This is a genomic window from Virgibacillus aidingensis (assembly GCF_010994035.1).
In the GTDB taxonomy this organism is placed as follows: domain Bacteria; phylum Bacillota; class Bacilli; order Bacillales; family Amphibacillaceae; genus Virgibacillus_N.
The window spans coordinates 57672-151095 of the sequence record NZ_WIXN01000010.1 but is presented as its reverse complement, the minus strand read 5'-3'; the positions used below and the strand labels follow the sequence as shown (position 1 = coordinate 151095).

The 93424-nt window shown below is 40.5% G+C and carries 82 protein-coding genes and 2 pseudogenes (1 of these 84 running past the window's edge); 66 read left to right on the top strand and 18 right to left on the bottom strand.

Translation table 11 applies throughout. From position 1 onward, the window contains the following. The first annotated feature begins 261 nt into the window (after positions 1 to 261). From secA to GHD25_RS10630, 18 genes are all read left to right on the top strand, one after another. The gene (secA, locus tag GHD25_RS10715) at positions 262 to 2778 is read left to right on the top strand and encodes a preprotein translocase subunit SecA (protein ID WP_164216653.1); all 2517 of its coding nucleotides are present in this window, start codon (positions 262 to 264) and stop codon (positions 2776 to 2778) included. A gap of 55 nt (positions 2779 to 2833) precedes the next feature. Beyond that, positions 2834 to 3935 (top strand): peptide chain release factor 2 gene (gene prfB, locus GHD25_RS10710; protein WP_164216651.1). Its coding sequence is split into 2 segments (ribosomal slippage): positions 2834 to 2905 and positions 2907 to 3935, totalling 1101 coding nucleotides; the frame shifts between segments, so codons are not numbered across the junction. A 325-nt stretch (positions 3936 to 4260) separates the two neighbouring features. Continuing rightward, complete coding sequence (gene cccB, locus GHD25_RS10705) at positions 4261 to 4641, top strand: cytochrome c551 (protein WP_164216649.1); 381 nt, start codon at positions 4261 to 4263, stop codon at positions 4639 to 4641. Positions 4642 to 5074: 433 nt separating this feature from the next. Continuing rightward, on the top strand, positions 5075 to 5761 hold the full coding sequence (gene ftsE, locus GHD25_RS10700) for a cell division ATP-binding protein FtsE (RefSeq protein WP_164216647.1): 687 nt from the start codon (positions 5075 to 5077) through the stop codon (positions 5759 to 5761). Continuing rightward, positions 5751 to 6647 (top strand): permease-like cell division protein FtsX, encoded by an 897-nt coding sequence (ftsX, locus tag GHD25_RS10695; protein ID WP_164216645.1) that lies wholly within the window; start codon positions 5751 to 5753, stop codon positions 6645 to 6647. Before ftsE ends, ftsX begins: the two co-directional genes overlap by 11 nt. A gap of 179 nt (positions 6648 to 6826) precedes the next feature. Further along, entirely contained in the window at positions 6827 to 8227 is a 1401-nt protein-coding gene (locus GHD25_RS20170; RefSeq protein ID WP_164216643.1) for a murein hydrolase activator EnvC family protein, read from the top strand. 156 nt (positions 8228 to 8383) lie between these two features. Further along, complete coding sequence (locus tag GHD25_RS10685; RefSeq protein WP_164216641.1) at positions 8384 to 9850, top strand: S41 family peptidase; 1467 nt, start codon at positions 8384 to 8386, stop codon at positions 9848 to 9850. A 250-nt stretch (positions 9851 to 10100) separates the two neighbouring features. After that, positions 10101 to 11294, top strand: a complete 1194-nt coding sequence (locus GHD25_RS10680; RefSeq protein WP_164216639.1) for a PDZ domain-containing protein — start codon at positions 10101 to 10103, stop codon at positions 11292 to 11294. Positions 11295 to 11705: 411 nt separating this feature from the next. After that, complete coding sequence (locus GHD25_RS10675) at positions 11706 to 12227, top strand: cupredoxin domain-containing protein (RefSeq protein WP_164216637.1); 522 nt, start codon at positions 11706 to 11708, stop codon at positions 12225 to 12227. 21 nt (positions 12228 to 12248) lie between these two features. Next, a complete protein-coding gene (locus tag GHD25_RS10670) occupies positions 12249 to 13712 on the top strand; it encodes a cbb3-type cytochrome c oxidase subunit I (protein ID WP_164216635.1) in 1464 nt (487 codons plus the stop codon). Positions 13713 to 13791: 79 nt separating this feature from the next. After that, positions 13792 to 14352 (top strand): hypothetical protein, encoded by a 561-nt coding sequence (locus GHD25_RS10665; protein WP_164216633.1) that lies wholly within the window; start codon positions 13792 to 13794, stop codon positions 14350 to 14352. A 393-nt stretch (positions 14353 to 14745) separates the two neighbouring features. Further along, the gene (locus GHD25_RS10660) at positions 14746 to 15897 is read left to right on the top strand and encodes a multicopper oxidase domain-containing protein (RefSeq protein WP_164216631.1); all 1152 of its coding nucleotides are present in this window, start codon (positions 14746 to 14748) and stop codon (positions 15895 to 15897) included. 69 nt (positions 15898 to 15966) lie between these two features. After that, entirely contained in the window at positions 15967 to 17337 is a 1371-nt protein-coding gene (locus GHD25_RS10655) for a right-handed parallel beta-helix repeat-containing protein (protein WP_164216629.1), read from the top strand. Beyond that, entirely contained in the window at positions 17334 to 17873 is a 540-nt protein-coding gene (locus tag GHD25_RS10650; protein WP_164216627.1) for a nitrous oxide reductase accessory protein NosL, read from the top strand. The genes GHD25_RS10655 and GHD25_RS10650 overlap by 4 nt, the downstream gene beginning before the upstream one ends. 40 nt (positions 17874 to 17913) lie before the next feature. Beyond that, positions 17914 to 18891, top strand: a complete 978-nt coding sequence (locus GHD25_RS10645; RefSeq protein ID WP_164216625.1) for an ABC transporter permease — start codon at positions 17914 to 17916, stop codon at positions 18889 to 18891. After that, positions 18892 to 19596 (top strand): ABC transporter ATP-binding protein, encoded by a 705-nt coding sequence (locus GHD25_RS10640; protein ID WP_240452305.1) that lies wholly within the window; start codon positions 18892 to 18894, stop codon positions 19594 to 19596. It begins immediately after the preceding gene. A 127-nt stretch (positions 19597 to 19723) separates the two neighbouring features. Then, entirely contained in the window at positions 19724 to 19879 is a 156-nt protein-coding gene (locus GHD25_RS10635) for a hypothetical protein (protein ID WP_164216623.1), read from the top strand. 650 nt (positions 19880 to 20529) lie between these two features. Continuing rightward, positions 20530 to 21120, top strand: coding sequence for a YkoP family protein (locus GHD25_RS10630; RefSeq protein WP_240452304.1), 591 nt, complete (start codon positions 20530 to 20532; stop codon positions 21118 to 21120). Here the strand turns inward: GHD25_RS10630 and GHD25_RS10625 are convergent. After that, entirely contained in the window at positions 21117 to 21968 is an 852-nt protein-coding gene (locus GHD25_RS10625) for a metallophosphoesterase (protein ID WP_164216621.1), read from the bottom strand. The two genes, GHD25_RS10630 and GHD25_RS10625, sit on opposite strands and share 4 nt — an antisense overlap. Positions 21969 to 22050: 82 nt before the next feature. Here GHD25_RS10625 and GHD25_RS10620 point away from each other — a divergent pair, with 82 nt between their 5' ends. Next, complete coding sequence (locus GHD25_RS10620; RefSeq protein WP_164216620.1) at positions 22051 to 23157, top strand: MGDG synthase family glycosyltransferase; 1107 nt, start codon at positions 22051 to 22053, stop codon at positions 23155 to 23157. Between the two features lie 128 nt (positions 23158 to 23285). On the opposite strand, the gene GHD25_RS10615 is transcribed toward GHD25_RS10620, so the two are convergent. Further along, positions 23286 to 24155 (bottom strand): helix-turn-helix domain-containing protein, encoded by an 870-nt coding sequence (locus GHD25_RS10615; RefSeq protein WP_164216618.1) that lies wholly within the window; start codon positions 24153 to 24155, stop codon positions 23286 to 23288. A gap of 118 nt (positions 24156 to 24273) precedes the next feature. Here GHD25_RS10615 and GHD25_RS10610 point away from each other — a divergent pair, with 118 nt between their 5' ends. From GHD25_RS10610 to GHD25_RS10515, 20 genes and pseudogenes are all read left to right on the top strand, one after another. Further along, positions 24274 to 24429: a hypothetical protein gene (locus GHD25_RS10610; protein WP_164216616.1), complete on the top strand. Its 156-nt coding sequence runs from the start codon at positions 24274 to 24276 to the stop codon at positions 24427 to 24429. 888 nt (positions 24430 to 25317) lie between these two features. After that, positions 25318 to 25599, top strand: a complete 282-nt coding sequence (locus tag GHD25_RS10605) for a hypothetical protein (protein WP_164216614.1) — start codon at positions 25318 to 25320, stop codon at positions 25597 to 25599. A gap of 110 nt (positions 25600 to 25709) precedes the next feature. Then, positions 25710 to 26336 (top strand): putative bacteriocin export ABC transporter, encoded by a 627-nt coding sequence (locus tag GHD25_RS10600; RefSeq protein ID WP_164216612.1) that lies wholly within the window; start codon positions 25710 to 25712, stop codon positions 26334 to 26336. 12 nt (positions 26337 to 26348) lie between these two features. Continuing rightward, complete coding sequence (locus tag GHD25_RS10595) at positions 26349 to 28493, top strand: hypothetical protein (protein ID WP_164216610.1); 2145 nt, start codon at positions 26349 to 26351, stop codon at positions 28491 to 28493. Between the two features lie 22 nt (positions 28494 to 28515). Next, positions 28516 to 28998, top strand: coding sequence for a hypothetical protein (locus tag GHD25_RS10590; RefSeq protein WP_164216608.1), 483 nt, complete (start codon positions 28516 to 28518; stop codon positions 28996 to 28998). Between the two features lie 470 nt (positions 28999 to 29468). After that, positions 29469 to 30972: pseudogene (istA, locus tag GHD25_RS10585) on the top strand (IS21 family transposase). Beyond that, positions 30969 to 31684 (top strand): annotated as a pseudogene (gene istB / locus GHD25_RS10580) (IS21-like element helper ATPase IstB). Before istA ends, istB begins: the two co-directional pseudogenes overlap by 4 nt. 420 nt (positions 31685 to 32104) lie before the next feature. Further along, on the top strand, positions 32105 to 34084 hold the full coding sequence (gene uvrB, locus GHD25_RS10575; protein WP_164216604.1) for an excinuclease ABC subunit UvrB: 1980 nt from the start codon (positions 32105 to 32107) through the stop codon (positions 34082 to 34084). Positions 34085 to 34090: 6 nt separating this feature from the next. Further along, positions 34091 to 36970: an excinuclease ABC subunit UvrA gene (gene uvrA / locus GHD25_RS10570; RefSeq protein ID WP_164216602.1), complete on the top strand. Its 2880-nt coding sequence runs from the start codon at positions 34091 to 34093 to the stop codon at positions 36968 to 36970. 217 nt (positions 36971 to 37187) lie between these two features. Beyond that, positions 37188 to 37973, top strand: coding sequence for a Fe-S cluster assembly ATPase SufC (sufC, locus tag GHD25_RS10565; protein ID WP_164216600.1), 786 nt, complete (start codon positions 37188 to 37190; stop codon positions 37971 to 37973). A gap of 17 nt (positions 37974 to 37990) precedes the next feature. Beyond that, positions 37991 to 39298, top strand: a complete 1308-nt coding sequence (gene sufD, locus GHD25_RS10560; protein WP_164216598.1) for a Fe-S cluster assembly protein SufD — start codon at positions 37991 to 37993, stop codon at positions 39296 to 39298. Further along, positions 39298 to 40518 (top strand): cysteine desulfurase, encoded by a 1221-nt coding sequence (locus GHD25_RS10555; RefSeq protein WP_164216596.1) that lies wholly within the window; start codon positions 39298 to 39300, stop codon positions 40516 to 40518. The genes sufD and GHD25_RS10555 overlap by 1 nt, the downstream gene beginning before the upstream one ends. Beyond that, positions 40508 to 40939, top strand: a complete 432-nt coding sequence (sufU, locus tag GHD25_RS10550; protein ID WP_164216594.1) for a Fe-S cluster assembly sulfur transfer protein SufU — start codon at positions 40508 to 40510, stop codon at positions 40937 to 40939. The genes GHD25_RS10555 and sufU overlap by 11 nt, the downstream gene beginning before the upstream one ends. A 41-nt stretch (positions 40940 to 40980) precedes the next feature. Next, positions 40981 to 42378 carry a Fe-S cluster assembly protein SufB gene (gene sufB / locus GHD25_RS10545; RefSeq protein ID WP_164216591.1) on the top strand — a complete coding sequence of 466 codons (1398 nt, stop codon included), beginning with the start codon at positions 40981 to 40983 and terminating at the stop codon, positions 42376 to 42378. 422 nt (positions 42379 to 42800) lie between these two features. Then, positions 42801 to 43613, top strand: coding sequence for a sulfite exporter TauE/SafE family protein (locus GHD25_RS10540; RefSeq protein WP_164216589.1), 813 nt, complete (start codon positions 42801 to 42803; stop codon positions 43611 to 43613). 12 nt (positions 43614 to 43625) lie between these two features. Then, a complete protein-coding gene (locus GHD25_RS10535) occupies positions 43626 to 45023 on the top strand; it encodes a bifunctional metallophosphatase/5'-nucleotidase (RefSeq protein ID WP_164216587.1) in 1398 nt (465 codons plus the stop codon). A gap of 100 nt (positions 45024 to 45123) precedes the next feature. Next, positions 45124 to 45426 carry a YunC family protein gene (locus tag GHD25_RS10530; protein ID WP_164216585.1) on the top strand — a complete coding sequence of 101 codons (303 nt, stop codon included), beginning with the start codon at positions 45124 to 45126 and terminating at the stop codon, positions 45424 to 45426. Between the two features lie 269 nt (positions 45427 to 45695). Then, on the top strand, positions 45696 to 46487 hold the full coding sequence (gene yunB, locus GHD25_RS10525; RefSeq protein ID WP_164216583.1) for a sporulation protein YunB: 792 nt from the start codon (positions 45696 to 45698) through the stop codon (positions 46485 to 46487). Between the two features lie 399 nt (positions 46488 to 46886). Next, the gene (locus tag GHD25_RS10520) at positions 46887 to 48422 is read left to right on the top strand and encodes a sodium-dependent transporter (protein WP_164216581.1); all 1536 of its coding nucleotides are present in this window, start codon (positions 46887 to 46889) and stop codon (positions 48420 to 48422) included. A 1-nt stretch (position 48423) separates the two neighbouring features. Further along, positions 48424 to 48519: a MetS family NSS transporter small subunit gene (locus GHD25_RS10515; protein ID WP_164216579.1), complete on the top strand. Its 96-nt coding sequence runs from the start codon at positions 48424 to 48426 to the stop codon at positions 48517 to 48519. A 72-nt stretch (positions 48520 to 48591) separates the two neighbouring features. Here GHD25_RS10515 and GHD25_RS10510 read toward each other — a convergent pair whose 3' ends face one another. Continuing rightward, entirely contained in the window at positions 48592 to 49566 is a 975-nt protein-coding gene (locus tag GHD25_RS10510; protein ID WP_164216577.1) for a M23 family metallopeptidase, read from the bottom strand. Between the two features lie 196 nt (positions 49567 to 49762). Further along, positions 49763 to 50317: a YhcN/YlaJ family sporulation lipoprotein gene (locus GHD25_RS10505; RefSeq protein WP_164216575.1), complete on the bottom strand. Its 555-nt coding sequence runs from the start codon at positions 50315 to 50317 to the stop codon at positions 49763 to 49765. 391 nt (positions 50318 to 50708) lie between these two features. Here GHD25_RS10505 and GHD25_RS10500 point away from each other — a divergent pair, with 391 nt between their 5' ends. Next, on the top strand, positions 50709 to 50981 hold the full coding sequence (locus GHD25_RS10500) for a YutD family protein (protein ID WP_164216573.1): 273 nt from the start codon (positions 50709 to 50711) through the stop codon (positions 50979 to 50981). Between the two features lie 27 nt (positions 50982 to 51008). Here GHD25_RS10500 and GHD25_RS10495 read toward each other — a convergent pair whose 3' ends face one another. Together GHD25_RS10495 and GHD25_RS10490 are read right to left on the bottom strand one after the other, a co-directional pair. Then, entirely contained in the window at positions 51009 to 51302 is a 294-nt protein-coding gene (locus GHD25_RS10495) for a hypothetical protein (RefSeq protein WP_164216571.1), read from the bottom strand. 74 nt (positions 51303 to 51376) lie between these two features. Then, entirely contained in the window at positions 51377 to 52813 is a 1437-nt protein-coding gene (locus GHD25_RS10490; protein WP_240452303.1) for an amidase, read from the bottom strand. A gap of 111 nt (positions 52814 to 52924) precedes the next feature. Between GHD25_RS10490 and GHD25_RS10485 the strand changes: the two genes are divergently transcribed. From GHD25_RS10485 to GHD25_RS10475, 3 genes are all read left to right on the top strand, one after another. Next, a complete protein-coding gene (locus tag GHD25_RS10485) occupies positions 52925 to 53365 on the top strand; it encodes a DUF86 domain-containing protein (RefSeq protein WP_164216569.1) in 441 nt (146 codons plus the stop codon). Positions 53366 to 53376: 11 nt separating this feature from the next. Next, positions 53377 to 54015: a helix-turn-helix transcriptional regulator gene (locus GHD25_RS10480; protein WP_164216567.1), complete on the top strand. Its 639-nt coding sequence runs from the start codon at positions 53377 to 53379 to the stop codon at positions 54013 to 54015. Between the two features lie 198 nt (positions 54016 to 54213). Beyond that, a complete protein-coding gene (locus GHD25_RS10475; RefSeq protein WP_346426785.1) occupies positions 54214 to 54984 on the top strand; it encodes a TIGR01457 family HAD-type hydrolase in 771 nt (256 codons plus the stop codon). Between the two features lie 165 nt (positions 54985 to 55149). On the opposite strand, the gene GHD25_RS10470 is transcribed toward GHD25_RS10475, so the two are convergent. Further along, on the bottom strand, positions 55150 to 55662 hold the full coding sequence (locus tag GHD25_RS10470) for a phosphatidylglycerophosphatase A family protein (protein ID WP_164216564.1): 513 nt from the start codon (positions 55660 to 55662) through the stop codon (positions 55150 to 55152). A gap of 87 nt (positions 55663 to 55749) precedes the next feature. Between GHD25_RS10470 and GHD25_RS10465 the strand changes: the two genes are divergently transcribed. Both GHD25_RS10465 and GHD25_RS10460 read left to right on the top strand, forming a co-directional pair. Beyond that, positions 55750 to 56721: a protein kinase family protein gene (locus tag GHD25_RS10465; RefSeq protein WP_240452302.1), complete on the top strand. Its 972-nt coding sequence runs from the start codon at positions 55750 to 55752 to the stop codon at positions 56719 to 56721. A gap of 96 nt (positions 56722 to 56817) precedes the next feature. Further along, positions 56818 to 57786: a 2-hydroxyacid dehydrogenase gene (locus tag GHD25_RS10460; protein ID WP_164216562.1), complete on the top strand. Its 969-nt coding sequence runs from the start codon at positions 56818 to 56820 to the stop codon at positions 57784 to 57786. Positions 57787 to 57858: 72 nt separating this feature from the next. Here the strand turns inward: GHD25_RS10460 and GHD25_RS10455 are convergent, their stop codons facing one another. Next, on the bottom strand, positions 57859 to 58083 hold the full coding sequence (locus GHD25_RS10455) for a NifU family protein (RefSeq protein ID WP_164216677.1): 225 nt from the start codon (positions 58081 to 58083) through the stop codon (positions 57859 to 57861). 483 nt (positions 58084 to 58566) lie between these two features. Between GHD25_RS10455 and dapF the strand changes: the two genes are divergently transcribed. The 3 genes from dapF to GHD25_RS10440 all read left to right on the top strand — a co-directional run bounded on the left by dapF (position 58567) and on the right by GHD25_RS10440 (position 60682). Further along, complete coding sequence (gene dapF, locus GHD25_RS10450) at positions 58567 to 59427, top strand: diaminopimelate epimerase (RefSeq protein WP_462943614.1); 861 nt, start codon at positions 58567 to 58569, stop codon at positions 59425 to 59427. Between the two features lie 111 nt (positions 59428 to 59538). Continuing rightward, complete coding sequence (locus GHD25_RS10445) at positions 59539 to 59895, top strand: HesB/IscA family protein (RefSeq protein ID WP_164216559.1); 357 nt, start codon at positions 59539 to 59541, stop codon at positions 59893 to 59895. Positions 59896 to 59974: 79 nt separating this feature from the next. Further along, positions 59975 to 60682 (top strand): Crp/Fnr family transcriptional regulator, encoded by a 708-nt coding sequence (locus GHD25_RS10440; RefSeq protein WP_164216557.1) that lies wholly within the window; start codon positions 59975 to 59977, stop codon positions 60680 to 60682. A 131-nt stretch (positions 60683 to 60813) separates the two neighbouring features. On the opposite strand, the gene GHD25_RS10435 is transcribed toward GHD25_RS10440, so the two are convergent. Continuing rightward, complete coding sequence (locus tag GHD25_RS10435; RefSeq protein ID WP_164216555.1) at positions 60814 to 61800, bottom strand: NAD(P)/FAD-dependent oxidoreductase; 987 nt, start codon at positions 61798 to 61800, stop codon at positions 60814 to 60816. A gap of 309 nt (positions 61801 to 62109) precedes the next feature. Between GHD25_RS10435 and GHD25_RS10430 the strand changes: the two genes are divergently transcribed. The 3 genes from GHD25_RS10430 (at position 62110) to GHD25_RS10420 (ending at position 64499) form a co-directional block, all read left to right on the top strand. Further along, positions 62110 to 63327, top strand: a complete 1218-nt coding sequence (locus GHD25_RS10430) for an NAD(P)/FAD-dependent oxidoreductase (protein WP_164216553.1) — start codon at positions 62110 to 62112, stop codon at positions 63325 to 63327. 107 nt (positions 63328 to 63434) lie between these two features. Then, positions 63435 to 63746, top strand: a complete 312-nt coding sequence (locus tag GHD25_RS10425) for a YuiB family protein (RefSeq protein ID WP_164216551.1) — start codon at positions 63435 to 63437, stop codon at positions 63744 to 63746. 60 nt (positions 63747 to 63806) lie between these two features. Then, positions 63807 to 64499 carry a 3D domain-containing protein gene (locus GHD25_RS10420; RefSeq protein ID WP_164216549.1) on the top strand — a complete coding sequence of 231 codons (693 nt, stop codon included), beginning with the start codon at positions 63807 to 63809 and terminating at the stop codon, positions 64497 to 64499. Positions 64500 to 64795: 296 nt separating this feature from the next. On the opposite strand, the gene GHD25_RS10415 is transcribed toward GHD25_RS10420, so the two are convergent. From GHD25_RS10415 to deoD, 3 genes are all read right to left on the bottom strand, one after another. After that, on the bottom strand, positions 64796 to 65269 hold the full coding sequence (locus tag GHD25_RS10415; protein WP_164216547.1) for a divergent PAP2 family protein: 474 nt from the start codon (positions 65267 to 65269) through the stop codon (positions 64796 to 64798). Between the two features lie 154 nt (positions 65270 to 65423). Further along, positions 65424 to 66011, bottom strand: coding sequence for a biotin transporter BioY (locus tag GHD25_RS10410; protein WP_205601352.1), 588 nt, complete (start codon positions 66009 to 66011; stop codon positions 65424 to 65426). Between the two features lie 741 nt (positions 66012 to 66752). After that, positions 66753 to 67460: a purine-nucleoside phosphorylase gene (gene deoD / locus GHD25_RS10405; protein WP_164216545.1), complete on the bottom strand. Its 708-nt coding sequence runs from the start codon at positions 67458 to 67460 to the stop codon at positions 66753 to 66755. A gap of 212 nt (positions 67461 to 67672) precedes the next feature. Here deoD and GHD25_RS10400 point away from each other — a divergent pair, with 212 nt between their 5' ends. Together GHD25_RS10400 and GHD25_RS10395 are read left to right on the top strand one after the other, a co-directional pair. Next, positions 67673 to 67936, top strand: coding sequence for a phosphocarrier protein HPr (locus GHD25_RS10400; RefSeq protein ID WP_164216543.1), 264 nt, complete (start codon positions 67673 to 67675; stop codon positions 67934 to 67936). 163 nt (positions 67937 to 68099) lie between these two features. Further along, positions 68100 to 68651, top strand: a complete 552-nt coding sequence (locus tag GHD25_RS10395) for a hypothetical protein (protein WP_164216541.1) — start codon at positions 68100 to 68102, stop codon at positions 68649 to 68651. Positions 68652 to 68890: 239 nt separating this feature from the next. On the opposite strand, the gene kapB is transcribed toward GHD25_RS10395, so the two are convergent. Next, complete coding sequence (gene kapB / locus GHD25_RS10390; protein ID WP_164216539.1) at positions 68891 to 69283, bottom strand: kinase-associated lipoprotein KapB; 393 nt, start codon at positions 69281 to 69283, stop codon at positions 68891 to 68893. Between the two features lie 225 nt (positions 69284 to 69508). Here kapB and GHD25_RS10385 point away from each other — a divergent pair, with 225 nt between their 5' ends. From GHD25_RS10385 to GHD25_RS10370, 4 genes are all read left to right on the top strand, one after another. Continuing rightward, entirely contained in the window at positions 69509 to 69694 is a 186-nt protein-coding gene (locus tag GHD25_RS10385; RefSeq protein ID WP_164216537.1) for a hypothetical protein, read from the top strand. A gap of 91 nt (positions 69695 to 69785) precedes the next feature. Further along, positions 69786 to 70364: a superoxide dismutase family protein gene (locus GHD25_RS10380; protein WP_164216535.1), complete on the top strand. Its 579-nt coding sequence runs from the start codon at positions 69786 to 69788 to the stop codon at positions 70362 to 70364. Between the two features lie 731 nt (positions 70365 to 71095). Beyond that, positions 71096 to 71455 carry a hypothetical protein gene (locus tag GHD25_RS10375; protein ID WP_462943597.1) on the top strand — a complete coding sequence of 120 codons (360 nt, stop codon included), beginning with the start codon at positions 71096 to 71098 and terminating at the stop codon, positions 71453 to 71455. A gap of 32 nt (positions 71456 to 71487) precedes the next feature. Then, positions 71488 to 71790: a TIGR04104 family putative zinc finger protein gene (locus GHD25_RS10370; protein WP_164216533.1), complete on the top strand. Its 303-nt coding sequence runs from the start codon at positions 71488 to 71490 to the stop codon at positions 71788 to 71790. 112 nt (positions 71791 to 71902) lie between these two features. Here GHD25_RS10370 and GHD25_RS10365 read toward each other — a convergent pair whose 3' ends face one another. Continuing rightward, positions 71903 to 73081: a MalY/PatB family protein gene (locus tag GHD25_RS10365; protein ID WP_164216531.1), complete on the bottom strand. Its 1179-nt coding sequence runs from the start codon at positions 73079 to 73081 to the stop codon at positions 71903 to 71905. A gap of 271 nt (positions 73082 to 73352) precedes the next feature. On the opposite strand from GHD25_RS10365, the gene GHD25_RS10360 reads away from it, so the two are divergent. Both GHD25_RS10360 and GHD25_RS10355 read left to right on the top strand, forming a co-directional pair. Continuing rightward, positions 73353 to 73916, top strand: coding sequence for an RNA polymerase sigma factor (locus tag GHD25_RS10360; RefSeq protein WP_164216529.1), 564 nt, complete (start codon positions 73353 to 73355; stop codon positions 73914 to 73916). Then, positions 73894 to 75477, top strand: coding sequence for a hypothetical protein (locus GHD25_RS10355; protein WP_164216527.1), 1584 nt, complete (start codon positions 73894 to 73896; stop codon positions 75475 to 75477). The genes GHD25_RS10360 and GHD25_RS10355 overlap by 23 nt, the downstream gene beginning before the upstream one ends. A gap of 187 nt (positions 75478 to 75664) precedes the next feature. Here GHD25_RS10355 and GHD25_RS10350 read toward each other — a convergent pair whose 3' ends face one another. From GHD25_RS10350 to GHD25_RS10335, 4 genes are all read right to left on the bottom strand, one after another. Next, the gene (locus tag GHD25_RS10350) at positions 75665 to 77014 is read right to left on the bottom strand and encodes a glucose-6-phosphate isomerase (RefSeq protein WP_164216525.1); all 1350 of its coding nucleotides are present in this window, start codon (positions 77012 to 77014) and stop codon (positions 75665 to 75667) included. 138 nt (positions 77015 to 77152) lie between these two features. Next, positions 77153 to 77518, bottom strand: a complete 366-nt coding sequence (yugI, locus tag GHD25_RS10345; RefSeq protein ID WP_164216523.1) for a S1 domain-containing post-transcriptional regulator GSP13 — start codon at positions 77516 to 77518, stop codon at positions 77153 to 77155. A 122-nt stretch (positions 77519 to 77640) separates the two neighbouring features. Continuing rightward, complete coding sequence (locus tag GHD25_RS10340; protein ID WP_164216521.1) at positions 77641 to 78639, bottom strand: potassium channel family protein; 999 nt, start codon at positions 78637 to 78639, stop codon at positions 77641 to 77643. 309 nt (positions 78640 to 78948) lie between these two features. Beyond that, complete coding sequence (locus tag GHD25_RS10335; protein WP_164216519.1) at positions 78949 to 79503, bottom strand: thioredoxin family protein; 555 nt, start codon at positions 79501 to 79503, stop codon at positions 78949 to 78951. 123 nt (positions 79504 to 79626) lie between these two features. Between GHD25_RS10335 and GHD25_RS10330 the strand changes: the two genes are divergently transcribed. The 7 genes from GHD25_RS10330 to GHD25_RS10300 all read left to right on the top strand — a co-directional run. After that, complete coding sequence (locus tag GHD25_RS10330; RefSeq protein WP_164216517.1) at positions 79627 to 80682, top strand: M20/M25/M40 family metallo-hydrolase; 1056 nt, start codon at positions 79627 to 79629, stop codon at positions 80680 to 80682. 934 nt (positions 80683 to 81616) lie between these two features. Beyond that, positions 81617 to 84280, top strand: a complete 2664-nt coding sequence (gene ggt, locus GHD25_RS10325) for a gamma-glutamyltransferase (RefSeq protein WP_164216515.1) — start codon at positions 81617 to 81619, stop codon at positions 84278 to 84280. Positions 84281 to 84349: 69 nt separating this feature from the next. Further along, the gene (locus GHD25_RS10320) at positions 84350 to 84934 is read left to right on the top strand and encodes a CalY family protein (RefSeq protein ID WP_164216513.1); all 585 of its coding nucleotides are present in this window, start codon (positions 84350 to 84352) and stop codon (positions 84932 to 84934) included. A gap of 275 nt (positions 84935 to 85209) precedes the next feature. Beyond that, entirely contained in the window at positions 85210 to 88086 is a 2877-nt protein-coding gene (locus tag GHD25_RS10315) for an N-acyl-D-amino-acid deacylase family protein (RefSeq protein ID WP_164216511.1), read from the top strand. Between the two features lie 197 nt (positions 88087 to 88283). Continuing rightward, the gene (locus GHD25_RS10310; protein ID WP_164216509.1) at positions 88284 to 89156 is read left to right on the top strand and encodes a serine hydrolase; all 873 of its coding nucleotides are present in this window, start codon (positions 88284 to 88286) and stop codon (positions 89154 to 89156) included. Between the two features lie 73 nt (positions 89157 to 89229). Continuing rightward, the gene (locus GHD25_RS19960; RefSeq protein WP_240452301.1) at positions 89230 to 92739 is read left to right on the top strand and encodes an amidohydrolase family protein; all 3510 of its coding nucleotides are present in this window, start codon (positions 89230 to 89232) and stop codon (positions 92737 to 92739) included. Between the two features lie 108 nt (positions 92740 to 92847). Further along, positions 92848 to 93424: the 5' portion of a gamma-glutamyltransferase gene (locus tag GHD25_RS10300; RefSeq protein ID WP_164216507.1), read on the top strand. It continues 2264 nt past the right edge of the window; 577 of the gene's 2841 nt are visible here — the first part of the coding sequence; its start codon is at positions 92848 to 92850; its stop codon lies beyond the right edge, outside the window.

Here is a 93424-nt window from a genome sequence, read left to right as displayed (position 1 = left end):
AAGCGTACAAATACAGAGTGCCAGAAATATTGGTATTATAAGGGGACCGAGAAAAGCTTGACACAAACTTGGTTTTCAAACCAGTTGTCAATTTTCCAGGTGTAATGTTATGATTAGTGTTGGACTAAAGTCTTTTTCGGCAGGCTAAAACATATAGGTTTGCTACCTTCCGAAATATTTCTATTATACACTATACAAGTACTATTGTTCATTAAAAACACCGAATCGTGTTAATGATAAATCGAGGAGCGGTTTAAAAAAATGGCAACTTTATTAAAGAAGATTTTTGGGGACGGGAATCAAAAACAATTAAAAAAAATACAAAAAACGGTAGATCAGATTGAAGCAATGGAACCCGATATGGAGAAACTGTCCGATGAGCAGCTTCAACAAAAAACGGAATCGTTCAAAAGCAGGCTGGAGGAAGGGGAAACCTTGGATGATATTTTGGTTGAAGCATATGCTGTTGTCCGTGAAGGATCAAAGCGTGTGCTGGGAATGCGGCCGTTTACAACCCAGCTGATGGGTGCAGTGGCATTGCACAACGGAAATATTGCTGAAATGAAAACAGGGGAAGGGAAAACCCTTGCTTCCACCATGCCTGCTTATTTAAATGCGTTGGAAGGCAGAGGCGTCCACATCATTACTGTCAACGACTATCTGGCAGACCGTGACGCAAGGGAAATGGGCGAACTGTATACGTTTCTTGGGCTGACCGTGGGCTTAAACGGGAATGGCTTAACAAAAGAAGAAAAAAGAAATGCGTACAACAGTGATATCACCTACGGTACGAACAATGAATTTGGCTTTGATTATTTAAGGGATAATATGGTGTTATACAAAGAGCAAATGGTGCAGCGGCCATTAAATTTTGCGATTATTGATGAGGTCGATTCCATTTTAATTGATGAAGCAAGAACACCATTAATTATTTCCGGCTCTGCGAAAAAATCCGCATCCCAATATCAGCAGGCGAACAGCTTTGTTGCTACCCTGAACAGGGAAGGGGATTATACGTATGATGAAAAGACGAAAGGCGTACAGCTCACCGAAGAAGGAATCAATAAAGCAGAACGTTACTTTAACATTGAAAATTTATTTGATTTAAACCATGTTTCTTTAACCCATCATATAAACCAGGCATTGAAAGCGCATGTTTCCATGCATCGTGATACAGACTATGTGGTGGAGGAAGGCGAAGTTGTCATTGTCGACCAGTTTACAGGCCGGCTTATGAAAGGACGCCGATACAGTGACGGACTTCACCAGGCAATTGAAGCAAAAGAAGGCCTGCAAATCCAAAATGAAAGTATGACACTGGCATCGATCACCTTTCAGAACTTCTTCCGGATGTACAATAAACTTTCCGGGATGACCGGTACTGCAAAAACAGAGGAAGAAGAGTTCCGTAATATATATAATATGGATGTTATTGCCATCCCCACAAATGAACCGATCATTCGTGAGGATCGAGCCGATCTAATATACAAAACGATGGAAGGAAAGTTTAAGGCAGTTGTAGCAGGAATTAAAGAACGGCATGAAGCGGGACAGCCTGTTCTTGTCGGCACCGTTGCCGTTGAAACATCTGAATTAATATCCCAGCTGCTAAAAAAAGCGGGGGTAAAACATGACGTGTTAAACGCCAAAAATCATTTCAGGGAAGCGGAAATTATAGAAAACGCCGGGCAAAAAGGCGCAGTTACGATTGCTACAAACATGGCCGGCCGCGGTACAGATATTAAATTAGGTGAAGGTGTAAAAGAACTTGGCGGTCTGGCTGTAGTTGGTACGGAACGCCATGAATCCCGCAGGATAGACAACCAGCTGCGCGGACGTTCAGGACGGCAGGGTGACCCTGGAACGACGCAGTTTTATCTGTCCATGGAAGATGAGCTGATGCGCAGGTTTGGCTCAGATAATCTGAAAGGCATGATGGAGCGTCTTGGCATGGATGATGACCAGCCAATTGAAAGCAAGATGGTCTCCCGTGCAGTGGAATCAGCACAGAAACGCGTGGAAGGGAATAACTTTGATGCCCGTAAAACAGTTCTTTCCTATGATGATGTATTAAGGGAACAGCGTGAAATTATTTATAAACAGCGCTTTGATGTTATTGAAGCTGATACGAACCTGAGAGAGATTATCGAAAATATGATTATTTCCACATTGGAACGTGTGGTAGCAACACATACCCAGGATGACGATGAAAATGAATGGGAATTAAATGCCGTTATTGATTACGTCCACGGGAACTTGTTGAATCAGGATGACATTTCCCTGAAAGATATTAAAGGGAAAGAACCGGAAGAAATAAATGAATTGATCATGGAAAAGGTACGCAAACGCCTGGATGAAAGGGAAGAAGAATTGTCCGAAGAGCAAATGCGCGAATTTGGAAAGGTTATTTTACTCCGTACTGTGGATACAAAATGGATGGATCATATTGACCAGATGGATCAGCTGCGTCAAGGTATTCATTTACGTGCGTACGGGCAAAATGACCCATTGCGCGAGTATCAAATGGAAGGCTTCTCCATGTTTGAATCTATGGTCGAAAGTATTGAAGAAGAAGTGGCCAGATATATCATGAAGGCAGAAATACGCGACAACCTGCAGCGCCAGGAAGTAGTTAAAAATACCCAGGCTGTTTCCGGCGGACAACAGGGAGAGAAGAAAAAGACACGTAAACCTTATGTAAAAACACAGAACGTTGGCCGCAATGATCCATGTCCATGTGGAAGCGGGAAAAAATATAAAAATTGTCATGGAAAATAACACTCCATTTTTATGGAGTGTTTTCCTTCCAAATAAACAATAGAGGTGAACAAAGATGGAAATGGCTGAAATAAAAAGTGAACTTGAGAAAATGACCAATCGAATAAATGAATTCAGGGGGTCTCTTTGACCTCGATAAGAAGAAAGAGAGAATCAAAGAGCTTGAGCTTGAAATGGCAGACCCTTCATTTTGGAATGATCAGGATACCGCACAAGCAGTAATAAGTGAAGCCAACGGATTAAAAGGCTATGTCAATAGCTTTCAGGATCTGGAAGAAAGAATCGAAAATGTTGAAGTTTCCTATGAACTGGTAAAAGAAGAAAATGATCAGGAATTATTTGATGACTTACAGTCGGAGATAACCGAACTAAAGAAAGGTATTAATGATTTTGAACTGCAAATGCTGCTGAGTGAACCATATGACGCAAATAATGCCATATTGGAATTGCATCCTGGAGCGGGAGGGACAGAGTCGCAGGATTGGGCAAGTATGCTGCTTCGCATGTATCAGCGCTGGGCGGAAGACAAGGATTTCAAAGTGGAAACGCTGGATTATCTCCCTGGTGATGAGGCAGGAGTGAAAAGTGTCACCCTGCTTATTAAAGGCCATAATGCCTACGGTAATTTAAAGGCGGAAAAAGGAATCCATCGGCTAGTGCGAATTTCCCCTTTCGATTCATCGGGACGCCGTCACACTTCATTTGTATCATGTGATGTAACACCGGAAATGACGGATGATGTGGACATTGAAATAAAATCCGAGGATATCAAGATCGATACGTATCGTGCAAGCGGTGCAGGCGGGCAGCATGTCAATACAACAGATTCGGCTGTGAGGATTACGCATTTGCCGACAAATGTAATTGTCACCTGTCAAAATGAACGTTCCCAGATAAAAAATCGTGATGCTGCTATGAAAATGCTCAAATCCAAATTATATCAGCTTGAGATTGAAAAACAGCAGGAGGAATTGGCGGAAATACGCGGGGAGCAGAAAGAAATCGGCTGGGGCAGTCAAATCCGTTCTTACGTATTCCACCCTTACTCTATGGTTAAAGATCACAGGACCAACAAGGAAATTGGGAATACCCAGGCAGTAATGGATGGGGAAATCGACCCGTTTATTGATGCCTATCTGCGTTCGCAAATGAATTAACAGTAACCGCAGTAACACTGCGGTTACTTTTATATTGAAAATACAAGAAATCAGATAGAGAATTACAATATTTGCCATTAACTTCTTTCCCGTCATGCAATAAAATCATAGGAGAAAATAATATGACTTATGTCACAAAACCTTGATATAACAGCAGTTCTAAACAACTTTCATGAATTTGACACAAATGGCCCAACACGTTGTTATGTCAATATTATTTCCCATTTCTACCATGTTTATTATATTAACGATGGGTTTTAAAAAATATCAAAACGGTTATAATAAGGTATGACGATATTAAATCATTGGTTAGGGGGATTTGTGCATGAAAAAGTGGTTATTAACAATTGTTTTTGGTTCCGCACTTGTACTGGGCGCTTGCGGCGGCGGTGACGACGGCGGTACGGAAGAGCCGGCTGATGATGGCGGCGATACGGATACTGAGGAATCTGCAGGCGATAACGGTGATGGCGGCGGTGCTGTTGATACCGCAGCAGCTGAAGAAGCTTACGAGCAAAGTTGTGCATCATGCCATGGTGCTGACTTGTCAGGCGGAGCAGGTCCTGATCTGCAAAATGTAGGTTCTAACTATTCTGCAGAAGAAATTGCTGACATCATTGAAAATGGTAAAGGTTCTATGCCAGCTGGATTGGCAACAGGTGAAGATAAGGATAATATTGCTGCTTGGTTGGCAGAAATGCAATAATGAACTGAATAGTGCAGAATGCAAAAACCTGATCTTTTATCTTACATAAGGATCAGGTTTTTTTTAATGTTATTTTTTCCTCATTTCCTTCTGTTATTTAACTCTCCTTGCAAAATTACCAAACCTTTATTTTTACAATAACTTTTCAGTTGTCATATGCTGCTGAATTGCCATGTATCAATGGAACGGCAGGCAGCCAATATAACAATTTATTTATAAAACAGCGCAAACATGACAGGAGATTTCAAAAAGCGTCTTTTTGAAACACAAATGTAATATAAATTTAGCCAAAATCCGACGGAAAAGATGTTATAATAAATGAGAATTATTCAGTAAGCAAATACAGACAGTCATTAAATAATTTTTGCAGATACATAGTAAAGAAGAACAGACAACCGAGAATTACAACATTAACTGTAAAGGTGATAGCTATATGATTTTGATGAAAGATATATATAAGACTTATGCCAATGGCGTTACCGCTTTAAATGGCATAAATATCAATATAGACCAAGGCGAGTTTGTCTATATAGTCGGTCCCAGCGGCGCAGGCAAATCCACATTCATAAAAATGATTTACAGAGAAGTCAAACCCTCTTCAGGCTCGATCATTATTAATAACAATGATTTAAGTGAGATGAAAGAAAGAAAGGTACCTTTTTTACGAAGAGATATAGGCGTGATATTTCAGGATTTTAAATTGCTGCCAAAACTGACAGTCTATGAAAATATTGCTTTTGCACTGGAGGTTATTGAAGAATCACCCCGAAACATTCGGACACGTGTAATGGAAGTGCTTGAACTTGTCGGATTAAAGAACAAGGCAAGATTTATGCCGGATGAGCTGTCGGGCGGGGAACAGCAAAGGGTAACCATTGCCAGAGCCATTGTTAATAATCCAAAAATAGTCATTGCAGACGAACCAACCGGTAACCTTGACCCTGAAACGTCCTGGGGAATTATGGAGGTTTTTGAAGAAATTAATTCAAGAGGCACCACAGTGATTATGGCAACACATAGCAAGGAAATTGTAAACACAATCAAGAGAAGAGTTATTGCAATTGAGGACGGTTTAATTGTAAGGGACGAGTACCGGGGTGATTACGGCTATGAAGTTTAGGACATTTACAAGACATTTACGTTCAGGTTTAAAAAATATCTTCCGGAATGGCTGGATGACTGTTGCCTCTATTGGTGCAGTAACGATGACGCTTATTTTAGTGGCTGTGTTCCTTGCAGTAATGCTGAATCTTAATGAAATGGCGGCCAACATTGAAGATGATGTAGAAATTAATGCGATGATCGACCCGACGTTTAATGAAGAGGATGACATTGTGGATTTAGGCGAGCAAATTGCCGAACTTAATGGGGTAGACAGTGTGACATTCTCATCCAGAGACGATGAATTGGAAAAACTGATCTTCAGTATGGGGGAAGAAGGAGAAGCCTGGCAGTTATATGAACAGGATAACCCGCTTAACCATGTCTATATTGTAAGAACCTTCGACCCGGAAGATACAGTGACAGTTGCAGCCGAAATTGAAACATTTGCAGGTGTTGAAGAAGTCAATTATGGCCAGGGGGTTGTCGAAAGATTATTCCAATTTAACACCTATGCCAGAACTGTTGGGCTGATTTTGATTTTAGGCCTGGTGTTTACGGCCATATTTTTGATATCCAATACGATCAAGATAACCATTATGGCGAGAAGCAAGGAAATAGGGATAATGAAATTGGTAGGTGCTACAAATGGTTTTATCAGATGGCCATTCTTTATTGAAGGCATGCTGCTTGGGGTATTGGGATCTATCATACCCATTACTCTCGTGCTGGCCGGTTACTACTATATAGATACCAACATCAGTGAACGGATTAATTACAGTTTTGTTGAGCTGTTGCCGTTTAATCCTTTTGCATGGCAGCTTTCCCTCATTATTCTTGTAATCGGTGCGTTTATTGGCGTATGGGGAAGTGTTATGAGCGTACGCAAGTTTTTAAAAGTTTAGTAGATATAGAATTCCAGTTGCTCGCAAAATATGGCGTGAGAATACCTCAGTTTTGAGTTACCTGTAAAAAGCTACAAGGACGGAGGCTGAAATATATCCTCCGTCCTTTACAACCACATCAAAACTCGAACCAAAACATCAGAGAGAAAATACGTTATTCAGGGAAAGGGGAACGCGAGTTGAAGAAAAGATGTATTCCAGTCATCCTTGCGGTAATTCTTGCAATTACGCTAGGTGCGTTTCAGACAAATTCGGTAAAAGCAGATTCGATTGACAGTTTAAAAGAAAAGATTAACGAGCTGGAAAATGAGAGACAGGAACTGGAGAACCAAAGAGGGAACATTGACAGCAACCGGAATGATACACAGGGAAAAATCGATGAAAATTTAAGTGAACAGAGTGACGTGGAAAAAGAGATTAACGAAATTGATCATGATCTTCAGGAAACAGCGAAAGACATAGAAGATAAAGAAAGTGAAATTACCGAAACAAATAATAGGTTGGATGAGCTTGCAGACAGAATAGAAGAACTTGCAGACAGAATAGAAGAATTAAACCATCAAATCACCGTTCTTGAGGAAAGAATTGAAAAGCGGGATAAGTTGCTGAAAGACCGGCTCCGTTCCATACAAAAAAGCGGCGGCAGCATGAATTACATAGAAGTTATCATGGGTGCGCAAAGCTTTGGCGACTTTATCAGCAGAGCTGCTGCAGTAAATACGATTATGGACCAGGATAAGTCAATTATGGAAGCACAGGCAAGAGACAAAGAAGAATTGCAGGCAAGCAAAGCAGAAGTGGAAGCGAGCAAAGAGGAAGTAGAAGCAAGCAAAGCAGAAGTGGAAGAGAGAAAACTGGCGCTGGAAGAACAAAAAGATGAGCTGGTTGCTTTAGTAGCTCAGCTTGATGAACAGATGGACGAAAAAGAATCACTCATGGCAGAGCTCCAGGAGGAGCATGAAGGCCTGGAAGAAGAGATGCTTACTTTGGAAGAAGAGCAGGAACTGATAGCTGCACAAGCTGCAGCAGTGGAAAAATCAAAGCAGCTTGCTGAATCTGAAAAAAGTAAGTTAGAACAGAAGGCAAAAGAAGAAGCTGAAAGAAAAGCGGCGGAAAAACGGGCGCAGGAAAATTCAAGCTCTGGAGGAGGCTCTTCACCTGGGAATTCCGGCAGCGGCAGTGACTTTATATGGCCAGCAGAAGGAAGAAAATCATCAGAATACGGCTGGAGGATACATCCGATTCACAATGAGCGTAGAATGCATAGCGGAATAGATATTGCAAATAGTTCAGGAACTGCTATAAAAGCATCTGCTTCCGGAGTAGTAAGTTTTGCTGGAACAATGGGTGGATATGGTAATACGGTTATGATTACCCATACAATCAACGGAAAAACGTTTTCTACACTGTATGCACATTTAAGCAGTATTTCTGTATCTAAAGGACAATCCGTAAGTCAAGGTCAAAGAATAGGTGGAATGGGGACAACCGGATCATCAACAGGTGTACATTTGCACTTTGAAATACACCCTGGAGGATATGGAAATGGTACTGCGAATCCACGGAATTACTTGCCATAAAAAATGATTCTAGTTAGAAAGAAGAAGGTATTTCCCTTAACAGGGTTAATGCCTTCTTCTTTTATAAGTTCATAAAATTTAAGCCAAAACCATAGTCATAAGTGGAAGATCGTGATATGCTTTTTATATTGTTAAAGTATTATTTGAGGTGAAAAAATGAAATTAACAAAAATGCATATAGTCATCATTATGGCTGCCGCCCTTGTATTGGGTTTTGTCGGTGCGTACGGCGGGGTGCTGATGGCACAGCCGGATAATGACAGCGGACAGCAAGAGGGGCAAATAGAGCTGCCTGCAGAACCGGCGGAGGAAGGGAATGATAAAGCGCCTCCTGAAGATGTCGGGAAAGTCACCCAGGCCTTTCAATTGATTAAGGAGAATTATCTGGAAGAGGTAGACGATCAGCAATTAATTGAGGGTGCAATTCAAGGTATGCTTACTACCCTTGAAGACCCATACAGCTCTTATATGGATGTAGAAATGATGGACGAATTTAATGAACAGATCGAATCCTCATTTGAGGGTATTGGTGCGGAGGTCAGCATGATCAATGGTGCCGTAACAATCGTGTCGCCGATAAAGGATTCTCCTGCCGAAAGGGCTGGACTGCGTCCTAATGATCAAGTGCTGACAGTCGATGATGAAAGCGTGGAAGGACTTGACTTAAATGAAGCTGTAGCAAAGATCCGCGGTGAAAAAGGCTCAGAAGTTACATTGGGTATTCTTCGGCCTGGATCTTCTGAACCCTTTGATGTAACGATTGTCCGAGATACGATTCCTGTGGAGACGGTGTATAGTGAAACGGAAAATATTGACGGTAAGCTGACTGGCATACTGGAAATCACTAACTTTTCCGAACAAACAGCAGAGGAATTTACAGAACAGCTGGAACAAATGGAAAATGAAGGAATGGAAGGCTTAATTATTGATGTGCGCGGAAATCCCGGCGGACTGCTGAATGTAGTGGAGGACATATTGAAACTATTTATACCAGCAGATGTCCCTTACCTGCAAATTGAAGACCAGAATGGAGATACCATGCCGTACTATTCTCAGCTGGACGAGGAAAAGGATTATCCGATCAGCGTCATCATAGATGAAGGCAGTGCTTCTGCATCAGAGATACTTGCAGTAGCGATGAAGGAAATGGGTCATGATGTGGTTGGGCAGCCGAGTTTTGGAAAAGGAACGGTCCAGCAGGCAGTGCCAATGGGGGATGGCAGTTCCATTAAACTAACCTTTTATAAATGGCTGTCGCCAAATGGAGAGTGGATCCATGAGACAGGGGTCGAGCCGACAATTGACGTAAAACAGCCGGATTATTACTACACCAATCCGGTGCAGATAGAGGAGCCCTTAACATATGACCAGGCGGACGAACGGATTGCAAGTGTACAATTAATGCTTGATGGTCTTGGATATGAACCGGGACGGACAGATGGTTATTTTGATGCTGCCACCATTGATGCAGTAACAGCCTTTCAGGAGGAACATGATCTCGAGTCAACCGGTGAGATTGATCAGGACACAGCCGGTCTGATAGAGGCAGAATTGGTCGAACATATCCGTAATGGCGAAGATGATCAGCAACTGGAAAAAGCATTACAGGAAATATATAAGTAAGGTATGTCCGCATGGTTTCCATGCGGATTTTCTTGCACGATACGTAATTTTTCCACCTGCCTGCCAGAAAAAATGGTATGATAAAGAAGGAAATGTTTCGACAAATATCGAATACATATACTAAGGTGCAGCTGAACGCAAGTCCATATGGCAGGACTTTTCGGCCTTTACACTATACGGACAGTACGGTTATGCAATTTTATATGCCTTCTTAAATAAACTTAACAGCGTTTCAGAAACGGGTGATGATGTGTTAGAAGCATGGTTATTGGAACTTGCAAAAGGAATAGGGAAATTTTTCCTGAATCCATTATTATATTGGGCTGTAATATTAGTCATTTGGACAGGCTGGCAGCGTATTAGAAAAGAAAGATATAATTTTGGCATAAAGGTATATGATGTTTTTTCAGAATGGCGATATACATGGAAGGCTTCCGTTTTATTTGGCCTTGGGCTGAGTCTGGTAACAGTCCGGGCAGGGATGGTATTTTCCTATGAGGTGCTTCTTTTGTTAAGTGCTGTAATCATTATTTTAAGTATTACCGGGAAGCTCACTTTTCTCTCTGCAAGCTATACGATAGGTATCACCTATCTCTTTCTTTTGATATTGCCGGCTTTATTGGAAGAGCAGACAACCTTGGGTACAGTTTTACTTACCAATATCAATTTAACCGCTTTAGTAATTCTTTTAGGGATATTTTTAATCATCGAAGGCATTATGTTAACGCGTACAAGGCGGGATGATACATACCCGGGGCTGGGACAGGGAAACAGGGGAGGCTGGATTGGCGTCCATCATGTGAAAAAGCTCGCTGTCATTCCTTTTTTTGTGCTCATCCCTGCTGGACTAATTGAACCTGCGGAATCTTTCTGGCCATATTTTTCCATTGGCGGTGAATCTTACGGGCTTCTGCTTTTTCCCTTTTTAATTGGCTACGATCACAAGGTGAGGGGAAATCTGCCATCATTGGCTGCAAAGAAGCTTGCAAAGCCGATGATTTATTTGGGAATCTTCGTGCTGGCTATTGCTATTGGGAGTATTTACATCCCCGTTTTGACACTTGCTGCAGTAATTGCGTCCATTTTTGGAAGAGAATTTATTAATTACCGGTTCCGGGTGAAAGAGAACGAAACACCCCCATTTTTCCGTGAATTGAATAATGGATGTAAGGTCCTTGCGGTGATTCCGGGAACACCTGCAGACCGGCTCGATATTCTTCCGGGAGAAACCGTGACCAAAGTAAACGGGTCAGACATATCAAGTATGGATGATTTTTATTATGCATTACAAAAAGGCGGTGCTTACTTTAAACTGGAGCTTCTTGATGATGCTTCGGAAAAAAGATTTGTACAAGGAGCTTTGTATGAAGGGGAGCATCATGAATTAGGGATTATTTTTACGGAGGAGCCGCATCAGAGCAATAAAAAGAAAAAAGCGGAGTAAAACACTCCAGATAGGCCCGGAACAGGAATATACTTCTCAATCTCAAGTCTGAAACACGCAAAGAAAATAAGCATGCTGTTGCCATGGACAATCGGCAATAGCATGTTTTTTTATATTTAAAATGTGAACAATTTATGGCATCACAGGATTTTTTTCAGATTTAATTTCCATGAAATGTTTATTTTATTTGCCTATTTTTCTAATAAACACGGTAATCACTAATATTACAAGGGAAATAGGCAGATTGGAAAACGCGATTATGACGGGTTTCGGCAAGTTAACCCTATATTCAGCTTATAAACCATGGAAACCAAAATAAAGTATAAGTGAATATTTTGTGACTCAGCTCACTTTTCCTTCCTTTTATATTACGTATTATAAGGTAGAAACAACTACTGGGGAGGTTTTAATGTGATACAGACAGTTGCATGGATTACGAGTCTCATATTTATGTCTTTTGTTGTGATTGTATTCGGTATTGTAGCACTTAAATCAAAGGAAAAGCGGGATTATGAGCCAATTAAAAAGAAATGGTATAAAGCACGGACGTTTTACGGCAGTGTACTCGTCATTTTCATGCTGGCTGTTACGATTTATACGCTGCGCGATCTGCCTTACAATCAGCCAGTCTACGGTGAAGGCAGTGAGCCCACGGTTGTAGATGTCGAGGCATTCCAGTTTGGCTGGAATATTAGTGAAACGGAATTTTCGGCAGGAGAGCCAATTGAATTTAAAGTAACAGCTGCCGATGTTACCCATGGTTTCGGCATATACGATGAAGATATGAATCTTATTGCTCAAACCCAGGCCATGCCGGAGTATACGAACACGGTTTATATTACATTTGATGAACCGGGTACATACGAAATTCTATGTATGGAATATTGCGGCCTGGCTCATCATCTCATGATTGAAGAAATTGTAGTGAAATAATAAGTAAAGGGAGGGTGTAAAATGGAATTAACTGCAAAGTCGAGAAATAGTTTAGTTGCTATGTATTTATCTGTCGGAGGATTGATCATTTTAGCCATGATGATATTTGGTATTCTCATGCTCATGGCTCAAGGCGGGATGCTGGATCTCAGTCCAGCTGCATTTTATCAATTTCTGACCATTCACGGGACGGGAATGGTTGGCGCAGCAGCTTTTGCTGCAGCTGGAGTAATGTGGTATTTCCTTAGTAAAGAAGTAAAGTTATCGAAAAAGATTTTCAAACTTAATGCAGTCTTATTTCTTGTTGGGGTAGTTATGGTAATTATTGGCGTGTTTTCCTTTGAATACGCAAGTGCGTGGACATTCCTATATCCGCTTCCGGCAATATCGGCAAACGCATGGGGGATAACGGGAGCTTTATTATATCTATTTGGAATGCTCATATTGGGGATTGGGTTTCTTCTATTATATATCGATACTGGCAGGGCCATTATTAAAAAACAGGGCAGTCTGGCAAAAGGATTGGGCTGGGACGTGATTTCAGGGAAAAAGGAGGAAAAAGATGCTCCCACCCCAACCATTGTAGCAAGCACCATGGTAACTATTGTCAACATTACTGCATTAACTGCAGGAGCTATTGTGCTGATCATGAATATTATTAATGTAATCAACCCGGCATTTACATTCGATCCATTATTGGCAAAAAACCTGACATTCGCATTCGGGCATATCTTTGCAAACTCGATTATTTATATGGCCGTTATTGCAGTCTATGAAATATTATCAAAGTATACGAAGAGACCATGGAAGGCAAATAAACCATTTTTAATTGCCTGGAACATGTCTACCGTATTCACGTTGCTGATATATACGCATCACATGCTGATGGACTCTGTGATGCCTACATGGATGCTGATTATGGGTCAGGTGTTATCCTATGCGAACGGATTGCCGGTACTTATCATCACTGCATACGGTGCATTGATGATTGTATACAAATCAGGAATAAAATGGGACATGGCTTCAGGATTAATATATATTTCCATGTTTGGCTGGGTTGTCGGGGTTGTGCCTGCGATCATTGATGCAACCATTGTAGTAAACCAAGTCATGCATAATACAAAATGGGTGCCGGGACACTTCCACCTGTATATGGCACTCGGGGCTTGTGCCATGCTGTTTGGATTTATGTATTATCTGGCAAAAGAGGACAGTGCCATCCGTACAAATGCTTTTGATAAATTTGGGTTGTTTGGTTATACAATAGCTATTTTAGCACTGGGGGGTTCTTTCCTGGTATCAGGTGCTTTAAGTACACCGAGAAGATGGGCAACACATTTTCCCGACTGGATGGCGCCGGCTAATTTTGGTGCAGTAGCAGGTGCGCTTGCAGCGATAGCATTAACGATCTATATTATACACTTTGTCCGTTATATGATGATGCGTAATAAACAGGATAAAGATGTTGAGAAAATTTCTGCCTGAATTTTAGTTGAAAATCTGGAAGCATTTATTTAATGAAAGAATGATATTCTTAGCGCAAATTATTGGGGAGGAATGAGTGATGAAACAATTTATTGCAGGGATAATTTTATATGTCATTTTGCTTATTCCTCCCGTACTTACTTTCATGGAATCTATAATGGTTACCCACATGCTTCTGCAAATACCGCTGCTCATTCTTGCAGGCTGGCTGATGGGAAAAGCGGTTATTGCAAAATATAATTCTTTTTTTGAAAAATGGAATGCAAATGGTGTTCCTGGCATAACCCTTGTTTTTATTGTAACCATGTACTGGATGCTGCCGAGAGCTATGGATGAAGCATTGCTGTTTTGGCCGATGGAGATATTTAAGCTGGTCGGACTGCCTCTATTAGTAGGCATACCTTTGCGGGACAGCTGGCATAAGTTAAAAGGGGTGGGGCAAAGCTTTATCTATTTAAACTATCTCCCCATGTTTGGCCTGATGGCCTGGCTTTATATTGATACACCTATTCAAATTTGCAACAGCTATCTGGAATCAGAGCAGCGGACACTTGGCTGGGCTTTATTTATCATTACGGCTGCCATGGTTTTATATATTATCCAACATGTTTTTACGGATCATTCGGAAAAGGATGCATAGCAGCTACTCTCTTATAGTGGCCGGAAGTATAGAATTTACTTGCTGTCAGCAGACTTCCGGTATCAGCCTCAAAATTTTTCCTCTTTTTTTTCTATTTCCAACATTTCTTTGGTTTCTATGTGAGTAAATCACATACATACAAACTGCATAACCATTAGTTTTGCACTATTATCATAGTATTTAACGTACTTATGTCAGACATACATTGTTCAAAAACGCACATGTTTAGTGTGATCTGGCTCACATGGGAGAGAGCGATTTAAAAATATACTGGAATCAAAGATAAGATAAATCATTCAATCACGCACATCACCAAACATTAGAGAATCCAAAGCTGATTGATTGATAAATTCATTCCTTATCAATATAAAAACCAATTAGGAGGGGTTATTAATGAAAAAGGCAGTTGGTTTAAGCTTAAGTGCAATAATAGCTTTAGGATTGTTTGCTGGATGTGGAACTGAAATAACGGAAAGTGAAAGTGCAGATCAGAATGATGATCAGCAAGTGACGGCCTCGGCAGCGGATGGGGAAAATCGCAGCTACAGCTATGATGTGGATCCTGCTGATTATGAACCAATTGAACCACATAAGGATTTAAACCAGGAACCGACACCGGTAAAAATGGAACGGGTCGGGGAAAATGAAGTAAATATTGAAATGACAGCACAGGTTACAGATATTGAAATCGCACCCGGTCTTACGTATAACACATGGAACTTTAACGGGGAAGCACCGGGACCGTTATTGGTTGTTCAGGAAGGTGACTGGATAAACTTTACGCTTCATAACTTGGATCCTGCCATCCCGCACAGTATGGATTTTCATGCCGTCCATACAGATCCGGTTACAGGATATGCTGATGTAGAACCGGATGAAACTGGCACATTCCGCTTCCAGGCAAGTAACCCTGGAGTGTTCATGTACCACTGCGCAACAGACCCTGTATTATCCCATATTGCTAACGGGATGCACGGAACAATTATCGTAATGCCGGAAGATGGATACCCGACGGATGATGAAGTAGATCGCGAGTTTGTTATCGTTCAAAACGAATGGTATAAGTACAATGACCTGGAAAATATGATGAACATGCCTCCGCGTCAAGTAGTATTCTCAACAAAGACAGTGGATTATATGGAAGACGGTGAGGTGGATGGATACACATTTGATGGGACAAACACAAATGGTACAGTACAAGCTTTAACAGAAAATGATGAAGAAACAGTACTTTATGCAAAGCCTGGTGAAAAAGTCAGATTCTATATTAATAATGTTGGTCCGAATGAAGTAAGCTCATTCCACGTAATCGGTTCTATACTGGATGATGTATATATCGACGGAAACCCTGAAAACCATATGAAAGGGCTGCAAACCGTGGGATTGCCGGCTTCAGGCGGAGCAGTAGTTGAATTTGAACTGAAAGAAGAAGGATCATATTCCTTTGTTACGCATCAATTCGACCATGTGTCCAAAGGGGCAGTCGGCACCATTGTAGTTAACGAATCAGGCGGACCTGAAGGTGGATCCATGATGAGCCACTAAGTTAAATAACTGACTCAACGAACCCCTTCTTGTAGAGATATAAGAAGGGGTTAAATATGGGGTGAGAAGATGTACAAGAGAATCGGGTTCATAACCTGTGTTATCTTTTTCATTTTGCTGAATCCGGGTTTTGCAAACGCAGAGGAAATTAGTGTTACGGATGAAGAAACATTAACTGCCGCTCTGAAAGAAGCACAGGACGGAGATGTTATTATCCTCGAAGCAGGGGAATATCAAGGGAATTTCACGATTGAAGCTTCCATCGAACTTATCGGTGAAGAAGGAGCTCATATCAAGGGGCTTGACACAGGGTACCCTGTTTTGATTGAAGCGGATGATGTGGTCATTGATAATCTGCATGTGGAAGGCGGGGGAACAGATGCTGCAGGAATTTTCTCCCGCGGCGATCGCAATGAAATTAAAAATAATAAAATTAGCAATGTTTTTCATGGTGTGCTGGTAAGAGAAGGCTACGCAAATGTTATTACAGGAAACAACATTTCAAGCTGGGATGAATTAAAAGGAAGCAAACGTTATGGATATGGTATTTATGTCATTGAGGGAGACAGCGCAGTAATTGCAGGCAATCAAACCTATGATACACAGGACGGAGCTTGGGTTTCGCATTCCACCTTAGCACAAATCACCAATAACCGTTTTATTAATGCAAGGTATGGCGTGCATACGATGTATGCTTCGGATGTAGCCATCACCCATAACGAAGTAAGAGGAAGCTACAATGGCGGAATGATTATGCAAAGCGAAAATATTACGATCAAAAATAATTATTTTCATTTAAATACGATTTCTGACGGGTCAGGCATTTTTGGGTATGACCTGTTTGATTCCTCCATCTCGGACAATATTATTAAAGGGAATTCCAAAGGGATCATGCTGAGCTATGCGCAGGGGAATAGAATCCATAATAATGAAATTACCGAAAACGTCAGAGGGCTGGAGTTAGGTGAAGGGGCAACAAATAATTGGATCTATTTAAATAATTTTAAGAAAAACACGCAGCAGGTAATTACCGTTCCGGAAAATGAAAATGATTTTAATGTGGATGAAATTGGAAATTATTGGGATGATCAGCAAATTGTCGATTTGCAGGATGACGGAACAAATGACTTTGCTTATAAAAGCGGGGATGTTTTCTACCAAATGATCGAAAGAGACCCATTTTTGCAGGTGTTTTTTGAAAGCCCGACCATTCGTTTATGGAACACGATCGAGCAATACACGCATCTTCCTTCTGATACACATGTAATTGATGAATATTCACTTACTGAACCAGTGGAAGTTGTACAGCAAATTGAGGTCTATACCCCGCAGGAAGAGCAAATGGCCTTCATGAATCCTGTGGGGTTGGCACTATTATTTGTTTTGGTAATTGGCATCAGTTTTATAACCATATATTTATCGAGGAGGAAAACAACATGAAAAAGGCTGCAGCTGCAATAATTGCAATGGTTATGATTGGTTTATTGACTGCATGTGGAGGAACTTCATATGAGCCGGTGGACATCAGCCAGGATACAGATCAATGCTACACATGCCATATGGGAATTGAGGATTTGGATTCGGCGAGTCAAACTATTTTAACAGATGGCACACCGCGTATATTCGATGATATCGGATGTATGCTGGTGTATTTACAGGATAATGATGACGAGGTGGAAGTTTCCTATGTAAGAGATCATCATTCAGGGGATTGGATAGATATGGCGGATGCATATTTTATCCATGATGAAAGCATTCAAACACCAATGAGCTATGGGTTTATTGCCTTCAGCTCGGAACAGGAAGCAGAGGATTACTTGTCGGAAAGTGACCAGGGTGAAATGTTATCCAGTCAGGAAATTACAAGTATTGATGAGGAATCACTGGAAACTTGGTATAAAGGGCATCAGGAAGGACATGATCATGGGGAACATGATGATCATGCAGATGAAGACGAACATGACGATATGGATTAAGGCATAGTTCAGTCAATCCTATGACTGAGGAGGTTGTTCGATGAAAAAATCAATGTTCCATTCCATGCTTAAGTTGGAGATACGGGTTTTATTACGGAGCAAATGGTTATTAAGCTTATTAGTCCTTTTTATCGGACTGGCATTTTTACTATATTTTTATGGTATTGAATCAGCAAAAAGTACAGCTGTACCTGTGGAAAATGAGAAAGGTACAGCAGCCGGAGTTGAATTTTCGGTTGGAGAGCTGGATCCGGCATATTTTGGACTGGAAGAGGTGGAGGACACTTCAGCTGTATATGATGCAGATGGAAATCTGACCCAGGAAACGCTCACTAATGCGTATAGCCGATCCATCGCTATGCTGATTAATCTTTCCTTGTGGATTGTGCCAATCATTTGTTTAATTCTTGGCACAAATTCTCTGGTGGCTGACAAGGAGGAAGGAAGATTCTCTTTATACCGTACCTATCAAATGTCCAATGGGCATTATTTAATCAGTAAATATGTATCACTTTGTCTGACTTTAATGATTTCATTGAGTGTCTCTTATGGAATCTTCGGCTTGGTCCTCTACTTTATCGGAGCCCTGCAGGATGCAGCCATGTTCGGTGTGTTCCTGACACTTAATCTTCTCATTATTATCGTGTTTTCCGGGTTGGCGATGTTGATTGGATCATATGCTGTGACACGGATGCAAGGTTTGTCGCTGGCGTTATTCGCCTGGAGTTTTCTGGTATTTGTATATGAGTTCATCATCTTTTCAATCATTGATTTCATTCCCCATGGACAGAAATTAACAACCTTGTTTGCGCTTATTCTGGCCAATCCTGTTGAGTCTATCCGGGTATGGACAATCAATCAATTAGGAGCCAATTATATTTTTGGACCTCAATATTTAATCTTAAATGAGTGGGGAGCAAATGGTACGTTAAATATTTATTTCTTCATCTCGATCATACTCATCATTCTTATTTCATTGGGTTTATCTGTGATGATTATCAGAAAGAGGGTGGCATAATTGGAGAGGGATATAACGCTGGAAATAAAAGGGGTCACAAAAACATATGGAAAAAAAACTGTCCTCCATCCGACCAATCTAGAAATTAAAACCGGAAAATGTGTCGCGGTGTGCGGCGGAAATGGTGCCGGGAAGAGTACACTCATAAAAATAATCACGGGAATTGAGAAAGCAACCACCGGCTCAATTCAATTTCATACAAAGGATAAAAAGCAATTTTCCTATATGCCGGACCATATGAATTTTCACTCCGAATTAACCCCTGTTGAGGTGCTGGACTACTATGCCTCTTTCATTGGCGCGAAAAAGGAAAAGATTCAGGAGGTTCTGGAGAAGGTTGGGCTATGGGATAAACGAAATAATAAGGTTGGCTCTTTCTCGAAAGGAATGACCCAGCGGGTGAACCTGGCTCAGGCGTTACTCGCTGATGTTGATTTATATATCCTTGATGAACCAACAAATGGCCTCGATCCATTTTGGGTGATCCAGTTCAAGCAAATACTGCAGGAATTAATCAATAAAGGAAAAACGGTCGTGCTGTCCAGTCATATTATGCGGGATGTGGTGGAAATCTGTGATGAGATTGTCATTCTGTTTGAAGGCAAGGTAAAGAGTGCCGGGACGCTGGAAGAAATTTATTCGGAGACAGGGTGCACTTCTCTGGAAGAAGTATTTCTGTCAATGGTGGAAAGTAAAGCAAGTTAAATATGATTAATGAGGTGCTGGTAAAAAGTCTAATTCCTGATTGGAATTAGACTTTTCATATTCTGGAGTAGAGAATATGGGATTTGAGAAAAAGGAGAAGACGATCGTTAGTTGATAAATCGGGGTTATGAGGCAGCCGAAAGCGGAAGAAAATGCTTTGTTTGTGGACTCAAGAGGAGATAGTTTAACGAAAGGTGAAGAAAACTGTTCGTTAACTCATGGAGGCAATGATTCAGCGAAAGCGGAAGAAAACCGTTCTTTCGCTAACTCATCGAGGCAATGATTCAACGAAAAATGAAGAAAACCGTTCGTTCGTTAACTCATGGAGGTAATGATTCAACGAAAGGTGAAGAAAACCGTTCATTCGTTAACTCATGGAGGCAATGATTCAACGAAAATGGAAGAAAACTGTTCGTTTGTTAACTCATGGAGGTTATGATTCAACGAAAGATGAAGAAAACCGTTCATTCGCTAACTCATGGAGGCAATGATTCAGCGAAAGTGGAAGAAAACCGTTCATTCGCTAACTCATGGAGGCAATGATTCAGCGAAAGTGGAAGGAAACTGTTCGTTCGTTAACTCATGGAGGCAATGATTCAACGAAAGCGGAAGAAAACCGTTCGTTCGTTAACTCATGGAGGCAATGATTCAACGAAAGCGGAAGAAAACTGTTCGTTCGTTAACTCATGGAGGTTATGAGACAACGAATATAGAAGAAAAAACGTCATTCCTTAACAGAGCAAGACTTATGAGTTAACAAATGCGGCAAAAACCCATTCTCCCCTGGCAAATCACTCAAATATATAATAAAGCTTTTGTGAATCCAAAAAATACCTACAATATTTCCCGGTACTTAAAACAAACTAATAATAACTTGTAAAGATGGAAATTCCAAGTCAGAGTACTACAGAGGGATGCGCTGAAACTTCCTGCATGTTTGATATTTTATTACAACCGGGAAAGGAAATAACGATGAAAAGCTATCTATTAGGAGTTTGGAATCTTATTGACCCTATTTATTACAATTGCAGCAGACTTCACTATATACCGGATTCTGAGCAGCAGAACACACTGCTGCGGGTCAGGCTTACAAGGTATAAAGGTGCTAAAGTCACCCTAAGTGATGGAACAGTCATTCATAAAAATGATATATTGCTGAAAATACATTTGCATAATGTGAAAATGATCAACGAGCTAAATATGATTAATAGTGATCTTAAACGGGCTGTTTATATATACCACACGATAAAAAAAGCTTTGCCAAGACTGGCCGCATATCTCCAACAGCATCCCCGGTACAGGGAGATAAAAGCAATTATAGGTATTACAAGCCTATATAAAGGAGCAGAGCGACTGGGCTTTGAGATAGTATCTATTAAAAATAACTACTATCAGATGTATAAAAAAATAACGTTTTTGCCAATCAATCTGGTGGCTGGCAACAAACGTCAGGTGGATCCGGTATATTTATTTATGTCAAAAAGTAAATTGAACGTAAAATATAATTCAGGGATGCATAGTTAAGCATGCTTTTGGAGCGAAACCTCTTTCACCTTACTGTTCACTGTTATATCATGAAAGGTGATTTCCGGCCGGCTGCCGACACGAATGTTAAATCCGGTTTGCCCTAATCCTTCACTAATATAAAATGGGGAGCTGTTATGCATATGCAGTCCTTTAATAATATTTTTTCTGGCCAGTTCTCCCATCTTTACAAGGTGATATGCCTTTGGATAGCAAATTTGACCGCCATGAAAATGTCCGGCCAATAAATAATCAAACCGGTAATCTTTCATTTTCAGTACTACCGTCGGATCATGGGTTAATACAATGTTCATTCCCGGAACTGTCTGTCTGTATGCTGAAGGAAGATCACTCCTGTTTGTACTGAAGTCATCAACACCTATAATGTTAACCATCCTGTTATTGACCTTAATTGTTATGCTTTCATTTTGCAGAACGTGAATATCATAGTCTATAAGCAGATTTTTGAGTTTTAAAAAATCATTGCCCTTCAGCACATAGTCGTGGTTGCCGAATACCGCATAAATTCCGTACGCAGGCTTCATGTCCTGAAGCATCTGCAGGTATGGAACCAATTTGGGAATGGTTCGTTTTCGGTCAAGAAAATCACCGGTTAACGCAATGATATCCGGGTTTTCGTGTTTTATCTTATCAGCTAATTCTCCCGGGCTGACCGATATATTTTCCAAATGAAGGTCTGACAAGTGAAGAATGGATAATGTAGGGTTTCCCGAATTTTCGTTTTCATTTATTTGAATCTTATTGATTTGTATATCTTTTGTATTTTTATAGGCACGGTAAATAAGAAAAGCCAGAATGCTAATAATACCAATGATGATATAAATCATTATTTCGCCTCCCGATTACATTATAACACCTGTGTTGAAGCTGTTTCACTGGTAATTGAAGGCAGACGCGGAGATGAAAAAGATGGAAATAGGCAAAAGAAATGAAGCACTTTTTATGCCGTTTATGCAAATTCCAACCGGTCACCACCATGTAGCGGATGCATTAATGGAAGACCTGAAACAGGTAAATGACAGCGTAGGAAGTACAAAAGTTGATATTTTGTCGTACAGTTACGGGAAAATAGAACAGATGATATCTTCCGTGTATCTAAACAGCATAAAGCATATTCCGGATTTTTATGATAAATTGTACCGGGGACTTGCCGCCGGAAAGCGAAAAAGGCAAATACGGCATTACCATTATGAATGGCTTTTTATGCCTTTCTTTAAAAATATAATAAACCAGCACGATCCTGATGTTCTTTTTTTTACACATTGTTTGCCTTCCAATATGGCGGACGTATTAAAAAGCAAAGGTTTGCTGGATGCTGTCACGGTTAATGTATACACCGATTATTTTGTCAATAATGTATGGGGCCTGGAGTCAGTGGATTACCATTTTGCACCTTCTATTCAGGTAAAGCGGTACTTAATGGAAGCAGGGGTGGAAGAGGAAAGGATTCTTATTACTGGAATTCCAGTACATAGAGCTTTTCGGAATAGTGAAGAAATCATCGGAAGAAATGATAAAAAGACGGTCCTTGTGACTGGTGGCAGCTTGGGAACCGGGCAGCTGGAAAAAATCATGCCGGAAAACCCGGGAGATTTGGATTTCGTTGTTCTATGCGGTACAAACCAGACTTTATATGAGCGGTTGAGGAAAAGGCAGCATCCGCAAATCAAACCAATTCCATATATCCGGTCCAAATACGAGATGAATCGATTATATGATGTTTCGGATGCAGTGATTGCAAAAGCAGGCGGGGTAACAATCAGCGAAAGCCTGATGAAACGAAAGCCATTATTTATCAGCAGTGCACTTCCCGGACCTGAGAAAGTCAATGTACAGCAATTGCAGGAAATGGGGCTTCTGCTTGAAGCAGACGAAACAGATATAACCGGACAGCTAAGTGTCTTTTTGTCCGGTTCAAACGAGAAAAAGAGATATGAAGAAAAGCTGGAGGCATATCATAAATATCTGGAAATAAAGCCAATGCATGTGCTGCTGAAGAGATTATTACAATGGTGAAAGAGATCTCCCTTGAGTCAATTAAGTGTGTCGAAGTATTTAAAAGTGATACTTGACCATCGGCATAAGTTATAATTCACAATAGTGGTTAGAAAAAACCGGGCGAGGTTTGTCCGGCTTTCTTAAAGTTAAATACTAGACAGCCGGATGTCCTCTAAATCTTTTTTAGCTTTAGTCAAATATTCTTCCTTTTCCTTAATGGAAAAGATAGATATGGCAATTTTCATGTTTTCCTCTGCCAACTTATATTTGCCTGTTCTCTGAAATGATTTTGCAAGCATGTGATAGGTTCTCCCTTTCAGATAAAATAGAGAATTGTTCTTTAGATAAGTGAGTAGTCCTTTGCCTAGCTGGATGACTTGAGAGTAATCTTCATTGTAATAATAACGGGACGCTAGATTATAACAAATTCGAGCGTATAGCGTTTCGTCGTCTAGGTATGGAAAGTTTCTGACTGTCTGAAATGCTTGTTGAAAGTAGGTGAGGGCTTCATTATCTTTTTTTAATGAAACACAAATGAGACCTAGCACATTTATCACTGAGATGGCCGTTTCTGACTCAATACGTTTCGGAAGAGCATTCAATAGTAATTCTTTCGCTAGTAATGGTTTGTTATTTTTATTATGCAAGAGTATTGCTTCATGCCAGTTAATGAATAGCCAATGATCATTATTTTCAACAACTTTTTCTACTAGGTTCCGCAGGTTTTTAATTTCCATCTTCAGACTAATATAGTCTTTATGGTAAACATGCTTTCGGCATTTTTGTTTTATATGCATGATGGATTGTTTCTGTTCTACGGTTTCATTGTCGAACAATACGGAGAGCGGAATTCCGAGTTTTTTACATAGTCCATCAAGAATGAAAATACTTGGAAGTGTTTTCCCTCCTTCTATTCGATACAATGTAGATTCATTACAAATGCCATCTACCAGTCTTCTACGGGAGATTCCCCGCTTTTCCCGATACTGCCGTAGCTTTTGCCCAATTATTTCCATAATAACATCTCCCTTTAATATCTATGCAAAATTGCATATATAAAAAGTTCAATAAGGTTGCTATAATTTATATTAATAAGACTATTTTATCAAATAAATATAGAAATGGGGGTTAAACATGAAAAAAATATTACAATTTTTCTTAATTGTAGTGATTTCTTCCAATTTTTATCTTTATTCAAATGCTCAAGATCATAATGAAGGAGAACAGCAACTTAATGCAATGACTATAATAAACTCCCCGGAAGATGATCTGATTGAGGGGGAATATTAGTAAATTTGAAAAATAAATTGAAAATGAAGAGGATTATCATTGTTCTTTTACCTATTATTTTTCAATGCTTCTCTTTTGGTGTTTTTCGCAATTGAGAATTGGGATTTTAAAAAAATATGCTCCTTGTAAAAAGTTTAGATAAGATCGCCTTTGATATTTTTCATGTTTGACTAGCAATGACTATTTGTAATGGTTATCCGGAAATATTTGTATAACAAAGTCTAAGTATGAGTTTTCAACAAATGATATAAATAGCGTTAGGGTTTAATATTATCTGTTGCAATTAGTGAGATTCTTAACTAATTTTAACTTCAGATTTAAATATTTTGTTTGGGAAGATGCGTTTCTATAGAAATTACAGTACGTAATAAAAATGGTGGTGAATATATCGAAAGTTACTTTATTAGTAATAGCAATGTTCATAGGTTTTATACTCCCTATGAAAAAATGACTATGGATATACATTGAGTAAACTTGTATGATATTTACTTACAATCCAAGCAAAGTGAGAGTTTACATATGATCTTCATGATACTAACAACTATTACTGTGAAATAACCAATATTGGTAATGACAATACTCATTAAACATATTCCTTCCATAAGGCAGCCCTGTACCGAAACCTGTAAATGGTAGGAGGAAAGTAGTAACCAAACTAAAAAATGGTATATTTGGGTAGGTATAACTAATTAGATTCAAAGTAATGTAAAAGTACACACTTAGATCAATGCATTTTGTTAGACTCAATAATTAAGATAAGTTTCAACTAAGATAAACACCAAAATATTAAGGGAGGGAAGCTAATAGATGGATGGATAGTTGAATAGAGCCTAGTATTTAACTCCTAACTAAATTTTACTTAAGTCTAAAATACAAGGAGGTGTTTATATGAAAAAGAAAACTATTGCATTTGTGTTAGCAACAATGGTAGCAATAGGAGCTGTAATGCCAATTGCTGCCTCTGCCGCATCAACATGGAATTATGGATATAACAAATCAACTATGCAAGACTATAACGAATACCTTCATAACAGTTTCAGACATTATGTAACTATCACAAAAAGTGGTACAACATGGTATTCTGGAGTCGCACAACCTAGATACTGGGCAAAATTATATGTAGATTATACAAGTCCATACAGAGTTAGTTACAATAAGTTTGATCTTTAATGTAGGTTAACTGATATACTCAGTTCAGAAGAATTTTATTAAATTAATGTTAGAATTGGGGGATTTATATTGTTATATGAATTCCCCGCTAATATTTAAGGAGCAAGATTATGATTGAAATACAAGATATGAAAAAAAAATTCAATAATAAAATTATATTTGAGAATTTTAATTTAAATATACATTCTGGGGAATATGTTGGTATTATCGGAAAAAGTGGCAAAGGTAAATCCACTCTGTTAAATATGATTGGAACATTAGAAAAACCAGATTCTGGAATCATAAAAATAATGGGGAAAAGTATCATCAAAAAAAAAGATAAAATATATTTACTAAGACATCATTTGGGCTTTATTTTTCAAAATTATGCTTTAATTGATAATGCAACGGTCAAAGATAATCTAGAACTTGCACTTAAACATAAGAGGATAAATAAGAATCAGAAAAAGGTGAAGATAAAAAAAGTATTAAATGAAGTGGGTCTTGAAAAGCATGAGCGAGAAAAAATACATACATTAAGTGGAGGAGAGCAGCAGCGTATTGCAATTGCTAGATTGTTGCTAAAGGACCCCGATCTAATTTTAGCCGATGAACCAACAGGTTCACTCGATATTGAAAATCGAAATACCATAATAGCGCTTTTCAAGAAATTACATGAAAAAGGTAAGACAATTATTATAGTCACTCATGATGAAGATTTGTCCCCTCACTTTTCAAAAGTTATAGAACTTGATTAAGGTGAATAAAAAATGAAAAAACTAATATACCTCTTATTGATAATTAACTTCGTAATTGTAAGCTTTTTATCCATTAAACAGTTTGAGTTTTCACAATTCCAATCATTTAATTATCATAATAACTCTAATCTTTGGAATATAGATATTGAACAAGAAAATGAGAATTTAGATAGAGCAGAAAACTATAATTTATTAATCAAGGTATCAATGGCAGCAGAGGTAAACTTACAAAGAATATCATATGAAAAAAATGATGATAATGAAGATAAAATAGTATATTATGTATCCTTATATGACCCTGAATTATATTTTCAAGAAATGAGCTTAAAAAAAGGTAGTTACTTAAGACAAGATAGTGATAAAGCTGATTTTTTATCGACAAAACAAACAAATAGTGATAATCAGGTAGGACAGTTAGAGATTTTCCATAGCTTTGATCCAATAGAAATTCGTCCTATGATCGCTGCAGAGCAAATAAAAGATATAAAAGGAATATATACTATTGATGACAAAGAAAAGGCAGAGAATTTTAGGGATATAGCGGCTAAGAATGGTTTTTCATTAAATATATCAAAAGAACAGTCTCCATCTATATTTACAGAATATCCTTATCAGGATATGATATATATTGTAATAGTTGTATTGTGTCTGCTGATAACCTTGGCAATGTTTTACGATATAGTGAAAGAATATAAAACGATAGCAATTCGATATATGCACGGTGATAATTCTTTAAATATAGGAGTCTATTTATTGCGGAGATATATCGCTTTAATTCTAAATGCATTAGTTGTTACCACAGTTGGGCTTATTATATACCTATATTTTTATAATCAATTTCAACAGTTTTTCTCATTTATATTATATTGGTCTAATCAAATTATTTTTACCTTGATTGTATCCATCATAATTATCCTTCTAACTTGGTTAGGAACTAAACAAATTAATATTTCACAAATGATCAAAAATAAAAGGCCAGTAAAATTACTGTTTTTCGTTAATTTATCTGTTCGACTAATATTAACAGTTTTCCTAATTCTTGGTTTGCAACAAGCTGTTAGTGTTTATCAAGAATTAAAGAGTACAACTGAGCAACAAGAAAAATGGGAAATATTAAAAGATTATTCGTATTTAGGAGTTATCTCTCAGTCTGATTTGCTTGATCTAAATAATAATAAAGAGAAACAAGATAAATTTATACAACTGTTTAGTGAACTAGAATCCCTTGGGGCTTTTTATATTTCACCATCTCTATACTACATAAACCATGAGGGGAATGAAGATCTAAATAGTAATCCGTGGGGTATGGAAGGCAAGAAAGTTGAGATTAACGGAAATTACCTACTTCTAAATCCTATATATGATGTTAATAATAAAAGGGTAGAAGTTCCAGAATCAACTAATAAAGAAATTACAGTTTTAGTTCCGGATAAATATACTAAATTTCAAGAAGATATCGTATCGACTTTAAAGAACGATTATAAGGGTATCTTATCTGTTGCTAATAATGAAAATTTGGGGGTTAATCTTGTATATGTGCAAGATAATCAGTCTTACTTTTCTTTTTCTACAAATTTTTCGAAAGAAAATGATTATGAAATAACTGATCCAATTGCAGTTATTGTAAATGCAAAGTTCGACCCGTTCATAATGGCAACTGCAATGTCGAAAGGGTATGGATACTATACAAAAAATAGTAGTGCCGATACGCCTTTCGAGAAAACAATAACAATTTTAAATAAGTATAATTTTGATAATATTTGGGAACCGGTATCTGTAGCTTATGCTATTGTAGAACAAAAAATAGAAACTAACCAAAATATATTTCAAATAATTATCTCCTATTCTATTTTATTTATGTTGTTAGCAATACTTTTATTATTTTTCTCGGCAATGTTTTATATTGAAATGAACAAACAATTACTTGCTTTACAATGGATATTTGGGTATAACTTTTTTGAAAAACATATCCACGTTTATTTATTCTTAATTGCATTCTGGTATTTATCAATTATGATTTGCTTCTCTTTTTCAAGCGATATGCTATTGCTTACTATTGTAACACTAGGGCTATTGTTACTAGACTTTATATTTATAACTGTTCTTTTATTAATAAAAGAACATAGCATTATCAAAAACGTTTTAATTGAGAAATAATACTGAGAATGGAGGTGTCGTTTTGCCTAATAAAAGAAAATGGTTTTTAATAACTATTTTTACTTTAATTTTATTTTCTTCAGGTATATTTATTACCCTAAAGAACATGGGTGAAAATCCAAATAATGACTCTGCTAACTTACAAAGTGATTCAGCCATGGAAGGAGGGTCAACTTTAGATTCGTTTCCCTTAATTGGTGTAGAACATGGAGGGGAGAAAAATAAATACTATGTCGTCTATATTAAACTTAAAGGAGGAGGGGCTTCATCTTTTATTCCTGAGGCTTTAAACCCGGATTTTAAGTTTGATTCTGATACACATGTTAGTATTTCTTTTGATGACAATGGTAATATAATTAATGATGGAAAAATAATTATTATCGATAATTATGAAGTCTCTAATTCAACTAAGAATCAGATAAAAGAAATAGCTGGCGAAGAAAGCTATGAAGAAGCAATAAAAGAAATCGAAGAGAGAATAAAAGAGGCAAGGGGAGACATTTAAATAGGGCAAATAGCTAACGTGGAGCAACTCTTTCCACACGTCAAAATGTCCTTGAAATCCCCAGCTTACTGGCAATTCGTCGTATCTTAAATCCTTGTTCTTTTAATTGTTTGATTTTCATGTACATTTCTGGAATTTCCACCTTTTCTCTTTCCCCCATTTTATATAATCAATATAAATGATTATAGCGTAACGAGGCGAATTTTTATTGGGGAACAGCCGCAGCGGTGCATTTGAGAGATGCTGCCTCCCAAAAAAAGTGTCCATTCCTATCTAGCAGAAATGGTCTTTTATAGTTTAGCAGTTACAGGTAAACGTTGGACAACAAAAAAGATATTAAACAAATTGAGAAAATATTTTTTTAATTTGATGGAGGAATTATAAAATTAAATGCGCCACTTGCCAACTCCCCCAAATAACTTTAAACTCCTCGTTGGACCAACAACGTTCGACAGGAGGATATTTAGGAGATGTTAGCAGTGGCACAAATTGATTATATTAGACATGAGGTAAATCAAAAAGGTGAAACTTATGCCGATGTGGCTAGAAGAATGGAAGTTGACCCCCGTACTGTAAGTAAATATGCCAATCAGGAAGAGTTCAAAAGAAAGAGAAAACAAAAGCGTAAGGCGCGGGTCATGGATCCGGTTAAACCCATCATAGATAAGTGGATTAAAGAAGGATCTAAAGAAGAAAAAGAAGTATCAGCGAACAGCCAAAAAAATGTATGAACAGTTAAGAGATTTCCATAGCTTTACCGGTTCAGACCGTACGATACGTGATTATGTATCGAAGAGAAAGAAAGAACTAAAGGAGTCAATGACAGAAGCAGCATTACCGCTTGAATCTATACCAGGTACTGCCCAGGTTGACTTTGGGACGACCCCATTCAAATATGATTCAGAAACAATTGATTTACCGTATCTGGTAATGTCTTTTCCGCATAGTAAAGCTTTTATTTTCAGGTTTTTCCTTCGGAAAACACAGAATGCTTACTAGAAGGATTACAGCGCATGTTTCAACATATGGGAAGGGTTCCGAAGACGATACGGTTTGATAATTTATCTCCTGCAGTAAACAAAATATTTTCTAAAGGGGAGCGTGAACTAACAGATACATTTGAACGTTTTGTACTGCATTTTGGCTTTCAGTATGAATTCTGTAATCCAGGCAAAGGAAATGAAAAAGGTCATGTAGAAGCAATGGTTAAGTATGTAAGAAATAACTTTTTATTGCCCGAAAATAGGATTATAAATATAGAGCATTTCAATAAAAGATTATGGGAAATGGCAGAAAACGATCGCGACCGCGTACATTACGATAAAAAGGTACTTCAATCGAAGTTATTTGAAGAGGATTTTGATAGTTTTATCATGTTGCCTGAGAAGGGGTTTGAATGCGCCCGATACGAAGAATTAAAGTCTGACAAATACGGTTTGGTGACCATAGATAAAAAGCAATATTCTACTTCTCCAAGGTATGCTCAGCAAAATGTTAGGGTTCGTATTACTTATAATGAAATTGCCATTTTAAATGAGGATCATGAAGTAATTGCCAAACACGACAGACTCTACGGCGTAAGGCGTAAATCCATGATATGGCAGCCTTTATCTGGATTTATTGTCTAAACGACCAAGAGCTATCAAGTACTCTAGTATCTATAACCAATTTCCAGCTATTTGGACGGACTATTTAAAGAACTGCACAGAAGAAGAACAGAAGGATGTTTTACGCCTACTTGGAGAACTTCTGAAGAATGACGACTTTTCTTTACTCAATGAAGCTCTCACGATGGCTTCTTCTCATGGACATCCAAGTACAGATCAAATCAAGCATTGTTTTTACTCGATCATAAAGCAGGATCATACACATAAAGAGATACACCCGGCTATTAATCTACCAGATATGCCTGCAGCAACTAGAGGGCTTTCTCATTATGATGCTTTACTCCAAAGCGGGGGTGTATCTGGATGAAAGAGCAAATCGAGGCATACGCAAAGCGCCTAAAGTTGAGTTGGATCAGAGAGCATTATCATGAAATTAAAGCGGATAATAATTATGATTATCTTCTTCAGTTATTTGAAAGGGAAATAGAGAATAGAGAAGAAAGAAAAGTGAACTTATTACTAAAGCAGGCACAATTGCCAAAGACAGGTGACCAGCCCTTTCAATGGGAGCATATTCAAATCCCCCAAGGGATTGACCGGGATAGTATTCTCCAAGGAAAATTCATTCATAAAAAGGAAAATTTGATTTTATATGGTGGAGTGGGTACAGGGAAAACATACTTGGCAACATTAATCGGCTTAAGTGCCATACATAGTTATGGCACCAAAGTGAAGTTCTTTACATTGGCAGCTCTAGCAAATAAGCTAATTGAGGCGAACCAAAATGGTTCCCTCCCTAGGCTGATCAAGCAGCTTGAAAGATTGGAACTCTTAATATTAGATGAACTAGGCTACATTCCTCTTCATAAAGATGGTGCGCAGCTATTGTTTCAAGTCATTTCTATGTGTTACGAGAATAAAAGTCTGGTGATTACTACTAACCTTCAATTCGGGCAGTGGAATCATGTTTTCGGAGATCCAATATTAACAGAAGCAGTGATTGATCGGCTGATCCATCATTCCCACCTACTCCTTTTTAACGGGAAAGTTTTCGTTATAAGGAATCTTTATTACAGTAATAATTCGAGGCGGTAAGTGGCATGCATTTTTAATTGCCATTTCATACATTTTTTACTTGCCAAATACACCATTCACCTTTAAACTTGCTTCTGTAATTGTCCCCACACCTTCTATACTTTACCATGCTGCAGCATATAAGATAAAGACCAGAAAGTTGTACCATTATAGTAGGTAATTAAGAAGTCCTGTATCCTCTAAATCAGCTATTTTACAATCAACACATGTAAATATATAATAAACTGGAAAGCATTAGCCTGGGGGACGCTAATGTTTTTTCGTGCGTAATCAATGATTCCATCATCAGAAATAAGGGTAAAATAATACCAAGCGAAATCAATAGAATATTTGTTCGTTTTTTGTTAAAATAGATGTGTTGTTATGTTATAATCATAGCAGGAAAAAGAACGGAGGCATAAGCAGTGGAGAAATTTGAACTTATATCACCCTATAAGCCTGCAGGTGATCAGCCTCAAGCGATAAAGGAAATTACGGAGAAGGTTCTTGCCGGTCAGCGCCACCAGACATTGCTTGGTGCCACAGGGACCGGGAAAACATTTACGATGTCCAACGTAGTGAAGGAAATTAACCGGCCAACACTTGTTATGGCCCATAATAAAACGCTGGCGGGACAATTGTACAGTGAATTTAAAGAGTTTTTTCCAAATAATGCTGTAGAGTATTTTGTCAGCTATTATGATTATTATCAGCCAGAGGCCTATGTGCCTTCCACAGATACATTTATTGAAAAGGATGCAAGTATTAATGACGAGATTGATAAATTGCGTCACTCGGCAACATCGGCTCTTTTTGAGCGGAACGATGTACTGATTGTCGCCAGTGTATCCTGTATATATGGTTTAGGTTCTCCGGAAGAATACCGGAGCCAGGTTTTATCATTAAGGACAGGTATGGAAAAAGACCGGGATCAGCTGTTAAGGGATCTCGTTGATATACAATATGCAAGAAATGATCTCAATTTCATTCGCGGTACATTCCGTGTCCGCGGGGATTCAGTGGAAGTTATTCCTGCCTCCCGGGAAGAGCACTGTATTCGGATTGAGTTTTTCGGGGATGAAATAGACCGGATTCGTGAAGTGGATGCATTAACCGGAGAGATTGTCGGTGACAGGGAGCATGTAGCCATTTTCCCGGCATCCCACTTTGTTACCCGTGAGGAAAAAATGAAAAAGGCCATTAAAAATATAGAAGCGGAATTGCAGGAAAGATTAAAAGAATTGCGTGCAGAAAATAAACTGCTGGAAGCGCAGCGTCTGGAACAGCGGACAAATTACGACTTGGAAATGATGGAGGAAATGGGTTTTTGCTCGGGCATCGAAAACTATTCCCGGCATTTAACATTCCGGAATGAAGGGGATACCCCGTATACACTTTTGGACTTCTTTCCGGAAAATTTCCTCGTGATCGTGGATGAATCTCACGCTACGCTGCCACAGGTACGCGGCATGTACAATGGAGACAGAGCCCGGAAGCAAGTGCTGGTAGATCATGGATTTCGCCTGCCTTCCGCATTGGATAACCGCCCATTAAAATTTGAGGAATTTGAAAAAAAGACAAATCAGCTTGTTTATGTTTCAGCTACACCGGGACCTTATGAACGGGAACATTCTCCGGACATTACCGAGCAGATTATCCGGCCGACCGGCTTGCTTGATCCAAAAGTGCATGTCCGGCCGATTGAAGGACAGATTGATGACTTGCTTGGTGAGATTAATAAACGGACAGAACGAGATGAAAGAGTGCTCGTAACCACATTAACGAAGAAAATGTCCGAGGATTTAACTGATTATCTGAAGGAACTGGGGATCAAGGTTGCTTATTTGCATTCGGAAATTAAAACATTGGAGCGGATAGAAATCATCCGTGATCTTCGTGTGGGTAAATACGATGTGCTTGTCGGCATTAACCTGCTCAGGGAAGGATTGGACATTCCGGAAGTATCCCTTGTTGCCATATTGGATGCGGATAAGGAAGGATTTCTGCGTTCCGAGCGATCGCTCATTCAGACGATGGGGCGGGCAGCGAGGAACGAAAGAGGGGAAGTTGTCATGTATGCCGATAAAATTACCGACTCGATGCGCGTGGCAATGGATGAAACAAACAGGCGCCGGAAGATTCAAATGGCATTTAATGAAAAACATAATATTACACCGACAACGATTAAAAAGGATGTCCGGGATGTGATCCGGGCAACAGTTGCTGCGGAAGAACCGGAAGAATACAATGAAACAACGAAGAGTCTGACAGAACTGTCGAAAAAGGAAAAAACAAAGGTGATCGATCAGATGGAAAAAGAAATGAAGGAAGCAGCCAAAGCACTCGATTTCGAGAAGGCTGCAGAGCTTCGTGATATTATACTTGAACTCAAAGCTGAAGGGTGATTAAGCATGCCTGCTAAAAATATACAAATACAAGGTGCCCGCGCACATAATTTGAAAGATATTAATGTTACTATCCCGAAAAATAAACTGGTTGTTGTAACAGGTTTATCCGGTTCAGGGAAATCTTCTCTGGCATTTGATACGATATATGCGGAGGGACAGCGCCGTTATGTCGAATCTCTCTCCGCCTACGCAAGGCAATTTCTCGGGCAGATGGACAAGCCGGACGTCGATGCGATCGATGGTCTTTCCCCTGCAATCGCGATCGACCAGAAAACAACAAGCAAAAATCCCCGCTCCACAGTGGGGACTGTCACGGAAATTTACGATTATCTGAGGCTTTTATATGCCAGGGTCGGCCGCCCGACTTGTCCGAAACATGGCATAGAAATCAGCTCCCAGACAGTGCAGCAGATGGTCGACCGTATCATGGAGTACCCGGAACGGACCAGGATGCAGATTCTCGCACCGATCGTTTCCGGTAGAAAAGGGGAGCATGTCAAAGTATTTGAGAAACTGAGACAGGAAGGGTATGTCCGCATTCGGGTCGATAACGAAATGCGGGAAGTATCAGAGGAAATTAAGCTGGATAAAAATAAAAAACATTCTATTGAAGTAGTCGTTGACAGGGTTGTTGTCAAAGATGGCATTGCCGGACGACTGAGTGATTCCATCGAGACAGCGCTGGAACTTGGCGGCGGAAATATTCTGGTGGACGTCATTGGTGAGGAAGAATTGACCTTCAGCGAAAACCATGCCTGCCCTATTTGCGGATTTTCGATAAGTGATCTGGAACCGCGCCTTTTTTCTTTTAACAGCCCATTTGGTGCTTGTCCTACCTGTGACGGGCTGGGCAGCAATTTGGAAGTGGATCTGGAGCTCGTCATACCGGACTGGGATCTGACACTGAATGAGCATGCCATTGATGCCTGGAAGCCGATTAGCTCCCAATATTACCCGCAGCTGCTGAAAAGTGTCTGCAATCACTACGGCATTAATATGGACATCCCGGTAAAAGATATTCCAAAAGATCAAATGGATAAAATTTTATACGGAAGCGGCAAGGATAAAATTCACTTTTATTATAAGAATGATTTTGGAAAGATCCGCGATACCCATATTCTTTTTGAAGGGGTACTGAATAATATTTCGAGACGTTATCATGAAACAAGTTCCGACTTCATCCGGGAAACCCTTGGCAAATTTATGGCAGAAAAAGCCTGCCCCTCTTGTTCGGGCCACAGACTGAAAGAGGAAGCGCTGGCTGTTCTGGTAAACGGTCTCCACATAAGCAAAGTAACCGAATTTTCCATTGTGGAAGCAAAGGACTTTTTTGCCGGACTCTCACTGACGGAAAAAGAAACACAGATTGCCAAAATGATTTTAAAGGAAATTGATAACAGACTTGAATTTTTAGTTAATGTCGGACTGGATTACCTGACATTGTCCAGAGCTGCCGGAACCCTCTCAGGAGGGGAAGCCCAGCGGATCCGGCTGGCTACACAGATTGGTTCTGCTTTAACCGGGGTCTTGTATGTGCTTGATGAACCATCCATCGGCCTGCATCAGCGGGATAATGACCGGCTGCTTAACACACTGAAAAGGATGCGGGATCTGGATAACACTTTGATCGTGGTGGAACATGATGAAGATACGATGATGGCAGCCGACTGGCTTATCGACATCGGCCCGGGCGCCGGGGAACACGGGGGGGAAATTGTTGCAAGCGGCCCGCCGGAGGAAGTCATGAAAAATAAACAATCGCTGACAGGAAACTATCTGGCAGGCGACAAGTTTATTCCGGTTCCGAACAAGCGGAGAAAGAAAGGGAAAAAGTACATTGAAGTACTCGGTGCTTCGGAAAATAATCTGAAGAATGTCCGGGCAAAATTTCCGATTGGGTTATTTTCCGTCGTCACCGGTGTTTCGGGTTCGGGAAAGAGTACGCTTGTCAATGACATCTTGTATAAGTCACTGTCGAAAGCACTCTATAAAAGCAAGCTGAAACCAGGGAAGCATAAAAAAATAAAAGGGATAGAGCATATCGACAAGGTGATTGACATTGATCAGTCGCCGATAGGAAGAACCCCACGATCAAACCCGGCTACGTATACGGGAGTGTTTGACAATATCAGGGATGTGTTTGCCCAGACGAATGAAGCGAAAGTCCGCGGGTATAAGAAAGGGCGCTTCAGTTTTAATGTGAAAGGCGGACGCTGTGAAGCATGCCGCGGCGATGGCATCATAAAAATAGAAATGCACTTCCTTCCCGACGTGTATGTACCGTGTGAAGTATGCCATGGACAGCGCTATAACAGGGAAACACTGGAAGTAAAATATAAAGGGAAAAATATTGCGGAGGTCCTGGATTTAACGATTGAGGAAGCATTGGATTTCTTTGCGAATATCCCAAAAGTCAAACGGAAAATGCAGACCATCTATGATGTTGGACTTGGTTATGTTAAGCTCGGACAACCGGCAACAACCCTGTCAGGCGGGGAGGCCCAGCGTGTGAAGCTGGCAAGTGAACTGCATCGTAGATCCAATGGCAAATCCTTTTATATACTGGATGAACCGACGACAGGGCTGCATGCAGATGATATTGGAAGACTTCTCGAGGTGCTGCAGCGGCTCGTGGATAACGGAGACAGTGTTCTGATCATCGAGCATAATTTGGATGTAATAAAAACGGCAGATCATATTATTGATCTGGGACCGGAAGGCGGGGACCGGGGCGGAGAAATTATCGCCAGCGGAACACCCGAGGAAATTGTGAAAGCGGAAAATTCCTATACCGGCTATTATTTGAAAAACGTTCTGGAACGGGATAAAAAGCGGATGAATAAAACATTGAAAAAGAAAGAACAGGCTTTGACTGAACAATAATAATGGTGTAAAAGCCGGCTGCAAAAAAAATGAAAAGGAATGCCTTTTATTACAGTACACAACTGAATTTGCAGTCCTTCTACCTGTATGGAATAAGGATCATTCACAAGAGTTGATATTACTTTTGAAATGATTTAAGATTGTAATGAGAATAGATTGAGAATGAAAGGCTTCATTCATAAATCAAACATACAAATAAGTATTTGGAGGTATCGACATGGCAGGATCAACACTGGAAATCAAGAATCTTCATGTTACTATTGAAGATAAAGAGATATTAAAGGGAGTAGACCTTACGATAAAGGGTGGAGAATTTCACGCGGTAATGGGGCCGAATGGCACAGGGAAATCTACGCTGGCCTCAGCAGTGATGGGACATCCGAAATATGAGATTACAGAAGGAAGCATCCATCTGGACGGTGAAGATGTACTGGAGATGGAAGTGGATGAACGTGCCCGTGCAGGACTTTTCCTTGCAATGCAATATCCTAGTGAGATCAGCGGTGTAACTACTTCAGACTTCCTGCGCTCGGCTATTAATGCAAAGCGTGAAGAAGGCGACGAAATTCCGCTTATGAAATTCATTAAAGAAATGGATAGTACATTGGATGCACTTGAAATTGATAAAAACATGGCACAGCGTTATTTGAATGAAGGGTTTTCAGGCGGGGAGAAAAAGCGCAACGAGATTCTTCAGCTCATGCTGCTTAAACCTGAAATTGCCATTCTCGATGAGATTGACTCCGGGTTGGATATTGATGCCTTGAAGATCGTTTCAAAAGGAATTAATCAAATGCGCAGTGAAAACTTTGGCTGCTTAATTATTACTCACTATCAGCGCTTGCTGAATTACATTGAACCGGATTATGTTCATGTCATGATGCAAGGACGCATTGTTAAATCAGGCGGACCTGAATTGGCACAGCGTCTGGAAGCAGAAGGGTATGAATGGATCAAGGAAGAATTGGGAATCGAAGACGAAACAGTAGGCCAAAACGCGTAAAGCAAGGAGGGATCTAATTGACTGTAGTAACAAAGCTGCCATACGACAAAGATTATATCGACCAGTTTTCTAAAGATAAAAATGAGCCGGAATGGATGCGGAATTTCCGTCTGCAGGCTTTGGAACAGGCAGAATCACTAAACATGCCTGAGCCGGATAAAACCAAAATCGGCAGATGGAATTTCAGTAAATTTAAGCATACAGCAACAGGAGAGGCAGTTACTGCTTTAGAGGATCTGCCAAGTGAACTTCAGGACTTTTTCGATGCGGATAAGAAGCCGGAAAACCTGCTTGTTCAGCGCAATCACTCTGTAGCATATGCATCTCTAAGTGATGACTTAAAAGAAAAAGGTGTTATATTTACAGATATTTTCACCGCACTGCGTGAACATGGAGATCTGGTGAAAAAATATTATATGCAGGATGCGGTTTCCATGGATGAACACCGGTTGACTGCACTGCATGCAGCTCTAATGAATGGCGGGGCGTTTGTCTATGTTCCGAAAAATGTACAGGTGGATGTGCCGCTTCAGGCTATTTTCTGGCAGGAAGACCCGGAAGTATCCATGTTTAATCATGTACTCGTTGTTGCGGAAGAGAACAGTTCTTTAACATATGTTGAAAACTATCTTTCCCATAACGATAATGAAGAGACTGTAGCAAATGTTGTTGCCGAAGTAATTGCAAAAGAGAATGCCAACATTGACTTTGGCGGCGTGGATAACTTTGCAGCAGGCACAACAGCTTACAATAACCGCCGCGGTGTTGCTTACCGTGATGGTGTCATTGACTGGGCATTGGGTGCGATGAATGATGGAAATACTGTTAACGAGAATATTACCCATTTAATTGGAGACAACTCTGTTTCCAATGCAAAAACGGTAAGTGTAGGCCGCGGAAAGCAGACACAGAACTTTACAGCGAAAATTGTAAACCATGGTCTGGATTCTGATGGCTATATTCTTCAGCATGGAGTAATGAAAGAGCAGGCATCTGCTATTTTTAACGGTATCGGGAAAATCGAACATGGTGCAACCAGAGCAAATGCTGAGCAGGAATCCCGTGTACTGATGCTCAGTGAAAAAGCACGCGGTGATGCCAATCCTATCCTTTTAATTGATGAGGATGACGTAACTGCAGGACACGCAGCTTCAGTCGGGCGTGTTGACCCAATGCAGCTTTACTATCTGATGAGCCGCGGTATTACGGAAGAAGAAGCAGAACGCCTGATCATTCACGGTTTCCTGGCGCCTGTTGTTAATCAGCTTCCGATTGAATCCGTGAAACAGCAGCTGACACAAATCATTGAAAGGAAGGTATACTAATGGATGTGCAAGCCATACGGCAGCAATTTCCGATTTTACAACAAGAAGTAAACGGACATCCCTTAGTTTATCTTGATTCATCTGCGACCTCTCAAAAACCGCAGTCAGTAATTGATGCAGTGGAAAACTATTACCGACATGATAATTCGAACGTTCACCGCGGTGTGCACACGCTGGGGACCCGGGCTACAGAAAAATACGAAGGGGCTAGGGAGAAGGTTCGACGCTTCATCAATGCTGCAAGTACGCAGGAGGTTATTTTTACAAGAGGTACAACAACAGCGATTAATACGGTTGCATCCAGTTATGGGAGAGAAAAACTGGCCTCGGGGGATGAAATTGTCATCACCCCGATGGAGCATCACAGCAATATCATCCCATGGCAGCAGGCAGCAAAAGCAACTGGTGCAACGTTAAAATATATGCCGCTGCAGCCGGATGGCACGATAAGGCTTGAGGATGCAGAGGAAACGATTACTGAGCGAACAAAAATCGTAGCCATCACCCATGTTTCCAATGTACTGGGCACCATCAATCCTGTGAAAGAAATCGCAGCCATTGCACATAAAAATGATGCGGTAGTTCTTGTAGATGGTGCACAGGGAGCCCCCCACTTAAAGCTGGATATGGCTGATCTGGATTGTGACTTTTACGCATTTTCCGGTCATAAGATGGGTGCTCCTACAGGAATTGGTGTATTATATGGAAAAAAACAGCTTCTGGAAAACATGGAGCCATTTGAATTTGGCGGGGAAATGATTGATTTTGTTAATCTCTACGATTCGACATGGAAGGAGCTTCCGTGGAAATTTGAAGGTGGAACACCGATCATAGCCGGAGCCATTGGATTAGGTGCTGCTATTGATTTTCTGAATGAAGTTGGCATGGATGCCATAACAGAACATGAAGTAAAATTAGCCGAATATGCAATGGAGCAGCTGCGTAAGATAGATGGAATAACCATCTACGGACCCGAGAAGCGCGCAGCCCTTGTCACATTCAACCTTGATGATGTTCACCCGCATGATACTGCCACTGCACTGGATGCAGAAGGGATTGCCGTTCGGGCAGGACATCATTGCGCACAGCCATTAATGCGGTGGCTGGATGTAACTGCGACAGCCCGGGCAAGTTTTTATTTATACAACACAGAAGAAGATGTTGATCGTCTGGTAGAAGGACTTTTAAAGACGAAGGAGTATTTTGGTGATGTCTTTTAACAACTTGGATACACTATATAGACAAGTAATCATGGACCATTATAAAAATCCGCGCAACAAAGGTGAAATTGATGGGGACGTTTTGACTGTAGATATGAATAATCCTACGTGCGGCGACCGCATCAAGCTGCAAATGCAAGTGGAAGATGGAACAGTGAAAGACGCCAAGTTTGAAGGGGAAGGCTGCTCCATCAGTATGTCTTCCGCTTCTATGATGACCCAGGCAATTAAAGGAAAAAACGTAGACGAGGCATTGGAAATGTCGGAAGTGTTTTCCCGGATGATGCTGGGAGAAGAGGTTGATACTGATATGGAATTGGGTGACATTGAGTCATTACAAGGTGTATCCAAATTCCCTGCACGGATTAAATGTGCTACACTTGCATGGAAGGCAATGGAAAAAGGTGTGAAGGAAGAATAGTGGAAACTGTCATTTAAAAACACCTTAAGGAGGTATAATTCATGGCAAAAAATGTGCCTGAAATAGAAGATTATAAATATGGGTTTCAAGACAGAGACGTCTCTGTTTTCCGTTCAGGAAAAGGTTTAACCCGTGAAATTGTAGAGGAAATTTCCAGAATGAAGGAAGAGCCGGAGTGGATGCTTGATTACCGCCTGAAAGCGCTGGAGCATTTCTATGAACGTCCAATGCCGCAGTGGGGCGGAGATCTTTCCGAGCTTGATTTTGATGAAATTGTATACTATGTAAAGCCTTCGGAGAAACAGGGAAGAACATGGGATGAAGTGCCAGAAGAAATCAAGCAGACTTTTGATAAGCTGGGAATCCCTGAGGCGGAGCAAAAATATCTTGCTGGTGTTTCTGCACAGTATGAATCCGAAGTGGTTTATCACAGCTTAAAAGAAGATTTGGAAGAAATGGGCATTATCTTTAAAGATACTGACACTGCATTGAAAGAGAATGAAGAGCTGTTCAAGGAATACTTTGGCAAAGTAGTTCCGGCAACAGATAATAAATTTTCGGCATTAAACTCTGCTGTATGGTCTGGCGGTTCATTTATCTATGTGCCAAAAGGCGTTCAGACTTCCACACCGTTACAGGCTTATTTCCGCATTAACTCGGAAAATATGGGACAGTTTGAAAGAACGCTGATCATCGTTGATGAAGGTGCTTCTGTACACTATGTAGAGGGCTGTACTGCACCTATTTATACAACAAACTCACTGCATAGTGCCGTTGTTGAAATCTTTGTTAAAAAAGATGCTTACTGCCGCTATACAACCATTCAAAACTGGGCAAATAACGTATACAACCTGGTTACGAAAAGAGCAACTGTGGATGCCAATGGTACTATGGAATGGATTGACGGTAACCTTGGTTCCAAATTAACGATGAAATATCCATCCATTCTGCTGCGCGGAGAAGGTGCACGCGGAAACACGCTTTCGATTGCGTTAGCAGGTAAAGGCCAGCTGCAGCATGCCGGAGCAAAAATGCATCACTTGGCACCAAATACGTCATCTTCCATCGTTTCCAAGTCCATCTCCAGAGGTGGCGGAAAAGTATCCTACCTGGGACTGGTACACTTCGGAAGAAAAGCGGATGGTGCACGCTCCAACATCGAGTGTGATACGTTAATTATGGATAACCAATCCACATCAGATACCATTCCGTATAACGAAATTTACAATGACAATATCTCTTTGGAACACGAAGCAAAAGTTTCCAAAGTTTCCGAAGAGCAGCTGTTCTATCTGATGAGCAGAGGCCTGGATGAACAGGAAGCAACAGAAATGATTGTCATGGGCTTCATTGAGCCATTCACAAAAGAACTCCCAATGGAATACGCGGTGGAAATGAACCGTTTAATCAGCTTTGAAATGGAAGGTTCTATCGGATAAACGTTTTAAACCCTTGTCACTTGTGTGACAGGGGTTTAATTTTTCAACCAGCAGCAAAGAACCAGGACTGGAATATGTTTTTCCTCTTTGTCCCCAGCAAGTGATTTTCTTTTAAATCGTCTCCGGGTGCTTTCCTAACCAACTATTTTAACCACTCTATTGTATGAATAGTTATTTTAAACTGTACGCACAGAAAAAAGCGTAAACTTAGGAAGCTATAACAGAAATATTAAGGAAAATGAAAGGAAATAAACTGAATGAAGACAACGTTCATGGAGATTACTATTAAATATAAGAACATTTAAAGTAAAGAAACAGCTGTGCAGAATAAGCGGTTAATTGTTCTGTTTGTCCTGCTGGGAATTTAAACTTAACAATGATAGTATAGGTGGAGAACATCTATAGGATAGAAGGCGAAATGATTGGTTTTTTTAATTTGTTTACTGATTGGAATTATCACTGCCTTTATGGGCAGTTTAATGGGTTTGGGCGGTGGTTTGATTCTTGTTCCCGCCCTCTTGCTTTTGCACGAATTTTTTGATGCATTTTTTTGGGCAACCCCTCAGACTATTGTTGGTATATCATTGATAGTCATGATTTTTACAGCCTTATCTTCTACCATATCCTATTTTAAAGCGGGAAGAGTAGATTATAAAACAGGGCTGTTATTTTTGACAGGCAGTATTCCCGGAAGTATATTTGGATCGTGGCTTAATCAGTTCTTTGATACCAATGCTTTTTTATTGTATTTTGGAATTATTACCATTTTAATATCCATGCTGTTTTTCCTGAAGCCGGAAAGAAAAGAAATAGACCCAGGGCAAAAAGGGGTGCGATCATTCGATATTGCGGGGAAGACATATTACTACCGTGTTTCCATCCCTATTGTATTTATCGTGTCTCTTGCTGTTGGCGCCATTTCCGGTTTATTTGGGATTGGCGGCGGATCTATCATGGTGCCTGTACTCATTCTCTTATTTGGCTTTCCAATCCATATTGCGACAGCCACTTCCATGTTTATGATTGTCTTTGTAAGTATGATTGGCGCATCAACACATATTGCTCTTGGACATGTCGCATGGGAATATGTCTTCTTTTTCATACCCGGGGCCTGGGTTGGCGGCAAGCTGGGTGCTTTAGTGAACCAGCGACTGCCGGGTAACACACTGGAATGGGTACTCAGGATTTTATTGGTGGTCATTGGTATCCGGATGATCTTTCAGGGTTTGGCCTAAGGAGTTTTGAATATGCAGGAAAAATTATACTTTTATTATACAAATGATTTACATAGTAATTTTGACCAGTGGCCGCGGGTTGCTTCTTATTTAAAGCAAGAAACGGCAAAGAAGGATGCCGTCAATGCTTCCTATTGGCTGATTGACGCAGGAGATCATGTGGACCGAGTGAATCCGATTGCAGAAGCTTATATGGGAAAAGCGAATGTTGCCTTAATGAATGCTCTTGATTATGATGTCGTAACGATCGGAAATAATGAGGGGATCACGCTGCCGCATGAGGACTTATTTCATCTGTATGATGATGCAGGTTTTCACGTTGTTTGTGCTAACTTAGAGAGCCGGACGCCTACGGACCCGTCGTGGCTGCAGCCTACACTTCAAGTAAAGTCCATACAAGGAGTAAAAGTAGGATTTATTGGCCTGACTGCTCCTTTTAATGCTTTTTATGAACTTTTGGACTGGCATGTTTCATCCCCGTACCAGGTCCTGGATTCTTATATACGAGGGTTAAGTGAGAAGACGGACGTAATCGTTTTATTGTCTCATCTGGGAATAAGTGAAGATCAGGAAATAGCCAGGAGATTTCCGGAAATCGATGTGATTATTGGAGGGCATACTCATCATTTACTCCGGACAGGGGAGCATGTGAATAATACTGTAATCACAGCGGCCGGAAAGCATTGTTACCATGTCGGGGAAGTGATATTAACTTGGGATCATGAGAAGAAGAAACTAGTAAATAAAGAAGCATATGCTACGGAAATTTCCCATTTAGCAAAGGATTTACAAACAGAGCAAAGTCTGCAGCAGCTGAATTACAGGGCAGCAGAAATTATGGGAGAAGTGGTCGTTCATACGGAAATCCCCATTGAAGTAGGCTGGTTCAAAGAAACAAAAATTATGCAGGAACTGACCCATACATTAAAACATTGGGCAGAAACAGATGTGGCCATGCTTAATGCAGGTCTGCTGCTCGATGAGTTTCCAGCCGGTGCTATTACGTATTCGGATATTCACCGGATATGTCCGCACCCAATTAATCCCTGTATCGTGGAATTAAAAGGCGATGAGCTGTTGGAAGTCGTTCGCGGTTCACTTGCAAAATCCTTTACGGAATTAAAATTAAAAGGCTTTGGTTTTCGCGGGGAAGTATTGGGGAGAATGGTCTTTTCGGGTTTAACTGTGGAAACGGCATTCCATGAAGATGGTGAAGAACATGTGGAAAATGTATTATTTCATGATGAACCATTGGATCCCGATAACGTCTATTCGGTTGCCACAGCGGATACATTTACCTTTGGCCGGCTGCTGCCGGAAATTGCCAAATCGGAAACAAAACAATATATGCTGCCTGAGTTTTTGCGTGATATATTGGCTGATACACTGCGCAGGACATTCTCTTCATAGAAGGTAGCGAGGGTGTTTAAGAGACGCCTCAATGCTGTGACACTGTGTTGTTCAACTGCATACATTATTAATGTACAGTTTGAAGGAGGCAGTGTGATTCATGATAACCGTAAATCCATTAGAAGTGGAAGGAATGCATTTTACAGCTATTAAGGTAGAACTTCCCAAAACCAATTTGCTGATGATTACCAATGAAGTCGGCTACATTATGTGTGCTGCATTGGATGTGGATGTGTTAAATGAAAAGCTCAAACACAGAAAGGTCATTGCCGGCAGAGCTTCAGGCGTAAGAACAATTGATGAATTATTACATGCCCCATTGGAAAAAGTCACGGAAGCTTCAAAAGCTTATGGATGGGAAGAAGGGATGTCCGGAAAAGAAGCGCTGCTGAAAATCGCCTGATATGCATAACATCCTTCAGTGAATGCATTTTATGTGGGGAACATAACAATATATTGGATGATCTAACAGAAAATAATGCGTTATCAAAAGTAATAAATATATTGCATGGGTAATTTGCAGTTATTTTGTTCTTCTGCTGAAAGACTGCATACAGTAAAGTGTGCTGGCTAATGAAGGATCACGACAGATGAATAACGAATTAAAAAATAATAATTTCCCTTCTAGCCCCCTTAAAACAAGCATACTTTTGTTTTAAGGGGGTTTTTGAATTGAGAATTAAAAAACGCTATCGTAAGAAATTTGCATCACCTCCGGGGAAAAATATTTTTATTATTACGCTGATTGTTTTTGCTGTTTTCAGTGGACTGAGTATTTGGATTGTTGATAAGGGAATTAGACCGGCTTTAATGGATATTGCAGAAACCAAAATAGACGAAATTGCTACACGGGCGATTAATCAAGCTGTACGTTTTGCGGAAGGATACGATTTTTCGGAAGTTCTGGAAATTACGTATAATGAGGATGGAAATGTAGCGACATATAATCATAACCCGGCAATTGTCAGTGAAATAAACAGAGTAGCAACAGACAGGGTGGAGGAGTTTTTCCTGAACGTCAATCGGGGTGACCCGATTACATATGATTATTCTCTTCATGAACCATATGATTATGGAGAGGGAGCCGGGGACAGAGCAATGCAGGATCCCACTCTTGTCGAAATACCTCTGGGACAAGTGACAGGCAATACGGTTTTGGCCAATTTAGGTCCAAGGGTACCTGTAAACCTTGAACTGGTTGGTAATGTAAAAACAAACATTGTTCGTGAAACTGAGCCGCTCGGCATTAATGGATCCTGGGTGTCGCTTTATGTTCATGTAGAGTCTGATGTACAGATTATAATCCCATTTTCATCTGAGGTAACTACTGTCCATACAGAAATTTACATTGACGGCGGTGCCATTATGGGGGATGTTCCTGAATTTTACAGTGGCGATGGCGATGACCCGTCAATAGCCATTCCAAGTGAAGAATTTTCAGATGAAAACGGGCAGATTGAATAAGAGATATACTGGGACAGTAATATATTAGTTTGCCCCAAAGCAACAGGTAAAACAGATACTTATGAGGAACATTTCTTGCATCGGTAAATGGAAAATAAATATGATCAGCTTTTATTTTGTTTTTATGTGGACTCAGTTGAAGCATATCATTATGGTTTGAGATACTCCCGGCTACCCATATCGCCGGGAGTATTTTTTACTGAAGAAATAATAAAATGATTTTACCTTTTCCCAGTTAACGAAATAAATACCCTCTTAAAAAAGTTAAATATTATTTGACAATAGGGATTTCTGCCTTTATAATACAAGCATAAATATCTGAAAAAAAGAAATTTTGGAATTCCACTTTACAGCAAGACATATATATAGTTGTAAAGGGGGAGAAAAGGAGGTCTACACATGGAAATGCGTTCTCAATGGGGGACAAGAGCAGGTTTTATCTTAGCTGCAATGGGATCGGCCATAGGATTGGGAAATATTTGGCGTTTTCCGGCAGTGGCGTATGAAAATGGGGGAGGAGCATTCTTTATTCCCTATTTATTCGCATTATTGACAGCAGGTATTCCCATTCTTATTCTGGAATTTACCATGGGTCAGAAGTACCGGGGTTCGGCACCTTTGACTTTTCGGAAAATGAATAAGAATACCGAATTCATTGGCTGGTGGATGGTACTGGTAGCATTTGTTATTTCAACATACTACTCGGTTATTATTGCCTGGGCGATGTCGTATTCTGTATTCTCGTTTAATTTAAGCTGGGGAGCGGATACGGAAGGATTTTTATTTGGTGATTATTTGAATCTCGCTGAAGCGGAAGGTCAGGTTGGAAGTTTTGTTCCAGGAGTACTTATACCATTAATTCTTGTTTGGATTATTGTTTTAGGAGTTTTGTTTAAAGGGGTTAAAAAGGGTATTGAAGTGGCGAACCGGATTTTTATTCCTTTATTGGCCGTAATTTTCTTAATTATCGTTATTCGGGCTGTTACACTTCCTGGAGCGATGGAAGGTCTGAATGCATTTTTTGCACCTGATTTCAGTCAGATCATGTCGGCTGATGTCTGGGTGGCTGCCTACGGACAAATATTCTTCAGTTTGTCCATTGCATTTGCGATTATGATTACCTATTCCAGTTATTTGGGTAAAAAATCGGATATTACCAATAACGCTTTTATTGTTGGTTTTGGTAACTCAAGCTTTGAACTTTTAGCAGGTATTGGCGTATTTGCGGTACTTGGGTTTATGGCAGTGCAGGCAGCAGTGCCGATTGATGAAGTAGTAGCAGGCGGGGTAGGTTTGGCCTTCGTGGTATTCCCGGCTATCATTAATGAATTTCCGGGATTAAATAGCCTGTTTGGTTTCCTTTTCTTTGCTTCACTTGTCCTAGCGGGTTTATCATCGCTTATATCCATTACGGAAACCTATGTTGCTGGGCTGGTTGATAAATTTAATATCAGCAGAGCTAAGGCAGTAATGTTTGGTGGCGGAGCAGCAGCACTTATTTCCCTGTTATATGCTACTCAGGGCGGTTTGTTTTTCCTGGATGCAGCAGATTACTTCATCAACCAGTTTGGTGTAGCACTGCTCGGTCTGGTGGAAGTAATTCTGATCGCATGGATACTGCGTCAAGTGAAAAACTTGCGTACCCATGCAGATGAAATTTCCGACATTCGTCTTGGCCCTTGGTGGACAGTAACGATTGCCGGGATTACTCCTGTTGTGCTCGGTTATATGATGATTGACCTGTTCAGGCAGAATCTGATGAGACAGTTTGATACACCTACCGGGAATTATGAAGGCTATTCCGATACATTCATTCTCTGGGGAGGATGGGGAGTTGCCATCGCAGCTCTAGTAATAGGAATTGTGATGACTCTGTTTAAATGGAGAAATGACCCACAAAGTAAAAGTGAATCAAAATCAGAGGAGGCACAATGATATGAGTGGTGCAGCCATAGTTGTTATGATTATTGGTGTGATCATTATATGGGGCGGATTTGGAGCAAGCATTTGGCACGCTTTAAAAAAGCGCTAAGCATAAGCTAATCAGGTTCATAACCTCAAATATAAGGAAGAGTGCTTCACATTCACGTGAAGCCTCTTCCTTTTAATTTTCCATCCGCTCCCATTTTCGTAAATAAGGGTACGGGTCAAACGACCAATCTGAACGTCCATTATCTTTATACATGCCGTAATGGAGATGCGGCGGGAATTTCCCTGAAGTTCCCGGCGGGCCGTAACCGGTGGATCCTACACTGCCAAGCACGTCACCAGGCTTTACTACCTGGCCGATTTCCACACCATCTTCGTAGCCGCTCATGTGGGCATAGTAATGATAAATATTGAAAATGTCACGGATGCCAATTCGCCATCCCCCGTATAGATTCCAGCCCATCATTTCAATAACACCATATGTTGTCGATTTAACCGGGGTGCCATAATCGGCAAAAATATCTGTCCCTTCATGGATGCGCAAGCCGCCAAATCCGCGCCGGTCTCCCCACGTATTGTGGTAGGTATAGTTATATTCGGTTGCCAGAGGAAAAGAACGGTCTGTGAGATTAATATCCTGGAATGTATGAAAAACTTTTGCCGTATTCATAATGGTTTGTACCGTTAAATCCCGCTTATAATGATTAAATAAAGCAATCTTTATTTCATCTCTTGTGTTGCCGTATTCCAATAAAATCTGAGCCATAGTATATAAGACATCTTCTGGATCATCAGGGTCGGCATGACCATTGCCGCTTCCGTCTTTTCCGACTCCATCATGGACCGTTATCACATGCTCTTCTGTCAGCCTGGAAATGTTACCTGGTCCAAACCAGCTCTCAGGCTCAATTTCTATATTTATTAATTCTTCATCTTCATCTTTTTTTATATTCCGTTCATAATTTTCAATAGCAGCAAAATAATACCATGGTATTTGTGTCAATGCTTCCGTTTTTTTAAATAAAGCCATTCTCTGCTCATGAACCGATGCCTCATTTTCCTCCGCAATTGCCTTTTCAGAGGAAACAGCCGAGGAAAAGAACATGGCTAGCAGTATGGGGAAAATGACCATATATTTTGTAGGATTCATATGTTTCACCCTTTGTTTGTTGTAACAATACGTAGCTTTTGCAACATAGGATTGCTTTATAAGTGGCACTTTATTCCACAAAAACATGGAATAACGAAAGAACTGCAAGAAAATAGTTCTTTCGTTAATAAACAGGCATGTTTGTATAAAAAATCCTGCCAGCTAGTCAGTGTTTATTTTACATAGAGCACTGTGTTTATTCATCACCTTGGGGCGACGTTTTCATCTCTTCGACAATTTTATCAATGGTATTCTGGTAGTTTGGTCGGGTCGTTTCGGAAATATGCAGACTCTGTATATCAGGAATTAATGAAGGGTTATCGGACACTACAATATCAAAGTATCTTGGCATCACGGATTCTGCTGTTTTCCTGGCAATTTCCGCTGCATTATTTTCATCCATGCCATCATCAATTTCATACGCAATCAAAACTTCATCGCCCGTCACAAGCGTGGCAACTTGATTAAATGCTTCATTGCGCAAAATAATGCGTGTAATCATACTCGCCATTTCATTCCTGTCCATAGTCACTACCCGGTCATCATCCTGATTTCGATCAAATTGTTCCTGTGTATAATGAACGTATCCCAACTGGTCATTTATCTCCTGGTCACCTGGTGTCTGGTGCTCCTCTCTTTCGGGGTTAAGTTCATTAACACGCTGTTCCCTTTCATCCAATGTATTATTGGTTCTGTCACAACCGGCAATGATGAACAGCATAATAAATATCGCTATGTTTATCTTCTTCATCTGTTTCATCCTTTTCCAAGTATTTTCTCTGTTAGCTTATGTTTTTCCGCAAAATTCATACGGAAAATAATTGGCTTTCCAAACCACGAATATAAGCACATAGAAGGCAAATAGAGCAGAATATTAGGTAAATATCCTCAGCAGAGACAGCTGGAAAAGAAATGGATAAACATGTCTTTAATTTGAGCTTATAGAAGTCAAAATTAAATTAGATATTGTCAGCAGAATATTTTCCATTGAAGAAAATGGAGATGGCTTTCAGACAGGTCAATTTATGCTTTGCTGTATCCGCCCAGGTACAAGTTGTTATGTCTGACGATAAAGCTGAAAATGTCTGGTTTTTCGTGACAGGTATATGGTAAACTAGATGCAGCAAGCGGGGGTGATAAGCATGATTGAATTACAGGGGAAACAATATGACCTCATCGAAAATATAAAAGACGGATTTCAGAAAGAAGCAATTGAGGAGCGTTATTCCGAAGTGCTGGCAAAATATGATTATATTGTAGGGGATTGGGGTTACGACCAATTGCGGCTCAAAGGCTTTTACCGTGATGATCATAAAAAAGCGCCAATCGATTCAAAAATCGGTGCATTGGATGATTATTTATATGAATACTGTAATTTTGGGTGTGCTTATTTTGTAATTAAAAAAAAGGTTTAATTTATACAAGGGCAGCAGGCACGACTGCTACCCTTCATCAAATTCTTCGTGCTGCGGATGGACATCCCCGGATTCATCATGAATGATATGTGCTCCGGGTGTTTGACGCGGCAGATCCTCATGCATTTCTTTATAAGGATACACAAATGCACTTTCGCGCCGCTGCCCTTTTTCCCATGGGGTGGATTTGTTGTAAACAGGCTCTTCCTGGTCAATAGGAGATCCAAAAGAACCTTCCGGAAACTCTTCCGGTATGATGCTGTTTTTCAAATCATGCACATTGGAAAAATCAGAGAACTTCTTCACATTTCTGCGAGACATATTCCCACACCCTTTCTCCCATTAGCATAACCAATGAAGAAAGGAAATATAATGTCCATTAAATGGCGCTGATTCTATCTGTCACAACGTATATAACCTCTGAATTTTCTTTCCAGCATTTTACCGAGACGAAAAATCGCATTCTCATTCCCGACACTGCTCATCAGCTGAACAGCAATGGGCATATTATTTTGATCACGGCCAACAGGTATAGTCAAGGATGGCAATCCCCATACATTTGCATAAGCTACATATGGCATAAATTGCAAAAATGTCTTCCGAATTGAAAATATTTCCTGGAAAACCTTTCCGTGTTCCGGGGCACCAGTATGATAAACCGGAAAAATGAGTATTCGGTTATGCAAATAGTTGCGTATTTCCTGATCTCCTTTTGAAAGGATCCGCTGTATTTCCCGCATTCTGCTTTTGGAAGGTTTAAACAGTTTGGCACCTATGATCGCCCAGGACAGGTAAGGGTGAATCGCAGTATTTTGCGTCATTTTTTCTTTTGTGTATGCCTTAAATACATTGGAACGATCATTATTAAAGGCTTCCTTCTCCATCAATTTGCCTCCATCACTCGACATGATTTCCTGCCATAATAAAGCACTGTCTTCGAAATAAGGCGGCACACGCCGGTTTGTGAGAAAGGAATCGGTCAAAAAATCATGGATGTCTTCCAGAAATACTTTTGTATCTTCAGTTAAAGGATAATCCATATTGTCGGACAATATATCAATTTTAAAATTACTTAATATGCCAGCCTGCGTTTTCCGTGTTGACAGCAGTTGATAAAGAAGCTCCATGTCACGGACCGATTTACCCATAGGACCTGCACTCAGCATCCTTTTTTGCAGCTCGGTGCCTGCCTGGGGAAAATGCCCTTCCATTGAAATACTGTTCATGCCCGGTTTAAAACCGACTATACCATTAAAGTGACTAGGTAACCGGATGGAACCCCCAATATCGGACCCAAGCCCGGCAGCAGCTCCCCCGGCAGCAAGAAGGGCACCTTCACCGCCACTGGAGCCGCCTGCAGTACGGTTACTATCCCACGGATTGTTCGTTCTGCCATATAGTTTATTTTCCGTCTCCTGACAAAAACATAACGCAGGTGTATTCGTTTTTCCGAGAATGATTGCGCCGGCTGTTTTTAACCTGGAAACAGCTTCAGCATCTATCCGGGAAATCAGGTCATGGCGATATACAAGGCCTCCGGTTGTTTTCATGGAAGCAACATGAAAGGACTCTTTGATACTGATCGGCACACCAAATAAAGGGGAAGATGGTGTGGTTTTTTTTAGAATTTCATCCTTTTCTTTTGCTTCTTCCAGCGCTTTGGTAAATCTGGTTTCCACCATGGCGTTGAGGGAAGGATTGATTTTTTCAATATGCTCGATATAAGTAGTAACAGCCTCATAAACAGATACTTTTCCCTTTTTAATATAGGCTGCAATATCAGTTGCATCCATGGCGAGAATATCATTATTATGGGTTGGATGTATGCTCATTTTTAATCCCCCTGGAAATGTTACCTTTTTCTAAACTATACCATGATTGGCTGAAATATACATGCCAGATGTGGTATAATAGCACTAGAGCAAGTTGATGGAGGTACCAATATGTATTTTGTTGACAGAAGTAAAATTGAAGAGACACTTATATTTATAGAGGAAATTTTAGAGCAAGTAAAGGGAAAATCATTTTCATCCTTTCTGGATAATCTGGCTCTGGAACGTGCGGTGCACCTGCTAATTGAAAGTATACTTGATGTCGGCAATATGATGATTGACGGGTTTATTATGCGTGACCCGGGCAGTTATGAGGATATCATTGATATATTAATTGATGAAAAAGTCCTTCCTGAAGAAGAAGAAGAAGCTTATAAGCATTTTATACAACTGAGGAAAATGCTGGTGAATGACTATACGGCAGTAGATCATGTGTTTTTGGGAAAAGCACTGTCAAAGCATCAAACTGTACTGAAGACATTCAGTATGCATATCCGTGATTATTTGAATAATGAGCTGGGAGTAGCAAATGCATTTTCAAAACAGATATGAAGGTGAGAGGAATGAAAAAAATTACTTCCACAAAGCAAAAGCTGTTAAATAAGCTTAAAAAAGATGGGGTTTGCACGATAGGTAAAATCATGGAGGGTTTCACGATAACGGAAATCGCGGTAAGAAAACATATTCATGAGCTGGAGCAACAGGGATTTATTAAAAAGAATACAGTAAAACAGGAACTGGGCCGTCCTTATTTTACCTATGAACTTACTGAAAAGGGCCATAGCACGTTTCCAAATCAGTACGCACAATTGCCGCTGGAGCTTTTGCAGGATCTGGAGGAGCTTCAGGGTAAAGAAGCAGTCAATTCCCTTTTGTCCAAACGGCTGGAAAGAGAGAAGGGCGAAATGGAAAAATTGGTCGGGCAAGACAATTTTGAAGAGAAAATAAGCAAGGTAGCGAATATCCAAAATCAGAAAGGATATATGGTTGAACTCGAGCAATCCGATGATGGCAAATATATTATTACAAACTATAATTGTCCGATTGCCAATATTGCCAGTACTTATAATCAGGTTTGCGTGAATGAAAAAAAGATATTTGAAGGAGTTTTTCCCGCCAGTGAGGTTATTTCCGAGTCGTTAATTACGAAAGGGCATAATTTCTGCAGATGGGTTATTAAAAAACCAGAAGGAATGCATTGATCTTCCTTTTGGTTTTTTTGGCAGGTAAGAAAATGCAAACTAAAACTTTCTTACCTGCATAAGTGCAACTAAGGCTTCGGCTATCAGGGATATAATAACCATGGTAGTTGTCCAAACTCGTTTCTCCCATAGACTGGCAGGAAATCAACTTTTTAATAATGATAAAAATGAAAAAGACGTGAAAATGAGGGATAAGTGTTGAAATATAAAGGATATTTAATCGATTTGGATGGAACGATGTACCGCGGCAGTGAGCCAATTAAATCAGCAAGGGATTTTGTGAAAAAATTACATAAAAATGGAACTCCATATATGTTTATCACGAATAATTCCTCAAGGTCCCAGAAGGATATTTCGCAAAAACTGAATGATATGGGAGTGCCTGCCACACAGGAGCAGGTGGTCACTTCCAGTGTAGCAGCAGCGATGTATTTAAAGGGTTTAAATCAGGGGGCCAGTTGTTATCTGCTCGGGGAGAAAGGGCTCCATGAGGCGCTGGAAGATGGAGGTTTTAGTATTACAGATGACGATAATTGCGATTTTGTCGTAATGGGGATCGACAGGCATATTACATACGAAAAATATGCTAAAGCCTGCCTGGCTATAAGAAAAGGCGCTGCTTTTATTGTAACGAACAGTGATACAGCAATACCTACGGAAAGGGGACTTTTGCCGGGGAATGGAGCCTTATCTTCCGTGATTGCTGTGAGTACAGGAGTAGAACCAATTGCAGTAGGGAAACCAGAGCCTGTTATTATGGAAGCTGCTTTAAGCAAATTAGGCCTGGAAAAGACGGATATAGCGATGATTGGAGATAATTACCATACAGACATCCGTGCAGGGATCAATGCGGGGATAGATACAATTATGGTATTTACCGGAGTGACCCGGAAGGAAGAACTGCCGGGACTGGAGAAAAAGCCGACCCATCATGTGGCTGACTTGCGTGAATGGATGGCGTTTATTTGAGTGAATATAGTTTTTAATTTTTCCGGGCAGCAGCTGAGCTATAAAACAGATGCACATAGCTAAGTGACACTCATCTAGTCGATGGTAACTGAGGGAAAGGAAGGACTGCCTGCTAAAAAAGACATGCTCCCAAAATACAAGGGACATGTCTTTTATTTTAGCAAACTAATCATCCAGCAGGGCATCATCCGCCGTAGCATGAGCGAGCCTGCTTGATGCTGCTGCAGCAATGGCACCGACAATATCATCGAGAAATGTATGCACTTCACCGCTGGATTTGTCATTTAACCGTTTGAGTATGCCTGGCTTTTGTTTATCAATATAACCATAATTTGTCATTCCGATGGAACCGTACACATTTACAATGGATAATGCAATAACTTCATCAATGCCATAGAGGCTTTCATCCGTATCAATTGTTTTTTGCAGGGGCTGATCCAGCTTTTGCTGCTCTGCCAGTACATCCAGCTGAATCCCTGTCAATATTGCATTTTGCACCTCGCGTTTGGTAAGAACACGTTCCACATTATATCTGCAGTCTTCCATTTTCAGTTCGTCATGGTACTTGGATTGCAGGTAAAATACAAGTTCTGCAATATCATCCAAGCCAACTCCCCGGTCGGCCAGCCATTTTCTTGCCTGTTGTTCCAATTCACTTTGATTCGTATTTTTTTCCATAAAATCACCTCTCATTTAAAATTTCAGTTAAAAATAAACATCATTACTCATACATTATTAGTAATGTGATTTAAAGGGGGAATCGATTTGCCTTTTCGAAATATGCTTCTTTCACATTACGAGATTCAGACAGAGGAAAAACGGCAGATTAATGGAAAAGAGGGATATAAACAGTCTGAATATATTTATTTTATCATTCCGGCAGACAATAGAGAAGTCTTATACATGGAACAGGCTGCTTTGGCCTATTTTTTAACGGAAAACCAATATGATCAGACGGCAGTTCCAATTCAAAATGTGCATGGCGACTGGTTTACTGCCCACCAGGAGAGAACGTATATGGTGATCCGGGCTAACCGGTATTCCCGGGTATCGGAAGCCACTCCCGGTGAAACACTTGCCCATTTTCATCAGACAGGTTCCAATTATCATTATGAACCACAGCATGTCTCCAGCTATGGACAGTGGAAAGAATTGTGGATCCATAAACTAACCCAATTTGAACATGGGGTGACGGAGGAGGCAATGCAACGTTCTTCTCCATTAAATTTACTGGTTATGGACAGTTTACCATACATCATTGGGATAAGTGAAAATGCCATCCAGTTTTTGCAGGAAAGCGAAAAGGACTATCGCTTTCATGAATCAGATGAAGGTACGGTCGCCTTCAGCAGATATGTTAACCAGCTGCACCAGCCATTCATTTGGACACATGATTTAGTGTACGATCACCCGGTAAGAGATGTGGCTGAATCTATACGTTACAGCATAACACATAACAAAAATAAAGAAAATATTCATCAGTTTTTGCGCGATTACCAGTCTGTCCGTCCTTTATCAGTTTTCAGCTGGCGGTTGCTGTATGCCAGGCTTTTGTTTCCCATTCATTTTTTTGATGCAGTCTACGCTCCCAGTTCAGGGGATGAGGAAAAAAAATATACGCAATTTAAATACCTTCTGGAACAGCAGGATAGATATGAAAAAACACTCAAAACCTTTTTTGCAGATGCAGGTATTGAAAGGGAAACATTGGATATTCCGGAACTGCACTGGTTGTAATTTTCCTCCATGGCAATCTTGTAAAACTTGCAATGATGTCATCACGAACACTATGGTACACTAAGTGTAACAGCAAAAGTGATTGGAGGAAAAGAAATGGCAAAACCGCGCATTTATATTACCAGGAAAATCCCGGATAAACTATTAGACCCCTATAATGAAAAATTTGATTTTCGTATGTGGGAAAAAGAAGATGAGGCTGTGCCCAGGGAGGTGCTGAAAAAAGAAGCCAGGCAGGCAGACGGTTTATTATGTGTACTCACGGATCAAATTGATGAAGATTTGCTCAAGCGGGCCCCTGACTTAAAAATCGTTGCCAACATGGCGGTAGGTTACGATAATATTGATGTGGATGCAGCCGGAAAATATGGCGTCATTATTACAAATACACCGGATGTGCTCACAGAGACAACCGCAGACCTCGGGTTTGCCCTATTGATGGCTGCGGCAAGAAGAATGATAGAGGCAAATCAGTATATAAGAAAAGATGAATGGAAAAACTGGTCTCCTTATTTACTTGCCGGTTCTGATATTCATCATAAAACGATAGGCATAGCTGGTATGGGCAGGATCGGAAAGGCTATTGCCAGACGTGCGAAAGGTTTTGGCATGTCTGTAGTGTATTACAACCGGTCGCGTAAGCCTGAAGCTGAGAAAGAATTACAGGCAGTCTATGCTGATTTTGAGACACTGCTGGCGAAATCGGATTTTGTCGTTTCGGTCCTTCCGTTAACAGCAGATACGAAGCACAAATTTAATGCCGAGGTATTTAAAAAAATGAAAAACTCCGCTATTTTTATCAACATTTCCCGTGGCGGGGTAGTGAACGAAACAGATTTAGCAGAAGCTATAAGGACAAAGCAAATCAAAGGAGCAGGCCTGGATGTATTTGAAAATGAACCCATTGCTGCAAATCATCCTTTTATGCAGCTGGAAGAAATCGTCTGTATGCCGCATATAGGTTCAGCCAGTGAGGAAACAAGATCTGCGATGCTGAACCTTTGTCTGGAGAATATCGGTGGCTTTTTTACAGGGAGAGGTCCTAAAACACCGGTGGAGTATTAGGGCAGTGAACAGATAATGAAAATGAGGCTGGCGCAAAAACTGCACACAGCCTCATTGTATATGTTTATGTTTTTAAAATACCTGTTCGATTTCCGTTACTCCAGGAACTTCAGTCATCAAGGCACGCTCAATGCCGGCCTTTAATGTAATGGTTGAACTCGGGCAGTTTCCGCAAGCTCCCATCAAGCGAAGAAGCACAATGCCATCTTCATCAACATCGACCAGTTCCACATCTCCACCATCACGAAGTAAGAATGGGCGCAGCTTGTTCAATACTTCTTGTACTTGCTCTTGCATCATCCATCTTCTCCTTTCTTATCTCTTATTATAGAACGAATACAGATAAAAATCTATCCATTTACAAATATTTTCTCCATCAATTACTTTTATTTTATCTTTTCACAAAGATTTTGTAAAATAAAAGAAACCATCATTTTAAAGAAAGGTTATCTTGTAAAGAATAAAAAATGATTATATGGAAGAAAGCAGATGATGCACTGTTTTAAGGAACCTGATTTAAAGAATACGTATGAGCCGGCTCAGACTGCTGCTGGAAAGAATAAGTGATGGGCCGGTGCCGGCTGAATTGGCGGTATAGAACTGCCGCGGCAGGTAGAAAAACATCAGAATTTTATAGAAAAAATAACCAAAGATGTGATGTTTTATCCCATTGTATTCGAAAATAGGAAATGTCGACTACGGGATCTCACATTTGAGAAATAATTTATGAGAAACTTGATCAACTAGGATAGAGTTGCAAGCGTAAAGAATTGAGGACAAATAATGGATATACCTTTTGTAAAAATGCATGGAACTGGGAACAGCTACATTTTTGTAAATGCATTTCGTGTAACACTGGCAGCACCGCGGCTTCCTGCTATCGCCAAAGAAATTTCCAATGTTCATACAGGTATTGGATCCGATGGCCTTATTCTCATTCAGCCCAGTGAAAACGCGGATGTGGGCATGCGAATTTTTAACAGGGACGGCACGGAAGGAAAAACATGTGGAAACGGACTCCGCTGTACAGCAAAATATGCCTATGAAAATGGTTTGGTTTCCGGAAAAACGTTCAGTATAGAAACAAAAGCAAATGTGGCGGAAGCTTCAGTCACAGTGGAAAATGACAAAGTAAATATGGTAACCATTAATATGGGCAAGCCGTTTCTGCGCAGGCCGGAAATCCCGATGATGGGAGAGGATTCACCTCATGTTATTAACGAAACATTTATAGTGGCTGACGAAAAACTGAAGCTGACCGCTGTTTCAATGGGAAACCCGCACGCTGTATTTTTCGTTGACAATATAGAAGATGCACCAATTAAGTCACTTGGGCCGGCGATTGAAAAAGACCGCCGTTTTCCTGAGGGAGTAAACGTGGGGTTCGCTGAGGTTTCTGCCAATAACACTATAAATCTTAAAGTATGGGAGCGCGGGTCAGGCTTCACAGCGGCGTGTGGATCAGGGGCTTGTGCAGCAGTGGTCGCTGCTTCATTAAACGGCTATACAGATGAAAAGAAGCCTGCTGCCGTTCACTTGCAGGGCGGCAATTTAACGATCACTTGGGATGAAAAAGCCGATGTGCTTATGACAGGCGGTGCAGAAATAATCGCCAAAGGTGTTTATTCATTGCCCTCATAAAGCTAAATGGTTGATTGATTGCAACAGCAAAGGTATACTATAATTATTATAAAGAGAGAAGTACTTGCTCGGAAAAATTGAATTAAATTCTTGGATAGGAGGGTCCTAGTCATGACCATTACTATTACGGATAATGCAAGCAGGCAAATTCAGGAAATGATGAAAGACGAGTCAGAAGGCGCCCGCCTGCGCTTTGGAATAGAGGGCGGCGGCTGCAGCGGATTATCCTATAAATTAGGTTTTGAGTATGATTTTAACGATGAACTGGAAACGTTGGATGAAATTAATGACATTCCGGTTGTCCTAAATAACCAGGATATTCCCATTATTGAAGGCACAACCATAGATTTTAAAGAAAACATGATGGGCGGCGGGTTCAGCATAGATAACCCAAATGCCATTGTATCATGCGGGTGCGGATCTTCATTCAGAACTAAGAATAAAGCAGGTGCACCCGGGGATTGTTAACGGATCAAGCTGGAGCGGAGGTAATCGTTCCAGCTTTTCTTATCGTTTTTTTTACAAGATATAACAGGAGGAAAAATGGATGAGCGAAATATCCGAGCGGCATAAACAATTAATAGACAGTAAAGAATTATGTGTAGCGAAAGTTCCGTTTTTTAATCATTTGAGTACAGAGGAAATGCTTGAAATTGTTATGGTGAGCAGACACTTGAATTTTAAAAAAGGGGAAATTATATTTAGTGAGGGAAATCCTCTTGAGTATTTGTATATTGTGCACCTTGGCAGGGTAAAAAATTATCAGCTGTTTGAGTCAGGCAAAGAGCAGCTCCTGCGCATATTGGAACCTGGTGAATTCATGGGGGAACTTGCCCTGTTTACAGAAAAAAAACTGGACAGCTACGCAGAGGCAATGGAAAAAACACAAATCTGTGCCATTCATCGGGATGACATGCAAAAATTGATGCAGACGCATCCTTCCATTGCCGTGAAAATTCTGGAGCAGTTCAGCAACCGGCTGGATGAAACGGAGCGGTTGGTCGGCCAGCTCAGTGCAAAAGATGTGGAAATGAGAACTGCCGGTTACTTACTGCGGCTTTCCGAAGAGAAGGAGTCACCGGAAATTATCCTTCCAATGAGCAAAAAGGATTTGGCATCCTATTTAGGCACTACCCAGGAAACAATCAGCAGAAGATTATCCAATTTCCAGACAAACGGCTGGATTGAGCAAAAGGGCCATCGAAATATAACAATATTGGATAAGGAAGCACTTTCAGAACTGGCGGCAGGTTAACTTGGTGAATCCTTAATCCTTCCCGTCAAATTGAAATAATAACCGATTTGCCAAATTAAAAACGAGGCAGAGCTCAATGTACTCTGCCTCGCTTCACGGGCCGGACCACGTCCTGATATCTCCATGTCTCCCTAAAACATCGCCGTGGAATGCTTTGGCTGTATTCTCGCTTTCGGATCAATATACTGTTTGGCATTATTAATAGCTGTTGGTCCTTCCCCAAAACCGGTGGCGATCAGTTTCACTTTACCTTCATAAGTGGTAATATCTCCTGCTGCATAAATTCCCGGAATGTTTGTTTCCATTTTCGTATTGACGACAATGCTGTTCTTCTCTATCTCGAGTCCCCAGTCTTTGATTGGTCCCAGTGTGGAAACAAATCCATAGTTGCATAAAATGGAGTCCACATCCAGCTCTATTTTCTTATCGCCTTTAACTTCTTCCAGAATGATTTGATCGATCCTGTTGCTTGTAACGATATCTGTTGGCACATAAGGCGTGAGCACATCCACTGAGGAGTTCATCAGTTTTTCCACACTATGTTCGTGTGCGCGGAACTTGTCCCTGCGGTGCACAAGGGTTACTTGATTGGCTATCGGCTCAAGCATCAGCGCCCAATCCACAGCAGAGTCACCGCCGCCAAGCAGCACAATATTCTGGTCCTTATACTGATTCATATCATTTACATGGTAATGGAGATTAACGCCCTCAAACTCGTCACAGCCTTCAATTCCTAGCCGGCGCGGCTGAAATGCTCCATTTCCTGCTGTAATGATGATTGTCTTTGTGAAATGAGTTTCCTGCGTATTTGATGTCAATTTAAACGTATCATCTTCCAGTCGCTCCACTTTTTCAATAGCCTGCCCGAGCACAACAGTCGAATCAAAAATATTTAACTGTTCCTCGAGATTATCCACTAAATCCTGTGCACGTACCTTTGGAAAACCAGCAACATCATATATATATTTTTCCGGATAAAGGGCAGTTAATTGCCCGCCGGTGTGTGGTAAGCTTTCAATAATTTTCACACTTGCCTGGCGCATGCCGCCATAAAATGCTGTAAACAAGCCAGTAGGTCCAGCACCTATAATGGTGACGTCATATATTTTTTCGTCCATGGAATTACCTCCGCCCCAATCTTATGTTAAAAGTCCATCTCTTACATCGTATCACATTAGGCCGATATATGAATAATAATGTAGTTTACGGGAAATACACAAGTTTTAAATCCAGGGTTGAAAAATGACTTTAAAAAAGCTATGATAGTCTTTGGGTATGTTACAATTAGATAACAAAAATATAATAGTTGTATTACAATTTCTGGGGATTACGCAAATGCATTTCATTCAAAATACATTAACGGATATATACGTGAAAATGGTAACATATTACATTAAATTGGAAACTCAAACGAAAGTGGTGTCATCATGAATAGGCCAAATATTGTCATTTTAGGTGCCGGCTATGGCGGTATCATGACAACGATCAAACTTCAAAAGATGTTAAAATTGAACGAGGCCAATATAACACTTGTAAATATAAATGATTATCATTATCAAACAACCTGGCTGCATGAAAGTGCTGCGGGGACACTCCACCATGATCAAATAAGAATCCCGATCAGGAATATCATTAATCTGGATAAAATTAATTTTGTCCTTGATAAAGTAGTGTCCATCAAACCGGAAGAAAAAAAAGTCAAGCTTGAAACTAGTGAACTATCATATGATATTCTCGTAGTCGGTTTAGGGTTTGAAGCTGCCACATATGGCATTGAAGGTCTGGAAGAACATGCACTTACCATTGATAATATAAATAACGCAAGATTGGTAAGAGACCATCTGAATTATAATTTTGCCATGTATAACAAAGAGAATGAGTCAAATCAGGCCCGGCTGAACATTGTTGTAGGCGGAGGCGGCTTGACTGGGGTTGAATTTTTAGGCGAATTGGCAAATCGTATTCCGGAAATGTGCGAGGAATATGATATTGATAAAAACCTGGTAAGGATTATTAATATTGAAGCGGCACCTTCTATTCTACCCGGTTTTGATCCATTTCTTGTCGAATATGCCATAAATTCATTGGAAGCAAGAGGCGTGGAATTCATCACCAGAGCTAAATTAAAGGCGTGCAAACCGGGATGCATTGTATATGAAAGAGACGGGGAACAGTTCGAGCTTCCAACGATGAATACAATATGGGCTGCCGGTGTGCGTGCCAATTCCGTTGTGGAAGCATCAGGATTTGAAACAAACAGCGGCAAGGTAGAGGTTCGCCGGGATCTGCGAGCACCGGATTACGATGATGTGTTTGTCATAGGAGACTGCGCTTTGGTAAAAAACCCCAGCAGCGGAAATACTTGTCCTCCAACCGCACAAATGGCGGTACAGCAGGCGGCAACAGCCGCGGAAAATGTAAAAGCATTGGTTCATGATAAAAAGCTGGAAGAGTTCACACCAAAAGATTCCGGCACAGTAGCATCTTTGGGAAATAACGATGCGATAGGCATTTTTCTCAATAACCAGAAACTGCTTGGGTGGAAGGCAACCTTCATGAAAAAAATGATTGACAATCGATATTTATTTAAACTTGGGGGAGTCAATCTACTCATGAAAAATGGGAAATTCAACATATTTTATTAAGGATTTGTCAATATGGTGAAAAATATGCAAAGGCAGCAGTTTGCCTTTGCTTTTTTCTTTTTTTCATTTAAAATGAAAGCTGTAAGTAATGGAGAGGAGTTTCATCATTGATCCAATTATTTGTTTCGGTTTTACTTTATTTTGTTATATTCTTTGGTATCGCATTTATTTTAAATATGCTTTTAAGAACCACTTGGTTAATGTCTTATTTATATCCGGTTGTCGTACTTCTGATTGTGGACGATTTGCCTGTTACGGCATATTTTACCAATCCGATTTCTTCGATTTCAGAGGCTTTTTCCAGAATGGCGCAGATTACACTTGTCGATTGGGTCATCCTGGCATCCGGATTAGCCGGTACGATTGTATCAGGAATTGTTATTAAACTACTACGGAGAAGCGGTTATCGAATGTTTTAGCTAGTTTAATGAATAAAATTCTCTTAAAACGGGTATGATGACATCCAGTGAGGTGTTTACATGAATTTAAGGAATTTTATTCAAAGAACAATAATGCTAATGTTAATTACAGCTGCTCTTTACGTAACATTATCATCTATTTCCAATGTCTCATTTACACATATTGAAGCATGGGCACAGGAAACCGCAATAAGTACTGGAGCTCTGTCCGGTGAACGGGAAGTGCATAGACAGATAGCATTAAATGAAAAAAGACTTAATCATATGAAAGAAAATAAAAAGTTAATATCCAGTGAAGATATTGAAGGACCGCAAACACTGGAAGAAGCAGTTGCAATGGAGGAATATCCGAGCGCAACCGTGGTGGCCACCGGTTATACAGCCGGAGTGGAGTCCACCGGAAAATCACCAGATCATCCCCAATACGGAATTACTTTTTCCGGTGTTCAAGTTACCAGAGACTTGTATTCTACTATAGCAGCTGATCTGGATGTTTACCCAATAGGGACAGTTATGTATATCCCTGATTATGGTTATGGCGTGGTTGCTGATAAAGGCAGCGCCATTACTGGGAATAAAATTGACTTATATTACGAAACCGTAGAAGATGTGTTTTCCCAGTGGGGGAAAAAAGAACTTGATGTTTACATCGTGGAAATGGGCAATGGAAATTTAACAGAGGAAGAATTACTTGCATTAAATGAGGACGAGTCCATGCAGGTATTCAGGCAGCAAGTTATTGAAGAATATTAATCACAGTGGGTAATCCCGGTGATGGCAATTTTTAGCTATCCCGGGATTTTAAGTTGGCTGGTTGTATAAGTGGTACTAGCGTTTCATCATGTATGAACTTCTAAATACTGCAGAAAAAATTCAACCTTACGTACCATAAAACCTTTATTTTAATGCAGAGAAATCAGGGAATATTTTTAATGGAAAAAAGCGGGTGCAATAGAAACAAAGCATTGGCTATTCATCAATAAATTAAAGTAAATCAACATATAAAAAAAATCCTTCATCAGTATGAAGGAGGATATAGTTTTCCAAATTTAATATAACGGATATAGTAAAAAGGCAATCGCCACGCCGGTCAGCCCGCCGAAGAATACTTCAATTGGCTGATGGCCGAGCAGTTCTTTCAAATCCTGCCTGATTTCTTCTTCCTCTTTCTTATTCCAGTCCTTTGATGTTTCGACCAGCGTTTGAAAATCTTTCCTCAGCTGGTTCAGTACAACTGCCTGTTCACCGGCCTGTCTTCTCACACCGGAGGCGTCAAACATAATGATAACGGCGAAAACGACAGATATAGCAAACATGGTGGAGGTGACATCTTCCACAATACCCACCCCTGTGGAAAGAGCCGCTACAGCTGCCGAGTGACTGCTAGGCATGCCGCCGGTACTGAAAGCCAGTCCCGGTTTAAATTCTTTTGTAACAATAAACCGAAGTGGGATTTTAATTACCTGGGCAAAAACGATCGCAGACAATGCAGCCCAAAGCGGGAAATTGAGGAAAACTTCCATGGTATGCGACATCCTTCCTGCTGAATAACATTGATGTTATTTTATCATATTTGTGCAGGTAAAGCATGCTTATATGATGACAGATTAATTTAAATGTAAAAAAACTAAAGACCTCTTCTCAAGTGAGGCCTCTGTTTTGCAACATACGAATTATTTAAACCCGGGAAAGACTTGCTGAGATACGTCTGGCCGCGCCTGTCATGAACATGGCAGCCAGTCCGGCCATTGCTGCATCTTTTACAAGGAATGGAATCATACCTGCCCAAGCCAGCCCAAATGTGATTGGGATTTCCAGCCATAGATTCATGGCTGCATACATATAGCTTACGCCAATGGAGTAATTGAGAACCAGCCCAATAATTGATATGCCGAGATATCGGGGGAAGGATTCTTTTTTCATTTTGTCAGCGATCCAGCCAGTGAAAAAAGCAACAAAGATAAATGAAATGATAAAACCCCCGGTTGGGCTTACTAAAGCCATCGGACCTCCTGTTAAACCGGCAAAAACCGGTACTCCGGCTAACCCTACAAAAATGTATGTAATAATAGAAATGGTTCCCAGTTTCCTTCCCAGCATTAAACCTGCTAAAATGGCAAAAAAAGTTTGAAGTGAAAGCGGCACGCTTGCTCCGCCAATTGGAACTGCCAAAAACGGAAACCAGACAGTAATATTTGCACCGATAGTCATAAGACAGACAAATACTGCCCCATAAGTTAAATCAATTGCACGTAATTTTTTCAACGGTTTTTCCTCCTTACTGATTTGATCATAAAGGGAATTCCGGTTGTTGTCAACCTGTTATTTTATCGGTTAACAATAATTGCGGGCAGTGAAAACAGAGTATAATCACAAGCATTAAGGGAAGAGTATGTTCGGGAGAATATCACCTGCAAAGGGTTTTGGTGGGGTTTTCTGTATAAAACAGTCAATTAAAAGGGAAGGAATGTCTTAGAGATGTGGTCTCATGGACAAAAGGATCCAATGAAAAGCAAAAACTGTCGATGAGGTGTGGGCTCATGGACAAAAGTAGTCAGAAAAGTGGTGGAAGTGTCCTTGAGGAGTGGTCTCATGGACAAAAATCTCCAATGAAAAGGCAAAACTGTCCTTGAGGAGTGGTCTCATGGACAAAAACCTCCAATGAAAAGGCAAAACTGTCCTTGAGGAGTGGTCTCATGGACAAAAACCTCTAATGAAAAGGCAAAACTGTCCTTGAGGAGTGGTCTCATGGACAAAAGGATCTAATGAAAAGGCAAAACTGTCCTTGAGGAGTGGTCTCATGGATAAAAACCTCCAATGAAAAGCAAAAAACGTCGATGAGGTATGGTCTCATGGACAAAAGCCTCCAATGAAAAGCAAAAACTGTCCCTGAGAAGTAGTCCAGTGTACAAAAGTATCAAGGAAATAATTAAGGCGGTCTTTTTGTTATATGACGACTTCCGCGGAGAATAACCTATAGAGAGGCGATGATCGCCTCCCCGAAATTTATTTAATGGCAGCTTCCAGTGCAATTTCCATCATTTCATTAAAGGTGGTCTGTCTTTCTTCTGCTGTTGTTTCTTCCCCGGTTAAAATATGGTCGGAAACGGTAAGTACGGATAAAGCCTGGCGGTCAAATTTCTGTGCCAGCGTATAGAGGGCTGTTGTTTCCATTTCAATGGCCAGTACATTATATTTTGCCAGTAATTCATTTACCTCTTTTGCATTGTCGCGATAAAATGTATCGCTTGTAAATACATTTCCGACACGCAATTGCAGCCCTTTTTCTGTTCCTGATTCATAGGCCGCTTTCAATAAATCAAAATCGGCAAGTGGTGCATAATCAATGCTTCCGAAAATCAAACGGTTCATCTGGGAATCAGTAGTAGCACCTTGGGCGAGAATGACGTCCCGGACGCGGACATCCTTTTGAATTGCACCGCAAGTTCCTACACGAATCAGTTTTTTTACATCATAGCTTTGAATTAATTCGTTTACATAAATGGAAATAGACGGGACTCCCATTCCCGTTCCTTGAACGGATACTCTTTCACCTTTATAGGTTCCGGTAAAACCAAGCATGCCGCGAACGTTATTATATTGAGATACATCCTCCATAAAATTTTCTGCAATAAACTTTGCCCGAAGTGGGTCACCGGGCAGCAATATTTTATCAGCAATTTCTCCTTCTTTTGCGCCAATATGTACACTCATGTTTTATTCCTCCTTTTCAAAAATAAGTTATCATAAGACATGGCTAAAAACAAACGATTACCAAAGTTTTGGTCCATAGTTGTCGAAACTTCAACCATTTTATTTTAAAAAAGCTATTTTATTGTATATAATAGGTGTGGTTCAGTTATACACCAAGTTTTGTATGAAATTTGTAATAGCAGATAAAATTATTTGAAAAGGATGCGATTTTTATGAAGGAAAAAACGTATAAAATTACTGCAGATACAGGTGTGCACGCACGTCCGGCTACATTGCTGGTTAATAAAGCAGGCCAGTATGAGTCTGAACTGGAATTAACATATAAGGAGAAAACGGTAAATCTAAAATCCATCATGGGTGTCATGTCCCTTGGGATTCCTAAAGGGGCAGAAGTAAAAATTTCTGCAACAGGCGGAGATGAAGAAGACGCACTGGCTGGTGTGGATGCAGTCATTAAGGAACACCTTGGAGAATAAAGTAGTGCGGGAAGAAGGATAGGAAATAGAGCATATATTTCTTATGCTTCTTTTTTTATAGGTATTGATTCAGTGAAGGATGATAGATTTATTTATTAAGAAAACTGATAAAAAGGAAAATGGAATTAAATCGAGCAACAGACATCATGAAGGAGGGGAATTTATGGATGGACAAGTAAAACAGTATTTTTCCGATTTGGAAGCAGAAGAAAAAGACGTCCAATATGAGGCGTACAAAAATATTATTGCTGAAACGGAGAAAGAAGTGGATTGGGCTTATGAGGTTTGGAATCAGCTGCTGGAAGGTTTGAAGGACGGGGATAACCATAAGCGGTCCAGGGCAGCACAATTTCTGGCCCATTTGGCAATCAGTGATCCGGAAAAAAGAATCTTAAGTGATTTTCCGGCATTATGGAAAGTCACCTATGACGAAAAATTTGTCACGGCAAGACATGCATTAAACTCGGTTTGGCGGATCGGATTGGCAGGAGAGGAACAGCTGGATATAGTCCTGGAGCATCTTGACCATCGATTTAAAAATAGTATAAATGAAAAAAACTATACACTAATCCGCTTTGATATTATTCAGGGGCTAAGACATCTATATGATGCAGTGGAAAAGCCAAAGATCAAATATCTGGCACTGGATTTAATTGGCTTGGAAGAAAATCCTAAGTATAAAAAGAAGTATGCAGCTTTGTTCAGAAACACTTGATTCGTGTTAGACGGGATATAATTGAACAAAAAAGGAAGCATTTTTTCAAAATATATGGCTTAGTGAGGCTTAGTTCATTGTTCCTGCTCGCTCGATATACTTGTAATTACATGGTTATCGCAAATGGCTAACAATCATGCTGATCAGGTTGGTGCAACTTATTTTTTCCCGCCATCATCACGGATGGTAATAATAAAAAATCGCACATGACTGGGATCCATGGCGATTTTCACATACACTCAATAGTAGCTTTTCTTATAAATATTCTCTTCCAAGCCTTCCAGCTTCTGTAAGGCTGCCTGGTTAAAATCCGATTCTTTTTCCTGCAGCTTTTCTCTATATACCTGTACAGCTTGTTTTAAGGACGGCCCGTATTCGGGAATTTCCTCATTATATAAATGAACTGCCGGTTTTTTGACATTCATTTTTTCATGATGGGCAAGTGCTTTTCGTTCATGGAAAAATACCCCTTCGACTTGGCCGGGATTATGAATATCCCCTTGCAAGGGGTGCTTATAAACAGCAAGTACTTCAATTAAGTAGCGTTCCCCTCTGTCTTCTATTACTTCTCCTATGTAAGTCCCTGAATTATAATGTGCACGTACAATGTCGCCAATATTTACTTCTGCCATAAAAAACAATCCTCCTTAGCCTTATTGTGCCAAAAATGATGCAGATAAGCGAATAATACACATTAGTAAAGGTAAACCGTCCATCAAACACTTTCTTACAGCTCTCAGGGTTTTGCAGGATTGTAGCAGGGCAGAATTTTATCGAGCATTAGAGCACCTTTCATTCAATGCCTTTATAATATATATAAATTTTGATATACTGTTCGAAGAAGGATGTGAGTAAAAATGATGCCGTTTCTTTATTTTCCGGAAGATAAATCGGAGTATTTGCCGGCAATTATTGTATTAATCATCTTTACCATTTTAGCAGGCGTAGCAATGTACCTTTTTATTAAAAAGTCCAAAAAGGATGAACAGAAATTTAATGAAAAGTTTGATCAGCGAATAAAAGAAGCGGAAGATCAAAATTAGAGAAAAACCTCCTCCATTGAGAGGTTTTTTTGATTAGCATTTTCATAATTGCAGATACTACAGGAAAAGTACTTAAAAAGGAGAAAGAGGTATGCGTTTTATTTTTTTTCTCATTGTTCTTTTCCTGGTTTCCTGTCAGTCGGACGAGCAGACGGCAAGAACGGTGGAAATGTTTAATGCATCGGGGGATATGGTTGGTACTGCAAATTTATCGGAGCAGCCGGATGGAGTGCAAATTGAACTTCAACTGGAAGGGCTGGAGCCTGGTTTTCACGGCATCCATGTACATGAAAATCCGGTATGTGAGCCGCCGGACTTTACAAGTGCAGGCAATCATCTGAATCCGGAAGGCAATGAACATGGATTGATGCATCCGGATGGATCCCATCTTGGTGATTTGCCAAATATTGAAGCGGATGACGGAGGACTTGTGGAAGCAGAATTAATGCTGGCGACGGCTACCATGCTCGATGGCGCCAATTCTATTTTGTCGGGTGAAGGAAGTTCTTTAGTTATTCATTCAGGGCAGGATGATGGTGTCAGCCAGCCGGGCGGAGAGGCAGGCGAGCGGATTATCTGCGGCGAAATTTTGGCTGACCCCGACGCTGAAGATGAAGCAGATGATACACCGACAGATCCGACACAGTTTAATGAGGATCAGGGCGAGTAGTATAATTTAAGAAACTAAATTTAACAATAAGCTTCAAGCAAACTGCAGTTTTTAAAACTTAGGCGATTTGCCCCATGACGCCAAGGAAAACTCAAATTCCGATTATGAAAAATATAAACATTATTTATTAATAAGGAGCAATGGTTTAACAAGGCGATTATTTAATTAATCGTCTTTTTTTATTGCTTAGTTTTTGACTTGTGGATAATTTTTAGTATGGGAATAGCCACGTTCAGCTCCAGCGCCAGCGACTAACGGATTTCCTTCACCTCCGTACGATAAGTTAACATCAGCTCCTGTCGCCGCTGTGTTTCCTTTTCACTCTTCAAGCATTCACTAAGATTTTACCTTCGTAAAGTTAATTTTATCTATTCTCCTGCAGCTCAGCCCAGTCCAAGCGCTTGCGTTTTGTTTATAAAAAACGCAATACATTTTTGGTATTATGTTAGTATAAAGTGTAATGATATTGAAGAAAAGTAGCTGGTTATTGGGTATGTGATGGTTAACTTGTATTCAGTAATCGGTTGAAATGAGGCGAAGCAAAGTTGAAAATGACAAGCAGGATTCAAGAGGAATATAGAAAAAACAATAAGTTATTTTTTACTTTGAAAGCAGCATATTGACGATTTACTTTGCCGTACGGGTTATATTCATTTCTATTTCTGGATTGATGAGTTCTAGTTCCTTTTACTGCTGTTCCGGATGAATTATTTTTTGGTATGTTCTTTTCTGTGGGCTTATCTGATGTTGTTTACCTCATTGAAATGTCCGTTACTGGTTTAATTAAATGTTGGAATCGGGTCGTTGGAAAAAAGGAGGTATGTAAAACGGTGCTGGATCTTTTGTATATAATACTTTTTGTCGCTATTATTATAGTTATACCAATTGTTATAAGGAGAAGAAAAAAGGCAGGTGTTACTGGTATAAAAAGTGCGTTGACCTCCATTTGTTTTTTTCTTATCGCTACCATAAACCTGTTAGCTTATTGGCTGGATTTTATGGGTTTGTTAAGTTGGGCAATCACTGTTGTCCTGTTAATTGCTGCCGCTTATTTCACAAAATATTTTCCTGTTCCATACAACAGCGGTTAGAAGTTATCGATTAAAAACAAGGAGTGTTTAAAATGCCAACTTGTCAGAACTGTCATCATAAATGGAGCTGGAAGCAAACGTTTAAAAGGTCTTTTGCTTTTGCTTTTTCTGATGGAATGACATGCCCGTATTGTGAAGAAAAACAATATATGACATCGCGTGCTAGAAAGATAAGCACTGCCATTCCATTTTTCGTCCCTTTAATTATGCTTGGCAACCTTATCTTTGATCCTTCCTACTTTTTCTTAATTATGCTAATAAGCTTAATCCCAATCATTTTTGGGCTCTATCCCTTTATAATTAAACTATCCAACAAAGAGGAGCCACTTTGGTGACTTCTTTCAACGGTGTTGTTGAATAAAATACATAAAAAAGCCCAGATTGAAATCTGAGCTTTTCTATACTATTTCTACAGTTAGTTATACGCATGATGTTATTTTAATTAGATTATTTTTCCCGAGCCACTGCCACGGCACCGATTATTCTCTTAACCCCTTCTTCCACCATAGCTTTTGGACATCCTAAATTCATTCGCATGAATTGATCGCCTTCTTCCCCGTATTCAATCCCGGCATTGAGCCCTACTTTTGCCTTTTCAATCATAAATTTTTTCAATTCCTTATTGTCCATGTTTAATCCGCTGCAGTCGATCCAAAGCAGGTAAGTGCCTTCCGGGTTAACAACTTTTAATTCCGGGGTGTTTTTTGCAAATGTATCGATGACATAGTTTTTATTGTCATTGATGACAGACAGCAGCTCATCCAGCCAGTCGCCTCCATGCTTATAGGCAGCTTCAATGGCCGCATTTCCCATCGTGTTAAGCATATGAAATCCCTGTTTCCCTAAGTGTTCATTTAATTTTAATCGGAGATCCTTATTTTTTGTCACGATAAAAGAGGCCTGCAATCCGGCTAAATTAAAGGTTTTGGAAGGAGCCATCATTGTTATCGTGTTTTCCGCTATTTCCTCTGAAAGAGAAGCAATCGGGATATGTTTATTCCCCGGTAATACCAGGTCAGCATGAATTTCATCTGATATAATGAGTACATCATATTTTAAACAAAGTCGTGCCATCTCTTCCAGTTCCTCTTTTTTCCAAACACGTCCTACTGGATTGTGCGGAGAGCAGAGGATGAATGCTTTTACACCTGATTTTAGTTTTTTCTCAAAATCCTGAAAATCAATGGAGTAATATCCATCTTTATAAATAAGTTTGTTCTTCACCAGCTCACGCTCATGGCTTTCGGTCACTTTATAAAAAGGTCCGTATACTGGTGTTTGGACAAGTACTTTATCATTTGGTTCTGTAAATGCCTGTATGGCCATGTGCAGACTGGTTACTACGCCTGGGGAAAATGTCAGCCATTTTTGATCGATTTCCCATTGATGACGGTGTTTCAGCCAGTTAATAATTGCCGATTCCACATCATCGTCAATAATGGTATATCCGTAAATGCCATGCTCCGCCCGCTTGATAAGTGCATTGTTCACGGCTTCCGGTGCCTTGAAGTCCATATCGGCAACCCACATCGGCAATATGTCAGATGTCTGGAAAACCGGTTCCAGCATGTCCCATTTGACGGAGCGTGTATTTTTTCTATCATGTAATTCAGAAAATATACTCATTTATCCACCCTGCCTTTCTATTCTCTAGTCATTATACCAAATAAACGGATAAACATGCACGGTTGGAAGGATGGGAAAAAAGCAAAAAAAAAAAAGCAAAGCGTTATACGCCTTGCTTACAGGGGGAATACGAGAAAGTCTTACAGTTATAGTTATACCCCGGTAAACAAAATATAAACATATTTTTTAAAAGTTTTTTTAAAAACTTGAAACATAGACGGGGGAAGCTGTCGTTTTATAGAGGAAGGGCAGTTTGAAAGGGGGTTTCCATGTGGATGAAAAATTAATCCGCCGCGCCAAAGAAAAAGATGAATCAGCATTTGAAGAAATTATTGATACATATAAACCGGTTGTGGAACGGTTTGCTTTTCAATTCGGTATTAATCATACACATCTGGCAGATATTGTCCAGGAAACTTTTATTAAAATTTACCGGAAGCTGGATCAATACCACAGGGGAAAGTTTTCCACATGGATCTACCAGATTACGTTAAATACGACGAGAGATTTTTACCGGAAGCAAAAGAGAGAGCAGGCACTAATCCAAAAGTCAATGGAACAGGAGAAAGAAAATATTTCTGCCGGCTATTATTTTGAAAGAGAGGAACATGTTCTGCTGCATGAGTCGATACAGCAATTGGAACCGAAATATAAAGCGCCGTTGATATTATATTATTTTCACGATAAATCATATGAGGAAATTGGAGTTATTTTAAAAATAAAACTCTCTGCAGTCAAGACGAGGTTACACCGTGCGAAAAGAAAATTGAAAAAGATCTATGAAAATGAAATTGGAGAGGAGGGAATAGATATTGAGCGACAAAAAATTGGATGAATTACTCTCCGGATTAAAGCAGGATTATGAAAAAATGCCTGAGCAAGTGGATAAACAGACAATTATGCAGCGTATATTCATAAAAGAAAAAACGCCCCGCTTTCGAAAAGCAATGCCGCTTATTGCAGTTATCGCCGGTTTGTGTTTATTTATGCTCATTTCTCTCCCTTACGTTAATGAAAATGATCAGGCGGATACGAATCCGAACTACCTGGAAATGTATTATTTAAATGCGTTGGAGAATTTTAAGGAATCACTGGGACTGGAAGAGGTAGAAGAATTTTATCCAGTGAAACAGGCCGAAGCCGTTGTTGAGAACTATCATTCTTCCGCAGATTCAGCTGCCTATGAAACCGCAAAAAAAGAAATTGATTATTTATTGACAACTCCCGGGGAAATGGTAAAGGAAGCAAAAAGTAAGGGTGAATTTTTTGCTGACGATGAACAGTTTAATAATATAACATCCTATTTGGGTTCCTCATTTCAAGACTATTTTTCTGATCTGCTGGTGAAATATAGTATACAGCGGAAAGATCAGGATGAGATATTAAGTGCCCGAAATAATCCTGAAAACTATCAGGGTCCAAAGGAAATAAAGGATTTTCTTATCGTGCTGAAAGAGCAGGGCTTCAGGGTGTCCAGACGTGAAGGTGTTAATCAGTTATGGATACACACAGATTTTTCCTGGCAGCTTGAACAGAGTGAAGGGCTTTCCGGGAAAGAAGGTTATATGCATTATCTCGAGCTTATGGGTGATATCGCAGAAGAGGAAATTCCATGGCATGAAATGGATTCCATTCTATTGGAGATAGAGTATATCTATAATACTTATCCGGATGAACGGGAAACTATTTTTGAAAATACTGCTCTCCTTTCGCGAGCAGCTGAATACTTAAGAGTATATTTAAATTTAGCTGCAGTGTCGGAAAATGAAATAAAGCCGGAGGTGTTGCTGGAGGAATATAACAATTTCCTGGAAGCGCATGAAGATTCCCGTTTCTCGGAAATTATAAAAGCAAGGGCAGACTCATTGGAAAAAGAGTCTGGAAGCTATTTAAACCTTAATGTGGAGTTTGGGATATTATATCTCCTTTTTAATGAACAATTTGAAGGAATTACGTTTAATGATATTGTCAGTCTACATTATGATGACCGTTACCGTGCACAGGATATTCAGGACAATTATTTGGCGTATGCTGAAAAGGAAGATAAAAATTTACTTAAAAACCTTGAAGGTACAGAAATGGTGCTGTTATATAAATATGCATTTGAAAGAAGCAATGCAGCGCTTTATTCTACACTGTATGCAGGGGAGAGCAAATGGAAAGGATATGATACGGAAGAATTGCATGAAACATTGTTGGACGAAGCCTGGATGGATATTTTTGAACATGCAGGGTATATGGTAATGGAGGAGAATTCTGCGGGAGACCAGATTACTGTCAGTTTTATCATTAATAACGAAGCAGGCGCAAAAATGGAATGGGTAATGGAGGATGGAGCATGGAAATTGATTGATCAGTTGGTGGAAGATATCCCTCAAGTAGAGACGGGTTTTTAAGAATCTCCCAACAGAAAAAAGTAAGCCCTGTACAGCGTCAGAAATAACGAATAAAAGAAATCAGAGGGGAATTATTTTAAAAAGTTTAGAAGTATTCTATATTAAAACCACCAGTATTTTAATATTAAAACTAATAGCAGGATAAAAAAAGTAAGCATGTAAATTTTACATGCTTACTGTAAAACTATTATTCAAGCCGTCTTTTCAAAGTTTCCCGATCCGTTTCAAACCCGGGTTTTCCAAGCAGCGCAAACATATTTTTCTTATATGTCTCGACTCCCGGCTGATCAAACGGATTAACACCAAGCAAATAGCCGCTGATGGCACATGCCTTTTCAAAAAAGTAAACAAGGTAGCCGAATGTATAGGCATCCAGTTTAGGGATATCAATAACCAAGTTTGGCACGCCGCCATCTGTATGTGCCATTAGTGTTCCCTGAAATGCCATATCATTAATGTCATGCATCGTTTTTCCTGCCAGGTAATTCAACCCATCGGCATCATCAGCTGTTTTTTCCACCACTATTTCCCTGTTGGACTTCTTCACATGCAGCACCGTTTCAAAAAGATGGCGGCGTCCATCCTGAATGTATTGCCCCAGAGAATGCAGATCGGTAGTAAAATTTGCAGAAGATGGATAAATGCCTTTTCCGTCTTTACCTTCGCTTTCACCAAACAATTGTTTCCACCATTCGGAAAAATAATGGAATTTTGGGTCATAATTAACGAGCAGCTCTGTCGTTTTCCCTTTTGCATATAATAAATGACGTACAGCAGCATATTGACTGGCTGGGTTTTTAGAAAGAGCGGGTGCTTCCAGTTCCTTTTTCGCCAGTTGCGCCCCCTGCATTATTTTCTCTATGGAGATACCGCTGACAGCGATAGGAAGCAGGCCGACTGCGGTGAGAACGGAATAGCGCCCGCCGACATCATCCGGGATTACAAAAGTCTCATACCCGGCTTGATCACTGGCATCCCGCAATGCTCCTTTTTGCTTATCCGTTGTTGCATAAATCCTTTTTGCCGCTTCCTTTTTTCCGTATTTCTCCTCAAGCCATTTTTTAAAAATACGGAAGGCGATGGCCGGTTCCGTTGTAGTCCCGCTTTTGGAAATCACATTGATGGAAACATCTTTATTTTCAAGGACATCAAGTAAATCACTGATATAGTCAGAACTTAAATGATTTCCGGCAAAAATTATTTGAGGCGCATTTCTCTCTTCTTTTGAAAGCATATCCGAAAATGAATGGGAAAGCATGTCAATAGCCGCTCTTGCGCCAAGGTAGGATCCTCCTATGCCTATGACAAGCAGCACATCCGAATCCTTTCTAATTTTATCAGCAGCTATTTTTATTCGGGAAAATTCCTCTTTATCATATGTATTTGGCAGATCAAGCCATCCCAGGAAATTACTGCCTGGTCCTTTTTTTCCGTGGAGCTCTGCTTGTGCAGTTTGCACGCAGGTTTCCATGTTTTCCAGTTCATGTTCCGCTATAAAAGGTAAAGCATTGCTATAGGAAAAATGAATATATGCCAAAATGATCCTCCTTATCCTCAGTTATCACTTTTATTATCATATTATCGCTTTCATACTTTACTGGCAAAAGAAAAGAGGTAATTTTGGATGAAATAAAAAAACAGCAAATCCACAGAATTGCTGTTTTTTTATTAAAAACTATTTCTTGGATTGTTCAATCCACTCTTCCAGTTTGTCTTTTAACGTATTAAAACCTGCAGATTGATTATCCTGCTGCTTGGAAGCTTGCTTCTTTTTTGGCTGGGAAGCTGTTTTGGGAGCTTCTTCTGTAGCACGAATAGATAAAGAAACCTTATTTTGCTGCTCATCTACATTCAATACTTTAACTTTTACTTCGTCCCCGACAGCCAAATGTTCATTAATATCTTTTACATAACCATGTGTTACTTCAGAAATATGAACCAAGCCCTGCGTGTCTTCGTCTAAAGCGACAAAGGCACCATACGGCTGAATGCCGGTTACTTTTCCTTCCAGTATTTGACCAGCCTCGTAATTGTTTGTCATGGTGACCAACTCCTATTAACATATATTCGATTCTTTTTACACAATAAACTATTCTAGCATACCGGGTATAATGAAGCAAAAGATATATTTTCTTTGTACTTCGTATATACCCCGAAATGGAATCAAATATTTATGAAAGACAGTAAAATATCGCCTTTTTTAACCCTGAAGCCGGCCGGAGGATTCATATGATACTGATCATTTCGGATAACCCCGAGCAAAATTTGTTCTTTTTCCGCATGAAGGGCGGATATATAGTTAAAAGGTTTGTCATCCAAGTTATCCGGAATTTTAGTATGATAGAACTGCTGGGTTTTCAGCAGCTGGTATATATCTTCAAAGGGTGTTGCTTTTTTTAAGTGGGAAATTTCATGAAAAAATAATGTGCTCATGAAATCATTCGAGCGTACAATCGTTGTGGCCCCGGCACGCAGCGCATTTTCAATTTGTATTTTCGAAAGTATTTCGGCAATAATCGGAATCTGTTTATTATTCCCCCTTACCGCAACTGTGGTGAGAATGGTCATATTATCCGCCTGCCGTTCACTTTCTGAAATATCAGCTGTAATCAGGACGCGATCTGCCAGCTTTATATTTGCTTTTTCCAGTGTGTGGTCTTCTGTCGGGTTTCCCTGTACAAAATGAACCGGGAAGTCCTGAAAAGAAATATGGCGCAGAGAATGATCAATTAAAACAATCCGGTACGATGGTTTATTTTTCAGTAAAATCTCAATCAGCTGTCTGGTCCGTTCATTCCATCCAATCATAATAATATGCCCGTTCCCCTTAAAGGAAAGATTTCCTTTTTCCAAATCCTGTTCATGCTGAAAGGCTGCAGTTGATAAAGAAGATATGTAAAATGCAATAAATGCGCCACCGGTTAGAATAAGCAAAATAGCAACAATTTTTCCGGTAGTGCTTAAAGGAACATAATCCCCATAACCAACTGTTGCCCCGGTAACAAACGCCCACCAGATGCCATCAAATATAGTGGGGAATTGTGCAGGTTCTATAAAATGGATGACCAACCCAAATAGGAGCATAAGGATACTGATGGTTAAAAGCAAACGAATAATAATAGGAAGCCGGAAGTAAATTTGTTTTGCATATCTTATGTTCATAAGTTCACCTTAGTATTTGTTTTTTAGCATCGTCTGGCTCCAAGTCCGGTGATAGTGAATCTTTATGATGGGACGAGGAACCACTGTACTGAAGTCCCAAATATTTCCAGCGGGACGAGAACCCCTATACCGAAGTTCCGGGTTTCCAGGACGGCACAAGTCAGTACGGCCCCAAAATTTTCCGGCAGGACCATTCGGCACAGTTTGTAAATTGTTTAACGGGCGTTTGCACCATTGTTTCTAGTATGGACATAAATTTAGGAAACCTATACAAAAACGGCCGGAATGGAAAGTCCGGCCGCCGGTGAATTATACATCCTGCAAAGTATGTTTCAAGCTTTGGTAGACATCATCCCAGAAATCGGTGTTGTCCCGGAATGATTTTGTTATAAAGAAAAGCATTTCCTTGAATTTTTCATCGTAATCCTCTGCTTCTTTGTCGGGAAGCTTTGCTCTGGCTTCGTCAAAGAATTTCTGGAGGGTTTCTGCACGCGGTCCCCATTTTGCTGCTTCATTTCCATCCTTGTCAATGAAGATAAAAATAGGGATAGAACGTGATTTGCCGTTGGTTAAGTATTGATCCATCAATTCCAGATTGTCATCCCGGAGCAGCATGCGCACGTCCATATTACCGGCTTCCGCCAAACGCAGCAGGATGGGAATATTGAGCATTGCATCTCCGCACCAGTCTTCCGTCAGGACGATCACCCTTAAGTCATCTTCCCGTAGTTTCCGAAAAAAAGCATCATCCTTCGGAAGTGTATATTCATCATAAATATGGAGGAGATTCTCCTTGTGTTTTTCCATGGATTCGATGTAAACATCCGGAGACATCCCCTTTTCATACCATTGATTCAATTCCATTTATCACCGTCTCCTTTTCTTCGTACTTAATCAGATTTTATCAATTAACAATCTGCCCGTAAACAAAAGTGATTACACTGTGGTAGTATAGGAAAAGATAAAAAAGCATGAGGAGGATCCTATATGACTAATATAAACCGGGAATTTTTAACAACACTTTTAAAAACACCTTCGCCATCCAGTGATGAAGTGCTGATTCAGAAAAAATGGATCAATTATGTACAGGATTTTGCTGATGAGATTCGAACAGATGATGCAGGCAATGCGATTGGTGTACTGAACCCTAATGCCTCATTTAAAGTATTGCTTGCAGGGCATTGCGATGAAATTGCCCTCGTCATTAACCGTATTGACGAGGAAGGTTTTTTACATTTTGATAAGATGGGCGGCATTAATCCAAAAGCGGCCGTTGGCATGAAGGTAACTGTGCTGGGGTATAACGAAAGTGTTACTGGTGTAATTGGTGTAAACGCTCAGCATCATGGGGGATTGAAAAATGATTTTGGCCTGGAGGATTTATTTATAGATTGCGGATATAAAACAAAAGGGGAAGCTGAAGCGTTCGTTCAAATTGGAGATCTTGCCGTCTATAAAACGGATCCGGAAATTTTATCGGGGCGTTATATTGCCGGAAGGGGACTGGATAATCGAACCGGCGCATTTATTGTTGCTGAAGTGTTGAAGCGGCTTAGTCAAAAGGAAATTCCTGTCGGGGTGTACGCAGCAAGCACAGTGAATGAAGAAACAAATATGGGAGGGGCCTATTTTGCGGCAGCAGGTCTTGAACCGACGATGGCAATTGCTTGTGATGTTACCTTTGCAACGGATTACCCTGGTGTAAACAAAAATAAACATGGGGACGTCCGTCTGGAAGGCGGGCCTGTTCTGGCAAAAGGGGCGCCAATCAATAGAAAAATAAACAAATTGCTGGAAAATGCCGCGAAAAAACTGAAAATGGATGTACAGTATGAACTAACACCAAGAATGACGGGAACAGACGCAGATAAAATGCGCCTCACCGGACGAGGCGTCCCGGTCTCTCTAGTATCCCTGCCATTGCGCTATATGCACTCACCCGTGGAAACGGCAAGCTTTAAAGATATAGAAGAAGAAATCGAATTGCTTGTCACCATGATAAGTGAATTGACAGGAGAAGAAAGTCTCAACCCACTGAAGTAAACAATTAAATATTTATATGGAAAATGCAGAGGTTTTTCTTATAACTCTGCATTTTTTGCTGCAGTTAAAAAACTTAAGTGCAGCATGCTAAGGAGTAATGGAAAAAAGATTAAAGTATGACAAAGTAGGTAGATCAAACTATTATATGTATGAAAAAACTGACTAAATAACTGATTTTTCAGGAGATTTTGTTTTATTTTCTGATGCCGGGAAGTCGGATTTGCAAAATTGATCTGTTGTACTAGGTAATATGAATGAGTATAAGCCTATTTTATCATTTTCGTTGCACGGGTTATAAAAATGTGGATATAGTACTTTTTTTTAGGCTGCGGTTAAGTGTCAGCTAGTCTTAGCAGGTAGGAAAGTGTATAAAATTATAATACTTTTCAATCTGCATCAGTACAGCTAAGGCTTTCGCCATCAGGGGTCGGCGGCAATTCGTGTTTACGGGATTTTATTTTTTTCGACAATAATAACGCACTCATCGTCTGTGTATTAAATAAGAAGATGGATTAAATAGATTAAAAATAGTTAATTAGGCTGATGGTCTTACAAGATTTTTGCATGACTTTTATAATGGACACTTGTATTAAATCAGGTTAAAAGAACTAATTAATATCTTTTTATTAAAAATATTTATATGTTTATAACATTTCATTGTTTTACTAATAAATAAACGATAGTTATAATCTGTAATACATAGAAATATTGCATTTCTATTACAGAGAAATAAAGTTCAATAGGTTAATTTCCACTATATGAAAACGATTACATAAGTAGTTATATTGTTTTATAGTTTTAAGCAAAGTTCGAAGAGATTTTTTATCCTGCGTTAAGGAGGGGGTTGACGTGTAATAAAACTATCTACAGAACTTGTACAGTGCTCCAGAAGTAAATTTGACAGATGATTAAAATAAAGAGCAGGAGGAGTAAAATGAAGAAAAAAAAAGTAAGACTGTTATCTGTTTTATTTGTGTTCACGCTTCTATTTCAGATAACCGTCCCGGCGGCATTCGCTGATAATACGGGCAGTGAACCGGATAATCCGGGAATTAAGGATGAGCAAACGGATGAAGGGGATCTTGGGATGGTCGTAAGTGCACATCCGGAGGCATCCAAGGTTGGAGCTGAAGTACTGAAAAATGGCGGAAATGCCGTAGATGCTGCTGTAGCAATGCAGTTTGCCTTAAATGTGGTGGAACCGCAGATGTCCGGTATCGGCGGTGGGGGTTTCATGATGTATTATGATGCCGAAACAGAAGATGTATCCGTGATTAATAGCAGGGAGCGTGCGCCGGCGGGAGCGACACCTGATATGTTCATTGATAAAAGTAATACCGTCACCGGGGAAGGGAAATTTTTGCTCGGTGCCAATGAGCTGAATAATGAGGGCGGCGGGGAATTCCATATCGATGAAGTCACTGTTTTTGATGTGGATGCAACCGATGAGGAGCCTGCTTTTCACTATGATTTTTCAGGGGAGCAAGGTGCGAGCTGGGATTCTGAAAAATTTGCACTGGATGAGCGCGGGACAACCTTTACTATTGCTGAAGAAGGCGGAAAGATTACATTTGGCCCGCCTGTCGGAAATAATCGTACATCATTTGGAAGAACAACTTCTACAATGGAAGAAATGGAAAACAGTGAACTGCTGATGCGTTTTCGGACAGATGATCCTGGGGATGACCGTCGCTTGCGCATCTGGCTTCGGGCGGATGATTTCAGGCCGGGAAGCACGTATGCCCAAAACGGATACGGCGTTGAAATCGAAACAAGATCAAATACGGTAAAACTTATCCAATCAAAGGATTCCAGCACTTCCACACTGTCTACATTTAACTATGATAGTACGACAGATTGGCAGTCATTGCGCTTCCAAGTGGATGGTGACGAATTAAGAGTGAAACTATGGGATGATGCAGCCGAAGAACCCGAAGAATGGAATATCAATACTTTTGCCGGGAGTGTCATGCCATTTCAGGAGCGGGTGCGCAGCGGGCTATCCGTTGGAGTTCCCGGTACATTAAAAGGACTGGAAACAGCATTGGATGAATGGGGAACACAGCCGCTTGAATCATTAATTGAACCATCCATCACATTGGCAGAGGATGGAGTAGAGGTAAATTGGGCGGTTGCAAATTCCATTGCCAGCAATGCGGATAAATTGTCCCAAACAGCTGCAGCAGATGTATTCCTTCCTGATGGAGAACCTTTGGAAGAAGGGGATCTGCTCGTTCAGGAGGATTTTGCCAAAACACTTCGTTTAATTGCTGAACAGGGCACCGAAGTATTTTATGGGGGTGAAATTGGTGAAGCATTAGCTGAAGTAGTACAGGAGAATGACAGCAGCATGGTAATTGATGATTTGGCTGGTTATGATGTTACGCACGATGAGCCGGTCTGGGGTGAGTATCTTGGCTATGATATTGCATCAATGCCGCCGCCAAGCTCTGGTGGTCTGACTATGCTGCAAATGCTGAAAATGTTTGAGGAGCTTGATTTAACCCAGTATGATGTAAAGTCTGCTGAAAAATACCATTACATGGCAGAAGCTATGCATCTGGCATATGCGGACAGAGGAGAATACATGGGAGATCCGGAGCACGTAGAGGTTCCAAGAGAAGGACTGCTTCACCCGGATTATATCAGTGAGCGGGTGGATCTGATTGATCCTGACCAGGCCAATCCAAATGTGCAGCCGGGGAACCCGTGGGCATATCAGGATGGTGAACCAACACAAGGAGTAACACAAATCGATGACAAAGTGGACGGAGAAACCACACACTTTACAGTAGCGGATCAATGGGGAAATCTCGTATCCTATACAACGACTATTGAACAAGTGTTTGGATCAGGGATTATGGTACCGGAATACGGGATTATGCTGAACAATGAGCTGACGGATTTTGATGCTATTCCAGGCGGCGCCAATGAGGTGCAGCCGAATAAACGGCCGTTAAGCAGTATGACACCAACGATCGTTCTAAAAGATGATCAGCCATTTATGACAGTTGGCTCACCTGGAGGAACGACAATCATTACATCTGTGCTGCAAACTATTGTCAATGTGATTGGCTATGAGATGGATTTGAAGGATGCCATAGAGGAGCCGCGGATATTCAGCAGTTCTTATCCTTCGATTCGCTGGGAGTATGGTATTCCGAGTGATGTAAGAGCACAGCTGGAAGAAATGGGACATGCCTGGGAGAGCAGTAACAGAGAAATAGGCAACGTAAATAGTATCTTGCTCGATGAGGTATCAGGAACGTATTATGGTGCAGCAGATTCAACGAGAGAAGGAACAGCTATTGGAGTATCTTCTCTGGAAGAAACCGTGGAACAAATGCTCACACTAGTTGAAGAGTACAGGGCAGATGGAAATATTGCGGATAACGATGTCGCACGACATTTCCAAACACACTTGACAGCTGTAGGTGTTTATGAAGATGCAAGCCAGCTGGATAAAGCATCCAGGCATATGGAAAGCTTCCAATTACTGCTTCAGTATCAACTGGACAATGAAGCCATATCCGAAGAGGCTTTTGAAACGTTGAATTCTATTGCTGAGGCATTAGTCGAGGAGTGGAGCAATAACTAAATTTTATCCCTGTGACAGGAGGGATCTTGTCACAGGGCTATATCACAATAAAAACAGGGAGGAATTATCGTGAAAATTAAAAAACAATTAGGAATGGGGATTATGTCAGCGGCGTTGGGAATTTCACTTATCGGAGGAGGAACGTTTGCCTACTTCAGTGATACGGAATCAACGGAAAATACGTTTGCCGCGGGTACATTGGACCTGGCAGCGGAGCCGACGGAAATTATTAATGTGGAGAATATTAAACCGGGAGATTCCATGATTCGCACATTTGAACTGCAAAATAACGGATCCCTCGATATTGACCGCGTGTTTCTGGATACAGAGTATACTGTGGATGATGCAGAAGGAAACAATACCGAAGACTTTGGCGAGCATATCGAAGTGGAGTTTCTATACAACGTGGACAAGCTGGATGAAGTTGTATTCAGCACAACCCTTGCTGAACTAAGAGAAATGACACCGGAAGCAGTCGGTGAGCATGCATTAAATCCAATTCTTGGTGAAGGATTGCCGACTGGAGATTTTGACGATTTAGTAGTGAAGTTTAACTTTGTCGATAACGGCGAAGACCAAAATGAATTCCAGGGAGATACACTTAATCTCGAATGGACATTTACAGCAACACAAACAGATGGAGAAGAGCTGTAAGGAATAAAAACGCTGGGACAAAGGGACAGGTTATCTGTCCCTTTGAAAATAAGACAATGTAATTATAAATGCATGCCGTCCAAACTTTAATAAAGGAAAGCGGCGTCTGTAAAGTTATTCAACAAAATTAGGCAAATCCAAAACTTTACGGTGGGACGAGAATATTTCGCAGTCCAAAATTTCTATGATGGGACGAGCATTTAGTGCAGTCCCAAATCTTTACGGTGGGGCGAGCATTTAGCGCAGCCCCAAGCACCAAAAAGGAGGAATAAATAATGTCCAGATTCAGTAAGCGAATTGCAATGCTGGTTATTTGTGGTTTTTTGCTGGTTGGAACATTCCTGCAAACACCAATTGGACAAGCTCAGTCTCAAGACATGGATTTTGATACGATTATTAAAAATGGAACCATTATAGATGGCTCCGGTCTTCCGCAATATGATGCGGATATCGGGTTGCGGGATGGAAAAATAGCACGTATCGGTAATCTGGAAGACTATGCTGCAGAAACAGAAGTGGATGCAGAGGGGCTGTTTGTCACGCCAGGATTCATTGAACTTCACAGTCATGCTTCACTGGCAGCACTTCAGGAAGCCAAAAGCTCTCTTACGCAGGGCGTGACGACCGAGTTGCTAAGTGTGGATGGCGGAGGTCCTACTGATATAACAGAGCGCCACGCACTTGAGGAAGATGGTCTGGGAATAAATATTGGCGCCTATATCGGCTTTAATTCCGTTTGGGAAGAAGTGGTTGGTGAAGATGATCGGCGGGCAACAGATGCAGAAATAACTGAAATGCGGGGATTGATTACACAGGCTATGGAGGATGGAGCCTTTGGCGTTTCTGCCGGCTTGTTTTACAGACCTGCTTATTATGCAACAACTGAAGAGGTCATTGATGTGGTAAGTGCTGCAAGAGATTGGCGTACAAATTTCCCGCATCATATCAGAAATGAAAATAATGAGGTAGTAGAAGCTACAGCTGAAACGATAGAAATTGGAGAAGAAGCAGGGCTTGTTCCTCATATTACCCACATGAAAGTAATGGGGCCGGATAATTGGGGTAAATCTGTTGAAACGGTAGGGCTGATTGAAGAAGCAAATGCCCGCGGCACCTATGCTACGGCAGATGTTTATCCATATCTTCGCAGTCAGACTGGCTTGACGGCGATTGTCCCTCCTTGGGTAGAGGATGGTGGAAGAGAAGCAATGCTTGAGCGCTTTGCCGACCCTGAACTTCGCCCGCAAATTGCAGAAGAAATTGAGGAAATTATGCATAGCAGGGTAGAAGGACCTGAGGATGTATATTTTCCTACAAGAAGAATGACACTTGCCGACTATATGGAACAAGGTTTTGGCTATTCAAGGAATGGTCAGGCGCTTTTAGGATTTCTCAATTTTGACTACGACAGTGACATCACCTTTGATATTGATGAAATAAGCGTGCAGGATTTGGATGGAAATACAGCTTTTGCATATGATTTTACAAATAGTGAAGAGTGGGATTCCGACTCATTCCAACAGTTATTTTCCTATCCTTCCAATGCGGTAAATTACCTTGTGGAAGATAATATTGGAAAAATTGAAATTGATGAACGGATCCAGGGGAATGCCAGTGCTTACGGAAAAATTACCCCGGTGATGGATCAGCTTGAAAACAATAGTGAAGCTTTTATGCGTTTTAAAGTCAGTGATGTAGGAAATAACCAGCGGATCAGATTCTGGCTGCAGGCAGATGACTTTAGCTCAGGAAGCTCCTTTCCGGTAAACGGTTACGGTATTGAATTGCACCTTGGCAATGACAATCTGGTTTTATATGGAAGAGAGGATGGCAGCTCAACAAACTACGGCAGTGTTGATGCCAATATGACAACCGAATGGCATTCGTTGAGGGTGCGTGTGGAAGATGATCATCTCATGGTTCGTCTCTGGAATGATGAAAATGAGGAACCGGCTGAATGGGATATGATAGAGGAAATTCCGCTTCCGGAAGATGATGAAGATGAAGGAGAGCTGACACCGGGAGAAACTACAATGCGTATTTTGGAGACAGAGGGAAGCTTAAGATCCATTTATAATTTCGGACATGAAGAGGATTTTCAGCGTATTCTTGAAAACCCAACGACAGCAATTGCATCAGATGGCGGTGCTACTACATCTGCCAGTACCCATCCAAGAAGGTATGGAACACAGCCAAGGGCACTGGGCAGGTATGTAAGAGAAGAAGGTCTTGTTGATTGGGAAACGATGATCCAAAAAATGACCGGTTTGCCGGCTACTATCATTGGCATGACAGACCGAGGGTTTATTGCTGAAGGCATGGCTGCTGATATTACCATATTTGATCCGGAAACGGTGATTGATAATGCGACATTTGATGATCCAAAACAATATGCAGACGGAATAGAATATGTACTTGTCAATGGAGAAATAGCCCTGATAGATGGCGAGTTGACAGGGATTCAGCCAGGTAAGGCATTAAAGCGTGCTGCCAACATGCCAAGCCGTCCGATGACAACAGAGTCAGTTGAAATCGAAGAGGCAGGCGAACTGTACGATTTAGATAATCCAGCTTCCCTGACAGGAGCAGAAATGGAATTCTCTCTTCAACAAGGGGAAGAAGATATAAAAGCTGATGGAACTTTTGTTGTACAGGATAGCAATGCCGGGATGAATTTTACTGCAACCGGATTCGGAAAAGTACAGACGGCAGACGGCTGGACAAGCTTTACCGGCCGGGGCTTGTTGAATGATGAGGAAGAAAGGACATTCCTTGTCATTGTGGACGAAAATGAATCCAAGATAACGGATGAGCGTCAAACTGTAACCATTCAGATTGAAGGAGAAGAGGAAATAAGAGGATTTTTAGGTGAACCGGAAGAGACGAGTATTGATAATATGATTCAGCTCGTTGATGAATACAGAAATAACGGTGAAATAGAAACTGATGAAACAGCCAGACACCTGAATACGCACTTGACTGCAGTGAGTGCTTATGAATCTGCAGGCGAAACGGATAAAGCGGTAAGACATATGAATAGCTTTAAACAATTACTTGATTTCCTTGAGTCAAATGGAGAGATTTCTGAAGAAGCTTCCAGCATGTTAGAAACACATGCCGATGATTTGCTGGAGGAATGGCAGCAGGAATAACTGTTTGATACGACACCCCAGTGGAGCATACATGATCTTTTCCGCTGGGGTGTATTTTTTTCAATGGAGGTGATATGGAACATACAGTACCGGGCTGGAGGTCAATATAATAAATGAAATCTACGCTGAATTAGCCATTCCTGTTATGGAATGATGATGAATTCAACATAAAAACTAACGGAAAAGAGGTTTTGCACATGGTTTATAAATCATGGAAAAATAAACTATTACTCTTATTAACGGCAGTTTTGTTCAGTCTGCTTCTGGGCCTTTCAGTCAATGGGTTTGCCAGTGGACAAAGCGGCGGTTTTTCCTCCCTGGAAGAGGATGTAGAGGCTATTATTGGTGACGATGAAAACTATGCAGTATTTATAGGGACAAAAGATGGAGACATAGGAATTGAGGAGGAAAAGGTATATTCTTCTGCAAGCACCATTAAAGTTCCTATTTTAATCGAAGCATTGCGGCAGGCAGAACAAGGGATAATAAACCTGGATGAAAAAGTTACGGTAACTGATGAGGATATTACTTCCGGCGGCGGAATCATCCGCCATATGTCGGATAACCAAATTTTATCACTGAGAGATTTATTATATTTAATGATCACACAATCAGATAATACAGCTACAAATATGATCATTGAAAGGGTTGGAATGGGTTCAGTCAATCAGGCCAGCGCTGAAATGGGTGCAGAAGATACGATACTGCAAAGGTATATGATGGAATCAGTTACACCAAGGGATAATCTTACTTCAGCAAAAGATATGGCAACCATTATGCAGACAGTGTATGAAGGAGACATATTAAGTTCTGAAAGTGAAGCGGAATTTTTAAGAATGATGGCGGAAGGTATATTAAGCCATTATAAAGGTGACGACCATAGCGGAGTCAGCCTTTACAGCAAAGGCGGCAGTTTAGGCAGTACTAATGTCAGACATAATATCGGTATGTTTACTCACGAGGATGAAGCAGTATATGTGTCGGTCATGTCCCAAAACGCTTCTTTAAAAGATTCCCGAATTAAAATGGCAGAAATAGGCGAGCGTGTGATGGACTACCTGGTAGAGTAATAACCGGTCATGGGGTCTTAAAAAACTCATTTTAAAAGTGCTTTACCTATTCACAGAAGGAGGGTCAGAAAGTATGGGGAAGAAAATGAAAAAATGTCTGCATATGTTTACTGTGTTCATTCTTCTTATTAGTCTGGGCATAAGCGATATACAATATGTGAGCGCTGAGACGGAAAGTTTCGATACGATCATTAGAAATGGAAGTATTATAGATGGTTCCGGTTTGGAAAGATATGATGCAGATATAGCTATTAAAGATGGCTATATAGCTGAAATCGGTGATTTGACCGATGCTGCTGCAGAACAGGAAATTAATGCAGAAGGAAATTTTGTCGCACCCGGTTTTATAGATGTCCACAGTCATGCTAGTCTCTCTGCGCTTAGAGAAGCTGAAAGTCCATTAAGTCAAGGTGTGACCATGGAAGTACTGAGTCCTGATGGCGGGGGACCGGTGGATCTGCAGTCGAGGATTGATTTGGAAGACGGCGGTCTGGGTATAAATATCGGTTCCTATATTGGATTTAATTCTGTTTGGAGTCAAGTAGTCGGCAATGAAGACAGAAGGGCAACAGATGATGAGATTGAAGAAATGCAGCAGCTTATTTCAGAAGCAATGGAAAAAGGAGCTGCAGGTGTTTCGGCAGGATTATTTTACAGACCTGCTTATTTTGCAGAAACAGACCAGGTTATTGATGTGGTAAGTGCAGCCAGTGAATGGAGAACAAACTTCCCAAACCACCAAAGAAATGAAAATAATGAGGTGGTCGAGGCCACTGCTGAAACAATAGAAATTGGGGAAGAATCAGGATTGGCACCGGTTATTACCCATATCAAAACAATGGGACCCAATAACTGGGGGAAATCCGAAGAAATGATGCAGCTGATCAATGACGCAAATGAACGCGGTGTTTATACTGCAGCAGATATTTATCCATATCTCAGAAGCCAGACCGGTCTAACGGCAATCGTTCCTCCTTGGGCGGAAGAAGGTGGCAGAAGTGCCATGCTGGAAAGGTTTAGAGACCCTGAATTACGGGATGTTATAGAAGAGGAAATAGAGGAGATTATGTACAGCCGTGTTCAAGGTCCTGAAGGCGTTTACTTTCCAACAAAGCGGATGACGCTTGCAGACTATATGGATACAGGGGTTGGAAATCCCAGAAGCAGAACATTGTTATCATTTTTAAACTTGAACTATGAGCAGGAATTTGATGTTGATATCGATGAAATAACGGTGACAAATGCAAACGGAAACGTTGTTTATGAAGAGGATTTTGAAGGTGCTGACGGGGATGGCTGGGATAGATCCAAATTTGATCTATTGCATTCTTATCCATCAACTGAAGCCAGCCACACAATTAATGATAATGCAGGACATGTAAATCTGGCACCTAGAATCAGTGGGAATGCCAGTGCTTACAGCAATGTTGTCCCTGGTATGCCCGATGTGGGAGACAGTGAAACATTTATGCGGTTTAAAGTCGGGGATACGATGGGAGCAAATCAAATCATCCGGGTTTGGATTAATTCCGATAATTTTGGCTCCGGCAGCTCATTTGCCATGAATGGGTTTGGGGTTGCAGTACGTCTTGACCGGGATCGTATCCAGGTATATGAAAGAGAAAACAGTTCATCCACCATTCATGAGACCATTTCCAATGCTGGATTGGAACCGGACACTTGGCAGGATCTGAAAGTGAAATTGGAAAATGATACTTTACTGGTAAAAATGTGGCCTTCTGATGAAGAAGAGCCGGAAGAATGGGATTCCAGCATAGATGTATCAAAAGAAGAAGTAGTGGAAGATCAAAAAGCAATGGTAAGCGTGACAAATCTTGACGCTGACAGCAACACATTCCATTTTGATGATTTCAGAGTAGAATCAGCTTCTGGAGAAGAAGTGTATTATGAGTATGACTTTGAAGGAAATAATGGCGATGGCTGGCACAGCAATAAGTTTATCAACATCCATTCTTTCCCGGAAAATGATGTAGACTTCAGTATTCAGGAGAATGCCGGAGTAGTGACGCTTGCCGGCTACGACGCGGATTTATGCTGCAGTACGTATGGGAAGTTTACTCCTGACATGGATGATGTAAAAAACAGTGATGTTTTACTGCGTTTTAAAGCCGATGAAATTGGCGGGGACCAGCAATTGAGAATATTCACGAAGTCGGATGAAATAAAATCCGGCATGACGCTGCCTGCAAATGGATTCGGACTTGAAATCGACTTTGAAGATAATAAAATGTCTTTCATTAACCGTGAAGAGAGTACTACAACCGTTCTTGATACTGCGGATGCTAATTTAGATACGGATTGGCATACACTGAGATTGCATGCCGAAGATGATGAAGTTAGCGCCCGTATTTGGAAAGACGGTGAAGAAGAGCCGGAAGAATGGGATTTCACTTATGTTGAGGAAGAAAGAGAATTAACTATTGGTGAGACTACCATGCAGATTTTGGAAACGGAAGGAAGCCTGCGAACCATTTATGACTTCGGTCACGAAGATGACTTTAGAAGGTTCATTCAATCTCCTGTGGTGGCCATCGCTTCTGATGGCGGGGCAAGTACTTCCAATGAAGTTCACCCGAGAAGGTATGGAACACAGCCAAGGGTTCTGGGGCATTATGTCAGGGAAGAAGGACTGCTTACATGGGAAGAAGCTGTTCAAAAAATGACGTCATTCCCTGCTGCGCTGATTGGCTTGTCTGACCGCGGCTATATTGCCAGGGGGATGAAAGCCGACATTACTATCTTTGACCCTGATACTGTCATAGACCATGCGACTTTTGAGCAGCCAAGACAATTTGCTGATGGCATTGAACACGTGTTTGTTAATGGTGAATTAGCGCTGAACAATGGTGAATTAACCGGCATTCAAGTTGGAGAATTTGTACCGGTTGAACCAAATATGCCAACCCGTCCAGTAACCCAGGATGAAAGTGTTGAAACAAGTGAAAGCCGTGAAATTTTATCATTGGACGGTTCAGACATCGAATCTTCTATTTCCTTTAATCTGGAGCAGGGAGAAAGTGATTTTGAGGCAGCAGGAAGTATGACATTTGTTCATGATGATATGGAACTCGTGGCGGATAAATTTGGCAGAGTCCAGGCTTTTGATGGATGGATAAGCTTTACTGGAGCAGGAACCATCAATGGTGAAATGTTTACCACATTTAGAGTCACTGTTGACGAAAATGATCCAACCATCGATGATGACAAGCCGGTAGTTACGATCAATATTGCCGGTCAGGAGCAAATACAAGGTTACATGGGTGAGGAAGTTTCAGAGCCTTCAGAGCCAATAAGCATTGAAGAAATAAAGCTCCTCATTCAAGAGTTCAGAGATGAGGAAAAAATAGCGGATGATGAAACCTCCAGAGTATTGCAAACACATTTGACTGCAGTTGAGCAATATGAAGAAAATGCTGAATGGGACAAAGCAGTGAGACATATGAACAGCTTTAAAGATGAATTGCTTGCTCATTATACAGAAAATGAATTGATCTCTGAGGAAGCAGCAGCTGTACTGGTGTCCCATGGAGAAAGTCTTATTGCGTACTGGGAGAAGCAATAGTTCGGCATCAAACTAGTTTAATAGAAAATAGATTTAATTGCTTGGAACTCCCTGGGACAAACAAGTTGATCCCAGGGAGTTTAAAAGAATACTGAGAGGAGAACGTTTATGCAAAAAAGACGAATCAGACAATTATCTTCTGTATTTCTAATCATTCTTTTAACCATTACCATGCCAATGACCGGATTAGCAGGAGATGCAAGTGATCCAAGACAAACGCCTACAGCTGTTGGGGATGGCGGGGCTGTGTCCACAGAGCATCCGGAAGCATCTAATGCGGCAATTGAAATATTGAAAGCTGGCGGTAATGCAGTGGATGCAGCTGTTGCAGCTGCAGCGGCTCAGGGAGTAACCCGGCCATTTTCCGGCGGAGTCGGCGGAGGCGGTTTTATGAATATTTACCTTGCCGATGAAGACCGCTCAGTGATTTTGGACCATGTTACAGAGACAAGTGAAAATTTTGGTCCGGAATCCTATATTGATCCGGAGACAGGAAAACTTTATCCCTCAAATGTCCGCAGTGCAAGCGGAATGGCAACAGGTAAACCCGGCATGGTGAAGGCTTGGGAGGAAGCGTTGGAAGAACATGGAACCATGACCCTGGAGGAAGTGCTGCAGCCGGCTATTGAAGTTGCGGAAGAAGGATTTCCGGCTGACGCTAACTTCATTCGGGAGGTTGGGGAAC

Coding starts and splice junctions, on each gene's coding strand:
- secA (WP_164216653.1), top strand. CDS start 262: ATGGCAACTTTATTAAAGAAGATTTTTGGGGACGGGAATCAAAAACAA.
- cccB (WP_164216649.1), top strand. CDS start 4,261: ATGAAAAAGTGGTTATTAACAATTGTTTTTGGTTCCGCACTTGTACTG.
- ftsE (WP_164216647.1), top strand. CDS start 5,075: ATGATTTTGATGAAAGATATATATAAGACTTATGCCAATGGCGTTACC.
- ftsX (WP_164216645.1), top strand. CDS start 5,751: ATGAAGTTTAGGACATTTACAAGACATTTACGTTCAGGTTTAAAAAAT.
- GHD25_RS10685 (WP_164216641.1), top strand. CDS start 8,384: ATGAAATTAACAAAAATGCATATAGTCATCATTATGGCTGCCGCCCTT.
- GHD25_RS10670 (WP_164216635.1), top strand. CDS start 12,249: ATGGAATTAACTGCAAAGTCGAGAAATAGTTTAGTTGCTATGTATTTA.
- GHD25_RS10665 (WP_164216633.1), top strand. CDS start 13,792: ATGAAACAATTTATTGCAGGGATAATTTTATATGTCATTTTGCTTATT.
- GHD25_RS10660 (WP_164216631.1), top strand. CDS start 14,746: ATGAAAAAGGCAGTTGGTTTAAGCTTAAGTGCAATAATAGCTTTAGGA.
- GHD25_RS10655 (WP_164216629.1), top strand. CDS start 15,967: ATGTACAAGAGAATCGGGTTCATAACCTGTGTTATCTTTTTCATTTTG.
- GHD25_RS10650 (WP_164216627.1), top strand. CDS start 17,334: ATGAAAAAGGCTGCAGCTGCAATAATTGCAATGGTTATGATTGGTTTA.
- GHD25_RS10645 (WP_164216625.1), top strand. CDS start 17,914: ATGAAAAAATCAATGTTCCATTCCATGCTTAAGTTGGAGATACGGGTT.
- GHD25_RS10635 (WP_164216623.1), top strand. CDS start 19,724: ATGAGGCAGCCGAAAGCGGAAGAAAATGCTTTGTTTGTGGACTCAAGA.
- GHD25_RS10630 (WP_240452304.1), top strand. CDS start 20,530: ATGTTTGATATTTTATTACAACCGGGAAAGGAAATAACGATGAAAAGC.
- GHD25_RS10625 (WP_164216621.1), bottom strand. CDS start 21,968: ATGATTTATATCATCATTGGTATTATTAGCATTCTGGCTTTTCTTATT.
- GHD25_RS10620 (WP_164216620.1), top strand. CDS start 22,051: ATGGAAATAGGCAAAAGAAATGAAGCACTTTTTATGCCGTTTATGCAA.
- GHD25_RS10615 (WP_164216618.1), bottom strand. CDS start 24,155: ATGGAAATAATTGGGCAAAAGCTACGGCAGTATCGGGAAAAGCGGGGA.
- GHD25_RS10610 (WP_164216616.1), top strand. CDS start 24,274: ATGAAAAAAATATTACAATTTTTCTTAATTGTAGTGATTTCTTCCAAT.
- GHD25_RS10605 (WP_164216614.1), top strand. CDS start 25,318: ATGAAAAAGAAAACTATTGCATTTGTGTTAGCAACAATGGTAGCAATA.
- GHD25_RS10600 (WP_164216612.1), top strand. CDS start 25,710: ATGATTGAAATACAAGATATGAAAAAAAAATTCAATAATAAAATTATA.
- GHD25_RS10595 (WP_164216610.1), top strand. CDS start 26,349: ATGAAAAAACTAATATACCTCTTATTGATAATTAACTTCGTAATTGTA.
- uvrA (WP_164216602.1), top strand. CDS start 34,091: ATGCCTGCTAAAAATATACAAATACAAGGTGCCCGCGCACATAATTTG.
- sufC (WP_164216600.1), top strand. CDS start 37,188: ATGGCAGGATCAACACTGGAAATCAAGAATCTTCATGTTACTATTGAA.
- GHD25_RS10555 (WP_164216596.1), top strand. CDS start 39,298: ATGGATGTGCAAGCCATACGGCAGCAATTTCCGATTTTACAACAAGAA.
- sufU (WP_164216594.1), top strand. CDS start 40,508: ATGTCTTTTAACAACTTGGATACACTATATAGACAAGTAATCATGGAC.
- sufB (WP_164216591.1), top strand. CDS start 40,981: ATGGCAAAAAATGTGCCTGAAATAGAAGATTATAAATATGGGTTTCAA.
- GHD25_RS10535 (WP_164216587.1), top strand. CDS start 43,626: ATGCAGGAAAAATTATACTTTTATTATACAAATGATTTACATAGTAAT.
- GHD25_RS10530 (WP_164216585.1), top strand. CDS start 45,124: ATGATAACCGTAAATCCATTAGAAGTGGAAGGAATGCATTTTACAGCT.
- GHD25_RS10520 (WP_164216581.1), top strand. CDS start 46,887: ATGGAAATGCGTTCTCAATGGGGGACAAGAGCAGGTTTTATCTTAGCT.
- GHD25_RS10515 (WP_164216579.1), top strand. CDS start 48,424: ATGAGTGGTGCAGCCATAGTTGTTATGATTATTGGTGTGATCATTATA.
- GHD25_RS10510 (WP_164216577.1), bottom strand. CDS start 49,566: ATGAATCCTACAAAATATATGGTCATTTTCCCCATACTGCTAGCCATG.
- GHD25_RS10505 (WP_164216575.1), bottom strand. CDS start 50,317: ATGAAGAAGATAAACATAGCGATATTTATTATGCTGTTCATCATTGCC.
- GHD25_RS10500 (WP_164216573.1), top strand. CDS start 50,709: ATGATTGAATTACAGGGGAAACAATATGACCTCATCGAAAATATAAAA.
- GHD25_RS10495 (WP_164216571.1), bottom strand. CDS start 51,302: ATGTCTCGCAGAAATGTGAAGAAGTTCTCTGATTTTTCCAATGTGCAT.
- GHD25_RS10490 (WP_240452303.1), bottom strand. CDS start 52,813: ATGAGCATACATCCAACCCATAATAATGATATTCTCGCCATGGATGCA.
- GHD25_RS10485 (WP_164216569.1), top strand. CDS start 52,925: ATGTATTTTGTTGACAGAAGTAAAATTGAAGAGACACTTATATTTATA.
- GHD25_RS10480 (WP_164216567.1), top strand. CDS start 53,377: ATGAAAAAAATTACTTCCACAAAGCAAAAGCTGTTAAATAAGCTTAAA.
- GHD25_RS10470 (WP_164216564.1), bottom strand. CDS start 55,662: ATGGAAAAAAATACGAATCAAAGTGAATTGGAACAACAGGCAAGAAAA.
- GHD25_RS10460 (WP_164216562.1), top strand. CDS start 56,818: ATGGCAAAACCGCGCATTTATATTACCAGGAAAATCCCGGATAAACTA.
- GHD25_RS10455 (WP_164216677.1), bottom strand. CDS start 58,083: ATGCAAGAGCAAGTACAAGAAGTATTGAACAAGCTGCGCCCATTCTTA.
- GHD25_RS10445 (WP_164216559.1), top strand. CDS start 59,539: ATGACCATTACTATTACGGATAATGCAAGCAGGCAAATTCAGGAAATG.
- GHD25_RS10440 (WP_164216557.1), top strand. CDS start 59,975: ATGAGCGAAATATCCGAGCGGCATAAACAATTAATAGACAGTAAAGAA.
- GHD25_RS10435 (WP_164216555.1), bottom strand. CDS start 61,800: ATGGACGAAAAAATATATGACGTCACCATTATAGGTGCTGGACCTACT.
- GHD25_RS10430 (WP_164216553.1), top strand. CDS start 62,110: ATGAATAGGCCAAATATTGTCATTTTAGGTGCCGGCTATGGCGGTATC.
- GHD25_RS10420 (WP_164216549.1), top strand. CDS start 63,807: ATGAATTTAAGGAATTTTATTCAAAGAACAATAATGCTAATGTTAATT.
- GHD25_RS10415 (WP_164216547.1), bottom strand. CDS start 65,269: ATGGAAGTTTTCCTCAATTTCCCGCTTTGGGCTGCATTGTCTGCGATC.
- deoD (WP_164216545.1), bottom strand. CDS start 67,460: ATGAGTGTACATATTGGCGCAAAAGAAGGAGAAATTGCTGATAAAATA.
- GHD25_RS10400 (WP_164216543.1), top strand. CDS start 67,673: ATGAAGGAAAAAACGTATAAAATTACTGCAGATACAGGTGTGCACGCA.
- GHD25_RS10395 (WP_164216541.1), top strand. CDS start 68,100: ATGGATGGACAAGTAAAACAGTATTTTTCCGATTTGGAAGCAGAAGAA.
- kapB (WP_164216539.1), bottom strand. CDS start 69,283: ATGGCAGAAGTAAATATTGGCGACATTGTACGTGCACATTATAATTCA.
- GHD25_RS10385 (WP_164216537.1), top strand. CDS start 69,509: ATGATGCCGTTTCTTTATTTTCCGGAAGATAAATCGGAGTATTTGCCG.
- GHD25_RS10380 (WP_164216535.1), top strand. CDS start 69,786: ATGCGTTTTATTTTTTTTCTCATTGTTCTTTTCCTGGTTTCCTGTCAG.
- GHD25_RS10370 (WP_164216533.1), top strand. CDS start 71,488: ATGCCAACTTGTCAGAACTGTCATCATAAATGGAGCTGGAAGCAAACG.
- GHD25_RS10365 (WP_164216531.1), bottom strand. CDS start 73,081: ATGAGTATATTTTCTGAATTACATGATAGAAAAAATACACGCTCCGTC.
- yugI (WP_164216523.1), bottom strand. CDS start 77,518: ATGACAAACAATTACGAGGCTGGTCAAATACTGGAAGGAAAAGTAACC.
- GHD25_RS10340 (WP_164216521.1), bottom strand. CDS start 78,639: ATGAACATAAGATATGCAAAACAAATTTACTTCCGGCTTCCTATTATT.
- GHD25_RS10335 (WP_164216519.1), bottom strand. CDS start 79,503: ATGGAATTGAATCAATGGTATGAAAAGGGGATGTCTCCGGATGTTTAC.
- GHD25_RS10330 (WP_164216517.1), top strand. CDS start 79,627: ATGACTAATATAAACCGGGAATTTTTAACAACACTTTTAAAAACACCT.
- ggt (WP_164216515.1), top strand. CDS start 81,617: ATGAAGAAAAAAAAAGTAAGACTGTTATCTGTTTTATTTGTGTTCACG.
- GHD25_RS10315 (WP_164216511.1), top strand. CDS start 85,210: ATGTCCAGATTCAGTAAGCGAATTGCAATGCTGGTTATTTGTGGTTTT.
- GHD25_RS10310 (WP_164216509.1), top strand. CDS start 88,284: ATGGTTTATAAATCATGGAAAAATAAACTATTACTCTTATTAACGGCA.
- GHD25_RS19960 (WP_240452301.1), top strand. CDS start 89,230: ATGGGGAAGAAAATGAAAAAATGTCTGCATATGTTTACTGTGTTCATT.